Origin of the sequence: Paenibacillus sp. 1001270B_150601_E10 (assembly GCF_015558675.1) — a bacterium.
Taxonomy (GTDB): Bacteria; Bacillota; Bacilli; order Paenibacillales; family Paenibacillaceae; genus Paenibacillus_B.
The window spans coordinates 1-102,894 of record NZ_JADMOL010000009.1; the positions used below are offsets into that span (position 1 = coordinate 1).

The 102,894-nt window shown below is 46.9% G+C and carries 100 protein-coding genes, 1 riboswitch and 1 other annotated feature; of the genes, 68 read left to right on the forward strand and 32 right to left on the reverse strand.

Annotated elements, in window-relative coordinates:
• Positions 1-792: 792 nt before the first annotated feature.
• Together I2H74_RS18360 and I2H74_RS18365 are read right to left on the reverse strand one after the other, a co-directional pair.
• The gene (locus I2H74_RS18360) at positions 793-2,331 is read right to left on the reverse strand and encodes a flotillin family protein (protein WP_324254107.1); all 1,539 of its coding nucleotides are present in this window, start codon (positions 2,329-2,331) and stop codon (positions 793-795) included.
• A gap of 44 nt (positions 2,332-2,375) precedes the next feature.
• Positions 2,376-2,909, reverse strand: coding sequence for a protease (locus I2H74_RS18365; RefSeq protein ID WP_195575700.1), 534 nt, complete (start codon positions 2,907-2,909; stop codon positions 2,376-2,378).
• A 570-nt stretch (positions 2,910-3,479) separates the two neighbouring features.
• Here I2H74_RS18365 and I2H74_RS18370 point away from each other — a divergent pair.
• The 7 genes from I2H74_RS18370 to I2H74_RS18400 all read left to right on the forward strand — a co-directional run bounded on the left by I2H74_RS18370 (position 3,480) and on the right by I2H74_RS18400 (position 8,206).
• Positions 3,480-3,779: a LiaF transmembrane domain-containing protein gene (locus tag I2H74_RS18370; protein ID WP_195575701.1), complete on the forward strand. Its 300-nt coding sequence runs from the start codon at positions 3,480-3,482 to the stop codon at positions 3,777-3,779.
• A 41-nt stretch (positions 3,780-3,820) separates the two neighbouring features.
• On the forward strand, positions 3,821-4,489 hold the full coding sequence (locus tag I2H74_RS18375) for a PspA/IM30 family protein (protein WP_195575702.1): 669 nt from the start codon (positions 3,821-3,823) through the stop codon (positions 4,487-4,489).
• A 7-nt stretch (positions 4,490-4,496) separates the two neighbouring features.
• Positions 4,497-4,994 (forward strand): PspC domain-containing protein, encoded by a 498-nt coding sequence (locus I2H74_RS18380; protein ID WP_195575703.1) that lies wholly within the window; start codon positions 4,497-4,499, stop codon positions 4,992-4,994.
• A gap of 1 nt (position 4,995) precedes the next feature.
• The gene (locus I2H74_RS18385) at positions 4,996-5,676 is read left to right on the forward strand and encodes a PspA/IM30 family protein (RefSeq protein ID WP_195575704.1); all 681 of its coding nucleotides are present in this window, start codon (positions 4,996-4,998) and stop codon (positions 5,674-5,676) included.
• A gap of 111 nt (positions 5,677-5,787) precedes the next feature.
• A complete protein-coding gene (gene liaF, locus I2H74_RS18390) occupies positions 5,788-6,435 on the forward strand; it encodes a cell wall-active antibiotics response protein LiaF (protein ID WP_195575705.1) in 648 nt (215 codons plus the stop codon).
• A gap of 39 nt (positions 6,436-6,474) precedes the next feature.
• The gene (locus I2H74_RS18395) at positions 6,475-7,596 is read left to right on the forward strand and encodes a HAMP domain-containing sensor histidine kinase (RefSeq protein WP_195575706.1); all 1,122 of its coding nucleotides are present in this window, start codon (positions 6,475-6,477) and stop codon (positions 7,594-7,596) included.
• A complete protein-coding gene (locus tag I2H74_RS18400; RefSeq protein ID WP_195575830.1) occupies positions 7,550-8,206 on the forward strand; it encodes a response regulator in 657 nt (218 codons plus the stop codon). The genes I2H74_RS18395 and I2H74_RS18400 overlap by 47 nt, the downstream gene beginning before the upstream one ends.
• A 305-nt stretch (positions 8,207-8,511) precedes the next feature.
• Here the strand turns inward: I2H74_RS18400 and I2H74_RS18405 are convergent, their stop codons facing one another.
• Entirely contained in the window at positions 8,512-8,898 is a 387-nt protein-coding gene (locus tag I2H74_RS18405) for a hypothetical protein (protein ID WP_195575707.1), read from the reverse strand.
• 251 nt (positions 8,899-9,149) lie between these two features.
• Between I2H74_RS18405 and I2H74_RS18410 the strand changes: the two genes are divergently transcribed.
• The 5 genes from I2H74_RS18410 to I2H74_RS18430 all read left to right on the forward strand — a co-directional run bounded on the left by I2H74_RS18410 (position 9,150) and on the right by I2H74_RS18430 (position 15,376).
• Positions 9,150-9,944 (forward strand): YwmB family TATA-box binding protein, encoded by a 795-nt coding sequence (locus tag I2H74_RS18410; RefSeq protein WP_195575708.1) that lies wholly within the window; start codon positions 9,150-9,152, stop codon positions 9,942-9,944.
• A 111-nt stretch (positions 9,945-10,055) separates the two neighbouring features.
• Complete coding sequence (gene zwf, locus I2H74_RS18415) at positions 10,056-11,597, forward strand: glucose-6-phosphate dehydrogenase (protein ID WP_195575709.1); 1,542 nt, start codon at positions 10,056-10,058, stop codon at positions 11,595-11,597.
• A gap of 204 nt (positions 11,598-11,801) precedes the next feature.
• The gene (locus tag I2H74_RS18420) at positions 11,802-12,248 is read left to right on the forward strand and encodes a hypothetical protein (protein WP_195575710.1); all 447 of its coding nucleotides are present in this window, start codon (positions 11,802-11,804) and stop codon (positions 12,246-12,248) included.
• A gap of 161 nt (positions 12,249-12,409) precedes the next feature.
• Positions 12,410-13,993: a peptide chain release factor 3 gene (locus I2H74_RS18425; RefSeq protein WP_195575711.1), complete on the forward strand. Its 1,584-nt coding sequence runs from the start codon at positions 12,410-12,412 to the stop codon at positions 13,991-13,993.
• A 312-nt stretch (positions 13,994-14,305) separates the two neighbouring features.
• Positions 14,306-15,376: a MerR family transcriptional regulator gene (locus I2H74_RS18430; RefSeq protein ID WP_195575712.1), complete on the forward strand. Its 1,071-nt coding sequence runs from the start codon at positions 14,306-14,308 to the stop codon at positions 15,374-15,376.
• Positions 15,377-15,574: 198 nt separating this feature from the next.
• Here the strand turns inward: I2H74_RS18430 and sspI are convergent, their stop codons facing one another.
• On the reverse strand, positions 15,575-15,790 hold the full coding sequence (gene sspI, locus I2H74_RS18435; protein ID WP_195575713.1) for a small acid-soluble spore protein SspI: 216 nt from the start codon (positions 15,788-15,790) through the stop codon (positions 15,575-15,577).
• A gap of 175 nt (positions 15,791-15,965) precedes the next feature.
• On the opposite strand from sspI, the gene I2H74_RS18440 reads away from it, so the two are divergent.
• Both I2H74_RS18440 and I2H74_RS18445 read left to right on the forward strand, forming a co-directional pair.
• The gene (locus tag I2H74_RS18440) at positions 15,966-16,652 is read left to right on the forward strand and encodes a potassium channel family protein (protein ID WP_195575714.1); all 687 of its coding nucleotides are present in this window, start codon (positions 15,966-15,968) and stop codon (positions 16,650-16,652) included.
• Positions 16,649-17,458 (forward strand): TrmH family RNA methyltransferase, encoded by an 810-nt coding sequence (locus I2H74_RS18445; protein WP_195575715.1) that lies wholly within the window; start codon positions 16,649-16,651, stop codon positions 17,456-17,458. Before I2H74_RS18440 ends, I2H74_RS18445 begins: the two co-directional genes overlap by 4 nt.
• Positions 17,459-17,615: 157 nt before the next feature.
• Here I2H74_RS18445 and lspA read toward each other — a convergent pair whose 3' ends face one another.
• The 3 genes from lspA to I2H74_RS18460 all read right to left on the reverse strand — a co-directional run bounded on the left by lspA (position 17,616) and on the right by I2H74_RS18460 (position 19,691).
• Positions 17,616-18,119, reverse strand: coding sequence for a signal peptidase II (gene lspA / locus I2H74_RS18450; protein WP_195575716.1), 504 nt, complete (start codon positions 18,117-18,119; stop codon positions 17,616-17,618).
• The gene (locus tag I2H74_RS18455; protein WP_195575717.1) at positions 18,116-18,472 is read right to left on the reverse strand and encodes a winged helix-turn-helix transcriptional regulator; all 357 of its coding nucleotides are present in this window, start codon (positions 18,470-18,472) and stop codon (positions 18,116-18,118) included. The genes lspA and I2H74_RS18455 overlap by 4 nt, the downstream gene beginning before the upstream one ends.
• A gap of 277 nt (positions 18,473-18,749) precedes the next feature.
• Positions 18,750-19,691 (reverse strand): DMT family transporter, encoded by a 942-nt coding sequence (locus I2H74_RS18460; protein ID WP_195575718.1) that lies wholly within the window; start codon positions 19,689-19,691, stop codon positions 18,750-18,752.
• 191 nt (positions 19,692-19,882) lie between these two features.
• Here I2H74_RS18460 and yunB point away from each other — a divergent pair, with 191 nt between their 5' ends.
• Positions 19,883-21,010 carry a sporulation protein YunB gene (gene yunB, locus I2H74_RS18465; protein WP_195575719.1) on the forward strand — a complete coding sequence of 376 codons (1,128 nt, stop codon included), beginning with the start codon at positions 19,883-19,885 and terminating at the stop codon, positions 21,008-21,010.
• A 60-nt stretch (positions 21,011-21,070) separates the two neighbouring features.
• On the opposite strand, the gene I2H74_RS18470 is transcribed toward yunB, so the two are convergent.
• Positions 21,071-22,117, reverse strand: coding sequence for a M23 family metallopeptidase (locus I2H74_RS18470; RefSeq protein WP_420707466.1), 1,047 nt, complete (start codon positions 22,115-22,117; stop codon positions 21,071-21,073).
• A gap of 403 nt (positions 22,118-22,520) precedes the next feature.
• Between I2H74_RS18470 and lipA the strand changes: the two genes are divergently transcribed.
• The 3 genes from lipA to I2H74_RS18485 all read left to right on the forward strand — a co-directional run bounded on the left by lipA (position 22,521) and on the right by I2H74_RS18485 (position 25,342).
• Positions 22,521-23,405 carry a lipoyl synthase gene (gene lipA, locus I2H74_RS18475; RefSeq protein ID WP_195575721.1) on the forward strand — a complete coding sequence of 295 codons (885 nt, stop codon included), beginning with the start codon at positions 22,521-22,523 and terminating at the stop codon, positions 23,403-23,405.
• An 86-nt stretch (positions 23,406-23,491) separates the two neighbouring features.
• Positions 23,492-24,274 carry a YutD family protein gene (locus I2H74_RS18480; protein WP_195575722.1) on the forward strand — a complete coding sequence of 261 codons (783 nt, stop codon included), beginning with the start codon at positions 23,492-23,494 and terminating at the stop codon, positions 24,272-24,274.
• Positions 24,275-24,625: 351 nt separating this feature from the next.
• Complete coding sequence (locus I2H74_RS18485) at positions 24,626-25,342, forward strand: CAP domain-containing protein (RefSeq protein WP_229106832.1); 717 nt, start codon at positions 24,626-24,628, stop codon at positions 25,340-25,342.
• A 123-nt stretch (positions 25,343-25,465) separates the two neighbouring features.
• Here I2H74_RS18485 and I2H74_RS18490 read toward each other — a convergent pair whose 3' ends face one another.
• Together I2H74_RS18490 and ylbJ are read right to left on the reverse strand one after the other, a co-directional pair.
• On the reverse strand, positions 25,466-26,287 hold the full coding sequence (locus I2H74_RS18490; RefSeq protein ID WP_195575723.1) for an NAD kinase: 822 nt from the start codon (positions 26,285-26,287) through the stop codon (positions 25,466-25,468).
• Between the two features lie 78 nt (positions 26,288-26,365).
• Positions 26,366-27,598, reverse strand: coding sequence for a sporulation integral membrane protein YlbJ (gene ylbJ / locus I2H74_RS18495; RefSeq protein ID WP_195575724.1), 1,233 nt, complete (start codon positions 27,596-27,598; stop codon positions 26,366-26,368).
• 484 nt (positions 27,599-28,082) lie between these two features.
• On the opposite strand from ylbJ, the gene I2H74_RS18500 reads away from it, so the two are divergent.
• Both I2H74_RS18500 and I2H74_RS18505 read left to right on the forward strand, forming a co-directional pair.
• The gene (locus I2H74_RS18500) at positions 28,083-28,469 is read left to right on the forward strand and encodes a globin (protein ID WP_195575725.1); all 387 of its coding nucleotides are present in this window, start codon (positions 28,083-28,085) and stop codon (positions 28,467-28,469) included.
• A gap of 80 nt (positions 28,470-28,549) precedes the next feature.
• Positions 28,550-29,272, forward strand: coding sequence for a DUF2225 domain-containing protein (locus I2H74_RS18505; RefSeq protein WP_195575726.1), 723 nt, complete (start codon positions 28,550-28,552; stop codon positions 29,270-29,272).
• 54 nt (positions 29,273-29,326) lie between these two features.
• Here the strand turns inward: I2H74_RS18505 and I2H74_RS18510 are convergent, their stop codons facing one another.
• Both I2H74_RS18510 and I2H74_RS18515 read right to left on the reverse strand, forming a co-directional pair.
• Complete coding sequence (locus I2H74_RS18510; protein WP_195575727.1) at positions 29,327-29,563, reverse strand: hypothetical protein; 237 nt, start codon at positions 29,561-29,563, stop codon at positions 29,327-29,329.
• Complete coding sequence (locus I2H74_RS18515; RefSeq protein WP_195575728.1) at positions 29,560-29,772, reverse strand: YycC family protein; 213 nt, start codon at positions 29,770-29,772, stop codon at positions 29,560-29,562. Before I2H74_RS18515 ends, I2H74_RS18510 begins: the two co-directional genes overlap by 4 nt.
• 153 nt (positions 29,773-29,925) lie before the next feature.
• Here I2H74_RS18515 and I2H74_RS18520 point away from each other — a divergent pair, with 153 nt between their 5' ends.
• Positions 29,926-31,701, forward strand: a complete 1,776-nt coding sequence (locus I2H74_RS18520; protein WP_229106841.1) for a M3 family oligoendopeptidase — start codon at positions 29,926-29,928, stop codon at positions 31,699-31,701.
• Positions 31,702-31,977: 276 nt separating this feature from the next.
• Here the strand turns inward: I2H74_RS18520 and I2H74_RS18525 are convergent, their stop codons facing one another.
• Entirely contained in the window at positions 31,978-34,191 is a 2,214-nt protein-coding gene (locus I2H74_RS18525) for a GH92 family glycosyl hydrolase (RefSeq protein WP_195575730.1), read from the reverse strand.
• A gap of 190 nt (positions 34,192-34,381) precedes the next feature.
• On the opposite strand from I2H74_RS18525, the gene I2H74_RS18530 reads away from it, so the two are divergent.
• Positions 34,382-35,275: an AraC family transcriptional regulator gene (locus I2H74_RS18530; protein WP_195575731.1), complete on the forward strand. Its 894-nt coding sequence runs from the start codon at positions 34,382-34,384 to the stop codon at positions 35,273-35,275.
• Positions 35,276-35,342: 67 nt separating this feature from the next.
• On the opposite strand, the gene I2H74_RS18535 is transcribed toward I2H74_RS18530, so the two are convergent.
• The 3 genes from I2H74_RS18535 to I2H74_RS18545 all read right to left on the reverse strand — a co-directional run bounded on the left by I2H74_RS18535 (position 35,343) and on the right by I2H74_RS18545 (position 38,204).
• Positions 35,343-36,599, reverse strand: coding sequence for a methyl-accepting chemotaxis protein (locus I2H74_RS18535; RefSeq protein ID WP_229106833.1), 1,257 nt, complete (start codon positions 36,597-36,599; stop codon positions 35,343-35,345).
• 203 nt (positions 36,600-36,802) lie between these two features.
• The gene (locus tag I2H74_RS18540) at positions 36,803-37,027 is read right to left on the reverse strand and encodes an alpha/beta-type small acid-soluble spore protein (protein ID WP_195575732.1); all 225 of its coding nucleotides are present in this window, start codon (positions 37,025-37,027) and stop codon (positions 36,803-36,805) included.
• A gap of 211 nt (positions 37,028-37,238) precedes the next feature.
• Positions 37,239-38,204, reverse strand: coding sequence for an aldose 1-epimerase (locus I2H74_RS18545; protein WP_195575733.1), 966 nt, complete (start codon positions 38,202-38,204; stop codon positions 37,239-37,241).
• Positions 38,205-38,557: 353 nt separating this feature from the next.
• On the opposite strand from I2H74_RS18545, the gene I2H74_RS18550 reads away from it, so the two are divergent.
• Together I2H74_RS18550 and trpS are read left to right on the forward strand one after the other, a co-directional pair.
• Positions 38,558-38,983, forward strand: coding sequence for a DUF2871 domain-containing protein (locus I2H74_RS18550; protein WP_195575734.1), 426 nt, complete (start codon positions 38,558-38,560; stop codon positions 38,981-38,983).
• 94 nt (positions 38,984-39,077) lie between these two features.
• Positions 39,078-39,394: a binding site (T-box leader), on the forward strand.
• A 92-nt stretch (positions 39,395-39,486) separates the two neighbouring features.
• A complete protein-coding gene (trpS, locus tag I2H74_RS18555; RefSeq protein ID WP_195575735.1) occupies positions 39,487-40,473 on the forward strand; it encodes a tryptophan--tRNA ligase in 987 nt (328 codons plus the stop codon).
• Positions 40,474-40,572: 99 nt separating this feature from the next.
• Here trpS and I2H74_RS18560 read toward each other — a convergent pair whose 3' ends face one another.
• Positions 40,573-40,770: a DUF5325 family protein gene (locus tag I2H74_RS18560; RefSeq protein ID WP_195575736.1), complete on the reverse strand. Its 198-nt coding sequence runs from the start codon at positions 40,768-40,770 to the stop codon at positions 40,573-40,575.
• A gap of 133 nt (positions 40,771-40,903) precedes the next feature.
• Between I2H74_RS18560 and I2H74_RS18565 the strand changes: the two genes are divergently transcribed.
• The 4 genes from I2H74_RS18565 (at position 40,904) to I2H74_RS18580 (ending at position 43,471) form a co-directional block, all read left to right on the forward strand.
• Entirely contained in the window at positions 40,904-41,125 is a 222-nt protein-coding gene (locus tag I2H74_RS18565; protein WP_195575737.1) for an alpha/beta-type small acid-soluble spore protein, read from the forward strand.
• A 324-nt stretch (positions 41,126-41,449) separates the two neighbouring features.
• Entirely contained in the window at positions 41,450-41,731 is a 282-nt protein-coding gene (locus I2H74_RS18570) for a hypothetical protein (RefSeq protein WP_195575738.1), read from the forward strand.
• 175 nt (positions 41,732-41,906) lie between these two features.
• Complete coding sequence (gene cyoE, locus I2H74_RS18575) at positions 41,907-42,833, forward strand: heme o synthase (RefSeq protein WP_195575739.1); 927 nt, start codon at positions 41,907-41,909, stop codon at positions 42,831-42,833.
• 26 nt (positions 42,834-42,859) lie between these two features.
• Entirely contained in the window at positions 42,860-43,471 is a 612-nt protein-coding gene (locus I2H74_RS18580; protein ID WP_195575740.1) for an SCO family protein, read from the forward strand.
• Between the two features lie 17 nt (positions 43,472-43,488).
• Here the strand turns inward: I2H74_RS18580 and I2H74_RS18585 are convergent, their stop codons facing one another.
• From I2H74_RS18585 to I2H74_RS18595, 3 genes are all read right to left on the reverse strand, one after another.
• Positions 43,489-43,839 (reverse strand): toprim domain-containing protein, encoded by a 351-nt coding sequence (locus I2H74_RS18585; RefSeq protein ID WP_195575741.1) that lies wholly within the window; start codon positions 43,837-43,839, stop codon positions 43,489-43,491.
• Positions 43,840-43,971: 132 nt separating this feature from the next.
• Entirely contained in the window at positions 43,972-44,109 is a 138-nt protein-coding gene (locus I2H74_RS18590) for a sporulation protein YjcZ (RefSeq protein ID WP_195575742.1), read from the reverse strand.
• Between the two features lie 159 nt (positions 44,110-44,268).
• Positions 44,269-45,465 (reverse strand): MFS transporter, encoded by a 1,197-nt coding sequence (locus tag I2H74_RS18595; RefSeq protein WP_195575743.1) that lies wholly within the window; start codon positions 45,463-45,465, stop codon positions 44,269-44,271.
• A gap of 150 nt (positions 45,466-45,615) precedes the next feature.
• Here I2H74_RS18595 and I2H74_RS18600 point away from each other — a divergent pair, with 150 nt between their 5' ends.
• The 3 genes from I2H74_RS18600 (at position 45,616) to I2H74_RS18610 (ending at position 49,391) form a co-directional block, all read left to right on the forward strand.
• Entirely contained in the window at positions 45,616-46,050 is a 435-nt protein-coding gene (locus I2H74_RS18600; RefSeq protein WP_195575744.1) for an ATPase, read from the forward strand.
• Between the two features lie 107 nt (positions 46,051-46,157).
• Positions 46,158-47,231: a transglutaminase domain-containing protein gene (locus I2H74_RS18605; protein WP_229106834.1), complete on the forward strand. Its 1,074-nt coding sequence runs from the start codon at positions 46,158-46,160 to the stop codon at positions 47,229-47,231.
• A 105-nt stretch (positions 47,232-47,336) separates the two neighbouring features.
• The gene (locus tag I2H74_RS18610) at positions 47,337-49,391 is read left to right on the forward strand and encodes a peptidoglycan D,D-transpeptidase FtsI family protein (RefSeq protein ID WP_195575745.1); all 2,055 of its coding nucleotides are present in this window, start codon (positions 47,337-47,339) and stop codon (positions 49,389-49,391) included.
• 145 nt (positions 49,392-49,536) lie between these two features.
• Here the strand turns inward: I2H74_RS18610 and I2H74_RS18620 are convergent, their stop codons facing one another.
• Entirely contained in the window at positions 49,537-50,115 is a 579-nt protein-coding gene (locus I2H74_RS18620; RefSeq protein ID WP_195575747.1) for a helix-turn-helix domain-containing protein, read from the reverse strand.
• Positions 50,116-50,264: 149 nt separating this feature from the next.
• Between I2H74_RS18620 and I2H74_RS18625 the strand changes: the two genes are divergently transcribed.
• The 5 genes from I2H74_RS18625 to I2H74_RS18645 all read left to right on the forward strand — a co-directional run bounded on the left by I2H74_RS18625 (position 50,265) and on the right by I2H74_RS18645 (position 54,999).
• Positions 50,265-50,975, forward strand: a complete 711-nt coding sequence (locus tag I2H74_RS18625; RefSeq protein ID WP_195575748.1) for an AzlC family ABC transporter permease — start codon at positions 50,265-50,267, stop codon at positions 50,973-50,975.
• Positions 50,972-51,292: an AzlD domain-containing protein gene (locus tag I2H74_RS18630; protein WP_195575749.1), complete on the forward strand. Its 321-nt coding sequence runs from the start codon at positions 50,972-50,974 to the stop codon at positions 51,290-51,292. Before I2H74_RS18625 ends, I2H74_RS18630 begins: the two co-directional genes overlap by 4 nt.
• 737 nt (positions 51,293-52,029) lie before the next feature.
• Positions 52,030-52,764 (forward strand): Cof-type HAD-IIB family hydrolase, encoded by a 735-nt coding sequence (locus I2H74_RS18635; protein WP_195575750.1) that lies wholly within the window; start codon positions 52,030-52,032, stop codon positions 52,762-52,764.
• Positions 52,765-52,880: 116 nt separating this feature from the next.
• Positions 52,881-53,312, forward strand: coding sequence for a DUF456 domain-containing protein (locus tag I2H74_RS18640; protein WP_195575834.1), 432 nt, complete (start codon positions 52,881-52,883; stop codon positions 53,310-53,312).
• A gap of 49 nt (positions 53,313-53,361) precedes the next feature.
• Positions 53,362-54,999, forward strand: a complete 1,638-nt coding sequence (locus tag I2H74_RS18645) for a putative polysaccharide biosynthesis protein (protein ID WP_195575835.1) — start codon at positions 53,362-53,364, stop codon at positions 54,997-54,999.
• Positions 55,000-55,079: 80 nt separating this feature from the next.
• Here the strand turns inward: I2H74_RS18645 and I2H74_RS18650 are convergent, their stop codons facing one another.
• Positions 55,080-56,339 (reverse strand): DUF2515 family protein, encoded by a 1,260-nt coding sequence (locus I2H74_RS18650; protein ID WP_195575751.1) that lies wholly within the window; start codon positions 56,337-56,339, stop codon positions 55,080-55,082.
• A 143-nt stretch (positions 56,340-56,482) separates the two neighbouring features.
• Here I2H74_RS18650 and I2H74_RS18655 point away from each other — a divergent pair, with 143 nt between their 5' ends.
• Both I2H74_RS18655 and I2H74_RS18660 read left to right on the forward strand, forming a co-directional pair.
• Positions 56,483-56,824 carry a thioredoxin family protein gene (locus I2H74_RS18655; RefSeq protein ID WP_195575752.1) on the forward strand — a complete coding sequence of 114 codons (342 nt, stop codon included), beginning with the start codon at positions 56,483-56,485 and terminating at the stop codon, positions 56,822-56,824.
• Between the two features lie 223 nt (positions 56,825-57,047).
• Entirely contained in the window at positions 57,048-58,043 is a 996-nt protein-coding gene (locus I2H74_RS18660; RefSeq protein ID WP_195575753.1) for a COX15/CtaA family protein, read from the forward strand.
• Between the two features lie 145 nt (positions 58,044-58,188).
• On the opposite strand, the gene I2H74_RS18665 is transcribed toward I2H74_RS18660, so the two are convergent.
• Positions 58,189-58,368, reverse strand: coding sequence for a hypothetical protein (locus tag I2H74_RS18665; protein ID WP_195575754.1), 180 nt, complete (start codon positions 58,366-58,368; stop codon positions 58,189-58,191).
• Positions 58,369-58,689: 321 nt separating this feature from the next.
• Between I2H74_RS18665 and I2H74_RS18670 the strand changes: the two genes are divergently transcribed.
• The 14 genes from I2H74_RS18670 to I2H74_RS18735 all read left to right on the forward strand — a co-directional run bounded on the left by I2H74_RS18670 (position 58,690) and on the right by I2H74_RS18735 (position 75,799).
• Positions 58,690-60,480 (forward strand): UbiD family decarboxylase, encoded by a 1,791-nt coding sequence (locus I2H74_RS18670; protein ID WP_195575755.1) that lies wholly within the window; start codon positions 58,690-58,692, stop codon positions 60,478-60,480.
• Positions 60,481-60,548: 68 nt separating this feature from the next.
• A complete protein-coding gene (locus tag I2H74_RS18675) occupies positions 60,549-61,298 on the forward strand; it encodes a Cthe_2314 family HEPN domain-containing protein (protein ID WP_195575756.1) in 750 nt (249 codons plus the stop codon).
• A gap of 149 nt (positions 61,299-61,447) precedes the next feature.
• A riboswitch (SAM riboswitch) is annotated at positions 61,448-61,593 on the forward strand.
• Positions 61,594-61,805: 212 nt separating this feature from the next.
• Entirely contained in the window at positions 61,806-62,831 is a 1,026-nt protein-coding gene (locus tag I2H74_RS18680; protein ID WP_195575757.1) for a methionine ABC transporter ATP-binding protein, read from the forward strand.
• Positions 62,831-63,499, forward strand: coding sequence for a methionine ABC transporter permease (locus tag I2H74_RS18685; RefSeq protein WP_195575758.1), 669 nt, complete (start codon positions 62,831-62,833; stop codon positions 63,497-63,499). The genes I2H74_RS18680 and I2H74_RS18685 overlap by 1 nt, the downstream gene beginning before the upstream one ends.
• A gap of 103 nt (positions 63,500-63,602) precedes the next feature.
• Positions 63,603-64,451, forward strand: coding sequence for a MetQ/NlpA family ABC transporter substrate-binding protein (locus I2H74_RS18690; protein ID WP_195575759.1), 849 nt, complete (start codon positions 63,603-63,605; stop codon positions 64,449-64,451).
• 428 nt (positions 64,452-64,879) lie between these two features.
• A complete protein-coding gene (locus I2H74_RS18695) occupies positions 64,880-65,896 on the forward strand; it encodes a glycosyltransferase (RefSeq protein ID WP_195575760.1) in 1,017 nt (338 codons plus the stop codon).
• Between the two features lie 28 nt (positions 65,897-65,924).
• Positions 65,925-67,079 (forward strand): hypothetical protein, encoded by a 1,155-nt coding sequence (locus I2H74_RS18700; RefSeq protein ID WP_195575761.1) that lies wholly within the window; start codon positions 65,925-65,927, stop codon positions 67,077-67,079.
• A 37-nt stretch (positions 67,080-67,116) separates the two neighbouring features.
• The gene (locus I2H74_RS18705) at positions 67,117-68,619 is read left to right on the forward strand and encodes a hypothetical protein (RefSeq protein ID WP_195575762.1); all 1,503 of its coding nucleotides are present in this window, start codon (positions 67,117-67,119) and stop codon (positions 68,617-68,619) included.
• Between the two features lie 23 nt (positions 68,620-68,642).
• On the forward strand, positions 68,643-70,187 hold the full coding sequence (locus I2H74_RS18710; protein WP_195575763.1) for a hypothetical protein: 1,545 nt from the start codon (positions 68,643-68,645) through the stop codon (positions 70,185-70,187).
• A gap of 10 nt (positions 70,188-70,197) precedes the next feature.
• Positions 70,198-71,448, forward strand: a complete 1,251-nt coding sequence (locus I2H74_RS18715; protein WP_195575764.1) for a glycosyltransferase family 2 protein — start codon at positions 70,198-70,200, stop codon at positions 71,446-71,448.
• A gap of 17 nt (positions 71,449-71,465) precedes the next feature.
• The gene (locus I2H74_RS18720) at positions 71,466-73,562 is read left to right on the forward strand and encodes a cellulose biosynthesis cyclic di-GMP-binding regulatory protein BcsB (RefSeq protein ID WP_195575765.1); all 2,097 of its coding nucleotides are present in this window, start codon (positions 71,466-71,468) and stop codon (positions 73,560-73,562) included.
• On the forward strand, positions 73,559-74,413 hold the full coding sequence (locus I2H74_RS18725) for a diguanylate cyclase domain-containing protein (protein WP_195575766.1): 855 nt from the start codon (positions 73,559-73,561) through the stop codon (positions 74,411-74,413). Before I2H74_RS18720 ends, I2H74_RS18725 begins: the two co-directional genes overlap by 4 nt.
• Positions 74,414-74,430: 17 nt before the next feature.
• Positions 74,431-74,859 (forward strand): GtrA family protein, encoded by a 429-nt coding sequence (locus I2H74_RS18730; protein WP_195575767.1) that lies wholly within the window; start codon positions 74,431-74,433, stop codon positions 74,857-74,859.
• A 133-nt stretch (positions 74,860-74,992) separates the two neighbouring features.
• On the forward strand, positions 74,993-75,799 hold the full coding sequence (locus tag I2H74_RS18735; protein WP_195575768.1) for an SDR family oxidoreductase: 807 nt from the start codon (positions 74,993-74,995) through the stop codon (positions 75,797-75,799).
• A 275-nt stretch (positions 75,800-76,074) separates the two neighbouring features.
• Here I2H74_RS18735 and I2H74_RS18740 read toward each other — a convergent pair whose 3' ends face one another.
• Positions 76,075-76,320 (reverse strand): NifU family protein, encoded by a 246-nt coding sequence (locus I2H74_RS18740; RefSeq protein WP_085497840.1) that lies wholly within the window; start codon positions 76,318-76,320, stop codon positions 76,075-76,077.
• 90 nt (positions 76,321-76,410) lie between these two features.
• Between I2H74_RS18740 and I2H74_RS18745 the strand changes: the two genes are divergently transcribed.
• Entirely contained in the window at positions 76,411-76,665 is a 255-nt protein-coding gene (locus I2H74_RS18745; RefSeq protein WP_195575769.1) for a YuzB family protein, read from the forward strand.
• A 40-nt stretch (positions 76,666-76,705) separates the two neighbouring features.
• On the opposite strand, the gene I2H74_RS18750 is transcribed toward I2H74_RS18745, so the two are convergent.
• Both I2H74_RS18750 and mqnE read right to left on the reverse strand, forming a co-directional pair.
• Entirely contained in the window at positions 76,706-77,785 is a 1,080-nt protein-coding gene (locus tag I2H74_RS18750) for an NAD(P)/FAD-dependent oxidoreductase (RefSeq protein WP_195575770.1), read from the reverse strand.
• A 299-nt stretch (positions 77,786-78,084) separates the two neighbouring features.
• Positions 78,085-79,194 (reverse strand): aminofutalosine synthase MqnE, encoded by a 1,110-nt coding sequence (gene mqnE / locus I2H74_RS18755; protein WP_195575771.1) that lies wholly within the window; start codon positions 79,192-79,194, stop codon positions 78,085-78,087.
• A 287-nt stretch (positions 79,195-79,481) separates the two neighbouring features.
• Here mqnE and I2H74_RS18760 point away from each other — a divergent pair, with 287 nt between their 5' ends.
• Complete coding sequence (locus I2H74_RS18760; protein ID WP_195575772.1) at positions 79,482-79,841, forward strand: HesB/IscA family protein; 360 nt, start codon at positions 79,482-79,484, stop codon at positions 79,839-79,841.
• Between the two features lie 342 nt (positions 79,842-80,183).
• On the opposite strand, the gene I2H74_RS18765 is transcribed toward I2H74_RS18760, so the two are convergent.
• Positions 80,184-80,390 (reverse strand): hypothetical protein, encoded by a 207-nt coding sequence (locus I2H74_RS18765; protein ID WP_195575836.1) that lies wholly within the window; start codon positions 80,388-80,390, stop codon positions 80,184-80,186.
• Between the two features lie 281 nt (positions 80,391-80,671).
• Here I2H74_RS18765 and I2H74_RS18770 point away from each other — a divergent pair, with 281 nt between their 5' ends.
• Positions 80,672-81,334, forward strand: a complete 663-nt coding sequence (locus tag I2H74_RS18770; RefSeq protein ID WP_195575773.1) for a YheC/YheD family protein — start codon at positions 80,672-80,674, stop codon at positions 81,332-81,334.
• Between the two features lie 300 nt (positions 81,335-81,634).
• Positions 81,635-81,784 carry a sporulation histidine kinase inhibitor Sda gene (locus I2H74_RS18775; protein WP_195575774.1) on the forward strand — a complete coding sequence of 50 codons (150 nt, stop codon included), beginning with the start codon at positions 81,635-81,637 and terminating at the stop codon, positions 81,782-81,784.
• A gap of 378 nt (positions 81,785-82,162) precedes the next feature.
• Here I2H74_RS18775 and I2H74_RS18780 read toward each other — a convergent pair whose 3' ends face one another.
• Positions 82,163-83,164 carry an NAD(P)/FAD-dependent oxidoreductase gene (locus I2H74_RS18780; RefSeq protein ID WP_195575775.1) on the reverse strand — a complete coding sequence of 334 codons (1,002 nt, stop codon included), beginning with the start codon at positions 83,162-83,164 and terminating at the stop codon, positions 82,163-82,165.
• Positions 83,165-83,333: 169 nt separating this feature from the next.
• Positions 83,334-84,350, reverse strand: a complete 1,017-nt coding sequence (locus tag I2H74_RS18785; protein WP_195575776.1) for a YeiH family protein — start codon at positions 84,348-84,350, stop codon at positions 83,334-83,336.
• Positions 84,351-84,630: 280 nt separating this feature from the next.
• Between I2H74_RS18785 and I2H74_RS18790 the strand changes: the two genes are divergently transcribed.
• The 5 genes from I2H74_RS18790 to I2H74_RS25190 all read left to right on the forward strand — a co-directional run bounded on the left by I2H74_RS18790 (position 84,631) and on the right by I2H74_RS25190 (position 90,878).
• Complete coding sequence (locus I2H74_RS18790; protein WP_229106836.1) at positions 84,631-85,530, forward strand: LysR substrate-binding domain-containing protein; 900 nt, start codon at positions 84,631-84,633, stop codon at positions 85,528-85,530.
• Positions 85,531-85,862: 332 nt separating this feature from the next.
• On the forward strand, positions 85,863-87,059 hold the full coding sequence (locus I2H74_RS18795) for an NAD(P)/FAD-dependent oxidoreductase (RefSeq protein WP_195575778.1): 1,197 nt from the start codon (positions 85,863-85,865) through the stop codon (positions 87,057-87,059).
• A gap of 3 nt (positions 87,060-87,062) precedes the next feature.
• Positions 87,063-87,311 (forward strand): hypothetical protein, encoded by a 249-nt coding sequence (locus I2H74_RS18800; protein ID WP_195575779.1) that lies wholly within the window; start codon positions 87,063-87,065, stop codon positions 87,309-87,311.
• 116 nt (positions 87,312-87,427) lie between these two features.
• Complete coding sequence (gene rnhA, locus I2H74_RS18805) at positions 87,428-88,087, forward strand: ribonuclease H (RefSeq protein WP_195575780.1); 660 nt, start codon at positions 87,428-87,430, stop codon at positions 88,085-88,087.
• Positions 88,088-88,382: 295 nt separating this feature from the next.
• Positions 88,383-90,878 carry a YcdB/YcdC domain-containing protein gene (locus tag I2H74_RS25190; protein WP_195575781.1) on the forward strand — a complete coding sequence of 832 codons (2,496 nt, stop codon included), beginning with the start codon at positions 88,383-88,385 and terminating at the stop codon, positions 90,876-90,878.
• A 226-nt stretch (positions 90,879-91,104) separates the two neighbouring features.
• Here I2H74_RS25190 and hemQ read toward each other — a convergent pair whose 3' ends face one another.
• Positions 91,105-91,854 (reverse strand): hydrogen peroxide-dependent heme synthase, encoded by a 750-nt coding sequence (hemQ, locus tag I2H74_RS18815; RefSeq protein ID WP_195575782.1) that lies wholly within the window; start codon positions 91,852-91,854, stop codon positions 91,105-91,107.
• A gap of 228 nt (positions 91,855-92,082) precedes the next feature.
• Between hemQ and I2H74_RS18820 the strand changes: the two genes are divergently transcribed.
• The 5 genes from I2H74_RS18820 (at position 92,083) to dnaI (ending at position 98,202) form a co-directional block, all read left to right on the forward strand.
• Positions 92,083-92,379: a YuiB family protein gene (locus I2H74_RS18820; protein ID WP_195575783.1), complete on the forward strand. Its 297-nt coding sequence runs from the start codon at positions 92,083-92,085 to the stop codon at positions 92,377-92,379.
• 647 nt (positions 92,380-93,026) lie between these two features.
• Positions 93,027-94,763, forward strand: coding sequence for an ABC-F family ATP-binding cassette domain-containing protein (locus I2H74_RS18825; RefSeq protein ID WP_195575784.1), 1,737 nt, complete (start codon positions 93,027-93,029; stop codon positions 94,761-94,763).
• A 75-nt stretch (positions 94,764-94,838) separates the two neighbouring features.
• A complete protein-coding gene (locus I2H74_RS18830) occupies positions 94,839-95,372 on the forward strand; it encodes a flavodoxin family protein (RefSeq protein ID WP_195575785.1) in 534 nt (177 codons plus the stop codon).
• 295 nt (positions 95,373-95,667) lie between these two features.
• Positions 95,668-97,212 (forward strand): DnaD domain protein, encoded by a 1,545-nt coding sequence (locus tag I2H74_RS18835; RefSeq protein ID WP_195575786.1) that lies wholly within the window; start codon positions 95,668-95,670, stop codon positions 97,210-97,212.
• A 33-nt stretch (positions 97,213-97,245) separates the two neighbouring features.
• Positions 97,246-98,202: a primosomal protein DnaI gene (gene dnaI / locus I2H74_RS18840; protein ID WP_195575787.1), complete on the forward strand. Its 957-nt coding sequence runs from the start codon at positions 97,246-97,248 to the stop codon at positions 98,200-98,202.
• A gap of 86 nt (positions 98,203-98,288) precedes the next feature.
• Here the strand turns inward: dnaI and I2H74_RS18845 are convergent, their stop codons facing one another.
• Complete coding sequence (locus I2H74_RS18845; RefSeq protein ID WP_195575788.1) at positions 98,289-98,438, reverse strand: YqzM family protein; 150 nt, start codon at positions 98,436-98,438, stop codon at positions 98,289-98,291.
• A 242-nt stretch (positions 98,439-98,680) separates the two neighbouring features.
• Between I2H74_RS18845 and trxA the strand changes: the two genes are divergently transcribed.
• Positions 98,681-99,001 carry a thioredoxin gene (gene trxA, locus I2H74_RS18850; protein ID WP_195575789.1) on the forward strand — a complete coding sequence of 107 codons (321 nt, stop codon included), beginning with the start codon at positions 98,681-98,683 and terminating at the stop codon, positions 98,999-99,001.
• A gap of 184 nt (positions 99,002-99,185) precedes the next feature.
• Positions 99,186-101,411: an excinuclease ABC subunit UvrC gene (gene uvrC / locus I2H74_RS18855; RefSeq protein ID WP_195575837.1), complete on the forward strand. Its 2,226-nt coding sequence runs from the start codon at positions 99,186-99,188 to the stop codon at positions 101,409-101,411.
• Positions 101,412-101,619: 208 nt separating this feature from the next.
• Here uvrC and I2H74_RS18860 read toward each other — a convergent pair.
• On the reverse strand, positions 101,620-102,894 hold a 1,275-nt coding region (locus tag I2H74_RS18860; RefSeq protein ID WP_229106837.1), incomplete at its 5' end, for a CPBP family intramembrane glutamic endopeptidase.

The following is a 102,894-nucleotide window of genomic DNA, read 5'->3' on the forward strand; positions in this document are numbered from 1 at the left end:
GCGACTCAAAATCGTGAGGGAAACCGTGGAGGTTCGAGTCCTCTCACCGGCACCAGTTAGTAAATCGTAGCTCAAGAAGAGATCTTGAGTTTTTTTGTTTTTCTAGGAGTTTTTTTTGCTTTTTGATGTTTACGATGATAACCATAAGAATTATGGAAGTATACAGTACATAAGAGGCTGCATGCATTCATATTGGATTGATATTTAGAACGTTCTATACGTGTGTGACGTGAGCGTTTAGTATTCCTGTATGCACAAGGCATCATGATACGAAGCTTTTTAAGGCAGAAACGAATTAAAAGTTGGATATACATCTGCAAGACTTTGTTATCTTTCGCAGGAGCTGGAATTAGGAACTAGGATTTACGCTGCAAGTAGCGATAGTTGCAGTGATGTTGATGAATACCAAGAAGGAAAGGAATATACCAGTTTGGTTTTTGAGAAAGGGTTTAGATCGATACGACGTTAAAGGTAATGGAAGAGGATAGATGCAAAAGTAAAATTGATACATGATCATAAGTTGCAAACAGTTTATCATGACTTATTCCGTTGCTTCAATATAGAGGAGACGAGTTAAGGCGTAAAGAATATGTAAGTCTTAGGTTCACGCTAGATTGGTCATTATAGTCTTCATTGGTTATATAATGATTAGATTCCTGATAACTAAAAAGCCATGTTGGACGCGGCAGAGGGAATGTCCTCAGCTATTGCCCACATGGCTTTTTTGATGAAATGATGAATTCATCAGACTACCTTAATCGTGTTGATGTCATCATAACTTTTCAATGATAATTATGATTCCTTGGTTGGCTCTCCGGCTGAACGAGCTGGTTCTTCAATGACTGGGAGAACGGCTGATGTTTTCGCCTTAGACGTTGAATCAGCTCCTTCTGTGAATCGCTTAATCATCTTCTCGACATCAAGCCCGGATACATCCTTTAGCATTTGAGGGGCTGTAGCCATTAACTGTGTGACATAGTTGCTTACGCGGGCTGCGCCTTCGCCATTGCCGGTATCGACAACTGTTAGCTTGTCGATGGACTTAATAGGCTCTGCAACCTTTCCAGCAAGCTCAGGAAGCATTTTAACGATAATATCGAGCACCGCAGCCTGACCATAGTTTTCAAACGCTTCAGCAAGTTTCTCTTTCGCCTCTGCTTCGGCAAGTCCTCGGAGGCGGATAACCTCGGCTTCAGCTGTACCGCGTGCGCGCTCGGCATCCGCAATCGCAAGACCTTCAAGACGCTTTTGCTCAGCTTGTGCCTTCGCTTCAGCCTCGATACGATACTGCAAGGCATCTGCCTCGAGCACTTTACGTGACTTCTCAGCTTCCGCCGCTTGGACGACGGAGTAGCGCTCAGCGTCGGCCTTTTTCTTCACTTCAGCGTCATACTGCTTCTCGCGGCGAAGAATCTCTTTCGCCTCGAGGTCGATCTCACGCTCTTTACGTACCAATTCGACCTGCATTTGCTCTTCGACAACGCTCTGTTTGGAACGAGCTTCCTGAATAAAGTATGCCTGGTCAGCTTCCGCCCGAGCCATATCCTGCTCGCGCTTAAAGACGGCTACCTTCAATTCCTTCGCCTTCGTTGCTTCTGCTACGTTCGTATCGCGAAGGAGTTCTGCCTTCATTCCTTCTTCTTCGGCTTTCGCTTTTTGAATACGGGAATCACGCACCGCCTCTGCTTCGGCAATATCAGCATCGCGCTTAACAGCGGCTATACGAGGCTTACCGAGTGCATCCAAGTAGCCGTGCTTATCACGCACGTCTTTGATCGTGAAAGATACGATTTGCAGACCCATCTTTTTAAGGTCTTTGGCTGCAATGGATTGAACCTCTTGGGCGAAGCGATCACGGTTGCGGTAGACTTCTTCGACTGTCATGGAACCTAGGATTGCCCGAAGATGGCCCTCAAGCACTTCTTGGGCTTCTGCCTTCAAGGCTTCTGTAGGCTTGCCTAGGAATTGTTCCGCAGCTGTAGCGATATCTTCAACAGAACCGCCAATCTTGATGATCGCAACAGCATCTGTCATAACAGGTACGCCTTGCTCGGTGTATACCTCTGGAGTCGTAACATCAAGCTTATGTGAGAGTAGGGATAAGAATTGAGATTGTTGGAAGATCGGAAGGATAAAGGCGCCTCCGCCACGGACAATCTTCATCTTGCGACCGGATTCGTCGGTGAGGACGTTGCGGCTGCCTAAGTATGTTCCTGTTACGATCATGGCTTCATCAGGGCTAACGGTCTTATAGCGTGCCCAGAATGCCAAGCCAAGCACTACGATGACACCTACCACAATAAGTGGTATAAGCAATACATCATCAATCATTCGATCCGCTCCTTTTAAGGGAAATTATTATATAAGTACAAAGACTACACTAGCGAGTTCCCCGTATCTAATGGAGAAACATATACCGTGTGGTCCTTTACTTCCACGACAACGACTCGGCTATCTTGAGGAATGGCTTCGCCTTCAAATGAGGCTGCGATGTGGTTGGTGTTGGTGAGCCCGATGCGAATCATAACTTCACCATAGCCTTTGGATGGGATGGAGATGCTAACATCTCCTATGGAGCCAACGAGATCCTGGATGGAATAGCTAAGCGAGTTCTCGCTATTCTCCATCGGCCGAACATAAAGGAAATACACACCGATCGAGACGGCAATGGCTCCTGCAACCGCAAGCACAATAATCCAAGCGGTGCTCAGGAAGGTATAGCGGCTGAGCAAAAGGCCTGCAGCGCCAAAGACGGTCAAGCCGCTTACGAGTACCGTCGGCTGGAAGAAATCAAGTCCTGAATCTCCAATCAACGCATCAAAAAAATGGTCCAGCACTTCACTAAACAACAACGTTACAAGCGCATACAGCACCCCGAAAATAATTAGTCCCCAATATAGAGTTTCCATGGCCTCACTCCATTGTATGAAAAGTGTAAAAGCGGAATATTTAACTGTATATGATTACATACGATTTTGTCACGAAAACGTTTCATTTAACAGTGAAGAAGTTCATGGATGCAACACTCAACATGCGATGCTTCTTCGTCATTCGAACGGTTCATGCTAGATATAAACATTCTAATAAGAGATAGCCATCGTTTGTCTGGTCATATAGGCTAACACGATTATATGAGTAAAGATGATTTATAGCACCTGTGATCTTTTTGAACTGAACCATGAATGGGTACCTGTTGCGTATCCACTCAAATCCACTCTTTTCATAGACGTAACAAGGCATCAAATCAAGCCATGTAAAAATCGCTTCTATTATATAGCCTAATCCAGATAGGGTTGATAAGATGATGAAAAGGAAACAGCAAAGGCGCAAGTCCTACATAGGCTCAACCTTAGGGTGGTTGGGTACCCCGACTTCGGTCTAGGTTCAAAAACCGCCCGAAGCCTGTTTTGGCAAAACCTAAAACCACCTAAAATAAAGACATAAGCAAACGGGATAAACGAAAGGCGGTGACGAACAGCATGCAAAGAAACAACGTATTGGCAATAGTATTAATCGCATTTGGTGGATTGATCTTGCTTGGTAAGTTTGCTCCATTCCTGGGAGGATTGTTCGGATACCTCATTCCGATCGCATTGGTTGCTCTAGGCTACTACGGCATCAAGGCAGGGAATTCCTTCTTCGGTTGGGTATTCCTAATCATCGGTGCGATTGGCTTGATCGGCAAGTTCTCCTGGCTCATCGGCATTATCTTCGCCGTAGCTCTTATCTTCTGGGGAGTGTCGATGCTGAAAGGACCTCAAAGAAGAAGTCCATTTTAAACGAAATAATGAGAAGATCGTAGTGAAGGAGGATATGGTGAATGAGCGGCATTTTTCGACGGGTACGAGACATTACACTAGCAACATTGAACGAAAGTCTTGATCGCGCAGAAGATCCAATTCAACTTATTGATCAGTTTCTAATGCGTACTCAGCAAGAAATCAACGAATCTGAAAGATTGTATAAGCAATATGTGATGCACGCCAATCAAATGAAGCAGCAAATGAATCAAGCGATTGAGATGCGTGATCGCAGAGAGCAGCAAGCGCTCATCGCGCTTAAGGCTGACGAGGAATACGCAGCGAAGCTTGCCTTGCAAGAGAAGCTGATCCATGAAGAGAAGGTTCAGCATTATACGGACCTGTACAATCGCACGAAGGAATCCATCCTCGAGCTTGAAGAGCAGCTCCATATGCTGAAGAGCGAATTTCAAACTGTATATGACAAACGTCAAATGTACATTGCTCGCATGCAGACGATTCGTTTGCAGCAGCGCATGAATGAGCGCACGAACCAATATGGAGGCAACCAGACGGACGGCGTGTTTAGACGTCTTGAAGATCGGGTGACCGACATGGAGTGGGAAACACAAAGCTTGAACAAAATTCGCCATATGAATCAAAGTATTCAAGGTTCATATGAGAAAGAAGCACAGCTGCAGCAAGAAATGCAGCGCCTGCGCGAGAAACTGAACACACCGAAGGAGTGACAAGGTAATGAATAAGAAATTGTATCGTTCCAGACGCGACCGCAAGCTCTTCGGCGTGTGTGGAGGAGTCGCAGAATGGCTCAACGTTGATGCAACGCTTGTTCGGGTGTTGACTGTCCTTACGGTGATCTTCACAGGCGTGCCGCTCTTCATCTACTTTGTATTGGCCTTGGTTGTGCCAAAAGAGCCTTTGCCTTACGGACCATATGGCCCATACGGCTTCAACAACGGCGCTAACCCATATGGTCAAGCCTATGATTATCAAGGCTACAATGGAGGAACAGGCTACACAGGCGGCAATGCTTACGGAACGAAAGGAAATAACCATTACGGACAGCGTAATACTTACGGACAACAGTACAATAATCAAACAGCTGGATACGGCTCAAACCGTAACAGCTCAGAGTTTGATTCGATGATGGAAGATATCGAGAAGAAAGCAATGAAGAACGAAATCGAACAATTGCGCGAACAACTCGCGAAGTACGAGAAAGGGGATAAGTAAAATGGGAGTATTTAAACGTATAAAGGATATGACGAAGGCATCTGTACACGATTTGTTGGATAAGGTTGAAGATCCAGTAGTAATGTTGAATCAATATCTTCGTGACATGGAACAAGAAATTCGCGAAGCAGAAGTAACGGTTGCGAAGCAAATGGCAAACGAGCGCCGCATGAAGCAGCGCTATGATGAGGCTGTACGTGTCGCTGCTGAGCGTGAAGCTCAAGCAGAGCGCGCTTTGGTAGCAGGACAAGAGGAACTGGCACGCAAGTTCTTGGAAGAGAAGCTCTATTACGATCAAAAGGTTGTAGAATTCCACGACCTGCATGCACAAGCAAAAGCACAAGCAGATGAGTTGATGCACCAAATGCACGCCATGAAAGACGAGTTCTACAAAATGCGCAATAAGCGCAATGAACTGTCCGCTCGTGCTCAAATGGCAAAAGCACGCAAGCAAATGGCGTCCATTAACACGCTTCATACAATTGAAAGCGGAAGTGCATCCTTAGGCTTCCATCGCATGGAAGAGAAGATTATGCAAATGGAGGCAGAAGCGGAAGTCATTCGTGTCCCTTACACGAATACAGCAGCATCCACTTTCCAGCCGCCAGTAGACCCAGAAAAACAACTTAAAGTGGAAGAGCAAATCGCAGCCTTGAAGCAAAAGCTTGGCAAGAAGGAATAATTGCTTGGGAAATAGCGATAGGTTATGATATGCTAAATAAGAATGCCTACGGCGATGCGTGTTGCATCGCCGTAGTTGCCTTTTCCACATGAGAAGAATAGGAGGTGCGACATGAATATGAACAACCGGCTGCTAGCCTATGTATTAATAGTGGTTGGGCTGCTAATTCTCATCGGAAAATTTATCAGCTTTGGCACTTTTGTCGCTCTCATTATGATTGTCTTCGGTGTGCAAAAGATTCAGAATTCGGAAACGAAGATTGGGTACATTTTGCTCGGAGTCGGAGGAACGATTCTTCTGCTTGAGCATTTAATGTTATTTATCGGGATTATTCTTTTATCTCTTGTCTTTTTCTACTTCCGGTCGAAATCGATACAGCCTCACGTACAGGCGATGAAGCGTCACAACTTGATGACAAGTTTGAAGTGGGACCGTGAACCTTATCACTTGTACAGCCAAAGCTTATGGCATATTGTAGGAGAGAGCGATATTGATTTGTCTCTTGCGATGCAAGAAGAGAATGAGACGACGCTCTTGTTCCAAGGGGTATTTGGAGATATCGATATTACAATTCCAGATGATGTAGGTGTCGAAATCGAGGCTACCGTACTATTTGGACAAATTGATGTGGTTCATGATCGAGATACGGGATTTTTCAATAAATGGACCTGGCGCTCGCCTCACTATAACACAACGGATCAGCGGGTGAAGATCTATTTGTCCTACATCATTGGGGATGTAGATATACGCTTGCATTAATCAGAGGACATTGACATTGAAAGGAGCAGCGAATCCGCTATGAATAACAAGAAGAGCGTGAATATGGTCATTCGTATGATGGGAGAAACGTTGCTTCTTTCTTTTATATTGCTGTTTATCGTGGTTTATATCATGCAATCTGCAGGGTATGTACAGCCCTTTAACACCTTTATAGATGGAGTCAAGGCGACCTTGTCAGCCGTGATTGTCGTCGGGGTCGTTTCCATCTTGTTCGGGTTCTATCAAGGGTATAAAATGAAGCATCGCATTGAGCTGCTGCGCGAATCGATGGTGCTCTTGGAAAAGGGCAATCTTTCAAGGCCGATGCCTGAGCTTGGGCATGATGAGCTTGGGCAGCTTGCCGAACAGTTGGGCCGAGTGAGCAAGCGCTGGGAGGAGCAGGTGACTTCCTTGCAGCGACTATCCACGAATAACGCTCAGCTTGCAGAGCAAGCGCGTATATCGGCTATTATGGAAGAGCGCCAACGATTGGCGCGGGAGCTGCATGATGCGGTCAGTCAGCAGTTGTTCGCGATCTCGATGACAGCGACGGCTGTAAAAAGAACGCTAGGACGCGATTATGAGCGAGCAGAGCGGCAGGTGGAGCTCATTGAAGAGATGGCATCCGTTGCCCAATCAGAGATGAGGGCGCTGCTGCTTCATTTGAGACCTGTGCATCTTGAGGGGAAAGGGCTTGTCCAAGGTCTTAGAGAGCTGATTCATGAACTGCAATCAAAGGTTCCGATTGATATTCACTGTGAGGTAGATGAGGATATTCACCTGCTTAAGGGTGTCGAGAATCATTTGTTCCGAATTGTGCAAGAGGCCATGTCTAATGCGCTTCGGCATTCCAAGGCGGAGCGAATGGAGATCAAGCTTCAGAATCGTGAGGATGCGGTTCGGCTGATGATTCGAGACAACGGCGTTGGATTCGATTGGGAGGATCAGAAGCAGGCGAGCTATGGTCTTAAAACGATGCAGGAACGGGTTCATGAGATCGGTGGATCGATTCAGTTTATTACTGCACCTGGTAAAGGAACGCGAATCGAGATTCGTATCCCTGTGCTGAAGGATGAGCCAATTTGGAAGGAGGAAGAGGTTGACGATGGATTCGATGGAAATGGAGATGGAGACACCGATTCAAGTGCTGCTCGTGGATGACCATGAGATGGTGCGGATCGGTCTTGCTGCGGTGTTAAGCACAGAAGACGGCATTGAAGTGGTAGGGGAAGCGAGCAACGGAGAAGAAGGCATACGACTGGCGCTGGAGTATAAGCCCGATGTCGTTCTCATGGACTTGGTCATGGACGGAATGGACGGCATAGAAACGACGCGTAAGCTGCTCCAGCTGCATCCGGACTGCAAAGTTATCGTGCTAACGAGCTATCTGGACGATGAGAAGATGTATCCCGTTATCGAGGCTGGAGCGTTCAGCTACCTGCTCAAGACATCAAGGGCAACAGAGATTGCAGAAGCGATCCGTGCAGCTGCAAGAGGACAATCGGTGCTTGAATCCCAGGTTGCCTCCAAGATGATGAATCGATTCCGTCAACCAAAGCCTGCTCAGGCCGCCCATGAACAGCTTACGGAGCGGGAAATGGACGTGCTAACTTTGCTTGCGAAAGGCAAGTCCAATCAGGATATCGCAGATGAGCTGTTTATCGGCATTAAGACGGTGAAGTTCCATGTGACGAATATTTTAGCGAAGCTTGGCGTAGAGGATCGGACGCAGGCCGCGATTTATGCTTATAAAAATGGTCTCGCAGAGTAAATAGCATCACGCTTGCTTGCATGTGTATGTATGAGATTCGTTCATGGTGAGCTTGTCTCATTCAAATGCTGCGGCTGAATGATAAGACATGATGCATAGACATACTTATACACCCCGTTGTCGATCGAATAGACATCGGGGTGTATTTTTTATGAAGAGATATAGATGTCGACATATGACAGATGTTCCTGCAGCTTATGATACCCGTGATGAACACAGCCTGGGGTTATGATTGCTCATTGCTGAAGCAGCCTTGAAAGAGTATGCAAAAGAAGTTTTTCTCCTTAAAGTTCGGGCAGGAACCTTTAGATAAAAAGGAGAAATAATAAGGTGATAAGTGCGAGATCAAGCTCCACTCTTGGACCAAAGAAAGGATATGGGGTATATGGATATGGTGGTGGATAGCCGCCATAAGGGCCATATTCTGAATTCGTTGTTGCAGCAGGAGCAGTGGATGCTTTGCTTTTATGCTTGGTTGATTTTTTCCCTTTCTTAGGAACTCTTTCCTCAACTTTGTCGGTATGTCCACCAGTAGCAGTACCAGCAGCATGAGATTGTTCATTTAGCACAAGCTTGCCTTGACTACAGCGGCTTAACTGGCCGATATAGCGTGTGCCGTCTTGCGTAATTACACAGACAGGTCTTCCGCAGAATTGCGAAATGATCTGCTCATTAAGAGGAATTTCCACCATAACCTATAGCCTCCTGTCAGTATCCTATAGCTACAGTGTATTCCATATAGTCATTCGTGTATGGTTAATCACCTAGAAGCCCAAAATGAAATCCGCCTATTTTACTCCATGAGATGGATGAATACCATCGAGAGAAATGATCGTTCTTATTGCGAATATACCTGCCAAGAAAAAAGGTCGCTCACGATTGAAAGACCTTACTAGAAGTTTAGCTCATAAAGACTAGACAAATAGGAGATGGAGGTTATGCGATGAATAAGAAGCATGTAGGAAAGCTTGCTGTACTATGTCTCATCCTGCTTGCGCTATGCGGAGCGGTGAAGGTTGGAATGGAGTCCTCTTTTACTTCGGCTTGGCTGACTGGCTTGAAGAAGCAGGAGGAGGTTATCCTATCGCCGGATATGGGTAATAAGGTAAATACGCTGTGGGTGCTGGCTGATCTTACTGGCGGAAGACATTTGCCAACAACGATCACGGTTCAAGGCTCCTATGGCTCCACGGCTTCTTTATGGGAGAAGGATCGTGAAGCGTGGCGCGAAGCGACGGGCATAACTTCAAGGCTTCTGCCGGTTATGGAAAACGGCAGGGAAGTATACCGGATGAATTATTCGGGCGCTGGCTGGACTGGCCGTGTACTGATGTTTATTGAACAGGATAGCAAAGCCTATTACACGGTTACGATTGAAGGCACGGCAGAAGGAGGCAGAGAGGGCGCCATTAAGGAAGCGGAGCGTCTGTATGGATTGCTGAAGAAGGAAGGATACGCAGTAGATTGGAATGCCGCTGTCAAGACCGAAACATCGATTCCGCTTAAAGAGGCTTGGAGCAAGGCGGAAGCTGCCATACAAGAGTTGGGAGAAAGTACACCACTGGACCGTTACGAGGACGATCGGACGATAAGCGTATCCTATAATGTAAGTTACCTAGGCGAAGGCGTTAAGATGAAGGACAGCCGTGTGAACTTGCAGGTGGCCGCCCACGAAAATGGTGAAACAGGGTTAACGAGGGTTACTTTTGGGACACCCTTAATAGCAGGAGAATACTAATGGCTTGATGTCAACAAAGATGGAATCGTGCCGTTTTATGTGATAAAATGGCATCACATTCGAAAGTTTAAATAGGGATGTCTATAACGAGTGTAAGGATGATGGAGAGAGATGACTGAGAATCAGATTCAAGAAACCATGTTATCGGAGGGTGCGGTCTTTTACATATTCGGCGCAACAGGCGATCTTGCCCGCCGTAAACTGTTCCCTGCGATTTATAGCTTGTACCGTGAAGGTAAACTTACGGAGAACTTCGCTGTTATAGGACTCGCTCGTCGTCCTCGCACAAATGATGAATTCCGTGCTGATATCCGTGCATCCATCGATGAATTCTGTCGCTATCAGGTTCAGGCGGATGAGGACTGGGGGCAATTTGCAAAGCATTTTGAATACAAGCCTCTAGATATTAACAATGTGGATGGCTTCCGAGAACTAAAGATTCAAACGGAAAGCATGGAGCGCGAGTTCAACATTCCAGGCAACCGCTTGTTCTATTTGGCGCTTGCGCCAGAGCTCTTCGGCAATGTATCCCGCAATCTTCGTGATGGCGGAATGCTGGAGACTGAGGGCTGGAGCCGTTTAGTCATTGAGAAGCCATTTGGTTATGATCTCAAGTCTGCCGAAAAGCTTAATGAAGAGCTTCGAGGTGTATTTAAAGAGGATCAGATTTATCGTATTGACCATTATTTGGGTAAAGAGATGGTTCAGAACATAGAAGTCATTCGATTTGCGAATGCATTCTTTGAGCCGCTTTGGAACAATAAACATATTGCCAACGTGCAAATCTCGATGTCAGAGACCGTAGGCGTGGAAGAGCGCGGTGGCTATTACGATCAGGCAGGCGCTCTGCGCGATATGGTACAGAACCATATGCTGCAGATGCTCACGATGATCGCAATGGAGCCGCCTAGCCGCTTGCATCCAGAAGACATCCGCGATGAGAAGGTGAAGGTGCTTCGTTCGCTTCGCCAATATTCCAGCGCAGAGGATGTAGCCAACCATGTGGTGCGCGGACAGTATGCTGCTGGCAGCCATAAGGGCAAGGCATTGCCAGGATACCGTGAAGAGGAGAAGGTGAATCCTGTCTCTGATACGGAAACCTACTTGGCTGCTCGTGTCTTAGTGGACAACTTCCGCTGGGCGGGCGTTCCGTTCTACATTCGTACAGGCAAGCGATTGCCGGTGAAGACGACAGAGGTTGTCGTGGAGTTCAAGAGCATGCCTTCTAATGTGTATTTGGGCAGCAAGCATAAGCTTGAGCCGAACTTGCTCGTTATTCGAGTGAATCCGATGGAAGGCATCTATGTACGCATTAATGGCAAGACGCCTGGCGCAGAGGGCGGCATTACACCGCTTGCTATGGACTTCTGCCAAAGCTGCATGATCGGTATTAATACGCCTGAAGCCTATGAGCGCCTGATCTTTGATGCCGCACGCGGAGATTCTACTTATTTCACGCGCTGGGACGAAGTGGCTGCCGCTTGGGCATTCGTGGATCGTATTGCGGAAGCTTGGAAGGACTCCAATGAAGATTTGCAGATGTATCCTGCAGGTTCATGGGGACCCGTTGCGGCCGACCGCTTGCTGGAGCAGGATGGCTATCACTGGTGGCCAGTTAATGGTCAAGAAGAGGACACGGTCGTTTGGAAATAAGCCACATCAGTTGCGGCTTTGTGCAATGAATGGTAAATGGCTGTGCTCTTATCAGGGGCACAGTCTTTTCCTTAGTTTTATAACACTTAGATGTTTTCTACGTACTGTACCATCTCAAAATTTGGTATGACGATGAAAATAGCGGGATTTTATTCATCATGAATTCCCAACAGCATGAATGAAGAATAGAAAGGTCGGATGAACATGAGTGCATTGCCACGTATCTCTCAAAATAGCGCTGTGTTGCTTGAGAAAGCTCGCAGCTTTGGTTTATCAGATGAACAGCTTCTTGATGTGATTGAGAAGAATGACGTTACTCCGCTCGAACAGTCTGGAACGGATTACTCTGAGTGGGTATCTTATGCAAGTGAGCACAATGAGAACCTGGAAGCGGCGGTTAAGGTAGGCTATCAGATGACATTTAATACGGTCTATGGTCTTAAAAATTGGCTTAAATTCCGCTTTGGCCTTGAAGCAGAGAAGGATTATACAGAAGGGGAAGGCCGCTTTGATGGATTGAAGCTGAACGAAAAAGATGCGAGCTTCATTCAATCAGCGCTTGCAAGCAACTGGGTTGTACTTGTAGAGTCTACAGGCGATATTCAAGTGGTCAATCTCGTAATGCGTGCTTATTATCAGCCAGAAGCCTAAGCGCATAAGCTTAACGCATGCACAGTAGAATGATTGGCATGAGAGAAAGGGGAAAAGCTTCTATGATGAAACTCTCGATTCACTTCGAGAATATTTCATATAGAGGCTTTTCTTGTGTTAAAATAGGTCTTATGTGATTTTGTGATGAGAGGGCAATGTGAATGAGCAAATTATCGGAACAATTACAAGAAGAAGTCGCGAAGCGCCGCACGTTTGCGATTATCTCTCACCCGGATGCCGGGAAAACGACGCTGACAGAAAAGCTGCTTCTCTTCGGAGGCGCGATTCGTCTTGCAGGAACGGTCAAAGCAAGAAAAGCAAATCGTCACGCAACGAGTGACTGGATGGAGATCGAGAAGCAGCGTGGTATCTCTGTCACCTCTTCCGTGATGCAATTCGATTATAATGGTCATCGGGTAAATATCCTGGATACACCGGGTCACCAAGACTTCAGTGAAGATACGTACCGTACGCTAACAGCGGCTGACAGCGCGGTCATGTTGATTGACGTAGCGAAGGGTGTCGAGGCACAGACGATCAAGCTGTTCCAAGTTTGTGCGAAGCGCGGCATTCCTATCTTTACATTTATCAACAAGCTCGACCGCGAAGGACGCAGTCCATTTGATCTGATGGAGGAACTGGAGCAGGTGCTCGGTATTCGCGCCGTTCCTATGAATTGGCCGATCGGTATGGGCCGCGACCTGTGCGGCATTTATGACCGCATGAAAAACCAAGTAGAGCTGTTCCAAGGTGATGATCATTCCACGATCAAGGTCGAAAAGGTTGAGGATTATCACGATCCGGTTATTCGCGAAATGGCAGGAGAGTTTCTTCACGACCAGCTGTGCGAGGAGCTTGAGCTCCTGGATGTTGCTGGAGATCAATTTGACTATGAGAAAGTTAGCCGTGGAGAGCTTACACCGCTGTTCTTCGGCAGTGCGATCAACAACTTTGGCCTGCAGACGTTCTTGGAGAACTTCCTGCAGCTTGCGCCTCAGCCTTCGTTACGTCAATCGACAGAAGGGCCAATCGAGCCTGAGAACGAGAAGTTCTCTGGCTATGTGTTCAAGATTCAAGCAAACATGAACCCAGCGCACCGTGACCGTATTGCTTTCCTTCGCATCTGCTCAGGCAAGTTTACGCGCGGCATGTCCGTAAAGCATGTACGAGTAGGCAAGGAAATCAAGCTTGCACAGCCGCAGCAGTTTCTGGCACAGGATCGGGATATTGTAGAAGAGGCCTTCCCAGGCGACATTATCGGTCTATTTGATCCGGGTATTTTCCGTATCGGAGACAGCCTTAGCCAAGGGATGGAAGTGACGTTCGATGAGCTTCCAACGTTCTCTCCTGAGATCTTTGCGCGTGTAACCGTGAAGAATGCTTTGAAGCACAAGCAGTATCAGAAGGGTGTCGACCAGCTTACGGAAGAAGGTACGATTCAAGTCTTTACAAGCACAGGCGTCTTCGATGAAACGATTCTGGGCGTTGTCGGCCAGCTTCAATTCGAGGTATTTGAATATCGGATGAAGGCGGAGTATGGCGTGGATGTGCAGCTGCAGCGTTTGACGTTCCAATTCGCACGCTGGGTAGTCGGCAAGGATATCGATCCTGCTAAGTTCCGAATTAACTCTCAGCTTGTAAAGGATAAGAATGATAACTTTGTAGCCCTGTTTGAAAATGAATATGCGATGCGTACCGCGATGGAGAAGATGCCGGAAGTACAATTCCTAGAAACGGCACCTTGACCGTATAGCATCTTATGATTGATCTAAATGCTATCGGATAGAAATGGAAAACCTGTTGTAGCTTAAGCTGCAGCAGGTTTTTTTATTTGCCAGAGTCTTTACATTTACGCTGCGTCAATGTGTACAATGCATGTAACAGGCTGAAAGAGTCGTTAATAGATGGTGTGTCAGTACCATTAACCGACTTAATGAATGACATATTAGAGCTTTGCTTCAACCATGTAATGGATTTTTTTCACTGAATCTATGGTGGCCAAGAAACTTATTAAATACCTGCTTTGTACGGGGCAGTTCTAAGGATGAGGTGATGAGATGAAAATACTTGAGGCAGCTCGCCAATTAGGAATGACGACACGCACGATTCGATATTATGAGGAGCGAGGTCTTATTAAGCTAGTTAAGGATGCGGATAATGGCTATCGGGAGATCTCAGTTGATGATCTGAAGGTGCTTCAGGTTATCGGGATGCTAAGAGAGCTGGGTCTTTCTATCGATGAGATTCAGCTTTGTTTGGATGACGTGCTGCAGTCGAACCTGAAGAGTATGATACCGCTCCTGCAGCGAAAACGTGAGGAGCTGGGCAAAGAAATGGTTCAAATTCGACTATTAATGAAGCAAATGGATCAGCTTACGGATCGTTTGTTAACGAACAAGGAGGAACAAGTCATGGAAGAAATGAGAAGCATAACGGAACGTTCGAAATCATTAAAGCATTTGAGAGAGGATTGGAAGGATCGCTGGAACTTCAATGCGCAGTCCAAAAGCTATGACCTTGCTGTTCGTCTTCATGAAGATCCGCTTGATGTTCATGCCGATTATGAGGCTATCTTGGAAAGGACGGCGGATATGGCGGGGATAATGGAAGGGGAGCGCGGACTCGATCTAGGTATTGGAACCGGAAACCTAGCTGCTCTGTGTGAAGCGCAAGGCGCATTTATGACAGGGATTGATCAGTCAGAGGGCATGCTTATGCAGTGCCGGGAGAAGCATCCATCATTTAGGCTGCTGTTGGGAAATATGATGGAGCTGCCTTTGGTGGATGAGAAGTTTGACTTCGTGGTGTCGACTTATGCCCTGCATCATCTAACGGATGAGCAAAAGCTTATCGCATTGGAGGAAATCGATCATGTTCTGCTTGATCATGGACGCATTGTGATTGCAGACCTTATGTTTGTTGATCAGGCGCATCGTTTGCATTGCATGAACGAGCTTAAAGAGGCAGGCTGCCAAGATAAGATCGAAGGCATCCTGGATGAATACTACGGAGATCGCTCGCAGCTAGCGGCATGGTGGAGAGAGCACGGTTACGAGGTGAAGGAGGAGCAATTAAATATGTTTATGCACCTCATATACGCAAAGAAAAATGGGCGTGTTCTAGCTTGATCCATAATTTCATAAGACGATAAGCTGGCGCATCACTAAGACGCGGGAATTTTCCTTGATGGAAATACCCGCGCCTTTACGGCTTCTCGCAAAGGAAAAAAGACGGGGATTTGAAATCGCTCGTCCCATTTTTCTTACCAGCATACATGAAGCCTCAAATTATACTCAAGAATACGAAAGAACAATCAAAAGCGTACGTTATGTGCTTTCTAATTGTTGCTGGATCGTATGAATAAATTGGTTTTGTGTCGCTTCATCGCTTTGCTTCCAGATCATTTCAAACAATACACCGAGACCAGGCAGTGCCATTTCATCACCGTCAACGGAATTGACGATCATATCCCGAATATCCTCATCGTTCTTGTTTGATACTTTCTGAGCGATGGCTTGGCGCAAATTCAGCAATACACTCATCTGTTGTGCCTCCTTCTGCATAGTATGGCTTCTTCACTATCGTAACCATCTCGAATCCAACACATGCATGGAAAAACCGAATAGCGAATTCTCAACGCATCGGAAGCAAATTGCAGCTTGGCATTGTGGGACATTGACCCTCATTATGTTATACTAAAGCATAATAATGACGGTAATGGAGAAGGTGAATCCTTTGGCAGTAAAGAAACAATATGCCGTGCTAGGCATGGGACGCTTCGGCTCAAGCGTCGCTCAAAGCTTAAGCAAGATGGGCTTTGAGGTTCTAGCCATTGATGAAAGTGAGCAGCGTATTCAAGAGGTAGCCAATATGGTTACTCATGCGGTATCCGCAGACACAACCGATGAAGAAGCGCTGAAGGCGCTCGGGATTCGCAACTTTGACGTTGTTGTCGTGTCCATTGGACAAGACATTCAAGCGAGTATATTAACGACGCTGATCTTAAAGGATCTTGGAGTTCCGATGATTGTCACCAAGGCTGTAAATGAGCTTCATGGCAAGGTATTAAGCAAGATCGGCGCAGACAAGGTCGTATTCCCGGAGCGGGATATGGGAACACGCGTTGCACATAATCTGATCGCTCCAAACATTTTGGATTACATTGAGCTGTCTGATAACCACAGTATCGTTGAGGTTCGCGCCTCTAGAGGCATGGTTGGCCAGAACTTGATTGAGCTGGACATTCGTGCGCGATTTGGCTGCAACATTATGGCGATTAAAAATAATGGACATATTAATATTTCTCCGCTAGCCGATTATCGATTGCAAGAGGACGATATTCTTGTTATTGTCGGTCAGAATGATAATCTAAACAAACTGGAGTTGGCATTTCAGGAATCATGAGCACAATTAGAAAGCAACAGATCACATCTCTTACGAATGCACGCGTAAAGCAGTGGGTACAGCTGAAGGAACGCAAATATCGCAACCGAGAAGGGCTGTTTATCGCGGAAGGCATTCATCTTGTGCAAGAGGCGCTTCGTTCTAAGGCAAGCGTTCACTGCATCGTATACGATATGGAAGCGGGTATCCCCTCTGAACTCCGAGAATGGGCATCGAGCAGCTTGGATACCGAGTGGATCGAAGTGCCCGAAGCTATCATCAAGAAATGTACCGATACAGAAACGCCACAGCCTATCTTTGCTGTCATTGGCAAGCCACGTTATGATTACCGATTGCTGCTTGAAGCGGTGAAGCCTTTGGTCATTGTCGTAGACGGTGTACAGGATCCAGGAAACCTCGGTACGATTATTCGAAGCGCAGATGCGGTTGGCGCGACGGGAGTTGTCATTGGCAAAGGAACGGTTGATCTGTATAACAGCAAGACCGTCCGTTCAACGATGGGCTCCTTATTCCATCTTCCAGTCGTGGAAGCGGATTTGTCTCAGCTGCTTCCAGTGGTCAAAAAGCAAGGGATCCGTGTCGCGAGCACAAGTCTTCAAGCGACACATACCTGTTATTCCTATGACTTTACAGAGCCGACATGGTTCGTTGTAGGGAATGAAGGCAAGGGTGTTTCCCCTGAAGTAAACGCACTGGTTGAGGATCACATCATTATTCCGATGAAGGGGCAAGCGGAATCATTGAATGTCGCGATGGCGACGACTGTGATGCTGTATGAAGCGATGAGGCAGAGGGAGTTTTCTTAGAAGAGGAAGAGCTTCGAAGATTTACTCAGGCAGCATAACCGTATCTATACGGCCGTGCTGCTTTTTGCTATTCGGTCAACAAATGGAGTGTATGAGGACTCAGTTGTTGAGTCCTTGGAGAAAAATAAAGCCCGCATTCTTAAGCTTGAAATAAGTCTTAAGAATCGGACTTTATGGATGCAACGGCTTCTGCTGCAGCAGATGTTTCACGCTTTTTCCGTAACCGGTCTATAAAGATAAGATCAATAAAGATGAGCAATACGCCAGCATTAATGGCATAATCCGCGAGATTGAGGATGCCGTTACGGGAGGTAAAGGATACAAAGTCAGTCACCTTATTAAAGAGTACCCGATCAATGGCATTGCCAAGACCTCCGCCAACAAGCAGACTGGCTCCCAGCTCTCCAATTCCTTTGCACAGCAGGCCTTGCTTGCGATAATAGTGCACAACGCCAATCACGATTAGGGCTGCAGGTACAAATAAACGGCCGTAGCCCTCCAATAAGCCGAAGGCAACCCCGCTGTTCTCATATCGGGTAAAGGATAGGACGTTGTCCCAGATGACAATAGAGTCGCCAACCTCCAAATGAGATCGGATCCAAATCTTTGCACCCTGATCCATGAATAATATCGCTAAGACATACAACCAGAACCGTTTCATGTGTTCAAGTCCTCTGCTGCTTTAGTGTCTTGTGGAAGCTGAATCCACTTCGTTGCCCAGGATGCGATATCATCGAATAAGGGAGACAAGGCTCGTCCCTTCTCGGTAAGCGAATATTCGATGCGGACAGGCGTTTCTGGATAAACATCACGGCGAATCAAGCCTTCATGCTCCAGCTCTTTCAGACGATCGGAAAGCACCTTTGAGCTAAGATTAGGAAGGGACTGCTCAATATGGGCAAACCGCTGCGGACCTGTCATCAGCTGATAGATGATGAGGGCGGCCCATCGCTTGCTTAATAGTTCAATCGCTTTCTCAAAACGCGGACATAGTGCAGGGATATCATTTTTCATGTCGCTCATCCTTTCGTTTGAGATCAATGATTTAAGTGGCTATAAGATGACCATTTAATCATTTAATATATAAAATATACTAGGTTACGAAACGTAAGTCAATGCTTGCAGGAAAATTGTGGATGACCCTTATACTATTTCATCTAGAAATAAAGCCTCCAACTCACAATGACTGTGAAGGGAGGCTTTACCATTCAAATAAATCTTCCTATTCCCGTATATCATGTATTAACCATTATCCAATTAAATCTGAACAAATAATAAATGTTAACCGCGTTCATCGAGAGGAATGAACGGACTTCGACGTATGAACAGGCTTTCTCTTACCCAAAAGGTTTGTTCCCAGAACCCCTGCAATGATCATGAGCGCTCCAATGACGTGATAGCTGTACAGCGGCTCACCGAGAAAGATGACTCCAGCAGAAATGGTAATGATCGTGCCAAGATTGCCAAAGACGCTCATCTTATATGCTTCAAGCTTAGACAAGGCATAGTTGGATAAAAAGGCGGTTACAAGCGATGATAATATGCCGAGATAACTAATCGACAGCAAGAATGCAGGCTGCTTCAAAGGAGCAAAGAATGCAGGCAGCGTACCGTTCATCAGGTGTGGAATGAGTGCCGCCACATTAAACACAACAAATCCGATTGCGAGCATCATGCAGGTCAAGTCGATTGGCTTATATTTCTTGGCAAGCGGGCGTGCAAGGACGTTATAGCCTGCCAATGATAGGACGGACAAAAGTAATAAGAACAATCCTGTCAGGTGATCGAACTGGATAGCTGCTCCCTGCATGATCAGAATGAATACGACGCCGCCGACCGACAACAGAATGGAGAGCTTTTGACCCGTGTTGGTCTTCTCTTTTAAAAAGATGGAAGCTAAAAACACAGTGAAAATCGGTACAAGCGCCATCAAAATACCGCCCTCTGATGAGGTTGCATGCAGAAGACCGAAGCTCTGAAAGCCAAAAAACAAGGCTGGGTACAGAAGGCCAAGCGGCATAATTCTTAGTAGGTGCCGCCATGAGATCTCAAGCTTGATGACTCGGAATAGAGCCAACACAAGCACAGCAATAATGGAGAAGGTGAAGCGATGGGCTAGGGTGTCAAGCGGACTTGCATCCGATAGCGCGAGCTTCAAAAACAGAAAGGAAAGCCCAACGATTAGCGCATTGAAGACAGCAGCGGTATAGGCTTTGCTGAGGTCTTTATTCATTTTATGATCAATCCTCCACATCCACATTAGAAAATAATGACTATGATCTTATTTACATTTTAACATAGCGGTTTAATAAATCATTCCGTTTTTCTTACTCATTTGGTAAGGCAAGCTTCTCGAATGGTACAACCCTCTCTCTGCATACATATTAAGGTACAGGCTAGCATGGATGAATGGGAGGGGTGTATATGCGATGGGGAAGCCGCTATTCGTTAAAAAGGCTGCTTCAAGACATAAATGGACCGAAACGAACGAGAAAATGGGGGCGTCCAGCGCTAAACTGGCCATCTGTGAACCGCTCCATTGTCCCCAAGCGGACAAGATGGCATTCTTCTTCGACTACATCGAATCGAGGCATGAAATCCGTACCTTACGGAAAAGCAAGCCAAGATAAAGCTGCAAAGCCAAACTCAATGGCAGGGTGGAAGTCTCCCCCCTCCAAACCGAAGCGAAGACGTCGAGCGTGGTTCATTGCGTTTATCATTTTCGTTCTCTTATCTGTCCAAATGTTCATCTATGTTGATCAAAATTTAAAAGGTCCCCTGATGCATCTTGCTAAGATCCGCGTTAAACAGGTCGCGACGCAGGCGATCAATCATGCCATTAGCAGTCAGGTGATGCAGGGGCGGGAGCTTGATAAGCTGATTGAATGGAAGACGGATAATCAAGGCAAGGTCACGAGCTTTATTCTAAATTATAACGAGCATATGCGGATTACGTCCGAAACAACAGCCATCGTTCAGCAGACGCTGCTGGATACGGAGCAGTTTGATGATCATATTCCATTAGGACAGGCGCTCGGAAGTGCCATAATCGCATCTTTCGGTCCACGTATACCTGTAAAGATGGAACCGCAAGGAGCGGTTAAGGTAGAGCTGAACACCAGACCGCGCGAAGTAGGCATTAATATGGTGCTCGTCGAAGTGTTTGTAAAGGTTGTGGAAGAAGTGGCGATAGTCATTCCTTTTGATATGGAGCCAGAGGTTATTGAAACCGAAATTCCGATCTCTTATCTACTTGTTGTCGGTGATGTACCGATGTATTACTATGACGGCAGCGGAAAGCCTGTCGGAGACAACCGTGATCAAGCGCCTTCACTCGCACTGCCACCGCTTCCTACAGACCAAACGGCTTCGCAAGGGGGGCAGGCAGGAGCAGGCTCCAGTGGTATTAGCAGCGGCGAAGGAAATGGGGTCTCCACTAATAACACGGGTTCATCAACCCATTCGCTTCCAACGGGCACAGATGGCTCTCTGAACCTAAAGGGAGAAACCATTACTGTCCCTCCATTAGAGCCGTCTGGTGCAGCAGAATAGCAAAAAGACGCTTCCATAAGCCATATGTACGGCACTTGGAGGCGTCTCTTCTTCTTTTGTTTATTGCTTTTTTTTCTGCTTAAGCTTGCGGTAGTCGCTATTTTCCCAACTCTTCAAGTTAGGATAAGGGTCAAAGGCGTACTCGATCAGCCCTTTGTCACGATAGATGCCGTAGTGAAGATGAGGCGGGAACTTGCCTTGAGTACCTGGTTTGCCATAACCGGAACTTCCGACCCATCCAATGACTTGTCCTGGGCTGACGATGTCTCCCTGTTTGACATTTTTGTCATAGCCAGACAGGTGAGCGTAATAATGATACAGATTATTAATGTCTCGAATCCCTATGCGCCACCCACCATAACGATTCCAGCCTTTTATCTCGACGACGCCATAACAGGTGCTCCGAACAGGGACCCCATGTGGAGCAAAGATATCGGTTCCTTCGTGAATGCGGAAGCCTCCATAATGTCGTCCCATTCCCCATGTACTTCGATACGCATAATTTGTTTTTAGAGGAAGCGGGAACGTATAATCGGACAACTGCAGTCGGTCAAAATGCTCATATAAACGAGCAAATTGCTGAATCCGCTGAACCGCACGGCTATTTTCGTAATATTTCCAAAGTCCTATGGCAAAATCATCATTGCGGAGCCCAGATGAACCAATGACAGATGCGATGCTAAACAGAAGATCCATGTCATTGTCACGGCTTGCAACTCCATCCCCGGAACCATCCTTGCCTACACCATGGAACCATTGAATGGATTTGGGATTAGAATCCTCATGATCCGGATTCATCATCCCTGCCCACTTGATGGGATCTACATAAATACTGATAACAGGAGCTGTTTGTTCACGAGACTTGCTATTTGCTTTGGTCAGCGTTCGCTCATATTGATCTATAGCAGCTAAACGGTACCATGGAATGCCGGTTAATGCACTAAAGCGTTCGTATAAGCTACGTCGCTGCTCAAAAGAATCAGATTGCTTCGAACTTGCTTGATTTCCTGAGCCAGAAGACTTTGAATCAGCTTGAGGCGATGCTTCTGCTACCGATTGCAGTCCGATGTTCCATGATAGCAAGCATACCGAGATGAGTATGGATATGCGCAGCACTACAGTACCTCCTTACCTTGTCCGACTGCTTTGTATAATTAGGATGTACGGATCTTCTGTTATTATCCAATCTTATATTGTGATAAGGGAATAAATTGATTGGAAATATAAAGTATGCTAAGCTTGGAAAGGTTCGTTATGATAACAACCAATTCAGACAATATCTAACAAAAGGCCGTTGTTTTTGGTGGCTGTTTGTTAAACTGTAGTATAGCAGTAGGTGGATGTCGGATGACTGTTATAGTGCAGTTACTCGTAGATTGATACAAGAAAAGTCTTCTCATTACAACATTTCAGTCATTCTGTACCCATTATGGGGTTTCATTGTTTAGGTGATTGTGACATAATATTCTCTGAACGAGTTCACAAGTGACATAGAAGAGAGGGTTGCTCCATGAAAAAACAAGGGCAGAAAAAGCCGGATTGGATTCGTATTAAGCTTACGACTGGAGAAAACTATACAGAGATCAAAGATATGATGCGTTCGAAGACGCTCCACACCGTATGTGAAGAGGCGCGTTGTCCGAACATTTATGAGTGCTGGGCAAACCGCACAGCTACATTCATGATTCTCGGTGACATTTGTACTCGTGCTTGCCGATTCTGCGCGGTAAATACAGGAATGCCAACAGAGCTTGATCTTCAAGAGCCAGAACGTGTTGCCGAAGCCGCTGAGCGTATGGGACTTCGTCACTGTGTCATCACGTCTGTTGCTCGTGATGATTTGAAGGATGGCGGTGCAGGCGTCTTTGCTGCAACGATTCAAGCCGTTCGCAAGCGGTTGCCTTTCTGTTCAGTAGAAGTATTGATCCCTGACTTTATGGGAAGTGAAGAAGCCCTTAAAATTGTTATGGACGCAAAGCCTGATATATTGAATCACAATGTAGAAACGGTTGAACGCCTATCCGACCGGGTCCGTGCAAAAGCGAAATATGATCGTACGTTGGAGCTTCTTCGCCGTGCGAAGGGGATGCAGCCTAAGATTCCTACCAAGTCAAGCATTATGCTTGGCGTAGGCGAGGAATGGGATGAGATTCTTAAGACGATGGATGATCTTCGTGCGAATGACGTGGACATTTTGACTATCGGACAGTATTTACAGCCTACACCGAAGCATCTCGTTGTAGAAAAATATTATACGCCTGAAGAATTTGCAGTTTTGAAAGAAGAAGGATTGAAGCGCGGCTTCAGCCATGTGGAATCGGGTCCACTCGTAAGAAGCTCTTACCATGCGCATGAGCAGGTGCAATCCGCTCAGAAAAATCTTATTCAGGCATAAACTTCATTCGATTCCTGTAATGATCCTTATTGCTTGAGCTTGCATCTTGATATACGATAAAACTATGAGAGGAGGGACGGCTTCGTATGATCTTTATTGGTGGAAAGACCTATGAGCTCGTGCAGGAGCATCGAACGGCTTGGAATCCTGAGGTCTTCCGGGATCGTTATAGTGAGGTATTGGATCGTTATGATTATATTGTCGGAGATTGGGGCTATAATCAGCTGCGATTAAAAGGTTTTTTTAAGGATAATCATCCAAAATCAACAAAGGACAGCTCTGTTTCCAGCATTATGGACTATATAAATGAGTATTGTAATTTTGGATGCGCCTATTTTATTTTGGAAAAGGTTCCAAATAAAGGCGGTCGACTGCCTCAGGATGGGGACATTGACCTTACGGGTGAAGTAAATTCTTCTCTCGATATAGCTGAATATAATGAAACAGCCGCCGCTGTGCAGGAAGGGATCTCCCTTCAGCCGAAGCGCGCACAGGCGAGGCATGAGCAGGAAGGCGCTGATGGGTCAACAGCAGCTAGAGCGGAGGAAACGGCCTCTCGCCAGGAACGCAAGGAGCGTGCTGATCAGCAGCCTAGACGCGATCGTCAAGATCGGAAGAAGTTCAATAAAGCATCGGACAAGCAGTCTCGACTCGAGCAGGATGCGAGCAAGGAACAGCAAGGAGAACGCAAGGATCGTTCCAATCGAGGGGAGCGCCAAGAGCGCAGCAAGCCAAACCGCAATCGCAATCGATACCACAAGTCTAAGGGGCCTAAGCCTCAAGAATCAGGCGAATCGCGTGCGGAACAAGCGAAGCAGGCTCCTAATAAGCGTGGTGCGGAGCGTTCGATGGAGAAGGTTCATTCCTAATGATCAATTAAAGGATGTCTGTCAGTTAAGCGGCAGATGTCCTTTTTTTATTGGTGAAAATGGAAAAAGTTGAATGCCGTATTCGTAGAGAATTGTGCTGAAAGGCGGATGAATGAGGGATTTGATTCGATGTGGGGATTGTTGGGTGTATAGGAATATATCTAATATTGAAGTAAGGAAGTGCTACTATTTACATAATATTTGAAATGATATGGCAAGCGGTCCATGTTACGATCAACCCGTAGTCAAATTACCGTCTTATGGCTCTGCAGAGCGGAATCAGTGATTATACGTACTCGCAGTGTTGAGCGTATATGGATTCTATAATGACGGAAAAAGGAGAGATGTTTGTTGAAGAAGCAATCATTGATGACTTTGGTTGTTGCGACCGCGTTGGTTGTATCGCCTTTCGTATCCAGCAGTGCACAAGCTGCAGATGATCAATCCCGATCACAGGCACCCGTTAATTGCATAGGTAATTATTCCTCGTTATTCTCGGATTCCTTTTGGAAGCAATGGTTTAACGTTGACCTTAAGATTTCCGATAACGGTGGACAAGACCAGCAGGTGACAACGCCTCAGGTGCCTGAGCAAGAGGTTGAAGTAACGAAGCCTCAAGTACCGGAGCAAGAAGTCGAAGTGACAACACCACAAACACCTCAACAAGAGGTAGAGACGACTCCAGCCGTGACGACAGAGCAAGCTGACTTTGCCAATCGTGTGGTTGAGCTTGTGAATCAAGAGCGTGCTAAAGGTGGACTGGCTCCCCTCCAAATGGATGAGCAGCTCTCTAAAGTTGCGATGATCAAGGCAAAGGATATGTATGATAATCAATACTTTGATCATCAGTCTCCAACCTTGGGTTCTCCATTTGATCTGATGCGTTCCCAAGGCGTGACATACAGCTACGCTGGAGAGAATATTGCAAAAGGTCAAACATCGCCAGAGCAAGTGATGCGTGATTGGATGAACAGTGAGGGTCATCGTCAAAACATTATGAACCCGAACTACAAGTCCATTGGCGTAGCTTTCTATAACAATGAATGGGTTCAGGAATTCACTGGCTAAAGTTAGGATGATGCTAGGCTTGACCTAGTCATCATATAGAATGATCAAAAAATCCCCTGCTGCTGCAGTTATGACTGCGAGCACAGGGGATTTGCTGTTGAATAGGCAATAGGCCATTATGATCTATTTTCTTTCTACGTCATAGCCAAGGAAGGCTTCGCGTACGCGATTCCAAAACGGGAATGGACGGTAGCGTACAAAGGACACCGTTTCATCGGCTACGCAGCAGCGTACGGCATGCAGATTCTCGATCGGAATGTTCACATGGTCGATCGTCAGCAGCAGCCGCTGCTTTTTACGAGAATAAATGTCAAAGTGATGATGCTTAGGAAGTACGATTGGTGAGCCTAAAGTACGGAAAACCCGGTTGTTGATGGAGGCAATCTCGGCAAGCTGAATGGCAGCTATTGTTGGATGAATCATAGCGCCTCCCAAACTCTTATTGTAGGCTGTGCTTCCTGATGGTGTGGAGATACAAATTCCGTCACCCCGGAACATTTCAAACAGCTCATCGTTAATGTCAATTTGAGCGACGATCGTCGTATCTATGCTCTTGATTGTAAATTCGTTAAGCGCAATATGTTTCTCTTCAACCCCATTTTCATAAGTAATGGTGAGTTCGATCAGGGGGTAGTTGACTCTGCGTGGATTGGCTATCTCATCATGCTGTTGGCTCATCTCATGAACAAGGTCCTCAATCTCATCTGCCTTCCAATCCGCGTAAAAACCTAAATGACCAGTATGAATGCCGACAAAGCCGATGGAATCAAGTTGGTTCTTGTATTGATGAAAGGCCTGCAGCATTGTGCCATCACCGCCGATCGAAACGACGATGTCTGGTGTTTCATGGTTTAAAACGAGCCCGCGTTCTGCTGCTAGCTGATGCAATTGGGTTGTAAGCTTGCGTGAGAGTTCATCTCCCCGATCTAACACTGCGTACTTCAAGATGGCTTCTCCTTTATGGATGGATTCATATCCATCTTAATCGTTCCTAGCATGGAAAACAATCACGATCTCTGATCATTATCGTCGAATCATGCGAATGATAAACGATAGAAGCAGCAGGATGATACAGATTCCTACCATCGTAAGCAGGCTTTGTGATGCGGATATTCCTATCATGCCCCAGCCTGATCCTGATGAAGCTTGCAGGGACACTGGGGTGATAAGGGTCGGCAATTGCGTGCTCTTTGGTGCAAGCCACGGATATAGGTAATAAGCAAGAACAGCAGCTATTATGCTGTGGATGAAGCGGGCGAAGAAAAAGGGACGATACCTGAGGTCCGTCTGATTCAAAATGCTAGCGATCTGAGCATGGACAGACAATCCGGCCCATGATAATACCCAAGCTGCGGCGACTGCTTGCATATGAAGTCCTGCGTTAGTGGCGGAACCTGCGGCCTGTGAGCCAATAGTAACCTCAAAGAGCCCGCCTGAGAACGCCTCAGCTAACGAAGGCGAGAGCTTCAGCCATCCGAGCGCGGCGGCAAGCAGGACGTTCCACCCTTCCATGACATGTGTGACGGTGAGCATCTCCATGAAGACCGAAAAGAAGACGACGAGTCCGCCTACGACAATCATTAATTTCAAGGAGGATTGCACGGCATCTCGAAGCAGTGTTCCTAACGGACGTCCATCCTGGATTCTGGCCTGGTGCATCGCATGAAAGGCATGGCGCAGCATGTTCCATATCGAACCCCTGATCCTCGAATCCTCAGCAGGAAGGGGAGTGGCAGGGGCTTGTCTGTCATGAAAACGCATAAAAAGCCCGAGCAGCAGTCCTGAGCCGTAATGTGCTGCAGCAAGGGTCAGTGCAATGCCTGCATTTCCGAAAAATCCGACCGATACCGCTCCGATTAGGAAAATAGGGTCTGAGCTTGTGGTGAATGACACCAGCCGTTCGCCTTCGGCCCGGGTGATGAGCTTCTGTTCCCGGAGCTGGCTTGTAAGCTTGGCGCCGACAGGATAGCCAGAAGCATAGCCCATCGCGACAACGAATCCCCCAACACCTGGAACACGAAAGAGCGGTCTCATAATCGGATCTAGAAGGCTCCCAATAAAGTGCACGATGCCGAAGCCGAGTAGCGCTTCGGAAATGATAAAGAAAGGGAGCAAAGAGGGGAAGAGTACATCCCACCAGATTGCGATACCGCGAATAGATGCCTGAAGTGCCTCAGAGGGATACAGCATGAGAAGCACGATGAACAACAATGCGAAAGCGACGACAAACAGCATCGGAAGTCTTGAGCGTTTCATTGTGTGGTTACACCTTCTCTCTGTTCAGTTCAACATCACAAGTGGGTCCATAATCATCGTATGAAGCGGGAAGGGAGAACATGTCCCGAATTTGGCCTAAGAGAGCGGGCTTGGAAGCTAATATATGTCGTTGTGCGTCGAAATGTTACGCTTGTGTAACAAAGCTCTGTAATCAAAACGTAAAGTAAGCGATTGCATCAAATGATAGGATTTAGCCAATCCTTATGATAAAATTCTATATAAAGAGATAAACGTTGTAACTGTAACTAGGGGTGATACGGATGAGTATTATTGCTGGCATCCTTGTTTGTGCTTTCGTTTATGTCATTCGAGAGTCATTAATGGGTCCACCGGAAGAATGGGAATCGTAATTCCAATATAATGAGTCGTGGTGCTGAGCGTTCAGCACCTTTTTTGTTGTGAATGGCGAGTCATCCTCGATATAATAGAAGGGTACGACTACAATGAACTAGGAGCATGCCCTATGGAACGATATCATAAGACTTTGTATGAGGTGCTTGGCGGCGAGGCGGCCATCCGTCGGATCGTTGAAGCGTTTTATCCTAAAGTTCAAGCGCATCCGCTGCTTGGACCGTTGTTTCCGGAGAATATCTTTCCGGTGATGGAAAAGCAATATATGTTCTTGACGCAGTTCTTCGGCGGGCCAATGCTCTATTCCGACGAATATGGCCATCCGATGATGCGAGCAAGGCATATGCCGTTTGAAATTACACCAGAGCGTGCCGAAGCTTGGCTGTCGTGTATGCGAGACGCCCTAACGGAAGTTGGCGTACCTGAGGATCTACGGTCTGTTGTCATCGACCGATTGTCTGGACCGGCGCATCATTTTGTGAATACGCCATCATCCTGACGTTCAGATCAACGTTTGTATACAGACATCTTTGGCCTTACACCGTGACTATTGATCTGATCGAAGGGAGATTCATCAACATGGAAGTTGAGCCGTTATACCAACTGACAGCGACATGCCCTGCCTGTCAGCATGAGTTTAGAACATCTCGGATTCGTCCCAAATTCAAGGAAGTATCCCATATGGACAGTGATTTTTGTCCGCACTATGTCAAAGAGGATTTGAATCCAGACTATTACGTTGTGCAAGTATGCAATCAATGCGGCTGCGCATCAACCGAGCATGCGAAGAAGACATGGTCTGAACAGGACCTTGCCATGTTCAAGGAACAGGTATCTGCTCATTTTCAGCCTCGTGATTATGGTGGCGAACGAACGATTGGACAAGCGATTGAGACGTACAAGCTAGCGCTTCTTACGGCTCAGTCCATTCGGGAGAGCAAGAGGGTTATAGCAGGTCTCCTTCATCATATTGCGTGGTTATATCGATATCAGGGTACACGGGAGCATGAGGAACGCTACCTTCGCTTTGCCCTTGATGCCTATCAAGAGGTTTATGAAAAGGATTCTGGCGAAGTCAATGATGCCCGGCTCATCTATATGATGGGTGAGCTTCATCGTCGATTAGGAGAGTTCAATGAGGCTGCTATGCACTTCTCTAGACTAATCCATGACAAGCGCATTATGGATGCAGCGATGATCCGCGCGGCAAGAGAACAATGGGCAGAGATGAGAGAACAGATGCAGCAGCTGAAGCTTGCTGTTCCTGAAGGCCTTTTTGAAGAGAAGAAATTTAAGATATAACGGATTAAGAAGCCCCTGCCTTGGAAGAAGGTCAGGGGCTTCGCTTATTGCGATTTATTTTGTGCGAACAGGAGTGTCGGCAAGCAAATAATCGGAATCGCAGTCCACGATCGTGAGTCGATGATTGCAGCAAGGAAACACAAGGAGACGCTTCTTCCCGTCATGAATGAGCGGCAGCTCCTTGGGCTTAATCGGCAGGCGTACATGATGTGTTCCGCAGAATGGGCAATCCTCTACATAGAGATCTCCCATCATCTCGTCATAGGGAATTGTATTCTCAATCGGAATCATGCTTCACCATCCGTAGCTTCTGTCTTAGCAGGCTGCTCGGACTTTGAAGCAGCTGTATCTGCTGCTTCATCAGCGCTGCCTTGCTTCGCAAGCTCTGCAAGCTTGGCTAATAAAATATGCTGCGGCATATGCATAAGATGCTCAACGGGTACGCCTAGTGCTTGGGACAATTTCACAGCGGTATCCGCAGAAATCTGTAGTGGTTTCATATTAAAGTATTTAACCTCCTGTTAATTAATCCTTTTTATCGGTATAATTTAGTTATACACGCTGCGTACCGAAATGACAAATAAGTTGCAGCTGCTATGATCCATACATACCATGAATCGGAAAGGGTGTTAGATGTGAACAAACCGCTTCAAATGACTTGGGATTTGGAAAGCATTTTCCCTGGCGGATCGGCGTCAGAAGCATTGAAGTCTTCATTGGCTGATGTCGAACAACAGATTAACGAGATGAATGAGACACTAATTGGCCTGTCCGGTGATAGGGGTAATCTGGATATCCAATCTTTCGCACAGTTCATTGTAGAGCTCCAAGAGGTAACGAAGCGCCTTCGTGAAGCGAGAGCCTACATCGGATGCCTGACCGCTCAAAATACGAAGGACAAAGCAGCCGTACAGCTTAGCGGCAAGAGCCGTGCGATCAGCTCGACATTCTCTGCGATGAGCACACGCGTAGACGAAGTGCTGGGCAAGCTCAATGCTGAACAATGGGATGCATTGCTTCAGCATGAGGACATGGCTAAAGTTGCGTTCAATCTCAACGAGCGTCGTGAATGGGCTCGCGAGAAGCTGTCTCCTGAACAAGAAGCGCTGGTTGCAGCATTATCCGCCGACGGGTATCACGGATGGGGCGATCTATACAACACAACCGTGTCGCATGTTCGCGTTCCATATGAAGAAAATGGTCAGGTACAAGAGCTATCCGCAGGACAAGCACATAATAAGCTGTCTCACCCTGATCGCGAAGTGCGCGAAACGATGTTCGAACGCTGGGAAGCAGCATGGACGGATAAGGAAGATTTCTGCAGCGAGGCGCTCAATCATCTTGGAGGCTTCCGCTTGAAGCTGTATGAACAGCGCGGATGGGATCATATTTTGAAAGAGCCGCTTAAGATCAACCGCATGTCCCAACAAACGCTTGATACGATGTGGGGCACAATTGTAGAAAATAAACCGAAGTTTGTGGAATACCTGAATCGCAAGGCAAAGCTGCTTGGTGTGCCTAAGCTGTCCTGGTGCGATGTTGAAGCGCCGCTTGGCAGCCAGCAGACAACGATTTCTTACGATGATGGAGCTGCTGCGATCGTGGAGCAATTCCGCAAGTTCAGCGAGAGAATGGCTGACTTCGCCGTTCGTGCCTTCGACAATCGCTGGATCGAGGCCGAGGATCGTCCTGGCAAGCGTCCAGGAGGCTTCTGCACATCATTCCCAGTAAGCGAGCAAACTCGCATTTTCATGACATATGCAGGTACGCCTTCCAACGTATCTACGCTTGCCCATGAGCTTGGTCACGGATACCATCAGCGTGTTATGGATGGACTTCCAGCATTCGCACAAGGCTATGCAATGAATGTAGCGGAGACCGCATCCACTTTCGCAGAGATGATCGTATCCGATTCTGCTGTGAAGGAAGCGACTAATGAGGAAGAGAAGCTTGCCTTGCTAGAAGACAAGATATCAAGATCCATTGCGTTCTACATGAACATCCATGCGCGCTTCTTGTTCGAAAACCGTTTCTATGAAGCACGTAAGCAGGGCCTCGTGTCGCCAGAGCAGCTAAACAAGCTGATGGTAGAGGCGCAGGAGGAAGCGTATTGCGGAGCATTGTCTTCGTACCATCCGCACTTCTGGGCATCGAAGCTGCATTTCTATATTACGGATACGCCGTTCTACAACTTCCCGTACACATTCGGCTATCTATTCAGCACAGGCATTTATGCACGTGCACAAGAAGAGGGCGCAACCTTCGCTGACCGCTATGACGCGCTGCTTCGCGATACAGCAAGCATGACGGTTGAAGAGCTTGCGATGAAGCATCTTGGAGAAGATCTCACGAAGCCGGACTTCTGGCAGCGTGCGATTGATGTAACGGTGAAAGATGTCGAGTTGTTCTTGGAAATGACGGAGAAGTAATCCAGCGCGGGACAGCTGGTATAATGGAACTATTCAAATAAGAGCGCTAATTCGCTCTTTCAGCAAAAAAAGGCCGCTGGCATGCTTGTGTGAAACGAAGCAGGCTGGCGGCCTTTTTTGAACTTATTGCGTATGAAGTTATGTTTCGCTCGAAGCGAACTAGCAAGCATGTTTCCTGTGTTAATGAACGATCCATAACCAAGTGATGCTGTTTAGGATCGAGTATCGCTTCGAGATTGACTATTTTTTATATCAAGAACTGAATCAAATCCTCGCTTATGCTCTAGACATCGCGTACGGAAGATCCTCTTCGCTGTAGTTGATTTGTTGCGGCGCATCTGTCAGTTTGAATTGAAGCGTTGCACCTTCGGTAAGCTCTTCATGTGTAACATACAGCTTGCTCATCGCAGCATTATTATACTCGATGCTGGACACATAGGTCGAAGCTTCGCTCTCGCGGCTTGCTTCGATGACAATATCCTTGCCGTTCTCAAGGTGAAGCGTCATGCGCTTGAACAATGGAGAACCAACGACATATTGCGGCACACCCGGGCTAAGCGGATACAAGCCCATTGCACCGAACACATACCAAGCAGCTAGGCTGCCATTGTCCTCGTCTCCAGGGAAGCCGTTCGGATTCGAACTGAACAGCTCATCCATCGTTTTGCGCACCCAATATTGTGTAAGCGCAGGGTATCCCAAAGCCGTATAAATGTAAGGGATGTGGAAGCTCGGCTGGTTGCTGATTGCAAATTGGCCGAAGTCAACTAGCGCCATCTCGGACATTTCGTGAATTTCGAAGCCATAGGAGCCGACCTTGAATACTGGAGGCTCAGCGAACAAGGCATCTAGACGTTCTTTGAAGCCTTCACGGCCGCCCATAAGGTCAGCGAGGCCGAGGAAGTCATGCTGAACAGCCCAGCTGCTTTGCCATGGTCCGCCTTCACAGTAAGCGCCGCCCCATTCATGCTGGTCGAATGGAGACAGCCAGCTTCCGTCGGTCAGCACGCCACGCATAAAGCCGATGCTTGGATCATAGAGCGTTTTATAGTTTTTCGCGCGCTCCATCAGCAGGTTGTAATCTTCTTCGCGTCCAAGATGCTTCGCGATCTGTGCGATACAAAAATCGCCATAGATGTAATCGAGCGCATTACATACGCTCTCATGCGTATAGAGATCCGCCGGCAAGTAGCCATATTTCAAGTAATCCGCAGTTCCCTTGCGGCCGTAATGCGGATCGTCCGCTGGCGTAGTTGCATGCTTGAATAGCCCCTCATAAGCGGCTTCCAGCTCAAAATTCGTAATCCCCTTCACAACAGCATCAGCGAAGGTAACGTCAATCAAGGTGCCTGGCATCATGCTGCGTTCGCCAGGAGACATCCACTTCGGCATCCACCCTGTTTCTTTATAGGCATTGACGAAGCCTTGAAGGAATTCGTTCATGCGGCTTGGGAAGAGCAGGTTATACAGCGGGAACGATGTGCGATACGTATCCCAGAAGCCGATGTCAGCAAACAACGGGCCTTCCTCAATCTTGCCGTTATAAGGGCTATAGTGAATTTGCTTGTTTTGCTCGTCATACTCATGGATGGCATGTGGGAACAAGGAAGTACGGTACAAGCACGTATAGAAGGTAGCGAGCTGTTCTTGGTTGTCGCTTTCCACTTCAATCGTGCCGAGTTGTTTCTCCCATGCCTCGGTTGCAAGTGCGCGAACCTCATCGAAGGAGCGCTCGCCAATCTCGCGATTCAAGTTGGTCCAAGCTTGCTCTTCACTGATAAAAGAGGTCGCGATGTTAACATGCACAATACCGTTCTCAGGAAGTTTCAGCCCAACATATCCACCAATCTGCTCTCCAGTGTGGGATAAGCTGTTAATAGGTTTCATATGGTGATCGGACAATCCGCTTTCCTCAGCGATCAGGTCGCAATCGAAGGTAAGGATGAAGTGCATGCGGTAGTTCTCTTGAACGCCACCGGCGTGGGCCTTTGTCCAGCCTACAAGAGTACGCTGTTCTGGATTAATGGTCACAGAGGACTCTCTTGGGAATGCGGACAAGATAAAGCGTGCAGGGCCTGCTGCCTTATCAAAAGTAACGCGCATGCTGGCACCGCGTGTTGTTGGTGTAAGCTCGAGCGTGCTCATGTAACGTCTCATATATACGTTGAAGTAATCAGGAGCAACCGTTATATCCTGCTTGCGGAAGGACGTGGAACGATCATGTGCAGACAGCTTCAATGGACCTGTTTGTGGAAGCATCGTAAGATGACCATAATCACCGATCCATGGACTTGGCTGATGCGTGAGACGAACGCCTTCGAAGCGGGTATGGCTTGGATGGAACCACCAGCCGCCGCCTGACTCATTGCTTTGCGGAGCAAAAGATGCCATTGCAAAAGGAAGGGCGACAAGCGGCAAGGAATTGCCGTGAGAGCGCTGGTATACCGATTCCGTTCCCTGCAGCGGATTGACATATTTCAATAATGACATGAGGATTCTCTCCTTTTAGATGGCCTTAATAATCATGTTGTTTAGCATGATTGGGATATCATGTACTTATTCTTCATTGTAGAGGGATTGCGATTGTTCGACCTATCATCATTTTATAAAATCTCTCAGATTTAATGATACAATAGCATCAAAGACCATGCTTTACGCCTACCTGGAAAGAGGGATGAAGATGTTTCCAAACAATCTGCACGGGGATGATGAAATATACGGGGATTTCCCGTTTACATTGAAGATTCATCAGCTGCCCTCGTCTGTGCCTGCACATGTGCATCATTTTATTGAATATACGTATGCGTTTCACGGGAGAGGCACCGAGCTTGTGAATGGCGTTGCTCGCGAGCTTGTACCTGGGACCTTTACATTACTATTCCCTCATCAGGTTCATGAGATTAGAGTTGAGCCTGGCGAGGAGCTCCACCTTTATGTAGGAGCGATAGGTCTAAAAGGATTCTTTGGACCTGACGACTCGCTTTACTCCCTTCATCGACTTCTTAAAGATGCGGAGAATGATTCAATATCCACGTATAAGCTGGATGAGGCAGCTTCTTGTGACATCATAAAGCTGCTTCAGGAGATGCACCAAGAGGTGTTGGAGGAGGAGCCATGGCATCGAATGATGTTTGTGGCAAAGCTCATTCAGCTGTTTATCGTGTTTGACCGCTACCGGAAGCGGACGTTGGAGAGTCCAGCGGACAAGCGCATGATCCAAGGCCGAGGAGGCATGTGGCAGGTCATTCAGTATGTGTACCAGAACTTCAAGGAGGATATATCCCTTGAATCGCTGGCGCAGCAGTTTAATTACAGCCCTTCTTATGTAAGTTCGGCCTTTAAGCAGATGATCGGAGAGAATTTTATTTCTTTTCTGGAAAGGATACGAATTGCACATGCAGCGAATTTGCTGATTGGGACTGATATGAAAATTACGGACATTGCCTTTGAGGCGGGGTTTAAGTCCTACTCGACCTTTGCCCGCGTATTTCAGGAGCATATGAAAATGTCTCCGACGGCATATCGCAAACATGAGGGGATCGATACACAGGAAGGTACAAATGGAGCACAATAACAAGCTAGCCCGCCATCGCTGTGTCCAAGCAATGGCGGGCTTATGTCGTCGTATGTCATGGTGAAGACTATAATTTGAAAACTTGAATGGTGCGCTGAAGCTGCAGCACCTTCTGTTGGAGCTCTTCGGTAGATTCCAGCATGCTTTGAACCGAGTGAATCTGCTCGTTCATCGAAGCAGATACTTCTTCCGTTCCCGCAGCCGATTCCTCCGTAATGGCAGAGATGTTCTCTATAGAGCCTGAGATGTTGCGTGCATGCTCAAGCATGAGATCGCTTTCTTTTGCAAAGTTCGCAATTTGTTCGGTAATGAACTTGACGCTCCCTACAATGTCTCTAAAGATGCGTTCGGTCTCTTGAATCATCGTCGTTTGCGTGTAAACGACATCTTCATTTTTTTTGATATGAACGAGGGCTTGCTGAATTCCTTGTTCAATACCTTTAACCAGAGTAAACACTTCTCTTGTCAGAGAGGAGGACTCTTCTGCAAGCTTGCGAACTTCTTGCGCAACAACTGCAAAGCCTAGCCCGTGCTCGCCAGCTCGTGCGGCTTCAATCGAGGCATTCAGGGAAAGCAGGTTCGTTTGCTCTGCAATCTCGGAAATGCTGCTAGTAATCTTGGAAATGCCGTTCGCTTGCCGGGCAAGTTCGCTTATTGTCTCTGCAACCTGCTCTGTCGCCTCGACGTTGCGCTTCATCCCCTCGGTCTGCGTATCGATTGCCTGCCGTCCCTTGTTAACGAGTGCAAGCGTCTGATTGCCGCGTTCGTTCATCTCCTTCGTAGAGTGAGCATAGCTCGCAACACGCTCCTCAATCTCCTTCATCGATTCCGTCATGCCTGCGATATCCTCGGAGATCTCTGAGGAACCAATGGCAAGCTCATTGGAAGATGCCGCGACCTGTTCCATGACAAGCTTCATGTTCTGATTTTTCAAGTACATGTCACGTCCTGAATCCGATACATGCTTAGAGAGGTCCGTCGTCTGCTGCAGAATCTGACGCAGCTGATCCAGCATGCGATTGAACGTCTGTCCCAGATCGCCAACGACATCGTCGGCATTTACTTGGAGCTTCTGAGAGAAGTCGCCTTTCGCTACCTGCATCGCTGAATAAGAGATTTCTTTGATCGGAGCGCTAAGGGAACGATCAATCATATTCAGAATGGGATAACTAGCAGCAAGCAGGACGACGATCGCGATCAACCCAACAAGAAGATTTGCATCGAACAGGAGAAGAACGAGCATACAGAGGGAGAATAGTCCCAGAATACTGTAGCAACCCAATAATAGCTTTTGTCTAAAGCTTAGTGCTGATAACCTATTCAAGTTGACCGCCCCTTCACCAATAGTATCCAAAACTAGGCTTATTATAGCATTGGGTGAATCAAGCAGTCTATGAAAATGTACCCAATCGGGATGAATGATGACGAATTCGATCGAATAGAGGGAGAACACGTAAAAAGAGCTCTCAACATGACGTTGAAAGCTCGAAAAATCGTTAAGTATATGGGGTGTAGGCATAAAATGAATTAACGAACGGAGCGACCAGCAAGCTGCTGTTCAGCGATTTGAACAAGACGCTTCGTCATATAACCCCCGATGGAGCCAGTATCACGAGTCGTATAGTTGCCATAGTAACCATCTTGCGGAATGGGAATGCCCAATTCATTTGCTACCTCCAACTTCATTTGTTGAAGAGCGGCTGTAGCTTGAGGAACAACCAGGTTGTTCGTACGGCTTTGATTAACTGCCATGTGGATCACCTCCTTGTGAATGTTATTATGAGGAATCAGCACATTTATATTCAGATGTTCAATTCAGCCATAAATGTAAATAATGCCAAATCGCATGGGGCGACTTGGCATTATAAAGGCGATGAATTCAGCGATTGGATTCGCGAATACGATCATGATTTCAATGGTGAAAGCTATCCATGTTTTAAGCTCATTAAGGCTAATTTAATGCTTACGGATTTACAATATCCAGATCAAGGACAAGCTCTACAGGCTGGTTCGGCTCAAGTTCAATCAGGCCGGTCGTTTCTTGATCAAAAGGCAGGTTAGGCGCATCTGGCAGCCATGTATAGGGTTCGATGCAGATAATCTCGTCTGCTTCTCCGCGAGTATACAATACCCAGTGCTTGAAGAATGGCTGATTGCCTGCGTAGCGGATCTGGTATCCATCATCGCGTGTCAGCCAAGCTTCCGGCTTATGCTCGCCAATGCTGAATACGGTATCGAAATCCGTACCCTTCAGATTCATGCCTTGATTAAGCGCATCGAGTTCGCCGAGCGGCTCTGTACGTCCTGTCATAATAAGCTCCTCATCAAGCTCATAGATGCCTGTTACAGGAACCTTGAGCGACCAGCGCTGCGGCTCGCCATCAATCAAGAGCCAGGTATGGGTTCCGAATCCAAATGGAGCAGGCTTTTCGCCTACATTTTTAATCGACAGCTTCTGCGTGAGCTTCCCATGGGACAACTCCAGCGTCATGGAGAGCTCAAGCGGCGTAGGGTACTGGCGGCTCCAGTTCTCATCTTGTGCTGTGCTCAGTGTGCAAGTTACACTGCAGCGGTCTTCTTGTGCTTCTTCACTAGCAACGGTCCATGCTTGAAGGCGATGCAGACCGTGAATATGGTTATCATTGGCTGTGTTTTGATCAAATTGATAGTCGACTCCAGCGTAGCTGAATTTACCGCGGCGGATGCGTCCTGGCGGCATCAGCATCGGAATCCCGAAGTGATAAGGCTTTGTCATGTAGTAATCGAGGTCACTTTCAGCAGGAGTACGCAGAACTTCGCGCTCCGCTACTTTGTCCCATAAACGAATGACATTGCAGCCTAGGCCTGGCAGCAAGGTTGCTTCCAGCGTCTCGCTATGTAGAATCAGGGTTTCATAACCATTCCATTGCCCTCTTGTAATCTGATGCATGGTATCTTCTCCTCGCAATCCTTATCTTGATCTCTTCATCCATCTTGTGCAGCTAATGCTGACTTTATTAAGCGTATCATAACTGATTGGGGTTGGAAAAGTTAACTTCTCACAAGAAATAACTTAAATGAACACAAGTCTTGTGGCGGAGCATTATTAAGTGAAAAGGAGTGTGGATGTCACGCAAAAGGGGATATCATCGAACGTAAGTAGTCATAAGTTTCACCTTGTGTGAAATGGATCATCCATCTTGAGTCGAGAGGTATGACATGATAGGAAAAGAAGGAGTGCTGGAAAGCTCTGCATGGCATCGCTGCACCATACACTTTTACCTTGGAAAAGGAGGAATCTCATTGAAACGGCTGTTGCATACAAGCATGTTTTATACGATTATTGGGCTTATCGGCGGCGTGTTTTATCGCGAATACACGAAAATGATGGACTTCGAAGGTTCAACACAGCTTGGTCTCGTACATACCCACTTTTTAATGCTTGGGATGTTTATGTTCTTTATCATCCTATTGATGGAGAAGCAATTTCAGATAATGAGGCATAAATGGTTCAATGCTTTTTACATCTGCTATAATATCGGCCTGTTGATCACAGGTGGAATGCTGACTACACATGGCATTATGACTGTCCAAGGCAAGACGACGGGACCAGCCATTTCGGGCATCGCGGGACTTGGGCATATTTTTCTTGGAATAGGCATTGCTATTTTGTTTGTCATCTTATATAAATCCATCTCTGGCTCCAAAAACGAGCCGCAGCGCTCATGAATTGGCAATATCATCCGGTATTTGTTGACAAATGATATGAAAATGGTTATTCTATTGGATAACTTAACGGTGAGCTGACAAGCTTCACCTTCGGATTAAATCCATGATGAGGAAGAGTACGCTGTTCATAGCAGTTACAGAGAGCCGATGGCTGGTGGGAATCGGTGCTGCAGTATCGCGGAATGGACCTCGGAGTGCTGGGAGGAACTATCTTTGCAGTGAGGATCGCATGATCTCTTGATTGCATTGATGATAATGCCCGGCCGCTGACTCAGCGTTATAGAGAAGAGGCATATGCAGTGTAGCTTGTTAACTGTTTGTCTGCAGGAAAGGTACAAGTGCAGGGAGCAGTTAAAGTGAATTGGATGGCATATGCGAATTAGGGTGGTACCACGGTCTTTCGTCCCTTTCCAGGGATGGAAGGCCTTTTTTATTTGGACATTTCGCATTCATTTACTTATAGGCATTCAGCCTCCATAACATGTATAAGGAGTGTTTATCACATGAAACGCGTATTATCTGGTATTCAGCCAAGCGGACAGCTAACCATGGGAAACTATATCGGAGCCATGAAAAACTTTGTGGCGCTTCAAGAAGATCATGAGTGCTTCTTCATGGTCGTGGATCTCCATGCGATTACGGTACCACAGGAGCCTGCAGCCCTTCGAGAGCAGAGCGAGCAGGTAGCGGCTCTCTACATTGCCGCAGGTATCGACCCTTCAAAGGCAGCAATCTTCCTGCAGTCGCATGTGCCGCAGCATGCGGAGCTCGGATGGATGCTGACGACGCTTACCAATATGGGTGAGCTTGAGCGGATGACACAGTTTAAAGACAAAGCAGCAGGCAAAGAATCGGTAGGTGCGGGATTGTTTGTCTACCCATCCTTGATGGCAGCAGATATTCTGCTTTACAATGCCGATCTTGTACCAGTGGGCGAAGATCAGAAGCAGCATCTGGAGCTTACGCGGGATATCGCAGGCCGATTCAATCATCGCTTTGGCGACTTCTTCAGAGTGCCTGAGCCATATATCCCTGAGGTTGGCGCACGCGTGATGTCTTTAGATGACGCTTCGAAGAAAATGAGCAAGAGCAATCCAAATCCAGGAAGCTTTATTGCTTTGCTGGATGACCCGGCCGTTATCAAGAAGAAGATTAGCCGTGCGAAAACAGATTCTGAGGCGCTTGTGAAGTATGATCCAGTCAATAAACCTGAGATCAGCAATTTGCTGGGCATCTACTCGCATGTTGCCAATATGTCGATTCAAGAGATCGAGGCTAAATATGAAGGTCAGATGTATGGGCCATTCAAAAAGGAATTGGCTGAGGCTGTCGCATCCATGATAGAGCCGCTTCAGGCTCGCTATCATGAAGTTCGCAAATCCGGCGAGCTATATGATGTTCTTCGCTCCGGTGCTGAACGCGCTCAGGAAGTGGCCGAGAAGACGATGGATGAAGTGAAGAAGCGCATGGGGTTCGTGCTTCCACGATAGAGAGCAGTGTATTGTATAAATAAATCGAGCAGAGCGAAAGCTTTTCCTTTATAATAGGGGCTTTTGTTCTGCTCTTTTTTGTATCAGATTTTATAGCACTTAGGAAGAAGGGGTGGCGGCTTGATTCTCTTCTGCTCTGCGAAGACGTGCTTTTACGATAAAGCCTGCTCCCATATTGAAGATGGACAATACGGCAAACAGAATCGCCAGCCAAGCCGAATAGCTCATCGATATTGCTGTAGCCATCATAAGGACTACGGAAGAGCAAGCAAACCATAACGACAGACCTTTACTCACGGGAATCTCTCCTTTTTCATATGAAGTACAAAAATGATGATTGGTTCGTGAATAACAATCCACTTCAAGGATAAAATAAGCTTGCAAGCTTGCAACTACTCATAGCACCAGCTTGAAAGGAGATTTTATCATCATGGCAAACAATCAATCTCGTACAAACAACTTGGTCGTTCCTCAAGCTACTGCAGCTCTGCAACAAATGAAATATGAAATTGCAAACGAATTGGGTATTCCAATTCCTCAAGATGGATACTACGGTAACTACACTTCCCGTGACACGGGTTCCATCGGTGGTTACATGACAAAACGTTTGGTGCAACAAGCACAACAAACATTGTCTGGCTACAACCGCTAATCTAGGGTTGCGTCAAGTAATCCATACTTGAAGTTATTACAAGAGGTATTCAAAGGTCGTCCCAAGCGCGCGGGGCGGCCTTTTGCTGTGTGTTCGGAAAAATTTGTCATCGCTTGACGAAGAATATCTTGGGAACTTGCCATGTTCCCTGTATAATTACACTGTACCATGGTTTCCAAGTTTCGGAAAGAATGTACATATGGATGGGTGACACTTCACAAGAATATCCATCCGTACCCTAAAATAACCATCAAGCAACCACCAAAAATGTGGGTAATAAAGAGAAATGACTTAGAAGTCTAAGGTTGAGGAAAGGATGTAGGCATGAGTCGAATTATTTTTGTTGAATACCGGATTGACCCTTCAAGAAGAGAGGAGTATTTGCAATTGGTTCAGGCCAAGCTTGCTTCATACTCCAACGTTGTATTATATGAAGGAACAGATCAGCCCAATGTGTTCGTTGAGCAGTATATGAACACGACAGAGGAACAATATCTGGAGATGAAGCGCATTCGTCATTCAGAGGAAAGTGATTGGGATTTGATCACAGACTGTATTCCAGGTGGACGAGCCAAGCTGCATATATGGGAATTTAAATCAAGATAAGCACTTCATGGATGCAATGTTCATAAAAAATAGTCATCTAATTGTCAAATTCATGAACGATTGATGTGGAGATTGTCACAGCTTAACGATATTTGCTATGATGAAACTGCGGTAAGTAATACAATCGTTTTTAAAGCTACTTACCTGTGTGAAACAACAAGGGGGCACGGTGCTAGTGGACAAATCAGTAACTTATCGGACCTCTTCCGATTCCGTGTTGACTCCAGGGCCAATACGAGTCGGATTATGGAAAGAATTTATTCAATTAGCGAAGCCTGGCATCATTCGTTCCAATCTTATGGCCACCTTCGCCGGATTCTGGGTAGCTGCCCGTTGGGATATCCCTTGGCTTACGCTGTTATGGGTACTATTAGGCACAACATTAGTGATGGCTTCATCTTGCGTTTTCAATAACTATTTTGATCGAGATTTCGATATGAAGATGGAAAGAACACGTAACAGAGCCTTGCCAACAGGACGCTTGAAGCCTTCGACGGTATTAAGCTATGCGATTATCTTAGGGGTGATCGGGACAGCGGTCCTATTCTTCCTCGTTAACACGCTGGCAGGAATATTCGGCCTTGTCGGGATGTTCGTGTACGTGGTTGTGTACACGCTATGGCTGAAGCGTACTTCGACGTGGAGTACCTCGGTTGGAGCGATCTCAGGAGCTATGCCGCCAGTGATTGGTTATGTAGCGGTTACTCAGCAGGTGGACTTGGCCGCTTGGCTCTTGTTTGCGCTGCTATTCCTGTGGCAGCCGCCGCACTTCTGGGCGCTTGGCATTCGTCGAGTAGAGGAATACCGGGCAGCCGGCTATCCGCTGCTTCCTGTGGTAAAGGGCATTAAACGCACAAAGTGGCAGATGATTCCATATGTGCTGCTCATGCTGCCATTGCCATGGCTGTTCTATGCGTACAATTACTCAGGACTTATTTATGGCGTTCTAGGCACAGTTATTAACGCAGCCTGGTTGTATATTTGCATTGCAGGACTGTGGGCGGAAGATGACGAGAAGTGGGCAAAGAAAAACTTTATTATGTCTGTGAATGTTCTAATGCTTCATGTTATCGTGCTCGTGGCGAACACGATCAGCGGATAACGGAATCAACGGAGGGAGAATGATTCATGGTTTCATTTGCGAAGCGATATTCGCTGCAGATCTTTTTGTTCGCTTTAGTGCTGATCTTTGCCATAGCTGCAACTTGGATGTACTGGCCAAAGAAGCAGGAGCTGCCGATCGAGCGGAATGCACCTGCGTTTGCTATGGAGAATGTGGATGGAAAGACGGTTTCGCTTGAAGATACAAATGGAAAGGTTCGTTTGTTCTACTTCTTCTTCTCGCATTGCACAGATGTTTGTCCTCCAACGACCTATATGTTAAATGAGGTTCAGGATCTCTTGAAGGAGAAGGGGGTATTTGGAACAGAAGCCAACATTGTTTCCATTACCTTTGACCCTGAACGGGATACGAAAGAACGCTTAATGCAGTGGGCAACGGAGATGAATAAAGCAGATCTAAGCGGCTGGTACTTCTTGCGCGGAGATGAAAAGGAGACCGCGGAGCTGATGAAAGGCTTTGGTTCTGCCGTAATGAAGGACAATGATGGCAACTTCTCGCATACGAACTTGATCACGCTTGTGGATCAAGAGGGAAGAGTTCGCAAGTACTACAAAGCGAATGATCTGGAGATCACAGCAGACACGATTGCAGATGGCGTCATGACGCTTCTCCGATAACTTCACAGTGACTTTGCTTAAACAAGCGGGGTTGGATCAGGATACACAAGGTATTCTTCCAACCCCGCTTTTTCTAGCTGCTGAAGCATATATTCCTCAGGCGTTCCTTCTACTCCAGCATAGCCTCTGCGGGTGTAAATGTGCTCTGCATCAGGGAAAGTATCTCGGAGCACGCCTCGAATCCGTTTGCCTGAAGCGTCGTTATCCATAAATAAATAAACCGGTCTATTGCCGACCTCCTTGCGAAGGGACTCGGTCTTAGCGGTGTTTAAGGTGCCGTATGTACAAAGGATGCCTACCCGATCGTCAACGAGGCGCCGTAAGCGGCTGCGGTCATTTTTTCCTTCTACGATAATAATGATGTCCATGTGCTCACCTCGAAAGACATTTGATTATCCCTTAGTGTACCACAAGGCGCTTTGATCCTTGCAACAGCCAGATGGAAAAACGAACGGCTTGCTGTAACAGCAAGCCGCATGAGGAGAGAGCGAGATGACATATTAGAAGAATCCGAATCCTCCAGCACGAAGGATAATCACAAGAAGAATAAACAATACAAGGATAATTCCAGTTGTAGTTCCTAAGCCGCAACCACCAAAGCCAGGACCTACTCCGCATGGGTCAACGCAATGTGACATTCAATTCACCCCTCTTTCAAATCTCTAAATCGTGAGACACAATGTATACTATGTCGATCTGGGGGAATCGTACTGTGCATTTACCCAAAAAGTCCAAACTTAGGTATGCGCCTGTTTATTGATGCAAGCTGCACTCCTGGAAGCGAATAGGAATATTCCCTAGAAGGCCTTCGTATTTGGTATGGTCGGCGTGCGCAGTGCAGGCGGTGTGATCGCCTTTCTGGCTGGTATAAAGGTTACTGCGATCATCAGAACGAGAAAGGCAATAAAGAATGGCGAGACATAGGATCGAAGCTGCCCGGCAAGCATTGGCCCAATAAAAGAGCCGATAGATGAAGCAATCGACAGGTAGGAAAAGATTCGGCCGTACTTGACTCCGCCGCTTAGAATCAAGAGATGATGTGACAAAGCGGGGATGATGACTCCTTTTACCATACCGATCAGGAATAGCGTTACCACAAGCGGAACCGGCCAATGAACGGCTATCAAGAAGAACAATAGCGATAGAATGAAGGTGCCGATCCACGTTCTCGCATATGCGGGATAATCATTTAGAAACAGCATGCTGAGCGTGCAAAGCGCCCCCAAACTCACTGCTGTAAATAAGATGCCGGTATCCATCACACTTTGGAGCTGATTCCCGATAAACGGAAGCTCGAAAAATAAAATGCCTTGAGAACAGGAAATGGCAAGAGGCAAAGCATAGAAGCTCCAAGGTACCTGCGGCTTATCCAGCACGGGAGCTAGCTTGCCTGGGTCCGTAATAACTGGTGCTGAGCCATGCTGCTCGCTCGTTGAGGGTGCGGGCTGCGGCGGTGCTTTTATCATAAAGATAGCCATGAAGCCGATAAAGATAAGACCGATGCCTAAGGCTTGAAAGGCCATGGTGAATCCAATCTGTGATACGAGGTACGCTCCTGCTGCAGGAGAAACAACAGAGGCAAGCGTATGAATAAGGCCATTGCCTGCCATGAGCTTTCCTTGCTGTGTTTGAGACTTGGCATATCTGGCGAGCAGCGCAAGGCAGGCAGGCGATAAGAACGCAAGCACGAAGCCGCTGATTGATCGAATTACCAAGAGCTGCCACGGGTTAACGACATGCGCCTGAAAGACCATCAATACCCCGGCAGCGATCAAGCTGAGGACAATAAAGATTCTGCTGCCAAACCGATCAATACTGTAGCCTGCAATAATATTTCCAGGCAGATGAGTGAAGGAGTAAATGCCCATCATCAGTCCAATAAATGAGGGGGCTGCTCCCAACGAAACGGCGAAAGGGGTAAGGATTGGGTATTGGGCATGAAGATCAAAGAATGCGACAAACAAAAATAGGTAAAGCCAAACGACGGAACGCAAAATCGTCACCTCCAACATATGCTATGCTATACTTGTACGCTTTAATGGACGAACTTAGACCCTTTATAAATGGAAAGGTATTGTTACAATAGATTGGTCAATGCTGTATAATACGTTCTGAATGAGATAGAGAAAGGAAGATTGAGGCTTATGGATATGAATATGCTGTTTGAGTTTCTTCAGCAGAATTGGCTGATCTTTTTGATTGCGCTGATCATCTTGCTCGTGGTTATCAACGTGGTGAAGACGATGGTGAAGTGGGCGCTCGTGATTGTTATTGTGGCAGCCGTTGCGGTATACAGTGGCATCTCCTGGAATGACATCAATCAAGTCGTGACGACCGTGAAGGATGAGACAGTGCAGAAGCTTCAGGATCAAGCGTTGCAGGCGATGATTGATGAAGCAAAGAAAGCCACCTATGAAGTACAAGCAGACGGCTCCTTTATCATAAAGACAGACAATATTGAACTTAAAGGAACCGAGGGTTCAAGCAAGGTCGAGGTATCCTTCAAAGGCGTTTCCCTAGGGAAATGGGAGATTAATGACACCATCAAAACGTTTATGGATACTGCAAAACAGCGGTGATGAATATGCTTAGCTCATTGATTCAAGGCAATGTCGTCACACTTATTTTTGCATGTATTTTGATCGTGAACATATGGAGAGGGTTTAGGAGGGGCGGCACGGGTTCCATGCAGCACCTCTTTTTTACCATTATCGATGTCTTGCTAACGGTACTATCCCTCTATGTGTCATACCAAGCGGCTCAGGGGTTGTCCCCGATCGTTGCGGATTGGATAAAGGGCCTTGGCATTGCTTCTCCAGATGGTGAAATGTCGTGGTGGCAGAACTTATACTATACCGTGATCATTAGTATGCGAGATTTAGCTATGCTTCGATTTGCTGTTCTATTTCTGCTCTTGTACCTGCTGATACGTTCGGTTGCAGGCGGATTGGTGGGAGCGATCTTCTATCTGTGGTCTAATGAGAATAGCGGATCACCACGGCGAGTAAGAGAGCGTGGCAGCATACCTGCAATTGAGCGAGTATTGAGCCGAGTATTCGGCGTTGTGCTTGGTGCGATTACAGGCTGTTTGCGAATTCTGCTCGTAGTCGTCTTGCTGTTCGGTTTTGTTACTTTGAATCCAGGCTCCCCGATTAGTCGGCATATACAGCAGTCGAATGCCTATCAATTGGCTGCTGGCCAGGTGATTGAGCCTTTCGCAGGCGAGTGGGTGACTGAGAATCTCCCTGTGTTTACAGCAGAGGTCAAAAATCAGCTCACAACCTTAATGCAGCGCCGCTATGAAGTTATCGACATGCAGCTGCCTAAGGATATTGAGCTTGCTGCGAAGGAAGTGACCAAGGGCGCGGGAACTGACGAGAAGAAGGCGCGTCTCCTTTATGATTGGGTCGGAAGCCGAGTTACGTATGATTGGGACAAAGCTAACAACTATATCGAACAAGGCATTTGGAAGGAGCAGACACCGCAGGATACATTTGATACGAAAAAGGGAGTATGCATTGATTATGCGCGCTTGTATGCGCTGATGGCGCGTGCAGTGGGGCTCGAGGTTCGAGTAGTAACAGGACTAGGATATGACGGAAGAGGCGGCTATGGACCTCATGCTTGGAATACCGTCAACATCGACGGCAAAGGCTGGATTCCGCTTGACGCCACATGGGCAAGTACGGGGGATTGGTTTAATCCACCAAACTTTGATTCGACGCATATCCCTGATCAAAAGGCTGCTTCAGACACTTAAAAAGGTTACAAAGGATGCCTTTGAGCCTCAAGTTCCGTTATGCTAAACTAAGACTTGGGGAAAGGCAAGACTTTAGAATGTTACGCAAGAAAGGAAGAAGCAGCTTTGAATCACTCGAACTCCGATGATCCACAGAAAAGTGAAATCACGAAGAGACGTCATTTTTCATTTCGACTTAATGGCTTTTTCTTCTTTACGTTTGTTGTATTTACCGTGTTGATCGTTCGTTTGGCGATCCTGCAGTTTGTTGAAGGGCCGACGATGAAGGATGCTGAGCTTCGACTAAGCTATAAGGACAATCCGATTGCTCCGATGCGCGGTACGATCTATGATGCTTCAGGGAAGACAAGAATCGCTTACTCGACCTCTACGCAGTCCTTATATTTCAATATGGATAAGAACTATTCTACCGAGACGAACCGAGCTGAAGCGCTGGCTATGGCCGAGAAGCTTGAAGAGATATTCAAGGAGTATGGCGACCCGAACGAGGAACAGCCAACGGCAGAAGTCATTAAGGATCGAATGGACCTTGATGCCAAGAAGAATTACAGCTGGACGCCGAGACTGATCAAAACGGGTCTGTCGAATAAAGAAGTGGCCTACTTCCTAGAGAATAAGCCTGAATTCAAGGCATTTGAGGTTGTAGAGGACAGTATTCGCAACTACGACGAAGATCAGGTTGCGGTTCAACTGGTTGGCTATTTGAACAAATTCAGTGGTGCTCGCAATAACTTGGACTATTATAAAAATCTTTATGAAAAGCGTAATGAGCTCCCGGAAGAAAAGCGGTATCTTGAAACAGAGGCCGTAGGAGCGGATGGACTTGAACTGATGTATCAAGAACAGCTTCGCGGGAAGAACGGCTCGAAGAAGGTGCCGGTCAATGTCGCAGGCCGAAGCATTGGACAGGTTGAGGTAACGAAGCCAGAGCGAGGCAATGATCTGTATCTGACCATTCATAAGTCCGTCCAAGAGAAGACGGAGAAGGCGATCATGGATCATTTGCAGAAGCTTCGCACGTCTTCTAATTCACTAGAATATGCGCCAAATGCACGATCAGGCTATGCTGTCGCGATGGAAGTCGATACAGGGAAAGTCGTAGCCATGGCAAGCATGCCGGATTATGATCCGAATGTATGGAAGAATGGATCCATCAGTCCGGAAGATTATGATGAAAGCTCCCTTTATATTACGAATGGCACCATCCGTGAGGCACCGGCTCCTTACAAGGATGATAAGGAAAGAGGGAAGCACCCTGGCTCTCTTGTCTATCTGGGTTCAACGATGAAGCCGCTGACAGTATTGATTGGCCTGCAAGAGAAGCTGTTTGGTCTTAACGAAACATACTTCGACCAAGGCTATGCAGAGTTTGGGCGCAAAGGCTATGAGACGAAGGTATGGAACTCTAGCCGTAAATACAATGGATATATCGATGCTGCGGAAGCGCTGCGTGTTTCCTCCAATGCCTTTATGGTTGACATGATCGGGAAGCAGCTGTACTCTCGCCCAGATGTCAATGGTGTTGAGGTATGGGATAAGTACATGGAGCAGTTTGGTCTTGGTGTACTGACAGGAAGCGGACTTCCACGTGAGATCGAAGGGAAAAAGGATTACTTGGCAGAAGCAGAGAATAACAATGCGCAGTCTGCGTTGGTATATGCTTCCTTTGGTCAGCTTGGTAAGTATACGACGCTTCAGCTCGCTCAATTTACCGCGACTCTTGCGAATCACGGCAAGCGCATGAAGCCTCAATTTGTCGATAAGATTGTCGATGCCGATGGCAATATTGTTCAAGACTATAAGCCTGAGGTATTGAACGAAATTAAATTTGATGATGCTTATTGGAATGTGATTGAGCGCGGAATGAGCAAGGTAACCGCGCATGGCTTTGAAGGCTTCCCGTACGACTTCATTCGTAAGACGGGTACGTCTCAGCAGAGCGTTGCCGGTAAGCTTGTAGAGAACGGGGTATTTATCGCTTATGCTCCAGCGGATAATCCAAAGCTAGCCGTTGCGGTTGTTGTGCCAGAGGGAGGTTACGGTTCCTTCAGTGCCGCACCAATTGCACGCCAAATCTTCGATGCGTATGATGAGGCAGTTGGACTCACAGGTACACCGCGCAAGCCAGCCAATGATCAAGCTGCGAATACGGAGGAATAATCGGAATAATCGTTAGCGAGACGAGAATGAATGAGATGATTGATCTCGTTGAATTGGCGGTATCTTGCCTCGCTTAGAGTAAAATAAAAGGACAGGTTCTCCATAACTAGGAGGATCTGTCCTTTTAGCTTTTTTCCCATAGTTGTTAAATCGAGTTCTTAGAGGTTGCTGCATTCGTATAGAGAATCGATACGGCAATCTCACATACCTCTTGTTGGGTGTTCTTATAAATGTGTCCCGTATCTGCGGAAAAGGAAATGGAATCTCCCTTTTCGAGCACACAGGTTTCCGGCCCAACCTCTAGCTCCATTGTACCGGTAAATACGGTGATGGATTCGATGACGCCAAGTCCATGAGGCTCCGATACATAGGCACAACCAGGATGAAGGCGCGCGCGGAACGTTTCAAGGGAAATGCCTGGCGCGGCATAGGTATTATGCGCTTCGAAGCGGTTGTGATCCTCTCGGAATAAGGGCTGATCCTCGGCCTTTAAGACCTTCAGAGAAGGATTCTCGAAGATGAATGCCGTTAACGGCACCTGCAAACCGGATGCGATCTTCCATAGAGTCGCTACGGTTGGATTGGATGTTCCTCTCTCGATCTGACCAAGCATAGGCTTGCTTACGCCCGTTAGTTCTGCCAGGTCGTCCAAGGTCATATTCAACTGCTGCCTATAGTGCCGTAAACGCTTACCGATGCGGTCCGAAATAAGGTCTTTCTCCATTTTTACCTCCATAAAAAGAAATGTGTCAAATATTAAACGCGAAACTTAAAGACTGTCTAAAAATTGCACGATTTGGATATTGAACTTACCTATAAATATGCTATATTATACTTTGGAAATTAACATAGCATATAAGGGAGAAGTCGCAGATGGCAGGCTATGCATCACCTAGAATATCAAAAGAACTCCCCATGGGGAAAGAGTTTATGCGAGCTGCGGCCGATGTTTTTCCGCTTGCACTCAGCGTATTTACGTATGGTTTAGCCTTTGGTGCGCTTGCGAACAACACCAATCATTTTACCATGCTGGAAACGGTTATGATGTCATTGTTCGTCTTCTCTGGAGCAGGTCAGTTTACGATCCTATCCTTGCTTCAGCAGGAAGCTACGCTTTGGACGATTGCAATCAGCACGTTTCTTATTAATGCCCGCTATCTGATCTACGGATTATCCCTAGGCAGAAGCCTGGAGCAATGCCATAGAGGGCATCTGCTATGGTTATGCCATGGTATTACGGACGAGAGTTATAGTGTAGGGACGATGGAGTCTGAACGCAGCAAGCTTGGCATGGGTTATCTGGCAGGCGCAGGCTTTGTGGTGCTCCTGTCTTGGACATTAAGCTCTGCAGCTGGCCATCAGCTTGGCGAGTTTATAGCAGATCCGTCTCGCTTTGGGCTGGATTTTGCCTTTACGGCGGCCTTTATCGGTCTACTCGTTGTGCTGCTGAAAACGAAAAGCCAATATGTAGCGGCAATTATTGCTTTGCTTGCATCAGCTGCTGCCTATCATTGGCTCGGTACATCCGGGGCAGTATTTGCCGGTGCCGCTTCTGCCTTCTTGGTTGGAGTGTACTCAAAATGATGTCCATTGGAATACTGATCGTTATTGTTGTGGCTGCGATCGCAACTTACCTAACGCGTTACCCGAGCATGGTGCTAAGCCGATATCTAAAGGTTTCACCAGCTGTGGAGAGAGGCTTTCGCTATATGCCGATCGGGGTGTTTGCAGCCTTGATTGCGCCATCGATCTTCTATCACCCAACTGTGAATGGGCAGATTGAGTGGGCATTCTACGCAGCTGTTGTCGTGGCTGTCGTGACGGCTTGGCTGACTAGAAGCGCGCTGTGGTCCATGCTTGCAGGCGTATTGATTATTGCTTTGCTTCGCATCCTTTTATAAAGTTAGGAATCATTCATACGATATGATAAATAGTTAAGCTTAATCCTTTGATAAGGATTAAGCTTTTTTGCTTTTGGTCGGAGTGCGGAATAAAGCAGTATCATGAAAACAAAGTTGATTTCGTTTATATTCTTGCGTGGGAGCGAATTAGCTGACTGGGCATGCAACCTGCAGGCGTGGGTTTTGTTTCTCGTGCGCCTAAAAGTTGCACAAAAGAAACATTATTGTATATATTGAAATTAAAGAGTGAGCCAAGTATGGGGCGCAAAGAACCTCAATTAGCCTTATATATCGGAAGTAGGTATGTTATGGCATTAACGGCCAATTCATTTATGATTCAACTAGGTTAATTGTCGATAACATTACAGGAGGTGCGAAACATGAAAAGATCGAGACGCTGGAAGGGGCCATTTAAACGATTAATCATGACGTTGATCTATTTTTAAGGTAAAGGAATTGCTTATGAGAAGAACATTAATGGAGATACCCAATTTATGGTTAACCCAACCAACCTCCCATATATAGAAGAAGCAGGCTGCGACCTTTGTGAATAAAGAGCGCTTCGCCTGCTTTATTTATGTTCTGGGCGATACCCATACAAGTTTATGCGACTTTTATAATATGCTCCGATGCTGTACAGGGATAAAGAGTGACGGCATTGCCCGCCTTGGTGGTAGGACAAGGCATATGGTACAATGTCGTTATGTGAAAATGGAATCCCGAACAGGAGTGGTGACATGAGTCGATATGCATTGCTGGCACTGGACATGGATGGTACGCTGCTGGATGATGAACAGCGTGTCAGTGATGAGAATAGAGAGGCGATACAAGAAGCGCAGCGTGCAGGCGTGACAGTCATTCTGTCTACTGGACGAGGCTTTGTAAACGCGGTTCCGTATGCGGACGAATTGGGACTAACGGGACCGATGGTTACGGTAAATGGAGGAGAAGTGTGGAAGACGCCTCATGACCTTCATGTCCGTCACTTGCTTGAGCGCAATCAGGTACAGCGCATGTATGAGATCACGCGAAAATATGATACATGGTTCTGGGCATACTCCACAAAGGGTATCTATAATCGTGATAAGTGGACGGCTGTTATTGAAGAGGAAGATTGGCTGAAGTTCGGCTATTACAATGAAGATGATGATATTCGCGGCAAGATCTTAGATGAGCTTCACACCATCGGGGGTCTTGAATTGACGAATTCTTCGCCCTATAATATCGAGATTAATCCATTAGGCATTCATAAGGCGACAGGCGTACAGACCGTATGTGACCTGCTTGGACTGAATATGAGCCAAGTGGTATCCGTTGGCGACAGTTTGAACGATCTGGCTGTTATTCAGCAGTCAGGGCTTGGTGCTGCAATGGGAAATGCGCAGGATAGGGTAAAAGAAGCAGCAAATATTGTGGTAGCAACCAATAATGAGCATGGTGTGGCAGAGCTGATTCGCAAATACATTCTTTAGGACAAGCAGCAGCTATAGGCGACAGCAGCAAGTGACTTTCCATGCCGGGGGAGGATGGATAATCCGTGTTAACGGTATTAGGTTGGATCCTGATTATTGCTTTATTTGTTGTAGGTATGGGTGGCGCTGTTTTTCCCATTCTTCCCGGAGCGCTCGCGATTTACGGCGCCTACTTTGTATATGGCTTGTTTTTTAGCTTTGAACCGTTTGGATTTTGGTTCTGGAGCATACAGACGCTTATCGTAGTCGTGCTCTTTGTTGCGGATTATGCCGTCAGCGCATGGGGCGTCAAGCGTTACGGCGGATCAAGGGGTTCAGTGATTGGAAGTACGATCGGGGTTATTTTAGGCCCTTTTGTCATTCCGGCATTCGGACTCTTAATTGGTCCGTTCCTTGGCGCGATGCTTGGCGAGGTGATATCCGGCTCCACTATTGAACGTTCCTTCAAGGCGGCGATCGGCGCGGTTGTCGGATTATTTACAAGCATGGTGACAAAGTTCATTCTGCAGCTTGTGATGATTGTGTTATTTGTTATATGGATTCTATAATCCACTTAGATGTTTTAGCCTGACGGGCTGAAGTGAAAGTAGGGGAAACATTTTGGCGAAGGAGTCATTTATTAAGGGAACGCTGATTATTGCAGCTGCGACCCTGGTCACACGGTTTTTAGGGCTGTTTCAGCGGGTTCCACTCGAGCATATGCTTGGCGCGGTGGGGAATGCCGCATTTGCGACCTCGCAGAATGTATATTTGCTTATTTTGGCGGTAGCGACAGCAGGTATACCGAGTACTTTGAGTAAAATGGTATCTGAGCGCTATGCGCTGAATCAGGTGTATGAAGCCGAGCGAATTTATCGTGCGGCGTTACTATTCGGATTAATATCGGGCTTTGTGGTCACCGTGCTTCTCGTACTGCTTGCGCCCGCTTATGGTGCCGTAAGCAAGCAGCCGGAAGCCGTGCTTGCGATTCGCTCCTTGGCTCCGGCTCTCTTGCTCTTCCCGATGCTTGCGATGATGCGCGGGTACACACAAGGGCGCAATATGATGCAGGCAAGCGGCGTCTCTCAGATTGTTGAGCAGATTCTGCGGGTTGTGACTGCCATTGGTCTTGCTTATGTATTGATGGCCACTGGACAAAATCAAGAGATCATCGCAGCAGGTGCTTCCTTTGGCGGCGTGCTTGGAAGTATTGGCGCATTCGCCGTTATGATCTATTACTTGCGCAAGCTTCGTCGAATGGACCGAGAAGCGGGAGTTCGTGCGAGAAGAGAAGGCCGAGAACACTTAAAGACGAGCAAGATCTTTGCTTCTATTTTTACGCTATCGATTCCGATTGTGCTTGCGTCTCTTGCAGTGCCAGTAGTCAACTTTGTTGACTCCACGATTACCGTTCCGCTGCTCTCTCCGGAAGTTGGCGAAGAAACAGCCAAATATTTGTACGGTATTTTGGGCCAGCGTGCGCAATCCATTGCGGGTATTCCGCCTATTCTGGCCATTGCCCTTAGCACATCGTTGATTCCAATTATCTCCTCTGCTTATGCGAAGCGAGATATGGATCATCTCAAGCGTCAGATTTCTCTTGCAATGAGAATCTCAGTTCTAAGCGGCATGCCTATCGTGCTTGCCCTTAGTGTTAGTGCTTATTCCGTTAACGGACTTATTTTTAGTACATTGGACGGTGCCGGCATTATTGCCATGCTGACGCTCGGAACGATCTTCCAGATTACGATGATGACGTCAAGTTCCATCCTGATTGGGCTTGGCAAGCCTGACATTGCGATGATCAGTGTGATATTGGGAATGATCATCAAGCTTGCAACGAGCTTCTTGTTTGCCCGTTTCTTTGGCATTTACGGTATTATCCTAGGAACAATGCTTAGCTTCCTGATCATCACTTACTTGAACCTAAGGGTGATGAAAAAAATCGTGCCTTTCGCCGTTATTGGCAAGCGCTGGCCGGGATTCATTCTTGCAACTGTGCTTGCAGGGGGCGTCGGCTACGGCATCGAATGGATTGGGGAATGGATTGCCAACCTGCCGGCTGTTCCGGACAAGATTGCCTTCTTCTTTACGGCAGGCATTGCAAGCTTGGTTGTCTTAATCGTTTTCTTGATGGGCCTTATTCTATTCCGTGTTATTAGAGAGAACGAGATGGGAAGCTACCCTCGTATGGTACAAAAAGCGCTTCGTCCGTTTATGAGACTGCAACGTCAGCGGACAGGCTTAAGAGGCTAATGATCTTTTGAATTCACAATATAGACCGCAATCATTCATGTAAGATTCTTTATGAATCGAGAAATGGGGTGTTGCGGTCTTTATTTTGTTTCGTGCTCTCTTTTAGCATCATTCCATGCATACAGTGATGTAAGCTCGTCCCACATTCTTTCGTGAAGGCTTGTCATATCGGAGGAAAGGGGAGCTGCGGGCTTATTTAGATATTTCAATGCATCGTCATTTTGCAGCCAATCCTCTTGTTCGAGAGGCGCATGCCGTTCATCTTGATAGACCTCATTAAGCTTTGGACTATAAATGAGCATGCTGCTGCATCCTGCCGAATGCCTGCGATCCGTAAAGCGATGCGGCCAGTAGTCTGCTCGTGAGCCGGTGTGAGGTGTTGATCTTGCAAAGCGCAGCGCTCCTTCAAGCACTTGCTCCGTATGGAACAATAGGGCATACAACTGCTTGCCGAATTCAATACGCTCGCTTAAATCTTGAAACTTCTCAAGCGCCAAGCCTACTAGCGGGGTCGGAGCATGGAGCAAGGGTGAACTGATTGGAAATACAACTTGGTTCATCTGAAGCCATCCGTGTGCTTTAAAGTTGAAGTGATCGATGACCTTTTGCTGATACTCGGGATGATGGACGACAGAGCCCTCGATCACATGCTGCTCGTTAATAATTAATGCGACGGACAGCAAAGGGCTATTGGGCTGAACCCAGAACGAATCCCATATTGGCTTCATAAAGGCAGATACGCGGAATTGTGGAAGCAGGTGGAACAGGCTTCTTCCTAATCTGCGGCTCTCAGCATACAGCATTAATTGCGGAAAAGCATCATGAAAGATCTTGGCATTGCAGCGCTCTAACAGCCTATAGCTCCAGTGACGATCTTCTCTGTTCATCACACTTTCGATGTAATCCCCTTTAAGATCGGTCATGTTCCAGCCGCCATTGCGAGAAACCATATGAGCAAGCAGGGCCCAATGCAATTCAGGATAACTCTCATAGATGCGGTAATAAGCGGTCGTTCGAGTTAAATTGTTTTTGTTGAGATTCGTAACCGTACGTTCAATATGCTGGATGACCTGTCTTTCTTTACGCGACAAAGCGGAAGGTTCCAAAGTAATTGATTTACGGCAATTTATGGAACGCTGGCGCTCCTGTTCAATAACCGCTCGCTGTATATTTTCAGTGACATGCTCGGTTTGGAGATCGCTCCATTCCATTGTTGAGTGAGGCGCAAGCTTTAAGGAATGGCGCAGACCGCCTATTTTTTGCATGATGAGCTCTTTGCTGGTGCCAAGCAGCTGCTGAATCAGCCGTACGAGAGAAGTCCACGGCGGTTGATTAGTCATATTCATGTGGTACTCCTTCTTTACAACAAAGTGGGTATGCTGCTAGTATGCCCGTAATTCGCACATGCAGGCGCAGACGATAAATCCCATTTTCGAAAGTGTGATTTATGTTATAATAAACATCGTAGAAGGAGTGGTTAAACATGGAGAAGGTACAGACTTCAGAACGTTTTAATGAGATTATCGCAGGGCAAGGCAATACAGTAGCGATATTTAAGACCAGTTGGTGTTCAGACTGTCATTACATCGAGCCGTTCATGCCAGAGCTGGAAGAACGCTACAGTAATATTCAGTTTATTGAAGTAGATGCAGAGGCTCTTGTTGATATTGCTCAAGACTATCACATTATGGGCATTCCGAGCTTTGTAGCCTTCAAGGGTGGTAAGGAAACGATTCGTTTCGTGAATAAACTGCGCAAGACGAAGCCAGAGATTGAACAATTTTTAGATCGTTCCTTAGAGGTATCCCAAGCATTAGGCCATTAATCTGTGATGCTATTATGAAGATTATAGTTGTAAATACAGACAGCTCTTATCCAGGCGAATGGGATGAGAGCTTTTTTGTGCGCTAAATAAGCAAGTGGACATCAGGATGCTCATGGTTTCTGTTAAAAATGTCACAGAATATTCGAACAATCTACAACATTTTCCGTTATAATGAAATTAATTGGAATGTTATGCCACTTTCGGCAGCGATCCAAACTGAATAATGGGTCAGGTGAAACGAGTGAAGACGAATCTAACGATCCAGATCAAAAGACTCGCTTACGCCGTATGTATAGGCATGTTCCTTGTCGTACTGAATGGGGCATTGGTGACGAAGACCGAATCTGGCTTAGGCTGCGGGAACGAATGGCCGCTTTGCAACGGCAAGTTCGTACCGGCTTATACGATAGAATCGATGGTGGAATATTCCCACCGGGCAGTGACCGGCATCGTAGGATTGATGGTGCTGGCTGTGTTCGTGTTGGTATGGCGCCATATGAAAAAGAAGCGGGATGCCTTTCTATATGCTTCTTCTATCTTGTTGTTTACCGTTGTTCAAGCGATTATGGGAGCGCTTGCTGTTGTGTATACGCAGAGTCCTCCTGTTATGGCACTGCACTTTGGCTTCTCCTTGCTTGCCTTTGCATCATCCTTCTTGCTGGCGGCTGCGATGCGACGGTATGCGAAGGAGCAGGCAGACTCACCCCGCGTATATCCTAGAGCCGTAACGGATACCTATCGCTATAGTATCTGGCTGACACTTCTATATACCTATATTGTGGTGTATGTTGGTGCTTTTGTTCGTCATACCGATTCATCAGGCGGTTGTATGGGGTGGCCGTTATGCAACGGTCAGGTCATTCCGGAACTATCTGGAGGGACGTTGATTGTATTTATGCATCGATTAGCAGCTTTGCTGCTGTTCATTTTAGTCGCATGGATTGCACACGTGGCTTATCATTCCTATAAGGATATCCCAGAGATTCGCTCGTGTGGAGTATGGACACTTGTGTTATGTGTGGGACAAGTATTAAGCGGGGCGCTTGTCGTATTTACGATTAGCAATGAGAACTGGCTGTTATTTACAAGCCTGCTCCATACCGTATTCATATGTGGGCAATTCAGTGTTCTCTGCCATATGAGCATTCGTGCATGGCAGCTGCGAGAGGATCCAAACAGAGTTGCTGGACATTCAGACAAACGCGAAACGGCAGTATAACGTATATACAAAAGCAGACCTTGATCATCACCCGGTTGGATGAGCATTCAGGGTCTGCTTTTTGATTTGCCTAGACGATGGAGATTTATTGTGGCATAAGCGGCTGCCATTTGTGTTGTTATTTGTTTATTCACGACCTTTGGGTTCATGCCCCTTTAGGCTGCTGTTCTTGCTCGGATTCATTTCCTTCGCCGAGGAATACAACGGCGCATGCAGCCTTAGCGGCTTCCAGCCAGCGAGCATTCCAGCGAGTTTGTACGGTTTGGCTTGCTTTTCCTTTTCTGATTTGATTGTCTTTCGTTTGGTTAACATGATTTGTTTTCATTGGACGTTCCTCCTTTTATTTTCTTGCTGCCGCTTGATAACTTTATTGTAAAGGATATAGGAACGGATAAGCCATGTTTTGAGCTTACGGGAACCTTACAATGTCGTCATGTCGTATTTACGGATATTGTGACATTTCCACATGTTCCGATGCTTGGGATTACATGCGAAAACGATTATACTTAAGACTATGAGTAATGTGTACCAATGTATGTTTCCCGAATGGAAATGTAAAGGTTGAAGAAGCTAATAACCATGCTTGAAGCTGCAATTATTCATGCAGCATACATAGTCAGCATCGTTTTGTCTAAGGAGGACCATAATGGCATTTACCAATATTAGATCTTTTGTAGAAAGGCTGAAGCAAGAGCAGGACATCGCAATCATTGACGCAGAAGTCGATCCGTACCTTGAGATTGCGGAGATCCACCGCAGAGTGATTGACGAGCAGGGGCCGGCACTGTTGTTTACGAATGTGAAGGGCAGCCCATTTCCTGTTGCCACGAACTTGTTCGGTACGATGCGCCGTGTTGACATGTCCTTTGGGACAAAGCCGGAGCAATTTGCTAATCAAGCTGTGGAAGCGATCCATAAGCTGCTGCCTCCTACGCCGAAAAAGTTGTGGGATCAGCGCTCGATGTTCTTTGATCTGCTAAAAGTTGGCTTAAAGGATGTATCTCCAAGCCAAGCGCCGATTACACAGGTGAGAAGAACGGAGAAGCCGCTTGAAGGGCTCCCTGCGCTCACAAGCTGGCAGCTGGACGGCGGTCCGTTTATTACACTGCCGCTCGTTTACACTGAACATCCAACTCTTGGCGCTAGCGACCATAATCTTGGGATGTACCGCATCCAGATTTATGATGATCATACAACAGGCGTGCACTGGCAGATTCAAAAAGGAGGCGGCTTCCACTATCATGAGGCAGAGAAGCTCAATCAGGACTTCCCTGTATCTGTTATCGTAGGTGGTCCGCCGTCCTTGATCGCTTCTGCGATTGCGCCATTGCCCGAGAAGCTGCCAGAGCTGCTGATGGCATCGTTTATGCTTGGAGAACGACTGCCGATGGTAGACAGTGGTTTTGCTGGTCATCGCATTCCTGCTGAAGCGGACTTTGTCATTCAAGGCTTCGTCCCGCCGCATATTCGTCGTCCAGAGGGGCCGTTTGGCGACCACTACGGCTACTATTCATGGGTGCATGACTTCCCTGTACTTAACGTCAAGCAAATGTATCATCGCAAAGATGCCATTTATCCTGCTACGGTTGTAGGCAAGCCTCGTCAAGAGGACTACTTCCTTGGCGAATATTTGGTGCGTCTGCTCTCGCCAGCCTTCCCGTTTGTCATGCCTAGCGTGCGCAAAGTTCACCCATATGCTGAGACAGGGGTTCACTCCATGGCTGCAGCCGTTGTGCGTGAATCATACTCCCGTGAAGCGCTGCTATCAGGCTTCCGCATCCTGGGAGAAGGTCAGCTAAGCTTGACGAAGTTCTTGTTCTTGACTGACCAGATGGTTGACCTAGAGAACTTCCCGCAGCTGTTGGAGGCAGTATTGGCACGCTTTAAGCCAGAATCTGATCTATATGTCATCAACAATACGTCTCATGACACGCTTGATTATACGGGGCACAAGCTCAATCATGGCAGTAAAGGAATTATGCTCGGCGTAGGCGAGCCGGTACGCGATCTGCCTAGAGCTTACACGGAAGGGATAATCGAGGAAATTCATGAGGTAGAACCATATTGCGGCGGATGCTTGGCTGTATCAGGCGCAAGCTACGAGGAAGAGCCAGAGCTTGCCTCTCGTTTGATGAACCGCTTGGCTGAGAAAGGCACAGAATGGCCGCTCATCTTCCTTGTCGATGATGCGAAGACGACGGTCAGCAGCCAGCTTGAATTCCTATGGGTCGTGTTCACTCGCTTCAATCCTGCTTCGGATATATATGCTGCAACTGAGATACGCCAGCATCACTTAAGCTACAAGCTTCCCATTGTTATCGATGCGCGTATGAAGCCTGGATATCCAGACGAGCTTATTCCTCGCGAAGACATCGTCCAGAAGGTTGATGAGCGCTGGAAACAGTATTTCCCGAATGGGCTGTCCGGTAAAGGTTGATCAACGGTTCGTTGGACATACTATACGTTACTTCGGAAGGCAAGACGGGACAGAGTGGAGGATTGAACATGCTTCGAATGATCTTCGGTGAAGAGCCGCGCAGGGATGAGGGATTATTGAAGGATGCCATGGGCGCCATGGATCAATATCTCATTCGTGTAAGAAAGAATATGAAGCTGGACGGAGATCCCAAGCATCGATATCGCCAGCATGAGATCTGGACTGTCGGACTGAAAACTTCACTGGATGAACTGGAGCAAAGCCTTTATGTAGCGGAGCGCTTTGCTGATCGAGTAACAAAGGCGTACCAAGCAGAGATGAATGAAGATGAACTGGATGATTATTATCGACATGTCTATTTTTATAAAAATGGCTTTATCCGTGTCTTCTCCATTCTGGACAAGCTTGGCAATGTGATGAACGATGCGATGTTTCTCGAGACAGAGAAGATGAAGCAGCGCTTCTCCTTCTTTACCGTCTTACGCAATATGCAGAAACGGGGGACTGCTCCTGAGCTTGTGAGTCGCTTAACCGCGATCAAGGAGGAGTATCATCTTCCGCTTCAGCACCTGCGTAAGCGAAGAAATACGGAGATTCATCATATGAATACCGAGATGCAGGACGATCTCTGGCAGCGCCATCGGAGCTTGAATGAGAAGATCAAGCTGGAGAACATTGATGAGCATATCGAAGACCTAAGACAAGGATATATGGCCGTATGCCAAATTCTTATTGCCGTCTTTACGATCTTGGAGCGTGATCGTACTTATACGAAACCTCCGACACATAAGGTGGCTCGGCGTCGGAAGAGATCATGAAATGGCGGCAACCTGCCTTTATTTTACTTTTATCAAGCGCGATGCTTAGATTCAGAAACATTCAGAAAAGATTTCAAAAGTTAAAAAATGTATGTTGACATGCTTAATTCCGTCTTATATACTGTGAATTAACTTCATAACAACCATTTTTCTTATCCAGAGAGGCGGAGGGACAGGCCCGATGAAGCCCGGCAACCGATCGTACAAGCCCGGACATGCATTACACGATGCATGCTTGTACGGTGACTATGGTGCTAATTCCTTCAAGACACAATTGTGTCTTGGCAGATGAGAAAAGGGAGAATTATTTCGCATGTGCGTTATTGGAATGATACCCCCTTTTGGCAGCTGCCAAGAGGGGGTTTTTTGTATCCATTTCAACAAAAAAAAGCAGCATTGGACTTGGCCGAGGTAAGAAAACATGAAGGCGTGCATGTAAACCATTGTTTGATAATGGTGGCCAGATGAAATGCACATGATAATACAAGGAAGGCAGGTGTTCACACCTTGATTGAAATCAAACAACTATCGAAGCGTTATCCTGGCAAAGGAAAAAAGGAAGGCATGCTTGCCTTGGATAACATCGATCTTCACATAGATGCTGGCGAGATTTACGGCATTATTGGCCACTCCGGTGCGGGTAAAAGTACTTTGCTCCGCACGATGAACCTGCTTGAGCGTCCTACATCAGGAACGATTACCATTGCTGGCATTGAGCTGACTTCGTTGTCGAAGAAAGAACTGCAGCAGCAGCGAAGCAAGATCGGCATGATCTTTCAGCATTTTAATCTGCTGTCATCGGCTACGGTGTATGACAATATCGCATTTCCACTTCAGTTGGTAAAGACACCAAAGCATAAGATTGATGCTAAGGTAAATGAGCTTATTCGCTTGGTGGGGTTAGAGGAGCATCGCGATAAATATCCTGCACAGCTGTCAGGCGGGCAAAAGCAGCGTGTTGGGATTGCAAGATCACTTGCCAATGATCCAAAGGTGCTGCTGTGCGATGAAGCAACATCAGCGCTTGATCCACAGACAACACAGTCGATTCTTAGTCTGCTGCTTGAGATCAACAAGCAATTTGGCATTACAATCGTCTTGATCACGCATGAGATGCATGTCATTCAGACGATCTGTGACCGCGTAGCGGTGATTCACGGGGGGAACATTGTAGAACAGGGCAATGTCGTGGATGTATTTTTAAAGCCTCAGCACGAGGTGACACAAGAGTTTATTATGGAAGAAAACCATCTCGGTGATTTGGGGTCTTGGGCAAGCTTCAAAGGCAAAGATGGATTGCATTCGCGCATTATGAAGATTCATTATCTTGGAGAGCTTACCTATGAACCGATTCTGCACCGTGTTCTTTCCGCAGCAGGCATTGAATTTGCAATTCTGCAAGGAACGATCTCACGGATGAAGGATACACCATACGGGCAGCTTATTATCCGAATGGATGGCAAGGAAGAAGCGTTAAGACATGCTGCAGTTTCTCTTGCTGAGCAAGGACTTGAAGTGGAGGTGCTGGCCTAATGTTTGGACTCGATTGGAATGAGATTAGTTGGAGTGAAGTATCGACGGCTTCCATCGACACGCTCAGCATGCTTGGCTTCTCTGTCCTATTCACCTTTATCCTTGGACTTCCGCTAGGCGTTGTTTTGTTCATGACAGGCAGATCAAAGTCCATGTGGGTGCAAGCCATTCATAATGTGTTGTCGGTTATCGTGAACATTTTGCGTTCTGTGCCGTTCATCATTCTCATGATTGCGATTATCCCATTAACAAAGATTCTGGTAGGCACTTCGATTGGGGTAAAAGGAACGATTCCGGCATTAGTCTTGGCCGCTGCACCGTTCTTTGCACGCATTGTCGAAACCTCGCTTCGTGAGGTGGATCGAGGTGTCATAGAGGCTGCTCAAGCGATGGGAGCTTCTACTTGGCAGATTGTTCGCAAAGTGCTTCTTCCTGAATCGATGCCAGGACTCATTGCAGGTCTAACGATAACCGCGGTTACATTGGTGTCCTATACGGCCATGTCCGGTTTCGTAGGCGGTGGGGGACTAGGAGATTTGGCTATCCGATACGGATACCAGCGTTATGAATTTACCGTCATGATCGTGGCGATTGTTATTCTTGTCATCCTCGTGCAGATTCTGCAGTGGATCGGGGACGCCTTCGTCAAGCGCTATACAAGAAAATAGATAAATCGCTCTATGGAGCTTTTTATATAACAGCATGCTTTGTCTTACAAGATTACAAACCATATATGGAATGATCCATATTCATTGGAAGGGGAAATGAGAGATGAAAAACGCAAGCAGAAAGTTGACTTTATTCGTATCTATTCTTACATTGGTAGCCTTGTTGGCAGCATGCGGCAGCAAGCCGGCGCAAGAAAACAATAATGCTGCTGGCAACGGCGCTGCAGCAGAAACAACGAAGCTTGTCGTTGGAGCTACAGCTAAACCTCACGCTGAAATTCTGAAGCATATCCAGCCGGCTCTTAAAGAGCAAGGCATTGATCTGGAAATCAAGGAATTCACAGATTATGTACAGCCAAACGTTCAAACGGATGAAAAACAGCTGGATGCAAACTTCTTCCAGCACAAGCCGTACTTGGATGAGCATGTTGCAAAGGCAGGCTTGAAGCTTGTATCGGTTGGCAACATTCACGTTGAACCATTTGGCGCTTACTCCCAAAAAATCAAATCCATCGATGAGCTTAAAGATGGTGCTACAATAGCGATTCCTAATGACCCGACAAATGGCGGTCGTGCGTTGCTCTTAGTTGAAAAGCAAGGTCTGATCAAGCTTAAAGAAGGTGCTGGCTTAACAGCAACCGTACGCGACATCGTGGAGAACCCTAAGAATCTTCAGTTCAAAGAGCTTGAAGCGGCAATGCTTCCACGTGTGCTAGGTGAAGTAGACTTTGCATTGATCAATACGAACTATGCGCTTGAAGCAGATTTGAATCCAACAGAAGATGCACTCTTCATTGAGGACAAAGATTCTCCATATGCGAACATCCTTGTCGCACGTGAGGACAACCAAAATTCCGAAGCGATTCAAAAGCTTCTCAAAGCGCTTCAATCCGATGACGTTAAAACATTCATCGAAGAGCAGTACAAAGGCGCAATCGTGCCAGCGTTCTAATCGAATTGAACCGATAAGGCAATCATAAATAAGAGCAGTCTATTCCTAAGGAGTAGGCTGCTCTTTTTGTTTTTTACCTAAAAATCAAATAATGGAATTTAATGGTCCTAAAGTTCCATGTTACAATTTTTGTCGAAGGAGCAGCCGTTATAAGAAAAGCTTGGCGAATAAAAATGAAATACAAAGAAATTTTATGAAAATAATTGCAAAACTACGAAAAATGCCATAAAGTACTTATGGCTACGGAAATTTACTGTGTTATATTGGGTATATTCATCTTTAGATAGGTTTAGTAAATAAACAATTAAATTTAAAGGAATGAATTGCAATATTCTGTTAATTTATTCATTATTATGTTATGTTTGTTTTATGGGTAATTAGTCCTATTTTATAAAAGGTACATTAGGTCTATAAGGGGTGGGAGTGAGATGGACGATAAATGCATATCGGTAGTAATCCCTGCTTACAATGAGGAGGAAGTTATTGCGCAGTGCTATCAAGCACTCACGAAAGTGATGGCTGCAACGCGCTATAGATACGAACTCGTCTTCGTAAATGATGGCAGCAAGGATCGTACGATAAGCATTCTTGACGAGCTGGCAAGGCAGGATTCCTGTGTACGAGTTGTGAATTTTGCTCGCAACTTTGGTCATCAAGCAGCGGTAACAGCGGGTATTAATCAAGCAAAGGGCGATTGTGTCGTGATTATCGATGCGGATCTTCAAGATCCGCCGGAAGTCATTCATCGCATGTTGGACAAGTGGGAAGAGGGCTATGATGTTGTGTATGGCAAGCGCAGAAAGCGCAAAGGCGAAACCTTATTCAAGCTCGCTACGGCATCAATGTTTTACCGCTTCCTTCAATATATGTCCGACACGGAGATTCCTAGAGATACGGGAGACTTTCGTTTGATTGATCGCAAGGTTGTTCATATATTCAATCGGATGACTGAGAAAAATAAATTTATTCGAGGCATTATCAGCTGGATCGGCTTTAATCAAACCTTTGTGGAGTACGATCGAGATGAACGGGCTGCGGGTGTAACGAAATATCCTTTCCGCAAAATGATAGCTTTTGCTTCTGATGGCATTTTCAGCTTCTCATCCAAGCCGCTTAAGCTTATTACACGCATGGGGATGATTACAGTAGTCCTCGCCTTTGCTGTGCTTGTCTATTCCTTATGCGCGAAGCTGCTGAATCTGCCTGAAGTAGAGCGCGGCTGGACTTCATTGATGACAGCCATTACGCTGTTCAGTGGAGTACAAATGCTGTCGCTGGGCATTATGGGCGAGTATATTGCGAGGATCTATGATGAGAGCAAAAATAGACCGCAGTATATTGTAAGAGAGACGATTCATTATTCTAATGAAGAGCACCAAGCCGGCCAAAGAGAGGCCGCGGCAGCTCATGAGATTGCGTCGGCATATGAAGTCGTTTCGAAGTAGTACCCTAAAGGAAAGCAGGGGTGTAGGTTTGAGAACGGGACAGAAGGTTAAAAACAGATGGGCGCGAGGAATGTGCGTCATATTGTTGCTAAATGTGCTTGTAGCTTGCGGCAACAGCTCCAATGAGGTCGTTGTCGAGCCGCCTCAAAGACAGCCTCTTTTAGCTGATGTGCATTATGGAGAGAAGCTGAAGCTTGAGAGCAGCCGCAAGCTTACAGAAGCATTTGTGACGAGCAAGATGACGGGGCCATACGGTGTGTATACGAACTATAAGGAGACCAGCGAGTCGGACATGGCTGCGACCGGGCATGAAGTACTGAGCGAATCCGCAGGCCTGATGATGCGATATTATGCATTAACGAATCAGGGGGATGCCTTTGATAAAGAGTGGAAGCAAGCAGAAAAGACGTTCGAGATTCCGTCTGGCTTCAGCTATCGCTACAGCCCGAAGCAGGACAAGACGTATACGATCAATGCTTCCGTTGATGATCTTCGGATCATTCGAGCGCTATATGAAGCTCATGAGCAATTTGATCAGCCTGAATACTTGAAGCTTGCAAATGAGTATGGAGCTCGCTTCTTCAAGCATAACATCAAGGATGATCAGTTGTTTGATTTTTATGATGATAAATACAAGATGACAAATAACTTCATTACACTGTGTTATATCGATTTAACGACGCTCAAGCTGCTTCCGATTCCGGAACAAGAGCAGAAACAGCTCCTTCGCAATATGGAGAGCATAATGGAGCATGGCTATTTATCGGATCGTTTCCCTTTTTACGAGACAAGATACCACTATGATACACGTACATACAGCTCTGACGGAATCAATACCGTGGAGTCCCTGCTCACGATTCTATCCCTTGCAGAAGCAGGGCAGCATCATCCAGAGAGTATCGCGTATATCAAGGAGCAGGTACAGAATGGAACGCTCTACGGTCAATACGATAAAGGTGGCAAGCCGCTGAATGATATTCAGTCAACGGCCATCTATGCGATTACGGCGATGATAGGCTCTGTTCTGCAAGATGTTACTTTATATGAAGACAGTATTAAGCGCATGGAGCAGCTTCGCGTAAATGATGAGACAAGCCCGTTTTTCGGTGCTTATGGAGATCCCTCCACTGAGATGGCGTTCTCCTTTGATAATCTGATGGCGTTGCTCGCTTATGCTCATTAAGTTGAAGCGAGTCAAGAATGGAAGGCAGGTGCAGAACATGACAAAAAACCGGATGGCCAAGCTGGAGGAGAGACTGAACATATGCAGCCGCTATGTGTCTCCATCTCTGTTCGCCGCTTCACTTGTGCTGATCATTACGGTCATTGCCTTGTTCGTGCCGCCTTATATTGGAATGGCGGATAACGGAGACTATTTCCGTATTCTATACAGCAATGGATTGTACTTTAACGCCCCAGACTATGACAGCCTGTACCTAGGCTACTTTAATAAGCAATTCGGGATCTTTCAATACTTTAACGAGAATGGGGCTACTTTAACGTCATCACAGTCACTGCTAATTCGCCTGTCGATATGGATCAATTCCTGGTTTGATCCAGAGGTGTTCGATATTCGGGTGCAAGGAGCGTTTTTGACGCTAATGTATACGTTAGCGGTCTATCTCATGGTGGAGGCTCTGACGTGGAAGGTGCCTGCTAAATACGGTTATTTGGTTGCTATTCTCTCTGTATTTTTATTTGCAGACACCGCGTATACCGCATTCTTTAATTCCTTTTTTAGTGAAAGCATTGTCTGGATCACGCTTATCTTGTTATTTGCCTCAGGGCTTCTCTTATTTAGGAAACGGTACTCCGATTACGTGATGATGGGCATATTCTTTTTCAGTGGGCTGTTGCTTACGACGAGCAAGCAGCAAAATGCCCCTGTAGGCGTGATCATTGCGATTATGGGTATTATTTTTATTTTCATTCGGAAACAGCGAAGCTACCGGGCGATGATGGCTTCATCGCTTGCGCTTCTCATGATTGCAGGGGTTGCCACATATGTGCTGATCCCAAAAGAATTTGTGAATATCAACCAATACCACGCGATGACGCGAGGTGTGCTGATGCAATCGGAGGATCCAGAGGAGACACTGAAGTCATTTGGCATCGATAAGCAATATGCGATTCTCAACAAGAGCATTTATTATGAGCCGTACACGACGGTGGATGTCGATTCCAAGATTCTAGAGGACGAGTTTTATAGTCATTACGGCTTCGTATCCATATTGGCCTATTACTTGACCCATCCGGATCAAGCCGGCAAGATGCTCGATCTTGCAGCTAAAAATGCGTTTACGATTCGGCCGCCTGCGATGGGCAACTATGAAAAATCGGTTGGGAAGCCCTTTGGCGCGCAGACGACCTTTTTCTCAGGGTACAGTGATCTAAAGCGCGCGCTTGCTCCAAAGACATTTGGCTTCATTGTCATTTGGATGCTGCTCATCACGGGGATCTACATGCCACAGTTTGTGGCAGCAATTAAGGCCAAACATATTCGCAGCATGGTGAGACTGCCCCTGCTGCTCATGCTTATGCTGATGGGGTTGTCTGGAATCCTCGTATCGATTATCGGCGCAGGGGATGCGGACTTATCGAAGCACGAATTTTTATTTACAGCGGCTTTTGATTTAGTGACCTTAGCCGCCATATCGGATGCGATTACACGCAGTTTATGGCAGAACAAGACCGAGGTTGCAACGGAATCCAAATCAGCCTAAGAATGAGGAAGGAGAGGATTATAATGGAGATCGGCTCTGGCTGGAAAAAAGGAATATGGCTCATCATGAGCTTGCTGCTTCTCTTACCAGCACCTGCACATGCGGTCAATAAGCCTGCTCCTTCCTCCGCGCTTATTGTGTATGACAGCTTGGCAATTGGGACGGAGCGAGAGGGCAATGTCGAGGTGTTGAAAAGACTGTTGGCTTCCTTTCGGATTCAGGTTACTACTGAGTCCATCGATTCCTATAAGACAGGCTCACTAGAACAATACTCACATCTGATAGAGGTTCACAATCGGTCCGATCTGCTAGAAGAACCCAACGATTATGTAACGGACCTTCAAGCTTATAAGGGAAATGTGCTGTATATCGGCGAGAAGCCGAGGGACAAGCTTGCTCAAGCGCTTGGCCTTCAGGTGAAGGGTGTAGAGAAGATGGTGGATCTATCAATCGGACCATTTGCCGAGCAGTCCATTCATGTCCCTTATCTTGTCGGCTCCACACTAGCTCAAGAACAATGGTATGGGACGTTGAAGCCTCACCAATCGAATCAGTTCTATCCTTACGGGATAAGAAGCGGAGCCTATGCTTATGTTCCTTTTTTGGAGAAGGACACGCTTAGTGAGATTGCAATAACCTATTTGCTTAAGGACTGGCTGCAGACTGCACAGAACACGAACTATTATGTTGTATTTAAAGAAGTCTATCCCTTCTCCGATCTAAGCTTGCTGGAACGGATGTCGGATGAGCTATACGAGGCAGGGATACCGTTTATTGTGAGTGTGCGTCCTGTGTTCAGCAACACCGACTATCCCGCGATGAAGCGGTATTTAATTGCGCTAAAGTATGTTCAATCTCGAAATGGCACGATCTTTGTGAACGCGCCTGTTGTCGCCTGGACGATTCAGGATCTGGATCGAAGCTTGCATACCCAGATGGAACATTTCATAGATGTGCTTGCCGATGGCGGGGTTGTACCGCTTGGCATGGGAGCAGAGATGTATTGGTCGTATGATCAGCATTATGTGAAGGAAGGAATGTCGTTCTTCGATTCCGCTATCTTGTACCCTAATGAAGGGCTTATGCATAAAGCGCAGATGAATACGTCCAAAGCCTTCTCCTCTGAGCTGTATAGCATACAACCAGAGCTGCTGAGCCGGTATCTCCTAGATGGAAGGCTGATGGACCCGCTGCCGATGGATACCGCTCTAACCTTTGATTTTCCTCAACAGGAATCAGGGCTTGTGCCGATCTTAGAGGGACTTAAAAACAGCTGGATCACCTTTGAGGACTATAAAAATGGAAGCCACACTGTAAAAACCGAGAAGTATGAGCTTAAGTCACAGCAAGGCTCGCTGCTTCGGAATGGTGAGCGTGTAGGCTTGCAGGCAGACCGTGAGGAAACAAGCTCTGATTACGTATATAAGGAACAGGAAGAGAAGAGCTTTGAGACCTGGTTCAGCGTCCAAAACAAAATCTTTATCGTGATTATTTTTATCACATTAATCGTGTTCTCAGGCTTCCTGATCGTGGGATACCGTATGTATAAACGGAAATATTACAAGTAGGGAGGCAGTCATGACTGTTGCAGACATCCTGATGATGATTGCCGTTGTGAGCATATGGTCCTTATTGCTCGTTAACGTGGTCCTCATTGTCGCTGGCTATTTATATTACATCGAAAATGAAAAACGGGACGTGCCTCCGCTCCCAGAAGATGCGCCATTCGTCACAATTATGGTGCCTGCACATAATGAAGGCAAGGTCATTACGCAGACGGTAGAAGCGCTCCTTAGACTGGATTATCCGCATGATCGCTATGAAATTATTGTGATCAACGACAACTCAAGCGATAACAGCAGCGAGCTGCTTGCTAATCTGCAGGCAAAGAATCCGAGCCGCAATCTTATCATTATTAACACCGACAAGGTGACAGGTGGCAAAGGGAAGTCCAATGCGCTTAATATTGGCTTCAAGCAAAGCAGAGGCGAATATATTGCCATCTATGATGCGGACAATACACCTGAGAAGACCGCTCTTCGCTATCTGGTAGGCGAGATTACGCATGATCCGTCGCTAGGTGCGGTAATCGGCAAATTCCGCACACGCAATCGCGATGCGAGTCTGTTGACGCGCTTCATCAATATCGAAACGCTGTCCTTTCAGTGGATGGCGCAAGCAGGCCGTTGGAAGCTATTCAAGCTCTGCACGATTCCAGGCACGAACTTTATTATGAGACGAGAGATCATTGAGCGGATCGGCGGCTGGGATGTAAAAGCGATCGCAGAGGATACAGAAATCAGCTTTCGGATCTATATGATGGGCTATCGGATTAAGTTTCAGCCAAAGTCGGTAACATGGGAGCAGGAACCTCAGACGTTAAAGGTATGGTTTAAGCAGCGGACAAGATGGGCGAAGGGAAACATTTATGTCATTGTCAAAAATATTCCGCTTCTCTTTGATCGATCGGCCAAGCGCATCCATTTTGATCTGCTTTATTTCTTGTCGATCTATTTCCTGCTGCTTACCTCGCTAGTTATGTCTGATGTGCTGCTGATCCTGCATGCATTAGGCTATGTCCATACGACGATAGCAGGACTAAGCTCCTTTTTATGGCTGCTTGCCATCATATTATTCGTAACAGGCACCTTCGTGACCTTGATTACGGAAAAGGGTGAAATGAGACTGTCTAATCTGTGGATTATCATGCTGATGTACGTTTCTTACTGTCAACTATGGATGGTTGTGGCGGCTTACGGCTTATACAACTACATCAAGGATTTAATATTTAAGCGAGAAGTGAAATGGTACAAAACAGAACGTTATTAAGACAGGGGGGAGAACACGTGAGTACAAGAGCAAGAGCACTTCTATCAAGTATGCTTTGCTTTATTATCTTATTTATCTCGAGCGGACAGGTGTACGCCCTGCCGAATCTTGGCACGAATCAATTGACTTATGAAGCGCCGCTTAGTTCGAATAATGTGTCGTTATCAGGGGTAACCGCTGCACGTTCTCTTTATATTCAACTAGAGGACTACTGGAATGTGAGCAATCTTACGCTCCACTTGGACTATCAGGCAACCCAGCTTGCTAGGGGGGAAGAATCCAGCGTCACCCTTGCTATGAACGGCACCAAATTCTACTCCTTCCGACCGGTAGTAGATGATCAGAATAAGCAAAGCCTGAGCGTATCCGTTCCGAAAGAGCTCCTAATCAAAGGCAGCAATACGCTGTCTATTGAAGGCTATATCATTACGAATTTGCCTGACCAGATTTGTGTTCCCATTGAGAAGCGGGACAATTGGCTGGAGCTGTATAAGACCTCCTTCTCAACTACGACATTTACGAAGACAGATACAATCAACAGCATTCGGGAATTCAATCAGCAGTTTGTGGGATTGGATACGTTAAAGGAAAAGAAAAGCGCCATTGGCGTACCAAACAATAGTGAATCCCAGGAGCTGGAAGCAGCGGTTTATGCTCTCTCTGGCTTTGCGAAAAGCAACCGTTCAGAGGAAAATGCCATCCCTATGCTTCCTTTCCATGATCCGAAGCTAGAGGCTCGTGAAATGGTTGCGATCGTATCCTTGTACGACCAGCTTCCTGAGCAGTGGAAGCAAGCGCTGGGGCAGGTTAATGTGGACAATAAGGCCCTGATCCGTGTTGCGAATACGGATCATCAGTCTGCTCTCATTATTACTTCTAAGGACCCTGCAATGCTTGAAAAAGCAGGCCGGCTAGTCGGGAACCAGACCTTGGTCAGCCAATTGGACGGCCAAGAGAAGTGGGTGGACGCCAATACAAATGTCGACACACCAGACGTTACGGTAAGAAGGGATGTTACCTTGACAGAGACCGGGGATAAGCTGACCGGTATGATGCATCAAGAGAAGAGCTACTTTGTATCGCTTCCTGCGAACCGCTTCATCGCGGAGGCGAGCAAGATCAGTCTTGATTTTCGTTACTCCGACAATTTGGACTTTGATCGTTCACTTGTTACGATATTGATTAACAATACGCCGATTGGCAGCAAGAAGCTGACGAAGGAACTGTCCAATCAGGATCAGCTTACGCTTACCATCCCGAAAAACTTGGACGTTTCGGGGAACTTCTCTGTGACGGTAGCCTTCGATCTGGAGCTAAAGAGCGCAGGCTGTATTGAGCTTCAGGATCAGATGCCTTGGGCTTATATAACGAAGGAATCCATGCTTCAATTAAATACGAAGGATCGGACCGATCTGTTGTTCAACAATTACCCGAATCCGTTCCTAAGAGACGCAAGCTTCAATAAGGTTGCCGTTATGCTGCCGACAGAGATGGATTCCTACACGTATTTGACGGTCGGGAACTTGTTTCATCTATTAGGCAAATATGCTGAAGTGAATACGGGGGAAGTGGTGTTCTTCAACCAGCAGAACATGCCAAAGGAATCCGAGCTTGAGCAGTACAACCTTATATCTATTGGATCCTATAAGAGCAATCCTTGGGTTCAGCAGCATAATAAGGAATTGTTTTTCAAATACAGTCAAGACGGTGCAGGAATCGTCTCTAACGAGAAGATCAGCATCGAGGAGGAATACGGCAAGCGAATTGGCACGCTGCAGATGCTGCAGTCGCCTTATGCACCAGGGTATGGCTGGCTTGCTGTTACAGGAGCAAGCTCGAAATATGATTACCTCGCTTCCAACCTGCTCGCTACAGAGAAGGGGAAGTGGAAAGTGTATGGCGATGGCGTCGTTACGGATATAGATGGCAACCTCCAAGCGTTCCGGTTTAAAAAGCAAGCAGAACAAGAAGGTAATAGTCTCCTGAATGAGCTTGCGGAGCGGGGCGATGTGCTTGGCTTTATCGTGGTTCTTGGCTTGATCTTTATTATGGTGGTCATCTCCCTGATTCTCCTGATTCGCAAGTATAGAAAAAGAGCGGGGGGAGAACGATGAAACGCTATCAGAGCAGCTTGATGTCTGACGCAGCCTTTCTGCTGCTGTTTGTCATTTGCTTCGTTCACATTGTGTTTACCGCTGGCAATCCGGATCGCTACTTGATCAACATGATTCTCCTAAACATGTCGTTTCTTGTTGCGATCATTACGTACTTTACGAGCATTACGGTAGGGCTTATCCTGAATATTGTATTTATTTTCGGCTATGGTACGTATACGTTGTATCAAACCGTTATTGTTGGCGAGACACTTCAGTCCTATCATTATTACTGGTTGATCATGACGCCGGTATTTACGGCTGTTGTGGCGCTGTTGACGTTTGCGAACAAGCGGCTTCAGGAAGAGAAGGAGCAGCTTCAGCGGAGGAACGCTTCGCTTGCGACCATCGATGAGCGGACCAATCTGAAGAATAGCCGCTCCTTCCAAAGCGACGCGACCATCTTCATGGCATTGTCTACACGCTATCAGATTCCGCTAACGCTGCTCGTCATGACAGTGAAACACTGGGACGAGCTCAGCCGCATGATTAGTGAGGCACAGATTACGGAGATGGTATTCGATATCTCGAAGCTGAGCGAGACCAGTATTCGGATGAATGACTCCTTATATATGCTGAATGCGGATTATCCTACATGGGGACTGTTGTTGTTCACAGATCAGGATGGCGCTAATGTTGTGGTGAAGCGATTAAAGGAGAAGGTGGAGTCCTTCAACACCATCGAGTTTTCGAACAAATACAAGCATGAAATGAAGTTGACGATTGGAGCTATTCAGTACAATCCTGAAGAGATCCCTACTCCGCTTGATTTCATTAAAAAGGCTCGTCAGAAGATGGAGTTTGATGTGTAGAAGGTGAGGTTCCGATTATGTCCAAAGCGACAACCGAGTCGCTGCGCTCCTTTATTCGATTTGGACTCGTTGGAGTCGTCAATACTGGGGTTGATTTCGCTGTATTCTCCTTGTTGACGTGGTGGCAGACGCCCTGGCTCATTGCCCAGATTGTTGCTTACAGCTGCGGAGTACTGAACAGCTTTCTGATGAACCGAACGTGGACGTTCAAGCAGGAGGGGCCATGGAATAAGGGGCTGATACGTTTCATTTTGCTTAATGTGTGCACACTTGGCGTTACATCCTTATGCATTCTGCTCCTGCATGAACAGTTCGGATTATCCATGCTTGTGAGCAAGGCTGCAGCTACCGTTATAGGTGTTCTGGTTAACTTTGCAGGAAGCCGCTGGTGGGTATTCCGTGAGCCCTCACGTACAGCTGAGAAGCAGGATATGAGTCATTCATAAAAGTTAGAAGGCAGGAGCTCTATTAGAGGCGGCACAGATCGCATAGAGCCCCTGCCTTTGTTGTTCTTGGAAGGCAAATATTTTATACTGAATATGGAAACGATTATCTTCAGTCAAGGGAGGGGCTTCGTACGTGGAATATGAGCGAAGAACGGCTCTCATCACCGGGAGTGCCAAGGGACTGGGGAAGATGACAGCGTTGGCTTTCGCGGAGTCAGGCTGCAATATAATATTGAATTATGTACATAGCGAACTTGAGGCGCATGCGCTCAAGGATGAGCTTCAGATGAAGGGGGCTCGATGTACATGCATTCAAGCCGATGTCTCTAGGCCAGAAGATGTGAAGCGACTTGTACATGTGATGCAAGCCGAATGTATGATGCCAGACATTGTTGTTAACAATGCAGGCCCCTTTATTCGCGAGCGCAGAGAATTTGTAGACTATACCGAAGATGAGATTCTTTATATTGTAAACGGCAATCTGACAGGCGTCATGCTCCTTGACCATCTCTTACTCCCTCATATGCGCGAGAAGGGCTGGGGCAGAATCATCCACTATGGATTCGGGCACGCCGCAGAAGCAAGGGCGTGGCCGCATCGCGCCGTATACGCCGCAGCAAAGGTAGGACTTGTATCCTTTACAAAGACGTTGGCTGTAGAGGAAGCACCCCATGGAATTACGGTAAATATGGTGTGCCCGGGGGATATCCGAGGGGCAGATAAGGAACGCACAATTGCTGAGGTAGCGCATCGTGAGGATGCGGAATCCCCAAGAGGGAGACCTGGATCTGGTGAGGATATCGCTCGCGTGATCCAATTCTTGTGCGAGGAGAAGTCGGACTTTATAACCGGCAATATGATCGACGTGTCAGGCGGGCTTGACCCGATTCGGGCTGTCATCGAGAAGAAGTCTGTACAATCGAGAAGAGATCTGCATTAATCCATATTCAAGGGCAACTGATATAGGATGATGCAGGCTTAGTAGGAGCATTAAGGCCTGCAAGCGCAGCAGGTAAGAGTGCAGAGGCATGCTAGGAATAGTGATTGTAGAATTGGCGTGAAGCAAAGCGGCAGGAAAAACGGACAGGCAGCTTATTTTTAAGGACATAATCATGTGATATATCCAACTTGATACCAAATCGAGAAAAAAAGTGCTGCCGAAGCAATGACGCTTGGCAGCACTTTTTGGTTCATGTTGAAGATCGATCGAAAGGATTAGAATACTTGTACGACTTCTTGCACGCCTTCGATTTCTTCCATCAATGCGCGCTCAATACCCGCTTTAAGCGTGATGGTTGAGCTTGGGCAGCTTCCGCATGCACCCATAAGACGCAGCTTGACGATACCGTCCTCCACGTCAACCAATTCAACATCACCGCCGTCACGCTGCAAGAACGGACGAAGTTTATCCAACACTTCTAGCACGTCATCATACATGCCGTTTTGTGTAGCTTCACTCATTTGTACCAACTCCTTTCATCATTGCTTCTTTTATTATATTATAAAGCTAGCGTAATTCAAAGAGACAAGCGCAAAGGGGGGATTTTGTCAATGAGGCCTATCATCGAATTCTGCGTGAACAACATGCACCATGGCACGGATGTGCTCATGAAGGAGTTGGAGCAGAACCCGGATTATGACGTCATCGAGTACGGCTGTCTTGGCAACTGTGGTGAATGCTATATGTTTCCCTTTGCTTATGTGAATGGCGACATTGTAGCCGGTGAGACAGTCGATCAGCTCAGAGAGCTCATTATAGAAAAGATTGAGGAAATAAAAGCATGGGAGCAGCTTGATATCGATTGATATCAACTGCTCCCTTTAATATGTCTTAAGCATGATTCCATTATCCAAAGTGATGCTTGGACATCCAGAGCACGCCGCTCTTAATGACACGCGGAACATAGCCAACCAATGGGTGCTTGCCAAGCATGGCAAAGCCCGACTTTTTGCCAAGGGAACCAAGCGTTCCTTTTAGCTTTATGCGGCCAAGAGTCGGCGTTTCTCCCTTCCAAAGCGCAATGGCAACATCTGCAATCTGCTCTCCCTGGACACCTGCTGCTTGTGCGCTAGGCGAGAAGGGCAGGCTTGCACAATCACCGACTACAAACACATTCGGGTGAGTAGGGATCTGATGATATTCGTTGATCTTGACTCGTCCCTGCGGATCCTTCTCGACAGCAAGCTCTTGAACGACCTCTACAGGCTGAATTCCCGCGGTCCAGATCGTAACATCGGAATCGATCTCTTCATGATCCTCTTCCCGCTTATTATAAATAACGCCCTGCTCCAGCTTCACGACATTGATATGGCTGCGAAGCTCCACATCGTGCTCGTGAAACCAAGAGGATACGAAGGTAGACAGCTTCTCCGGAAACGGAGACAGAATGCGCGGACCTCTATCGCAAAGGCGAATATTCAGGTCTGGGCGGCTCTCCCTAAGTTCTGCAGCGGCTTCTACACCGCTTAATCCGCCGCCAATAATCGATACTTGCCCGTAGGGCTTCACGTCATTGACAAGCTGATAGGTTTTGCGTGTTTGAGCAAGGGTTTGAATGCTGTTGCCGAAGGTTTCCGCGCCTGGAATGCCATGATAGCGATCCGTGCAGCCAAGACCAACGACCAATTGATCGTATGCAATAACAGGATAGTCCTCGTTATCAAGGAGAACCTGCTGCTGTTCCAAATCAATGTTTTTAATATGGCCATAGCGGATTTTGACGCGTGGATCATCCGGAAAGGCGACTCGAATCTCCGTTTCCGCTACCGTACCCGCTAACAGCGCGTAATATTCTGTCTTCAAGCCTTGAAAAGGCATGCGATCAATCAACGTAATCTCTACGTCGGAAGGCAGTCCTCCTTCAAGCAATCGATTGATGATTGCTAATCCTCCATATCCTCCGCCACATACTACAAAATGCTTCATATTAGATATCCCCCCAAGATGCCGAATCACTTGTGTTACCGCGCTTATGATGAGCGGCAAATATACAGTACGGCTCCTTATCCCTATCCAAAGCTGATGAATCTTAGTTGCAGTATGATCTAGGAGTATGTTATCTCTCATGTATCTATCATGACTCATAACGGTGAAAGACGGGGATGAGGTATAAGGCATGCCATTGGCCTCTAATAAACTCACCGCTCACACAACTGTGAGCTGTCTTACGCGCTATGCATCATTACACAGTTAGGAGCGGACCTTCACTTAGGTCCGCTCAATTCTTATTCGTATACTTTTAAAACGTTGTAGAAGGTGTCACGTTCGATTGGTGTACGGCCTGCGCCTTTGATCAGCCAGATAAGCTCATCACGAGTCAAGCCCTCAGGAGTCAACGCGCCAGCAGAGTGGCTGATGCGTTCTTTTACAAGTGTACCATGGACATCGGAAGCACCGTAGGTAAGAGCAAGCTGTGTAAGCTGGGTACCGATGTTGATGAAGTAAGCTTTAATATGCTGAATATTGTCCAGCATCAGGCGGCTGATCGCAATTGTCTTGAGATCCTCATAAGCGGAATTGCGGCGCTTGATGGATGCTTTTTGGCTCTTTGGCTGCATGGACAATGGGATGAATACCAGGAAGCCGTTGGTCTCGTCTTGAAGCTCGCGAATGTGAATCATATGACGAACACGATCCTCATGAGACTCGATCGCACCGTATAGCATGGTCGTATGAGTCTTCATGCCAAGCTTATGCGCGGTACGATGCACTTCCAAGTAACGCTCAACGCCTGCTTTCTCTACTCTCATCTTTTTACGATATTCATCGGAGAGAATTTCCGCTCCGCCGCCTGTCAATGATTCAAGGCCTGCATCCATAAGCTGACGAAGCACCTCTTCAATGCTAAGGCCCGAGATGCGAGTAAAGAAGTCAATCTCAGCAGCAGTATATGCCTTCAAGGCGATGTGCGGATAGCGTTCTTTCAGCGCTTTTAAGGAATCCACATAATATTGGAACGGAACATTTGGATTGTGTCCGCCAACGATATGGAACTCCTGCACGTCAGGGTTGATGTGTTGATCAACAAAGGCGATCATCTCTTCACCGGATAGCGTATATGCGCCTTCATCGCCTTCATCCTTGCGGAAGTTGCAGAACGCACAGTGCGCTTCACATACATTGGTAAAGTACAGGGACATATTTTCAATAAAATACACGTTCTTGCCGTTCTTACGCATGTTTGCAAGATTTGCTAATTGTCCCAGGGTCAAAATATCGTCACTTTCATATAAATATACGCCGTCTTCCAGCGTCAATCGTTCACCGCGCTCAACCTTATCTGCAATCTCAGACATACGCGGGTCTGCATGACGTGTCCATAAAGATGTCGTCATTCGTTGTACCTCCTAGTGCCAATTCTATCGAACTCTAATCTGCTGACCGACAAAAGAAATACTCTACCTGAAGGCAGAGAATTCATCATAAAAGGGCAGAGAAATGCCTCTTTTCAAAAAATACAGTGAATCCTATCACATATTACGACACACTCATTATACTCCTGCCTAGAACAAGGGGCAATACATCTGGAGTAGACAATCGGCATGATTTTCCATAATAGATGTTCTCTTGTGTGAATTTCGCAGGATGGTTATACTTAGAAATATGAAGGAGGGATGTTAAGATGATCACAATCAGCGATTTGGCCGCACAGAAAATTAAGGAGATGCTTGAGCAGGAAGAGAACCCGAATATGTTCTTGCGTCTTGGTGTGCGACCTGGCGGCTGCAGCGGCTTTTCATACGGCATGGGCTTTGATGATGAAGAGACGAGTGAGGATGTCCATCTCGAAAGCCATGGCATGAAGGTCGTTGTCGATAAGGAGAGCATCCCGCATCTGGCTGGTCTTGAGATTGATTACAAGGAGTCCGGAATGTCGGGTGGGTTTACGATTGAGAATCCGAACGCTGTTGCGACTTGCGGCTGCGGATCTTCCTTCCGTACAGCGGTAGCTGCCGGCAAGGCAGAGAAGTGTGACGACTAATCCGCTTTATACATGATACACAACGGCGATCAGTTCTTCTGATGCAGTTGGAATGCTAACCTCTCTATATGGCTGTGTGCAAGCATGCAGCTATTGGAGGGGTTTTTTATGTTTCAAATCATCATGACGATAGTACAGCAGTCTTGCTCTTAGCCCTGTGTGAGCAAAGAGTGCGATGCGTATACTTTTTCAAGGGGCTTATCTATTAGCCTTTAATAGACATCCAATTTGATTGAGATGAAATGGATCAGGATGAAATGAAAAACACCCACCGGCGGATTCCTCCACAAGTGGGTGCTGCTATGCTTGAAACTCTATTTTACACGGATCAAAAATACTTACCTACAAAAAGGTCTGCTTGAACATTAAGCTAATTAAATAGAAGCAAAATAATGAAAAAAGAATAGCCCCAACACCTAGCGGGTACTTGCGCTGCTTCAAGAAGCGGATACTGATGACGAATATCGCTGCGTTGATCAGTACAAGCACAACCGCCATGCTGATGATGGCAATCCAATATAATACTTCCATCACGGAAGCGTTAAGCATAATCTCTTCCCCCCAATGAAGCGATGCTTCCCTTTCCTCATTCTGCTGGTAATACAATACCATCCATTACTTGGTAATGACAAGCGTTTAATGATGTCTATTTCATGACTCTATATTTCAAGAGGACTAAGATAGAATGCTTTAACTTCAAAATAAGGCGCTAGAGATGAACGATTATAGTATGTTCTAGCAAAATAAAGGCGTCTGCCGTGGACAATCATACAAGAATAGAAGAGGCGAGATGAGTATGTATAAGTATAACGCTGAAAGGGGATATACGCATGGAAGGAAGACAGCTTGCCAGCAAATGGCTTAAGACAGAAGCGCTCTTGTCAGACCCACGCGTCGCGTCCTATGTGCCTGCCACACGGATGTATAACAGTTCGAATCTGCATCAGATGCTGAATAAATATGGATTTGTCGTCATTAAGCCCGTCGTTGGAGGGGGCGGAGCGGGCGTCATCAAGGTTACGAAGGAAGGCGGCACCTACCGTTATACGTACATGGCACGCACACGTTCGTTTCAAAGCTTTGATGGGCTGTTCAAGTCACTAGCGCAAGCAAAACGCAAGCGTTCCTATCTAATCCAGCGCGGCATTCGATTGGCAACGGTTGGAGGGCGTCCGATCGATTATCGCGTCAAAGTAGTAAAAACGAGAGGAAGATGGGTGTTTCGCTCCTTAGTCGGTCGAGTAGCCAGACGCGGGCTCTTTGTTACAAACCTATGCAAAGGTGGGTATATGGTTACTGCAGGGGAAGGAATTAGACGCTCACTGTCAGGACGCTCCGTTCGATCGAAAAAGACAGAGATGCGTCGGGTTAGCCGAATCTGTACTTCGATTCTAGAGACGAAATATCCCGGTATCGGGCAGCTGGGCTTTGATTATGGGATTGATCGCAGCGGAAAAATGTGGATCTTTGAAGTAAATACACGACCGCAATAAGCCTGTCTTGCTTCAAGCAGCAAGCGTTCTAGCAATCTTTTATTTTCTACACTATATGATAGATTTTATTTGTTGTGTTGGGCATATTAATTAAAGTTACTTATTGTTGGAAACGTCAAAAAGGGCTGTGGATAAGCTATCCACATTATTAACCCAAGGTAAAGAAAGGTTATCGACAGTTGTTAACAAATTATGCACAATATTTCCACAAGTTCCTGTGGATAACAGAACGCTTGTTCTTGGTTTTTTGGTCGTGCTATGATGAGTCTGCAAGAAATAATAGGAAAGGTTGTGAGTGATATGGCTTTGCTATCTGATGAGTTACTGATTGATTCCTATTATCAGGCTGTACAGTTGCACTTGGATGAGGAATTTATCGCGCTGCTGTTTGCAGAAATTCAGAGACGCCGCCTGCATCCAACCCTTCGGCTTGTTCCGGTAGCTCATTGACAGATATAAATCTACCATGAGACTTTATGATTCTATGTCTAATTGAAGACCGTCAATGTACGTCATGGTATGACAATGTTCACAGTACAGGATATGCACGCACGATGGGGGAATAGAACCATTATTTTCGCAAGAGGAATCGACCTCAGCGGCTATCCGAACGTCTTCTTGATAAGGAGCATAAGGTCCGACATAGTCTTCCCGTTTGCCGCGATCACGGCTTGGGTTCAAGCAGTTTGGACATGAAATGTCGGGACTGATTAAGCCGTTACAAAGTGGACAAACATGAAACAAGGGTATCCGCCTCCAGTACAAAGATATATGGAGTAGGATACCCTTTCTTTCTATTTGTATGTGATTGTGAATAAGAATCTAGGATTATAACTTCATGTTGCTGCTGTGCCCAGGGGACAGCTTGGCAGTAGGGTCAACATATACCTTCGCATTGTTGATCGCAGTAGGCGCTTCGCCGAATCCAACAGCAATCAGCTTCAGTTTGCCAGGGTAGGTTGTAATATCGCCAGCAGCAAAAATACCAGGAACATTGGTCTCCATGCGCGAGTCTACAACGATTGAGCCTGACTCAATGTTAAGGCCCCACTCCGCGATTGGTCCCAAGGAAGAGACGAATCCGAAGTTGACGATAACGGCATCAACTGCAATCTCGGTCGTTTCCTTCGTCTTCACATGTTGAAGCGTTACCTTCTCGATGCGATCCATACCGTGCAGAGCTGCAATCTCCGATGGTGTAACCACATTCACCTTGGAGTTCATCAACTGCTCAACACTGTGCTCATGCGCGCGGAACTTGTCACGGCGATGGATGAGCGTAACAGATGCAGCGATCGGCTCCAGCATGAGCGCCCAGTCAACAGCAGAGTCGCCGCCGCCGCTAAGTAAGACATGTTGTCCCGCGAATTGATTCAAATCGCTGACGAAGTAGTGCAGGTTGCTCTTCTCGAACGAAGCGGCTTCTGGAAGTTCCAAACGGCGAGGTTCGAAAGCACCCACTCCAGCTGTAATGATAACGGCATGCGCATGATGAACATCCTTATCGGTTGTCACTTCAAAGAGGCGCTCATCAAGCTTCTTCACGCTCTGCACTTTTTCTTCCAAACGGATATCTGGATTAAAGAGATCCATTTGCTGCTTTAGATTATTTACAAGTTCCTGCGCTGTAACCTTTGGGAAGCCAGCAACATCATAAATGTATTTCTCAGGATATAGGGCAGCCAATTGTCCGCCAAGTTGAGGCATACTTTCGATCAGGCGCACGGATGCCTGGCGCATTCCTCCATAAAAGGCTGCGAACATTCCGGCTGGACCGCCGCCAATGATGAGTATATCAACAGGTTGTTGCTGTGTGGCCGAAGTTGTCATCTAATCGGAGCACCTCCAAATGGTGATGTGACTATTTTCATAGCATTTCATAAGTCCCATTATAAACCTTCGGCTCAGGATTGAAAACTCCATGATTTACAACTTCTTTCATAAGAAGCTGCGAAATTTGTCGAAACTTTAAGCTGCTTCACAGAATATTCACATTGTGTTACATGACGAGCCACATGCCTAGCCCTGATAAAAGGACGGAACCGATCAGGCAAGCAATGAAAGCCTTGGAGCCATGAAGCTTGATATCGCTAACATGCATGTTAAGTCCAAGTCCTGCCATTCCCATGCCGAGAAGGATGTAGGAAAAATCTACGATAGAAGCAGCTGCTTCTGGCGATACCCAGCCCATGCTGCGCACGGTTGCTGCGAGCAGGAAGCCTACAACGAACCAAGGGATAGGCAGTGCCTTCACCTTGTTAATGAACGAGGTGGACGTATTGGTCTGCACATCCGTGTATGCGTCCGATGAACGCTGGCGGCGCCAGGTCGATACAAAGCCAAGCATCAAGGCTACAGGTGCGAGCATGGCAACTCGTGACAGCTTCACCATAATAGCGAGGTTAACCGCTTCGGTGCCTAATGAGTCAGAGGCCGCCACCACGTGGGCAACTTCATGCAGGGTCGCGCCGACAATCTCCCCGTATTGGGCTGAAGATAATGCGAATAATGGCAGGACAAAGGCGTAGACTAGCGTCATGATGGTTCCCATTACGCAGACAACGGCCACCGCAGTGCCTGTCTTCGCGCGATTGGCTTCCACCTGAGGCGCGACCGCAACGACTGCCGCAGCCCCGCAGATGCCCGTTCCGCAGGAGACAAGGATGGCCATATCCCGATCAATCCCAAGAGCTCGTGATAGGACGTAAACAATGCCGATTCCGAAGACGAGACAGACTGCGGCAAGGCCAATCACCTTAGGACCGGCTTGAATGAGATCCTGCCAGTTAAGGCGAAGACCCATCAAGATAATGCCGAGACGAAGCAGCTTCTGAGCGGAGAACTGAATGCCTGCATCCGCTTTTTCAGGAATAGGGAACCAATGGCGTACTGCAATACCGAGCAGGATGGCAATAACCAGCGGTCCTAGAATTTGAAGATAGGGCAAGCTGCCTATCATTTTTGCTATGAGGGATAGAACCAGGGCTAACCCGATTCCAAAAAGCTTATTTTTCATGACAATCTCCCCTTTTGATGTCTGTCGTGTTTGTCGTTTTATCTACACCATACGCTGGAATCATCATAAATGGAAATCAATATATTTTAACTTAATCATCAAATCTATCTATGATAGAATAAACGGCAGATAACGGAATGATCATGTTAAAGGCAGAAAGCCCTTCTACTAGAGAAGTGGATATATAGAACGGCCAATAGATCACCATAATCCCAATGGATAGGTATCGAATTAATGAATGGATTTCGTTATAGCAAATAAAAGCAAGAAGGTGAATGTTATGTTGGATTTCGAGCTGTTAAAGATGTTTATTACCGTTGCGGAGCAGCGGCATTTTTCCCGTGCTGCCGATATTCTTCATTTGACTCAGCCTACGGTGAGCATGCGGATTCGCCAGCTGGAGGAACAGATTGGGGTCACGCTGTTCGAACGATCCCCGAAGCGGGTAGAGTTGACGCCAGCAGGGCATATCATGCTTAAGCATGCAAGAGACAGTGTGCAGAGCATGGAGCAAGCACTGCAGGATGTTGAGCGGCTCAGCAAAGAAGTAACAGGCGAGCTTACCATCGGAGCGAGCTTTACGATCGGCGAATACTTATTGCCTTATTGGATTGCCACTTTTAGCGAGCTGTTCCCGAATGTGCAAATCCGGGTAAGTATTAAGAATACAAATGATATTGTGCAGGATGTATACGATCATTTGCTGGACGGAGGCTTTGTGGAGGGGCGCGTAAGACGTAAAGATATGCAGATCAAGCGCTTTGCTGAGGATGATCTTGTGCTTGTCGCAGGGACAACGCATCCGCTTGCGATATATAGTACCGTTCAGTTGGAACAGTTAGGACGCGAAACGTGGATTGTGCGTGAGCCTGGCTCAGGGACGAGATCATACAGCGATCAATTTATGGAGCAGCATGATTTGGAAATCACGAAGCTCTTTGAGTTTGGCAGCAATCAAGGAGTAAAGGAGGCGGTAAGAGCAGGGCTTGGACTGGCGATTCTATCGAAGCACGTTGTCTCGCGCGAGCTGGAAAGCGGTGAACTGCGCGCCCTGCATGTGATTGGGGAGAAGTTCGTTCGCCCGCTTACAATCGTCGAGCGCAAGGGCAATGTACCCTCGCTTGCTTGGGAGCAGCTCCTGCATGTCGCTCAATCATCTGTCAATCCGCACAAGACATAAGGAAAAATATTGCATAATAAATCGCTTTCATCGTGTGATAAACCAAAAATACTCTTGTAATTTCGATGAAAAATAGATATTATTGCATTTGGATTACTAGAAGCGCTTGTCTAACATTGTCATAATCGGTCTACTTGTGCAGACTATATTGTAACGATATGACTTTTACTTGTATGTGATGTTTTTTATAGGCGGAATCATCTAATGGCAAAATCAATTCGATTTTCTTTTAAGACACGCCTACCCTCTGTTGTGGCGTTTTTCACACACATCACGGGGCGAGCGTGAAGGAATATACAATGAATGGAACGAAAACTGGAGGCGTAATAGCAATGAGTAATATCCCGAAGGTTGTTATCTTGGGTGCGGGCTACGGCGGCATCATGGCAGCACAGCGTTTACAGAAGGACTTGAACTACAACGAAGCAGACGTAACCTTGGTCAACAAGCATGATTACCATTACTTCACGACTCATCTTCACATGCCTGCTGCGGGAACGGATGTGCTTGATAATGCGCATGTACCGATCTCGAAGCTCATTGACGAGTTCAAGATAGATTTTGTGAAGTCTACCGTGAAAGAAATTCGTACTGACGAGAAGAAGGTCATCCTCGAGGATGGAACATTGTCCTATGACTACCTTATTATCGGCGTAGGCGGCGAAACAGAAACCTTTGGCGTACCAGGCATGCATGAGCATGCGATGTTCATTCGCAGCATCAATTCGGTTCGCGCCATTCGCGAGCACATCGAGAAGCAATTTGCTGAGTACAAGAAGAACCCTGAGCGCAAAGAATTGCTTACCTTTGTTGTAGGCGGCGCAGGCTTTACAGGCATCGAGTTTGTGGGCGAGCTTTCCGACCGCATTCCACAATTGTGCCGTACACATCAAGTCGATCCTTCCTTGGTGAAGATCTACAACGTAGAGGCGGCTCCAACGGCATTGCCTGGATTTGACCAAGAGCTGGTAGATTACGCAATGAACACGCTCCAGAAGAAGGGCGTAACCTTCAAGCTTGGTACAGCAATCAAGGAATGTAAAGCAGATGGCGTCATCCTTGCAACGGATGAAGAGATCAAATCGGCTACTGTTGTCTGGACAGGCGGCGTACGCGGCAGCAAGCTGATCGAACAAGCAGGCATTGAGAATATGCGCGCTCGTGTTAAGGTAGACGAGTATCTGAGAGCACCTGGCCATGAAGACATCTATATCATCGGCGACAACTCTCTGATGATTAACCCTGCAAATGATCGTCCATTCCCGCCAACAGCGCAAATGGCAATGCAGCAAGGACCGGTAGTTGCTCATAACATCGTAGCATCCATCCGCAACCAACCGCTTAAGAAGTTCGAATTCCATAACAAAGGAACCGTTGCTTCTTTGGGTAAAGGCCAAGCGATTGGTGTTGTAGGCAATAAGAAGCTGAAAGGCTTCATGGCTGCTCAACTGAAAAAAGTCATCGACATTCGTTGGCTGTTCATCATCGGCGGTATCTCTCTTGCTCTCCGCAAGGGTAAATTCCTATAATCGATGAGACATTGCAGTGTTCAGGTTCGCGGCCTATTAACCCGCGATGAATTGGATCGCTACAACGCGCTGATGGAAGTAGGTTCCTATTTGGAATCCCAAAGCCGATACGACCTGTCCTATACGGTTCAAAAAGAGGTGGATCTGCTGATCCAGCCTGCGATTGAGCGTCTTAAGGACAAGAGCCGTGCGCGCGACCGGATGACCGAGGAGTACCTTGCCTCTTTGCAAGCAGATGCAGACGAGGATTAATCCATCGATTCAACTTGATTATAAAGCCGATTCGAGCCCCATTCTCGGATCGGCTTTTTTTATTTGATTGTGTTAGAATTGGAATACATAACAGGTATCGTTGGAAGGAGAAAGGCATGGCCAAGCAAAAATGCTACGTTGTCTGGGCTGGGAGAAATCCCGGCATCTATACGTCATGGGCGGAGTGCCAAGCACAGATCAGCGGCTTTGCTGATGCGAAGTACAAGTCCTATGAATCAAGAAGCGCTGCTGAACAGGCATACAAGGAAGGCTGGAAAGCTCATTGGGGAAAAGGGAGCAGTGCATCTGCAAGCAAATCTTCAAGCGGAACGCGCTATAAGAGCTCAAGCATGCCACCAATGGAGCAAGAGATTGATTACAACAGCATCTCTGTCGACGTGGGAACGAGAGGCAACCCAGGACCTGTTGAATATAAAGGTGTCGATACCAAAACAGGAGATGTTTTATTTTCCTACGGCCCTATTGCCAAGGGAACGAACAACCTAGGAGAGTTTCTCGCGATTGTGCATGGCCTCGCTTACTTGAAGCAGCAAGGCAGCAGCAAGACCATTTACAGCGATTCGGTCAATGCGCTGAAATGGCTTCGCGAGAAGAAGGTATCCTCAACTTTGGTAAGGGATGAGTCCACAAGAGAGATCTGGACGATGGTTGATCGGGCAGAGCAATGGCTCCGCAGCAATACGTACTCGAACAAAGTGCTGAAGTGGGATACGAAGCGTTGGGGAGAGATTAAAGCTGATTACGGGCGGAAGTGAATCATAAAGACATAGAAGACAGCCACTGGTGAGCTAGTGGCTGTTTTTTTGTGGGATGAATGTGGTCATCATCCAAAAATAGGGTTAAAGAGAAAACTAAAGTGCAACTACTCAAGGTCTAAAGGTGTTTATTGAAGTGATGCGTTATTGCGTCATATCCTATATGGATGCTAATTTGGAAAGATGCAAAGCGACGTCATGTCATTGAAGAAAGCAACGAATGAATCTGAAACCGTTTCCTTCAATTTAAAACATAGGGAATACCATTGATGATTGATAAAAGGAGGCAATCGACGTGCAGGGGTTACCGAATCATCACCGGGAAAGCAGGAGCATGAACGGATTAGAAACAGAATGGTCTACGCATCATGCGATGAACCGACCAGCATGGAGAATGGGGTTAGCCGTGCTGTTAAGCGCAAGCATGCTTTTTACGTTGTTTCCACATCCATCAAATGCAGCAGATACGAAAGAAGCAAAGATTAAGGTAGCGTTAACAGCAACCGCTACGTCTATCAATAAAGGTTCCAGCAAGGCTGCTTCTGCTGTGAAGCATGAGCAGGTGAATATTTCAGAGGACAAAGGAGGGCCAAGCGGAAAGCCAGAGGGGTATGACAAGCTTAAGCCTGAACAACAAAAGGCAGTTGATTCCGTCTTGAAGCTGTTCCCTATGCTGGCACAGGCTAAAGTTCAAGATGTCTCTAAAGGAGATAAGAATTCATATCCTGACCGATACCCGACTAGCTGGCGCATTGATTGGATGCATACTACCGGCAATTCCACTCATAGCTTCAATTCTATCGTGGATAGCAAGACCTACGAAGTGATCCAGACGAGTCTTAACTTCTATCCGGAGCTTGTAGAAGAGATCTCCTATTATCCTCCCAAAATTAACGAAGAACAAGCGCTGAATAAAGCATGGTCGATTCTTGCAGAGGCGATGCCAAGCATGAAAAAAGAGGATATTAGGCATGTGCAGGATCATTCTTATTTGGCTACGCAGCCTCTTTTTAGCCAAACGATGTATACCTTTATTTTTAAGCTTAAGGTGAATGGTATAGAGTCTGATCAGGATCAGGTTACGGTAAGGATTGATGGCAACGGCCAGCTTTACGAATATTATAGGGGCGGAGGAACAGGCGATTATCCTTCTGTCGGCAAAATTAAAATCACGCAGGAGCAAGCCCTTAAGCGGTTGACGAGTCAACTTAACTTTGAGCCTCAGTATATGCCAGTTCAAGGCGATAGGAATAATACGATTTACAAGCTAGCTTACATACCTGTCAGCGGGTACGCTCCTCTGAATGCCATAACAGGCGAAGAAGTGATGCAGCCTTGGGGAGGAGTGGACAAAAGGGAGAACATGAAGCCTTTCAGTGCTCCTAAAGGTATCAAGCCATTCCAAGCATCAAAGACGCCGATTGGTGATGCAGATGCAGCGCTTGCGGCAATAGAGAGACACTTCAAGGTTCCTTCGGACTACCAGGTAACGAGCAGGTCATTGAATCCAGATTGGAACAACCCGGAGCGAGAGGTCTGGGCGCTGAACTGGAGTAAACCCCCAACAACAGGGCCGTGGATGGACAGCTACTCCGCTAGGGTCGATGCAAAGACAGGACAAATCCTAGAGTTTGGCCAGCAGCGTTATGGGGGCATTCAGACGGATAATGCGAATGGTTCTGTTGATGCAGCAGCTTATAAAAAGGCTCAGCAAAAAGCGGTCGAGACGGTATACGCTCTACTTCCAGATGCGGAGCACACCGTTCGGCTCATTCAATCTCCAGAGAAAGACAGGAAACCAAGCCAAGATGGAACCATAACGATTCGCTTCGCCCAGTATGTTAACGAGCATCCTGTCAGTGGTGGAAATGTGTCAGTGGTTGTGAATGAGGAGGGGAGCATTCTTCAATATTTCTCTAATATTGTACCTGCTGAAAAGCTGGCGAAGCTGCCGCAAAGCCCTTCCATAACTCCTGAACAGGCGAAGCGAGCTTGGCTTGATGGCATGAGCTTGGGACTGCAGTACAGGACGGAAGGCGGTTACTTAGCCTATGAAGGCGAGGTTCCGCTTGTGACGTACCTTGTCTATCAGTTTAAGGCAAAGGATGACTCGTCGCAGGAATATCTTGTTGATGCCGTAACCGGACAATTATTTTCAGCCTGGGTAAATGATCGTGAAGACAAAGTCGATACAGGTGAAACGCCAATAGATATCAAAGGTCATGCTGCTGAGGCAGAGCTGCTTGCTCTTTGGAAGCATGGTGTCATCTCTCAGGATCAGGACAATCGCATTCATCCAGATCAGAAGCTTACTTACGGGGATTTTTTGCAAATGCTTGCTTATGGCTTCCGTCCAGAACTGGCAAGTTCATCTTCAGTTACAGGAATGAATAGCACACTGCCTTTCCCTGACATTGAAGAGAGCTCACCTTATTATGCCGTTGTGAAATGGGCCTATGATTCAAAGTGGTTAAATAGCAGCAAAGAAGCTTCGAAACGTCTGAATTTGGAACGGACGATGACAAGAGAAGAAGCTGCACAGCTGTTGGTGAAGATAGTCCATTACGACAAGCTGGCTGTGTATATGCAGAACGATAAACAGGTGCTAAGCCTTTCCGATCAAGGACAGATTACAGCTAAGGGAGAAGTGGCGGTTGCGCTGAATCTTGGCTTGATGGAAGCAAAGAACGGCGCCTTTGATCCAAAGGGAGCTGTGACGAGAGCAGATGCAGCGAAGATTATGATTGCTTTGGCGAAGCTGCAGGGGCGTACCGATCAGAGCATCGGGTAATCGTCATGTAGGGATGATCCTTGTAAAAGGATCCTATTGAGCAGCGTATGCGTTTATTGGTCCTTGTAAACCGATGTTCGCTGGCTGCTATAGAACTATTTATTGAAGTGATAATAACGGAATAAAGTCATTATTCGCTTAAAAAAACGCCTGTTCCTCCGGAACGTCTCCTGTCTAACAGGGGGCGTAAAGTAAGAGGGGCAGGCGCTTTTTATGCTTAACCGTATTATTTCATCATTGCAATCAAGCTGTCTTCCGTTTGGCGGTTGCCGACAAAGAATGAGCCGAACTCGCCGAAGCGTGCGCTGACCTCGTCAAAGCGCATCTCGTAAACGAGCTTCTTGAACTGAAGCGGATCATCGCTAAACAGCGTAACGCCCCATTCCCAATCGTCCAGGCCGACGGAGCCTGTAATAATTTGCTTTACCTTGCCGGCATAGTTGCGGCCAATCATGCCATGGCTTCTCATCATGCCGCGGCGCTCTTCCATGGACAGCATATACCAGTTGTCCTGCAGATCACGCTTCTTGTTCATTGGATAGAAGCAGATATGCTTCATTTTCGGCAGGATTGGCTTCAAGCGCGCTTGAACCTCAGGGTTGTCCATGGGATCTCCTGTTGCTCCCGGCTTCGCCATGTAATTGCTTAATTCAACGATGCTGACATAGCTGTATGAAGGAATGGTGTATCTAGCAAAGGCGGACTTGTTAAACTCCGTCTCCAACTCGTTAAGCTCCTCAAGCGTTTCTCTGAGATGGAAGAACACAAGATCAGCCTTTTGACCAACAATGCTGTAGACAACTGAGCTTCCAAGATTATCGTTCTCAGTCTTTTTCCACTGCTCCCACAAAGCTTGAAGGTCATCAAGGGCATGCGCCTTTTCTTCGTCATCAGCCTTATTCCAGAGCGACCAATTGATCGTTCTAAAGTCGTGCAGTGCGTACCAGCCTTCCAGTGTTAATGCCGCTTCATTCATGGCTTAGCCTCCAATATTGTAAAGGGTTGATTTTAGATGGGATCTTTCTCCACATTGTAGCTTATGAGAATGATTATTAGCAACTTTGTGTGAGGAATGTCACGAAATGTTCGTTGATTTTTACAAGTTCTGCTAGTAAACTTAGACTAGTTTAATAGGAAAATGTTTGAAGTTATCGTCGGTTTACATTCATGAAGCGAGACTGAATGATATTAGGGGGGAAATGACATGCAGGGCTTCGTGATGGTCATTATTCTCATGCTGCTTTTCTTTGTCATGATGTTTGGTATCGGATTTATTTTGAACATGCTGATGAAGACCACTTGGTTCCCGGTCGGGTTCTATCTCATTATTGTAGTGCCTGCAACGGTAGTCATGCTGTGGAGCAGCGATAAATCATGGGCGGAGAATTTGATGAACTATGGCTTGGTTGATTATTTAACCGGCTTTGCAGGGCTGATAGGGGCGATGCTTAGCGGCAAGACGATCGGCTTGCTCCGTAAGAGCGGGTACAAGATGTTCTAGCGAGATATGTTGAAGGAAAGAATGATAGCCGTAAATGAAAAGGGCTGAAGAGCCTGAAGAAGCGACGGCTTTCGCCTATGTTTGAGTCTTTCTACTTTTGCCTATATTCAATTAAGAAGATCAAACAACAGCGATCGTAAGGATCTTCCTCCCTTGCAGCATTAGGGAAAAGCAATCCTCTCAGCTTATATAGAAACTGTCTCAGTTGCATTATGAAGTGCGGGAGCATATACTTAAGGTGCAAGATTGAACAACGAAGAAAGGGTAAGGTACTCGGAACATGAACAATTAATCCAACCATTACGAACCATTTTGAATGCAAGTCGATATCAAAATGAACGTTTTGAGGGGATTAGTCTGTCTATTGCGAGCCTTACGACCGTATGTTAGACTGCCGTACATGATGTACATTGTATTCATGTGCCATGCAGGAATAGTGAGCGAATTACGATGGGTGCGTGTGTTATGCTATTGCCACGCCTATTGATGTACGTATGCTGTTTACCATGAAGAAGCGAATGAAACGGTCATTTGCAGCATGCATGGTGTGCGGATATACGATCATTGTGCTTGCTAATAACAGGTACGGGACTCTTTTATGCGCAGACCACAATCCTCTCTAGGAACGTTCCTAGGGAGGTTTTTTTATGACGATATTAATGGAAATGAGACATATTTGCCTTGCTTACGGAGACCGCATCATTCTGGAGAGTCCGGAACTGTGGAAGATGTATGCGGGAGAATGCATTGGCATCGTCGGCATCAATGGAGCAGGGAAGACCTCGCTGCTTCGTGTGCTGGCAGGAGAGAGCAAGCCCGACCAAGGCCACATTGAATGGTATGGGAGCACCTCCTACATGACGCAGTGGGATGATCGCAGCGAACCTTCTGCAAACGGCGGCGATCACCTAAGCGGCGGAGAATGGACAAAGGCGAAGCTTGCTTCGATTGTCGAAGAGCAGGCTGATATATGGCTGTTGGATGAACCGACGAGCCATTTGGACGTAGCCTCAATTGAGAAGCTGGAGCAGCAGATCATCAAGCATCCTGGTCTTACGATTATCATTTCCCACGACCGGATGACTCTGAACCGCGTGTGTACAAAAATATGGGAGATTGAGAATCAAAGGCTAAAGCAGTATCGTGTGGGGCGACCGGGTGCATACGAGGCGTATCGGGAAGAAAAGGAGCGATTATTCCTTGAGCAGCTCCGCGCTTATGAGCAGGTAGAGGAGGAGCGCAAGCGGCTTCAGCAGGCGCTTAGCGATAAGCGCGAGCATGCGAAGTCGGTCGGCAAGGCGCCGAAGCCATCGCGAATGACAAGCAAGGAGATCCGTTCGGCGAAGCCGCATTTCAGCCGCAAGCAAGGCAAGGTGGATAAGGTGGCGAAGTCGATTGAATCGCGGATTGCGAAGCTGCCTTCATTGGACCGGCCCTATGAGAGGCCGGAGCTTCACTTTGATCTAAACAATCATGAGCCGATTCACAGCAAGATTATTATTGAAGCAGATCAAGTAAGCGTAATGATTGGGGACGGTCCATGCTTGATGCCTTCCTTCTCTATGAGGATCAGACCTGGCATGCGTCTAGCCGTTACCGGCGAGAACGGGGCGGGCAAGACAACCTTCATTCAGCTGCTGAAGCGGGCCTATGAGCAGGTTCGTGCGGATGGAAGCACAAAGTGTGAAGCCGCTCAGGCGGCTCCACAAGGGATCATCGCCGCTGGCTTGATCCAGTATGCGCCGAAGGCGCGCATCGGCTATTTTGACCAGAATCTGCTCGGACTAGATAGCAACAAGAGTGCGCTTCATAATGTAATGGCAACAAGCCGTTATCCAGAGCATGTAATTCGTACGGCTTTTGCTAGGCTCGACTTGTCAGGTGACCGTGCGCTGCTTCCTGTATCTCAAATGAGTGGAGGAGAGCGGGTTAAGGTGCTCCTCGTGAAGCTGTTTATGAGCGAGTGCAATTTGCTGATTCTTGATGAGCCAACGAACTACTTGGACATGGAAGCCTGCTCACAGCTTGAGCAACTGTTAAAGCAATATCCGGGCACACTGATCTTCGTATCCCATGACCGTGCCTTCTGTTCAGCGGTTGCGACGCATCGGCTCCATGTTAACGGCGAGACTCCGAAGCTTGCAATCTGGGAAGATGCTGCATCTGGAAGCAAGCAGAAAGGCAAAGCGGATGGTTCAGCTGAAAGCCAGGCTTCAAGCTCAGAGGGGCAGCCAGCCTTAACTGAGGAGGATAAGCTTCGTTTTCAGCTTGACTGGTCACAGTTATTATCTGAAATGTCGCTTCCGAGAAAGGAAGAGGAGCAGCAGGCATTGGAGGAGAGATTCAAAAAGCTTCTGGCCTTCAAGAAAGCACACGGCCTATGATCATTGTGAGCAAACCCTGCTTTCGCTATGATACAGATATAGGCAAATGCCAATATCGTTTAAAGGTGGGGTACCATGTTTATTATTCAAGGCAGTGCGCGTGATAACGGCAATACCGAGCAGTTGACGTCAGTACTTACTGAAGGGATTCAGACGGAAACGGTGCTTTTGCGGGAAAAGACGATTCGCCAGATCGTAGATGGCCGGCATGAAGAGGGCGGCTTTATTCCAGTAGAGGACGATATGAATTCAGTCGTGGAGGCGATGCTGAAGCACGACACGCTCGTATTCGCAACTCCCCTTTATTGGTACGGGATGTCCGGACACATGAAGACATTTATTGATCGTTGGTCTCAGTGCATTCGCGACGAATCTCTACAATTCAAAGAACGCATGCAGGGGAAAAAGGTATACATCGTCATCGTTGGCGGTCCAAATGCGAAAATAACAGGACTGCCGCTCGTTCAGCAGTTCCAGCATGTTTGCTCCTTCATGGGCATGAGCCTGGAGGGATGGATCATTGGCCGAGGCGTCAAGCCAGGTGAAGTTCTTCTCGATAAGGAAACGATGGCTCAGGTAGCTGCTTTAAATGCGCAATGGAAAGCTTAGAGAGAAGCGAACGCATGCTGAAAGAGCATGAATCGTATCAAACCAACTATATAAGCTGAGCTAAAGATAGATTGAAGAAAAAGAAGAGGCCAGAAGGGTTCTAAGAAGAGATTGCGTTCGCCTATATTTAACCTTTTAGACCACTATCTCTGAATAGCGGAACACGTCCAAACAAGACTCGACAAGGTTAGAGCAGATTCGTTCATTACCACCATTTAATTCGAACGAATCTGCTCTATTTATGTTACAATAGGTAAACCATTGAGATCATAAGGAAAGGGAGCCCATACAACCTATGCGAATGTCCAATTTACTCCATTTTACGGAGCACCACCATTATGTCGTTTATCGTGAGTTTGGATTAAGTGAGTTAGACCAAAAAATGCTGACACACGTATATCAGCCTATGGTGGGTGCATTTGCAATCGGCTTGTATCAGCTTCTCTATCAACATATCGCAGCAGACCAGATCGGATACTCCGCGATGGATGCCCAGCGCAAGCTCTTTCTTCTTCTAGGGATGGAGCTTAGTGAGCATGGGCGGGGAAAGTTCATCGAAGAGACATCGAAGCTGGAAGCCGTAGGACTACTTCAGACCTCGCGCATCATGCTGCCTGACGCTGAGGACTATGTATTTGAATATGAGCTCCAAACTCCGCTTTCGCCAAGGGAATTTTTCGATACCCAGCACCTTACGCTGCTGTTGAGAGATAAGGTAGGCAAGTACACGGTGCTTTCGCTCAGAGAGCAGTTCAATACGAAGGAGCCCGTTGTCTTTACAGGCAGTGATATCCATCGAGAGAACATCTCGATTCCGTTTTATGAGATTTTTAGGTTGAACACACAAGTGGTGGATTATGAGCTGGAGCAAGCGCTGCATGAGGTTACGCCATATCGAAGCGGCAGCAGCGTAGAGAATGCCAATCAAGGCGATGCTCCCATCCTCAACTATTCGGATATCATTATGCGATTCCCGAAGTATTCCTACAATCGCCCCTATGTGGAGAAACTGCGCTATGACCGCGAGGGCATGGGAATCATTAATTATATTGTTCGCAAGTTCGAACTTACCCCTCAGGAGACGTGCCGGCTGCTGGATGAAGACGGTGTGTTTAATGTAGATGGAAAAATACTGCTGGACGAGCTTCAGCATCGCGCACATCTGCACTTTAGACAGAACAAGCGCAGGGATGAGTGGCGAGAGCGCGAGCAGGTGCGCATCGAGAAAGATTTGGATCAGACTCCGGCTTCACCTGTAAGCGAGCAGGAGATTGCCGTTCAGATGGAATATTATTTGGAGGTTCCGAAGCAATTCGGCGGACAGTGCGATGTGCATCAATACAATATGATGCTCCGCAATACGCCTTATACAAGACTGTTGGAGAAGTTCTTCCCAGGCACGGTTCCAGACTTTATTCTAGATATCTTCGCGAAGCTTGACCTGAATTATAAATTGTCGGATGAAGTCATCAATGTCCTTATTCATTACTTAATGGCCATGCTTGCAAAAGACGGCAACCAGCGCTTGAATCGCAACTTTATCGAATCCATCGTATCGAATATGCTGCTTAAGCAGGTCAAAACATACGAGGATGCGGTTCAATACATTCGTACGCAGCATGCAGGCGCAAATGAGCTGGCGCAAGCAGGAACACAGGCAACAGCTGTTACGCCTCGGGGAAGAAAGACGTCAGGGAACCGCTACAATAAACAGCAGAAGCCGGTAATTCCGATCGTTCAATCCACTGCAGGCTCAGGCGGAACGGTGTCGCAAGAAGAGCTTGAGCGGGCGAGAGAGCTTGCAAGACGTCTGGATGCCAATCGGAGAACAAGCCGTTAATGCGCGATTATTACATGTGAAGGAGGGAGAGGGATGGAGTCACTAGGAGACATGCTGAAGCGGTCGCCATTCAAACAACGACGTGCAGAGATTGAGGCCAAGACCAAGGAGATGCTGAATCAGCCTTTGGTCCAAGAGCTGGTCGCAGAGCATCCGGAATTGGATCAGCAGACGTTGAAGCTTAATCTGAATAAGCTTTACCAATATGTGAAGGAGCATCATGCCTGCGAGCAATGCCCGGGGCTTGAGAACTGTCCCAATGACTTCGAGGGACACTTCACACGTATTGACGTTCATGAGCGCGACGGCCGCTGCTTTCTGGAAGACTGCAAGGTTCCTTGCCAGAAGCTCTTGCATCATGAACGGCAGCAGGCTGTGCGCCGTCGTGTCCGTTCATTCTATGTAGACGAGACAGCGCTGAACCAAGGCTATTCGGCGCAAGAAATATTAGAGCGCGACTATGAGCGAATCGGTGCTGTAACCCAAGTGATGGACTATATCGCGAAAGTATCTGAGCAGGGGCTAACCCCTTCTGGTCTATACTTGAGCGGATCATTTGGTACAGGAAAGACCTTTTTGATGAGCTACATGCTGTATGAGCTTGCTCGGCTTGATTATACAGGTGTGATCGTATATATGCCGGAGTTTGTGGAAGAATTAAAGTCGATGTTCCAAGAGCCTGGCAAGCTTCGGGAGACAATGGAGACGCTGAAAGAGACAGATCTTCTCGTATTCGACGATATTGGTGCTGAGAATATGACCCCTTGGGTTCGTGACCATGTGCTTGGTTCCATATTGAATCATCGGATGAATCGTAAGCCCACCTTTTATACATCGAATTATGACATGAATGGTCTGCTGAAGCACTTTAGCTATACCCGTGAAGGAGAAGATATCTATAAGGCTGAGCGGCTAATGGATCGCATTCAGCCGTATGTTGAGGTTGTCTCCGTCAATGGTCAAAATAAGCGCGGTCAGAAGCCGCAATAGTCAGAAACACAAAAGTCCGAGTGCATCCTTCTATTGAAGGAACCTCGGACTTTTGCATGTGTCTAGCATGGATGGATCTAGCTGACTTAGGACATAATGAACTTAACAATAACCATGCCGAAGAAAATTAAAGTCATGAACCCAAGCATGCCACCGAAGCCGTTCATAACGTCACGAAGATCGTCAGTAGGCGTTTCGTTTACATGCTCGCGAGGATCGACAGTTTTGGCTTCCATTACGCTATTCCTCCCATCTGCCTCTTCCTGCTATGATTATTGTCATATTGCGGCAGGAATATTAATCCAATTTCGTCTTAAGTATAGCGAATAACGCTTCGATTTGTAAAGGAAAGGCTTGTTTTTCCTATGACAAATTGATTACAAGTGGAAATCTCAAATTCGCATAAAAAAATGTTTTGTGGTATACTTTACATGTTGAAAAATAAAGTAAGCTGCTTTATATAAAGGAGGAACTAAAGATGGCAATCGTACATGTATCCGATCAATCCTTCAATGCTGATGTTGAAAATAACAATGGTGTCGTATTGGTTGATTTCTGGGCACCATGGTGCGGACCTTGTAAAGCTCTTGCTCCAATCTTGGATGAATTGGACAATGAGATTACAGGCCAAGCGACAATTGCTAAAGTAAACGTGGATGAGAACCCTGAGTCTGCTTCCCGTTTCGGCGTAATGAGCATCCCAACAATCATCGTATTCAAAGATGGTCAACCTGTGGATAAAGTTGTAGGCTTGAACTCCAAGGATGCACTCAAGAGCTTGGTAACTAAACACCAATAATCACTGGATGAGCTTTCATCCATTGACAGTTAAGCCCTCCTGAATAGGAGGGCTTTTTCTCATGCCTTCCATAATGATATAGTATATCTATTAGAGGGGAACACTTTACGAACAGACGGCAGAGAGGGGGAACGTGAAGTTGAGTGAAAAAGACAAGAAAAACCCGGTTTCTTCAACGAAGAATATGGATGCTATAGATGACAGCTACCCCGGCCAGCACTCCTCCAATTGGCGATCAGAGCGTTGGAAGGAGCGCTGGAAGGATCGGTATGAAGCCAAGCAGGAAGAAGTGCTGACAGAAGAGGAGCTTGCTGAGCGGGAGTGTGCACTGGAGCGCATCCATAACAAGCTTGCTCTGCTGCCGGACCTTCCTGGCTGCTATCTGATGAAGAATCAAGAGGGCACGATTATTTATGTCGGCAAGGCGAAAGTGCTTAAGAATCGTGTCCGCTCGTATTTTAGCGGAAGCCATGAAGGCAAGACGCAGCGGCTGGTTTCAGAGATTCGGGATTTTGAATACATTGTGACTGCAAGCAATATGGAAGCTCTCATCTTGGAGTGCAATCTAATTAAGCAGCATTACCCTCGCTATAATGTGCTTCTAAAGGACGACAAGAGCTTTCCTTATATCAAAATTACGAATGAACGGCACCCAAGGCTTGAGGTAACAAGGAGGGTGTTAAAGGATAAAGCGAAGTACTTTGGACCTTACCCGAATGCTTTCGCCGCACAGCAGACGAAGAAGCTATTGGATCGGTTGTACCCGATGCGAAAATGCAATACGATGCCAGACCGCGTCTGCTTATACTACCATATCGGGCAATGCTTAGCGCCTTGCGAGTATGAGGTTACGCCTGAGCAATACGAGCAGATGACGATTGAGATTGCTCAGTTTCTTAAAGGCGGACATGAGGAGATCAAGAAAGAGCTTCGTCGCAAGATGGAGGAAGCGGCTGAGGAGCTGCATTTCGAACGGGCGAAGGAATACCGAGATCAGCTTATCGCTATTGACGCTATTATGGAGAAGCAAAACATTAATACAGCGGATCAACAGGACCGCGATATATTCGGCTTTGCTGTCGATAAGGGCTGGATGTGTGTGCAGATTCTGTATACGCGTCAAGGAAAAATGATTGAGCGGCATGCGACGAAGTTCCCTTACTATGGGGATCCATATGATGATTTCATGTCCTTCGTCACACAGTACTACAGCGAGAATCCAGCGCTGCCTAAGGTTATTCTGCTTCCAGATGAAGCTGATTGGCTGGAAGGAACGAAGGAGCAGATCGCAATATCGGATGGAGCTGGTGCATCGTTAACCTCTTCACCGTCTAGCAATTCGTTGGGTACAGATCCAGCGTCTACTGAAGCTGAAGGTACCAGCGAAGCTGGTTCTGATCCTGACGAAAGCGAAGAAGCAGCAGGCGGAGTACGGATGACCATCCGCCAGCTTTCTGAAGCTGCAAATGATGAAGGCGAACATGCGGATGAAGCAGCAGCAAATAACCCTACGACTGCGGGAGCTCTGCAGGAGTGGCTTCATGTTAAGGTGCTGGTGCCTAAGCGCGGCATGAAGCGTAAGATGGTCAAGATGGCGATGGATAATGCAGGTGTGGCGCTTGAAGAGAAGTTCAAGCTGCTTGAGCGCGATCAAGAGCGTACAGCACATGCCGCGGAGCGGCTTGGCGAGGCTCTAGGCATAGGGGTAGCTCGTCGGATTGAGGCGTTTGATAACTCCAATATTCAAGGTGCTGACCCAGTGTCGGCGATGGTCGTGTTTATTGACGGCAAGCCTGCGAAGAAGGAGTATCGGAAGTATAAGGTCCGTACGGTGGTCGGGCCGGATGACTATGAAACGATGCGCGAGGTTATTCGCAGACGCTATGAGCGCGTGCTGAAGGAAGGGCTCGATAAGCCTGACCTAATCGTTGTCGATGGCGGTAAGGGGCAGATGTCAGCTGCTATCGATGTGCTCGAAAATGAGCTGGGTCTCTTTATTCCGGTAGCGGGACTTGTAAAGGACCAGAAGCATAAGACAGCTCAGCTGATGGCCGGCGATCCGCCAGCGGTCGTTCCACTTGGACGCGATAGCCAGGAATTTTATTTGCTCCAGCGGATCCAAGAGGAGGTTCACCGCTTTGCGATTACCTTCCACCGCGAGCGACGTGCCAAGTCGATGGTCATCTCCTCCTTGGATTCCATCCCGGGCATCGGTGAGAAGCGGCGCAAGCTGCTGCTTAAGCATTTTGGCTCGTTGAAAAAAATTAGAGAGGCTTCTGTGGAGGATTTCCGCGAGATTGGCATTGGCCAATCATTAGCCGAGACGATCCTGTCCCATCTAAATGGTGAGGAGCAGGATGTCCAATTGGACTCACATGACGAAGCGCCTCCTGCCAATGAGGAAGCCTAGCATAAATGAAAAAGCACTCTGCGATCAGAACGCGTTAGCGTATAGGGTCGCAGAGTGCTTTTTTTTTGTACTCCAGAACAGTGACTCCAGAACAGTGACTCCAGAACAGTGACTCCAGAACAGTGACTCCAGAACGGTATGCACCAAGGACGTATGATCCAAAGGTAACGACCAAGTCGTTCTTTCATGGCCGATACGACATCATCCATCACAGTTTTGGCTTCTCGTCTATCCCTATGCCCGTCTTCTTCTCTTTGAAATATCGTATGGCGTAGACAAGAATGACAGGCAGCAGAAGATAGATCAGGCCAAGAGTCATGCCCTGAGCGGTCCCTTCTAGTAAATACGAGATGACCATCAGCAGCGTATCCAGCATCAGATGGGCAAATAGCGCTGTCCAAAAATTGTAACGCACCATAATCCATACAAAGACAAACCCAAGGATCATGAGCTCAACCGGTCGCGAGTAGTACGGATAGATGGGGTAGGTGACATGGCCTGCCGCCCATACGAAGGTAGGGATAATTGCAGCGATCCATGTATTGCGTACAAGCTTTCGAAGCAAACCTACACCGAATAACCGGAAAAAGGTCTCCTCTGAGATGGCAGCGACCCAAGCAACCAACGGGAAAAACGCTGGAATGGTGAGATTTAGCGGCGAATTCTCCGCGTCTGTACTGGACCAGGCTTGAACGCTGTATTCAAGCCCTGTAAAGATGATGGACTGAAGCCCAAGCAGTACGCCAGCAAAGCACAAGCCACGCCAGAAGGCATCGACCAGTTGCTGTCCAAAGCTTGCGTCCGACCAGGTCGGCATGATGCTAGGGTATGGCGTACGCTGCCAAAGATGCTTGCCGGTTACAAGTGAGAAATATAGCGTCACTCCGCCTTGTATAATCGTTAATGCAATTTGTAATAACGTCGTAAACAGAATGGCATCAAAGGATACCGCTCTTGACAGGCTGAGCATGGCAACGCCCGGAATCAGATTGATAACATGCAGTATTGATATTCCACATGATATGATCGTGAGCACCCACATGGTAGCGGAGCGAAACTTTACTTTTTTACGAAAAACAACGGCAAGAATGATGCTGATTAATCCCATAATGAAGGAAACGACCATATAGCCGTAGGTTTGAATGGCGTTTGCAGTGTTGTCCTGATGGGCCATGGCGGCTCTATAGTCCTCGGGAATGCTCCACTCGGATGTGATGCTGGCGAGCTGATCACCTGACCAATTTACAGAAATATGCAAGGATGCATCTCCAACTGCGGCTCCAGGAACCCGGTATCGAATTTCGTGAGCTGAAGCTTGCTCAACCGGCTCACGCACAACTTGTTTTAAGCTGTAACCAAGTAATTGTACGGCTTTATCCGAGCGCTTGAGCAGATCCTCTGTAGGCAAAGAGGAGCTCGGGAGCGCACTAACTGTCAGCTCCGTACGATAGCCGACCAATTGTCCGGTGCTCATATGGATGTC

Excerpts from the sequence above, each read along its gene's own strand:
- I2H74_RS18360 (WP_324254107.1), bottom strand. The coding sequence starts at position 2,331 with ATGATTGATGATGTATTGCTTATACCACTTATTGTGGTAGGTGTCATC.
- I2H74_RS18365 (WP_195575700.1), bottom strand. The coding sequence starts at position 2,909 with ATGGAAACTCTATATTGGGGACTAATTATTTTCGGGGTGCTGTATGCG.
- I2H74_RS18370 (WP_195575701.1), top strand. The coding sequence starts at position 3,480 with ATGCAAAGAAACAACGTATTGGCAATAGTATTAATCGCATTTGGTGGA.
- I2H74_RS18375 (WP_195575702.1), top strand. The coding sequence starts at position 3,821 with ATGAGCGGCATTTTTCGACGGGTACGAGACATTACACTAGCAACATTG.
- I2H74_RS18380 (WP_195575703.1), top strand. The coding sequence starts at position 4,497 with ATGAATAAGAAATTGTATCGTTCCAGACGCGACCGCAAGCTCTTCGGC.
- I2H74_RS18385 (WP_195575704.1), top strand. The coding sequence starts at position 4,996 with ATGGGAGTATTTAAACGTATAAAGGATATGACGAAGGCATCTGTACAC.
- liaF (WP_195575705.1), top strand. The coding sequence starts at position 5,788 with ATGAATATGAACAACCGGCTGCTAGCCTATGTATTAATAGTGGTTGGG.
- I2H74_RS18395 (WP_195575706.1), top strand. The coding sequence starts at position 6,475 with ATGAATAACAAGAAGAGCGTGAATATGGTCATTCGTATGATGGGAGAA.
- I2H74_RS18400 (WP_195575830.1), top strand. The coding sequence starts at position 7,550 with ATGGAAATGGAGATGGAGACACCGATTCAAGTGCTGCTCGTGGATGAC.
- I2H74_RS18405 (WP_195575707.1), bottom strand. The coding sequence starts at position 8,898 with ATGGTGGAAATTCCTCTTAATGAGCAGATCATTTCGCAATTCTGCGGA.
- I2H74_RS18410 (WP_195575708.1), top strand. The coding sequence starts at position 9,150 with ATGAATAAGAAGCATGTAGGAAAGCTTGCTGTACTATGTCTCATCCTG.
- zwf (WP_195575709.1), top strand. The coding sequence starts at position 10,056 with ATGACTGAGAATCAGATTCAAGAAACCATGTTATCGGAGGGTGCGGTC.
- I2H74_RS18420 (WP_195575710.1), top strand. The coding sequence starts at position 11,802 with ATGAGTGCATTGCCACGTATCTCTCAAAATAGCGCTGTGTTGCTTGAG.
- I2H74_RS18425 (WP_195575711.1), top strand. The coding sequence starts at position 12,410 with ATGAGCAAATTATCGGAACAATTACAAGAAGAAGTCGCGAAGCGCCGC.
- I2H74_RS18430 (WP_195575712.1), top strand. The coding sequence starts at position 14,306 with ATGAAAATACTTGAGGCAGCTCGCCAATTAGGAATGACGACACGCACG.
- sspI (WP_195575713.1), bottom strand. The coding sequence starts at position 15,790 with ATGAGTGTATTGCTGAATTTGCGCCAAGCCATCGCTCAGAAAGTATCA.
- I2H74_RS18440 (WP_195575714.1), top strand. The coding sequence starts at position 15,966 with ATGGAGAAGGTGAATCCTTTGGCAGTAAAGAAACAATATGCCGTGCTA.
- I2H74_RS18445 (WP_195575715.1), top strand. The coding sequence starts at position 16,649 with ATGAGCACAATTAGAAAGCAACAGATCACATCTCTTACGAATGCACGC.
- lspA (WP_195575716.1), bottom strand. The coding sequence starts at position 18,119 with ATGAAACGGTTCTGGTTGTATGTCTTAGCGATATTATTCATGGATCAG.
- I2H74_RS18455 (WP_195575717.1), bottom strand. The coding sequence starts at position 18,472 with ATGAAAAATGATATCCCTGCACTATGTCCGCGTTTTGAGAAAGCGATT.
- I2H74_RS18460 (WP_195575718.1), bottom strand. The coding sequence starts at position 19,691 with ATGAATAAAGACCTCAGCAAAGCCTATACCGCTGCTGTCTTCAATGCG.
- yunB (WP_195575719.1), top strand. The coding sequence starts at position 19,883 with ATGCGATGGGGAAGCCGCTATTCGTTAAAAAGGCTGCTTCAAGACATA.
- lipA (WP_195575721.1), top strand. The coding sequence starts at position 22,521 with ATGAAAAAACAAGGGCAGAAAAAGCCGGATTGGATTCGTATTAAGCTT.
- I2H74_RS18480 (WP_195575722.1), top strand. The coding sequence starts at position 23,492 with ATGATCTTTATTGGTGGAAAGACCTATGAGCTCGTGCAGGAGCATCGA.
- ylbJ (WP_195575724.1), bottom strand. The coding sequence starts at position 27,598 with ATGAAACGCTCAAGACTTCCGATGCTGTTTGTCGTCGCTTTCGCATTG.
- I2H74_RS18500 (WP_195575725.1), top strand. The coding sequence starts at position 28,083 with ATGGAACGATATCATAAGACTTTGTATGAGGTGCTTGGCGGCGAGGCG.
- I2H74_RS18505 (WP_195575726.1), top strand. The coding sequence starts at position 28,550 with ATGGAAGTTGAGCCGTTATACCAACTGACAGCGACATGCCCTGCCTGT.
- I2H74_RS18510 (WP_195575727.1), bottom strand. The coding sequence starts at position 29,563 with ATGATTCCGATTGAGAATACAATTCCCTATGACGAGATGATGGGAGAT.
- I2H74_RS18515 (WP_195575728.1), bottom strand. The coding sequence starts at position 29,772 with ATGAAACCACTACAGATTTCTGCGGATACCGCTGTGAAATTGTCCCAA.
- I2H74_RS18520 (WP_229106841.1), top strand. The coding sequence starts at position 29,926 with ATGACTTGGGATTTGGAAAGCATTTTCCCTGGCGGATCGGCGTCAGAA.
- I2H74_RS18525 (WP_195575730.1), bottom strand. The coding sequence starts at position 34,191 with ATGTCATTATTGAAATATGTCAATCCGCTGCAGGGAACGGAATCGGTA.
- I2H74_RS18530 (WP_195575731.1), top strand. The coding sequence starts at position 34,382 with ATGTTTCCAAACAATCTGCACGGGGATGATGAAATATACGGGGATTTC.
- I2H74_RS18540 (WP_195575732.1), bottom strand. The coding sequence starts at position 37,027 with ATGGCAGTTAATCAAAGCCGTACGAACAACCTGGTTGTTCCTCAAGCT.
- I2H74_RS18545 (WP_195575733.1), bottom strand. The coding sequence starts at position 38,204 with ATGCATCAGATTACAAGAGGGCAATGGAATGGTTATGAAACCCTGATT.
- trpS (WP_195575735.1), top strand. The coding sequence starts at position 39,487 with ATGAAACGCGTATTATCTGGTATTCAGCCAAGCGGACAGCTAACCATG.
- I2H74_RS18565 (WP_195575737.1), top strand. The coding sequence starts at position 40,904 with ATGGCAAACAATCAATCTCGTACAAACAACTTGGTCGTTCCTCAAGCT.
- I2H74_RS18570 (WP_195575738.1), top strand. The coding sequence starts at position 41,450 with ATGAGTCGAATTATTTTTGTTGAATACCGGATTGACCCTTCAAGAAGA.
- I2H74_RS18580 (WP_195575740.1), top strand. The coding sequence starts at position 42,860 with ATGGTTTCATTTGCGAAGCGATATTCGCTGCAGATCTTTTTGTTCGCT.
- I2H74_RS18585 (WP_195575741.1), bottom strand. The coding sequence starts at position 43,839 with ATGGACATCATTATTATCGTAGAAGGAAAAAATGACCGCAGCCGCTTA.
- I2H74_RS18590 (WP_195575742.1), bottom strand. The coding sequence starts at position 44,109 with ATGTCACATTGCGTTGACCCATGCGGAGTAGGTCCTGGCTTTGGTGGT.
- I2H74_RS18600 (WP_195575744.1), top strand. The coding sequence starts at position 45,616 with ATGGATATGAATATGCTGTTTGAGTTTCTTCAGCAGAATTGGCTGATC.
- I2H74_RS18605 (WP_229106834.1), top strand. The coding sequence starts at position 46,158 with ATGCAGCACCTCTTTTTTACCATTATCGATGTCTTGCTAACGGTACTA.
- I2H74_RS18620 (WP_195575747.1), bottom strand. The coding sequence starts at position 50,115 with ATGGAGAAAGACCTTATTTCGGACCGCATCGGTAAGCGTTTACGGCAC.
- I2H74_RS18625 (WP_195575748.1), top strand. The coding sequence starts at position 50,265 with ATGGCAGGCTATGCATCACCTAGAATATCAAAAGAACTCCCCATGGGG.
- I2H74_RS18630 (WP_195575749.1), top strand. The coding sequence starts at position 50,972 with ATGATGTCCATTGGAATACTGATCGTTATTGTTGTGGCTGCGATCGCA.
- I2H74_RS18635 (WP_195575750.1), top strand. The coding sequence starts at position 52,030 with ATGAGTCGATATGCATTGCTGGCACTGGACATGGATGGTACGCTGCTG.
- I2H74_RS18640 (WP_195575834.1), top strand. The coding sequence starts at position 52,881 with ATGGGTGGCGCTGTTTTTCCCATTCTTCCCGGAGCGCTCGCGATTTAC.
- I2H74_RS18650 (WP_195575751.1), bottom strand. The coding sequence starts at position 56,339 with ATGACTAATCAACCGCCGTGGACTTCTCTCGTACGGCTGATTCAGCAG.
- I2H74_RS18655 (WP_195575752.1), top strand. The coding sequence starts at position 56,483 with ATGGAGAAGGTACAGACTTCAGAACGTTTTAATGAGATTATCGCAGGG.
- I2H74_RS18660 (WP_195575753.1), top strand. The coding sequence starts at position 57,048 with ATGGGTCAGGTGAAACGAGTGAAGACGAATCTAACGATCCAGATCAAA.
- I2H74_RS18665 (WP_195575754.1), bottom strand. The coding sequence starts at position 58,368 with ATGAAAACAAATCATGTTAACCAAACGAAAGACAATCAAATCAGAAAA.
- I2H74_RS18670 (WP_195575755.1), top strand. The coding sequence starts at position 58,690 with ATGGCATTTACCAATATTAGATCTTTTGTAGAAAGGCTGAAGCAAGAG.
- I2H74_RS18675 (WP_195575756.1), top strand. The coding sequence starts at position 60,549 with ATGCTTCGAATGATCTTCGGTGAAGAGCCGCGCAGGGATGAGGGATTA.
- I2H74_RS18685 (WP_195575758.1), top strand. The coding sequence starts at position 62,831 with ATGTTTGGACTCGATTGGAATGAGATTAGTTGGAGTGAAGTATCGACG.
- I2H74_RS18690 (WP_195575759.1), top strand. The coding sequence starts at position 63,603 with ATGAAAAACGCAAGCAGAAAGTTGACTTTATTCGTATCTATTCTTACA.
- I2H74_RS18695 (WP_195575760.1), top strand. The coding sequence starts at position 64,880 with ATGGACGATAAATGCATATCGGTAGTAATCCCTGCTTACAATGAGGAG.
- I2H74_RS18705 (WP_195575762.1), top strand. The coding sequence starts at position 67,117 with ATGACAAAAAACCGGATGGCCAAGCTGGAGGAGAGACTGAACATATGC.
- I2H74_RS18710 (WP_195575763.1), top strand. The coding sequence starts at position 68,643 with ATGGAGATCGGCTCTGGCTGGAAAAAAGGAATATGGCTCATCATGAGC.
- I2H74_RS18715 (WP_195575764.1), top strand. The coding sequence starts at position 70,198 with ATGACTGTTGCAGACATCCTGATGATGATTGCCGTTGTGAGCATATGG.
- I2H74_RS18725 (WP_195575766.1), top strand. The coding sequence starts at position 73,559 with ATGAAACGCTATCAGAGCAGCTTGATGTCTGACGCAGCCTTTCTGCTG.
- I2H74_RS18730 (WP_195575767.1), top strand. The coding sequence starts at position 74,431 with ATGTCCAAAGCGACAACCGAGTCGCTGCGCTCCTTTATTCGATTTGGA.
- I2H74_RS18740 (WP_085497840.1), bottom strand. The coding sequence starts at position 76,320 with ATGAGTGAAGCTACACAAAACGGCATGTATGATGACGTGCTAGAAGTG.
- I2H74_RS18745 (WP_195575769.1), top strand. The coding sequence starts at position 76,411 with ATGAGGCCTATCATCGAATTCTGCGTGAACAACATGCACCATGGCACG.
- I2H74_RS18750 (WP_195575770.1), bottom strand. The coding sequence starts at position 77,785 with ATGAAGCATTTTGTAGTATGTGGCGGAGGATATGGAGGATTAGCAATC.
- mqnE (WP_195575771.1), bottom strand. The coding sequence starts at position 79,194 with ATGACGACATCTTTATGGACACGTCATGCAGACCCGCGTATGTCTGAG.
- I2H74_RS18760 (WP_195575772.1), top strand. The coding sequence starts at position 79,482 with ATGATCACAATCAGCGATTTGGCCGCACAGAAAATTAAGGAGATGCTT.
- I2H74_RS18765 (WP_195575836.1), bottom strand. The coding sequence starts at position 80,390 with ATGCTTAACGCTTCCGTGATGGAAGTATTATATTGGATTGCCATCATC.
- I2H74_RS18770 (WP_195575773.1), top strand. The coding sequence starts at position 80,672 with ATGGAAGGAAGACAGCTTGCCAGCAAATGGCTTAAGACAGAAGCGCTC.
- I2H74_RS18775 (WP_195575774.1), top strand. The coding sequence starts at position 81,635 with ATGGCTTTGCTATCTGATGAGTTACTGATTGATTCCTATTATCAGGCT.
- I2H74_RS18780 (WP_195575775.1), bottom strand. The coding sequence starts at position 83,164 with ATGACAACTTCGGCCACACAGCAACAACCTGTTGATATACTCATCATT.
- I2H74_RS18785 (WP_195575776.1), bottom strand. The coding sequence starts at position 84,350 with ATGAAAAATAAGCTTTTTGGAATCGGGTTAGCCCTGGTTCTATCCCTC.
- I2H74_RS18790 (WP_229106836.1), top strand. The coding sequence starts at position 84,631 with ATGTTGGATTTCGAGCTGTTAAAGATGTTTATTACCGTTGCGGAGCAG.
- I2H74_RS18795 (WP_195575778.1), top strand. The coding sequence starts at position 85,863 with ATGAGTAATATCCCGAAGGTTGTTATCTTGGGTGCGGGCTACGGCGGC.
- I2H74_RS18800 (WP_195575779.1), top strand. The coding sequence starts at position 87,063 with ATGAGACATTGCAGTGTTCAGGTTCGCGGCCTATTAACCCGCGATGAA.
- rnhA (WP_195575780.1), top strand. The coding sequence starts at position 87,428 with ATGGCCAAGCAAAAATGCTACGTTGTCTGGGCTGGGAGAAATCCCGGC.
- hemQ (WP_195575782.1), bottom strand. The coding sequence starts at position 91,854 with ATGAATGAAGCGGCATTAACACTGGAAGGCTGGTACGCACTGCACGAC.
- I2H74_RS18820 (WP_195575783.1), top strand. The coding sequence starts at position 92,083 with ATGCAGGGCTTCGTGATGGTCATTATTCTCATGCTGCTTTTCTTTGTC.
- I2H74_RS18825 (WP_195575784.1), top strand. The coding sequence starts at position 93,027 with ATGACGATATTAATGGAAATGAGACATATTTGCCTTGCTTACGGAGAC.
- I2H74_RS18830 (WP_195575785.1), top strand. The coding sequence starts at position 94,839 with ATGTTTATTATTCAAGGCAGTGCGCGTGATAACGGCAATACCGAGCAG.
- I2H74_RS18835 (WP_195575786.1), top strand. The coding sequence starts at position 95,668 with ATGCGAATGTCCAATTTACTCCATTTTACGGAGCACCACCATTATGTC.
- dnaI (WP_195575787.1), top strand. The coding sequence starts at position 97,246 with ATGGAGTCACTAGGAGACATGCTGAAGCGGTCGCCATTCAAACAACGA.
- I2H74_RS18845 (WP_195575788.1), bottom strand. The coding sequence starts at position 98,438 with ATGGAAGCCAAAACTGTCGATCCTCGCGAGCATGTAAACGAAACGCCT.
- trxA (WP_195575789.1), top strand. The coding sequence starts at position 98,681 with ATGGCAATCGTACATGTATCCGATCAATCCTTCAATGCTGATGTTGAA.
- uvrC (WP_195575837.1), top strand. The coding sequence starts at position 99,186 with ATGGATGCTATAGATGACAGCTACCCCGGCCAGCACTCCTCCAATTGG.